Here is a 115343-nt window from a genome sequence, read left to right on the forward strand (position 1 = left end):
AAGCTGCAACTGACAAGTCAATTGCAGATAATGACAAGCGTGCTCAGGATGCAGAGAAAGCAATAGATGACAAATTCAAAGCAGAGAAATCGAGAGTAGATGCAAAAGAATTGGCAACAGACAAGTCAATTGCAGATAATGACAAGCGTGCACAAGATGCAGAGAAGTCAATGCGTGATGATTTCAACACAGAGAAATCAAGAGTGAGCGACAAAGAAGCTGCAACTGACAAGTCAATTGCAGATAATGACAAGCGTGCTCAGGATGCAGAGAAAGCAATAGATGACAAATTCAAAGCAGAGAAATCGAGAGTAGATGCAAAAGAATTGGCAACAGACAAGTCGATTGCAGATAACGACAAGCGTGCCCAAGATGCAGAGAAGTCAATGCGTGATGATTTCAACACAGAGAAATCAAGAGTGAGCGACAAAGAAGCTGCAACAGACAAGTCGATTGCAGATAACGACAAACGTGCCCAAGATGCAGAGAAGTCAATGCGTGATGATTTCAACACAGAGAAATCGAGAGTGAGCGACAAAGAAGTAGTTATGGAATCAAAAATTGACTTAGAAATCGCTAGGGCTAAGGGTGAGGAAGGTTTATTGAGAAATGATTTTGAAAAGGAAAAAACTGATAGAAGAAATTCAGAAAAAGATATTGATGCTAAGTTTTCAAAATCTTTAAGTGATGAACATGATTTAATAGTAAATATCGTAACTGATAAAATAGGAACATTAGGATCTAATGTCGGTAATGATATTTCTTTAAAAGCTAATATTAATTCCCCTACATTTACCGGCTTTGTATCTGGTTTATCAAAGGATATGGTTGGTTTATCAAATGTTTCTAATACTTCTGATGATGAAAAGCCAATAAGTAAAATTCAAAAAAATGCCCTTGATGCTAAAATTGATTTAAATAAAAAATCAAATGCTGTTGATTTAAATGGAGTTAATGCTAATGATGATAATGTACCTACTCAATTAGCGGTTAAAAAATATGTTGATGGAAATGTACAATCATTGACAAATAATTTAAACTCAATGAATACTACATTGACTAGTTTAGTAACAAATTCTACCACTGCCTTAACAACTGATATTACATCTCAATTGGCATTAAAAGCAGATTTAGAATCTCCTACTTTTACAGGTGTTCCTCAAGTTCCTACGGCTACTTCAGGTAATTCTACAAATCAAATTGCCTCAACAGAATTTGTTTCAAATTCTATAAACAATTTAAGTACAGCAACTCAAACTGCATTGGATTTGAAGGAGAATGTATCGAATAAATCGACTGACGTGTCAACAGACGGAACCTCAGATTCGAAATACACATCAGCTAAAGCGGTTAAGACGTATGTAGATAATAAAGCGAGTGATTTAACGGCAACGATCAATACTTTAAGTTCAACAGTGACTAGTTTGTCTGGTACAACAACGAGCAACTTGGCTACGAAAGAGAATACGATAGTAGCAGGGACAACAGGTCAATACTATAGAGGAGATAAGAGCTGGCAGACCTTAGACAAGACAGCGGTAGGCTTAGCGAACGTTGATAATACTTCAGATGCGAATAAGCCAGTGAGTACAGCAACTCAAACTGCCTTGGATTTGAAGGAGAATGCATCGAATAAATCGACTGACGTGTCAACAGACGGAACCTCAGATACGAAATACACATCAGCTAAAGCGGTTAAGACGTATGTAGATAATAAAGCGAGTGATTTAACGACAACGATCAATACTTTAAGTTCAACAGTGACTAGTTTGTCTGGTACAACAACGAGCAACTTGGCTACGAAAGAGAATACGATAGTAGCAGGGACAACAGGTCAATACTATAGAGGAGATAAGAGCTGGCAGACCTTAGACAAGACAGCGGTAGGCTTAGCGAATGTTGATAATACTTCAGATGCGAATAAGCCAGTGAGTACAGCAACTCAAACTGCCTTGGATTTGAAGGAGAATGCATCGAATAAATCGACTGACGTGTCAACAGACGGAACCTCAGATTCGAAATACACATCAGCTAAAGCGGTTAAGACGTATGTAGATAATAAAGCGAGTGATTTAACGACAACGATCAATACTTTAAGTTCAACAGTGACTAGTTTGTCGGGTACAACAACGAGCAACTTGGCTACGAAAGAGAATACGATAGTAGCAGGGACAACAGGTCAATACTATAGAGGAGATAAGAGCTGGCAGACCTTAGACAAGACAGCGGTAGGCTTAGCGAATGTTGATAACACATCAGATGCTAATAAACCAATAAGTACTGCTACTCAAAGTGCATTGGATGCCAAAGTTTCTATTGGTGGAGATTTATCGGGTACCGCATCTTCTCCTGCTATTGGTGATGGCAAGGTTACAACCGCTAAAATTAATGATGGCGCTGTAACCTCAGCAAAAATTGCCGATGGTTCAATTGTTAATGTTGATGTCAAATCAGATGCAGCAATTTCGGTTTCGAAATTAGAAATTGGAGGAGCAGATGAGATTTTGATTTCAAATGGTACAACAAACCAATGGGTTACAGAGGTTTATGAGACATTTACAACCTCTGGTTTGAATTCCTCTACTAAAGATTATACCTATACATTTACTAATACACGTTTTGGTGGTCCAATTAAATTGTTTTTTGTAAGTAGTAGTACAATGAGACAAGTTATACCAACTTCAACTTATTATACAGCTAATACAACTTCTATTTTAATTAAAAATGTTAGTTCAAATATTAGTTCTGGTTCTAATAATGGTAATGGTGTTGTATTTTATGTTTCTTACTACAAATAATATGAAAAAAGTCTGCTTATCCATTTGTTTTGTTTTGGGTATGGGAGGTACCCTGAAAGCACAGAAAATAATGAGCTATACGTTTAGCTCATTAGGGAACTCAACCCTTGTGAAAAATAATTATTTTTCTCATGTGGTGACGCAGAACAGCGTGCAAGGCACTTTTAAAATGCCGGATGGGACGATAGTCCGACAAGGTTTTAAACAAGGTATTGGTAGTGCGTTTTACAACAAAACAATGCCAATTGCTTCTAATCAAAGCCTTGCAGACCCAATCCTAGTATCTGTTTTTCCAAATCCATTTGCAGATAATATTACGCTGCGATTTGAAAACCAGAGCCTAACAACAACAAGTTTAGAGTTATTTGACTTATCAGGAAACGTATTATTGGCAAGGGAATACCCAGCCAATACTCAGGAACTTACGTTGAATAATTTAGGCGGACTTCGAATTCAAAAGTACTTTATTCGAGTGAAGCAAAATGAACAAGTAAGTACCATTTCCTTATTAAAAAATTAAAGATCTGATATATTTTTAGAACTAGGAGTTCCTAAACCCAGGGGTTTTTAACCTCTGGGTTTGTTTTTTTTAATTATTTTATCATTTTGATTCAATAATTGTATTATTTTATCAAAAACCTTTCATAATTTTAAGTAAAATCCTATTTATGAAGAAAATTATACATTTACTCTTTCTTATTTTCCCGCTTATGTCATTTGCCCAAAATCAACCATCTTTGGAGTATTTCTGTGAACTTACCGTAAAATTGGATCCTGCCTTGGTCGTTGGTGAAACTCCGCACGGCATGCGTCGCATCATTCCAATAATTGGCGGTACAGTAACTGGTCCTAGTATTAAAGGTGAGATTTTAAAAGGAGGTGCCGACTGGCAAATTGTTCGTAAGGATGGTGTAGCCGAATTAGAGGCCCATTATCAATTTAAAACCGATGATGGTGTCATCATATACATCAAAAACATCGGAATGCGTGTGGCAACTCCCGAAGTTGCAGCTCGTATTGCAAAAGGTGAGAAAGTAGATCCGTCTCAATACTATTTCCGTGCTGTGCCTAATTTTGAAGCACCCGCAGGTAAATATGAAAAAATTAACAATGCAATTTATGTCTGCTCTGGAGAACGCTTACCAGATGCTGTTTTAATAAAAGTTTACAAAGTTTTATAATTATCCCTAAAACCTACAATGAAAAAATTACCTTTCAGAGCCGACCACGTGGGAAGCTTATTGCGTACAGAAGAAGTTAAAATAAATCGTTTGCGTTGGAAAAATGGCGAAATTACCGCCGCAGAACTTCGCGAAATTGAAAATATAGGAATTGCTGAAACTGTTAAAAAATTAGAATCAATCGGAATGAAATCCATCACCGACGGTGAATTCCGTCGTGATTATTTTCACCTTGATTTTCTAAAAGAATTAGCTGGCGTAACCGTAACAGGTGGCATCGAAGCCAACCCGAATGCAAAAGCTGCAGAAGATGGTTTTACTCCGCCCAAATTATCGGTTACTGGAAAATTGGCACATGTTAAAGACATTCAAGTAGATGATTTTAACTTCTTGAAATCTGTTACTACACAAACTCCTAAAGTGAGTATTCCTTCCCCAACCATGGTTCACTTCCGTGGGGGGCGTGCTTCAATTGATATTAATTCCTATCCGGATTTGGACGAGTTTTTCCACGATTTGTCCAAGGCATATCGTCAAGAAATCGATCATCTTTACCAAAATGGTTTGCGATATTTGCAATTAGATGATACCAATTTGGCTTATTTGTGTGACCCTAAAATGCGTGCTGCAGCCAAAGAAAGAGGAGAAGATCCTGATGAATTGCCACGTACGTATGCTGCATTGATTAATTCGGTAATCGACGATCGTCCAGAGGATTTAATGGTTGGAATTCACTTATGTCGCGGTAATTATCGTTCTACTTGGTTTGCAGAAGGTGGTTATGAGCCAGTGGCAGAAATTTTATTCAATCAAATCAATGTGGATGGTTATTTCTTAGAATACGACGATGAGCGTTCAGGGGATTTTGCTCCACTTCGATTTGTGCCAAAAGAGAAAAAAGTGGTTTTAGGTATCGTTTCATCCAAGGTAAAAGAATTAGAAAAAATGGACGATTTGTGCAAGCGAATTGATGAGGCTGCGCAATACATGCCATTGGAAAATATGTGTTTGAGTCCGCAATGTGGATTCTCTTCCACGCACCATGGAAATGATATGACGCATGACGACCAGTGGAGAAAATTAGAATTAGTCGTAAATACTGCCATTAAAGTTTGGGGCGAATCATAACATGATAACATCCAATAGCCATACGATACTCGTTGAACAGCAGGATAATTTGCTCATCATTACCTTAAATCGTCCAGAAAAACGAAATGCCTGTAATGATGAGCTGATTTTAGCTCTTGAAAATATAGTTGACCAAGTAAATTCCGATATAAAATGTGTGATCATTCAAGGAAATGGAAAACATTTTTCGGCAGGACTAGACTTATCTGAATTAAAAGAGCGCGACATTGTACAAGGATTGCAACATTCTCAAATGTGGCATCGTGTGATGAATAAAATTCAATTTGCAGCTTGTCCAGTTGTAGCTGTTCTTCATGGAGCTGTTGTTGGTGGTGGATTAGAAATTGCCTCTGCATGCCACATTCGAGTGGCAGATGCATCAACTTTTTATGCCTTACCAGAGGGACAACGGGGAATTTTTGTGGGTGGGGGAGCTTCGGTTCGATTACCCAAATTGATTGGTATTGCTCGCATGACAGATATGATGTTGACCGGTCGAGTGTTCAATGCCGAGGAGGGTGAGCGAATCGGAATGGCTCAATATTTAGTGGAAGAGGGGCAAGGATTGGAGAAAGGAATCGAATTAGCCAATAAAATTGCCTCAAACGCTGGATTAACCAATTATGCCTTGACGCATGTTTTACCTAAAATAGTTGATTCAAATCAGCAGGAGGGACTCATGTTGGAAAGTCTTATGGCAGCCATGGCGCAAGATGCCCCAGAAGCCAAACAACGTTTAAAAGATTTTTTAGAGGGTCGTGCCAAAAAAGTGGGAGAAAATTAATGAGTGTATATAAAAAAGTACATTTTGGTCCAAACAAAACACGCACATTTTTAGATGAAAATGGATTGCTTCATTACCAATTATTGGAAGAAGTCAAGGAATATCCACATCGTTTTACAGATCGTTTGATGCATTTTGCTTCTGTGAAACCGCAGCAAGCCTTCTTATCGAAAAAAAATCAAGAAATTTGGCAGTCACTGACATTTTCAGAAGCTTTTTCCTTAGTTGAAAAATTATCACAAGTGTTCATCGATTTTGATTTTAAAAGAGATGAAGGTTTGGTTATCCTTTCAGAAAACTCCATTGAGCATGCTTTGGTAGCATTAGCCGCCTTGCACATTGGGATTCCTTATTCTCCTATTTCTCCACCTTACTCCTTAGTGTCAAATGATTTCGGAAAATTACGTCATTGTTTGTCAGTGATGAAGCCGAAAGTAATCTTTGCACAAAACGGAAAAACCTATAGCAGGGCCATTCAAGTGGCGAAGGAAATGTTCCCCAATGCCATCGTAGTTTGTGCGGAGGAAAGTCCAGAAGCAAGTTTTGCAGATTTACTGGAAACAGATGTTACGGAAGAAGTTGCCGAATATCATGAGCGTGTAAATCGAGAAACTCCAGCCAAAATTTTATTTACTTCGGGTTCAACTGGTTTGCCCAAAGGTGTAACGAATACCCATGGGATGTGGTGTGCCAGTTTGCAGCAAATTACCCAAGCTTTGCCATTTATGGCCGATACACCACCTGTTTTTGTAGATTGGTTGCCCTGGAATCATACGTTTGGGGGTAATCAAAATTTTGGTTTGACGGTTTACAATGGAGGAACTTTGTACTTGGATGAAGGTCGGCCAACGGCTCGAGATATGGAAAAAACCATTCAAAACCTTCGTGCGATTTCTCCAACGGCCTATTTCAATGTGCCTAAAGGATTTGAAATGTTGGTAGCTGCTTTGGAAAAAGAGCCTGACTTGCGAGAATCTTTTTTCAAAAATCTGCAAATTTTATTTTATGCGGGTGCATCTATGGCCCAACCCATTTGGGATGCCTTGGAGCGATTGGCCATTGAAACCATTGGGTCCAAAATTCCTATAATTACCGGTTTGGGCTGCACAGAAGCGGGTCCCTCTGCCATGTTTGCCAATTGGGGTGGGGCATTTTCGGGTTTACTCGGAGTTCCGGTCGCCGGGTTAGATATCAAATTAGTGCCCGATGGCGATAAAGTAGAAGCTCGTTATAAGGGACCCAATATCACTGTGGGTTATTGGAAAAATGGTGAAGCCACGAAGGCTTCATTTGATGAAGAAGGATATTATTGTTCAGGTGATGCGGTGAAGTTTTTAGATCCAGAAAATACCGACAAAGGAATGGTGTTTGATGGTCGCATCGCAGAAGATTTTAAATTAAATACCGGAACTTGGGTCAATGTGGGAATTTTGAAAGCAAAAGTGATCTCCAAAGGTTCACCTATTATTCAAGATGTTGTTTTGGCCGGATTAGATCAGGCCTTTGTTGGGGCTATTTTGTTTTTAAATGAAGAGGCTTGTAGAGGACTTATCAACGAAGAAGTTTCCAGGAAAGAGTTATTTGAACATCTTGTGATTTTGCAAGCTGTTCAAGAAAAAATAGATGAAATCAATACCTCTTCTACTGGAAGTTCTACCTATATCAAACGATTCGAAATAGCTATTGATGCTCCTAGTATTGATGTGGGTGAAATTACTGATAAAGGTAGTTTGAACCAGCGTGTGATTTTAAAACATCGCGCCCATTTGGTAGCAAAAATGTACGAAAATGGAAATTAAAGAGAAAACCTTTGTGATTTCTGGGGGTGCATCTGGACTCGGATATGCCACGGCGGAACTTTTGATTCAGTCGGATGCCAAGGTGGTTTTGTTGGATATAAATGAGCCGCTTGGTCAGCAAGCTGAACAAAATTTAGGTCACAATTCCTTGTTTATTCATTGCGATATCACTTCTGAAGAACAAGTACAAAATGCCGTAAATCTTGCAAAATCACAATTTGGTGCTTTGCACGGAATTATCAATTGTGCTGGTTTAGGTCCTGCCAAACGTGTTGTCGGAAAAGAAGGTCCTCATCCTTTAGAAGCTTTTCAGAAGGTAGTTGAAGTGAACTTATTTGGTACCTTTAATACCCTACGTTTGGTAGCCAATGAGATGCAACACAATGAGTGGAACGTTGATGGCGAACGTGGAATAGTAATTAATACGGCCTCGGTTGCTGCATTTGATGGCCAGATTGGTCAAGCGGCCTATTCCGCCTCAAAAGGTGGCATTGTAGCCATGACTTTACCCATCGCTCGCGAATTTGCCCGCATGGGAATCCGTGTGAATTGCATTGCTCCGGGAATTTTTGAAACACCCTTGTTAAAAAACCTTTCACAAGAGGTGCAAGATTCCTTAGCTCAACAAATTCCATTTCCTAAAAGATTAGGTAAACCTTCAGAATTTGCCCAATTGGTGAAGCAAATAATTGAAAATACAATGTTGAATGGGGAAGTGGTGAGATTGGATGGAGGGATTCGGATGGTATGAGGTATGAGGTATGAGGTATTAAGCCCGGAGGGCTTTACTTGCTTAGCCCGGTGCGTTAGCTCCGGGAAATTATGAATTATGAATTATGAATTATGAATTATAAATTATGAAAGTTTTTAAAAATTTCTTGCTCACTGGCTCACTGGCTCACTTGTTAGTGCTCACTCTGCTCACTTTTACCTCTTTCTCCCAAATCGAGCGTAAAGACTTCGGACCTTTAAAAGGTGGAACTTACCAAGTATTGGTTCCGAAAAATTGGAACAAAAAATTGGTCATGTACGCGCATGGATATCAATTTCAAGGCCAAAAACCGCAAGATTCCAATGTGGGATTAGAAAAACGATTGGAAGTTATCTTGAACAAAGGCTTTGCCATTGCTGCTTCGGATTATCCAGAGGTGGGTTTTGTGTTGCCTGAGGGAATTGAAGCAACAGAAGAACTGCGTCAGGCTTTTGTAAAGAACATGGGTAAGCCTGATTCAACGTTTATGATGGGCCATTCCATGGGTGGTGGAATCACCGTAGGAACTTTAGAATATTTTGGAGATAATTACAACGGAGGCCTTCCCTTGTGTCCTTTGGCATCTCGACCGTACTTGCAGTGTAGAAAAGAATACGATATGTATTCAACCTTCAATGGATTGTTTCCAGGTATTGTACCAAGTTTGAAAGACATTTTTAATGTTAATTCATCGGTTGGCTATGTAAATTTGAGAGAGGCAGGTCCGAAAATAGGGCAAATCATGAAGTCTATCATGGATAAAGATTCCACTTTGGCATTTGCATTTGCCAAGCGATTCGATTTAAAATTGAAAGATTTGGGTGGAGCCTTATTCTTTAATCAAAATGTGTTGCGTGATTTAGCAATCCGTTATAATGGTAATCCTTTTGATAACATGCAAACGGTGTATATTGGTTTTCCAGACGATTTAAAGGTTAACAAATTGGCTGAGCGCTTGCCTGCAACGCAAGATCCGAATAAGGTTTTAGGCCGATTAGACCGAAATGGAAAAATCAATAAACCCATGTTGTTGGTACATACCATTTATGATCAATTGATTCCTGCGTCTTATGCTGTGACGAACATTGAAAACATGATTCATACGCAACAAAGAGATCAGTATTTTACTGTAAAATATACGAATGGACAAGCTCATTGTGCTTTTACTCCACAACAAACGGCTGCTGCTTTTGATATGATGCGAAATTGGGTAAAAACAGGTGTAAAACCAGCTGGAGGATTTTTAGAATAATGAATAAAATAGTACAAAAAAAAGATTTACCAATGTCAGGATTCCAAATTCTGATGGTGGCTTTGTGCTTTTTCATGAATTTTAATGATGGAATCGATGTCTTGATTGTATCCTTTTCAAGTTCAGAAATCATTAAGGAATTTGGACTTTCCAAAACTGAGATGGGCTATATATTCAGTGCTGGTTTGGCCGGCATGACGCTCGGTTGTTTTTTTCTTGCTCCCCAAGCAGATAAATATGGAAGGAGAAATATCTTTTTGATATCCTTGTTGATGGTTAGTTTGGGTATGTTTGGCGTTTCTTTTTCTACTTCTTATTTGCCTCTTTTAGCCTGGCGATTTTTAACAGGTTTGGGTATTGGAGGAATTTTACCCACTATTACCACAACTGCTGCTGAATATTCCAATGAAAAATACCGCGATTTCAATGTGGGACTCATTCAAGCGGGTTGGCCAATTGGAGCCATATTAACGGGTTTGATTTGTGCCGATTTAATTCCGGCCGAAGGTTGGCATTTTGCTTTTTTATTAGCAGGCTGTTTCTCTGCTTTTATGACGGTTCTGGTATTTCTGTTTATGAAAGATTCTGAAGAGTTTAAACATAAACAAATCGAAGAGCAGGGAGCTAAGGTTTTATTAACCCCCGAATTTAAACCGATCACCATCCGTTTGTGGGTGGCGGCATTTTTTGGTTTTATGACCTTGTACACGGTGATGTCGTGGGTGCCCAACATTGCCAAAGATTCGGGTATGCCCTTTGAATTGGCAACTTATGTAGGTATTGCATTAAATATTGGAGCGGCTTTAGGATCTTCATCTATCGGGGCTATTGGCTCAAGATTTGGATTGAAAAGAACCCATTTTGCCTATATGTTGTTGGCCTTTGCAGTTATGCAATTGTATGCCTTTTTACCCTTAACAACAGCCTTGATATTTATTTTGGTACTATTTATCGGAATGTTTGCCCAAGGCGGATTCAATGGCATTTGGCCGATACTTTCGCGGATTTATCCAACGCAATTTAGAGCAACAGGTGTTGGATATACGGTTGGAATTGGTCGCTTAGGTGCTATTTTGGGACCGGCAGTATTTGGTATTTTATCCGATATGCAATTAGGAAATTCTCTATTATTTGTGTTATTTTCTATTCCATTATTGGTTATGGGATTTATTATTCGTTCGATTTCTTCTGATAAAATATGATTGCTGCGGTATTACAAGGTCCAAAAAATATAGAGGTAAAACAATGCGAAAAACCGGTGCCCAAAGCTAATGAGGTATTGATTCGTTTGCACTCCATTGGAATTTGTGGTTCAGATGTGCATTTGTATTTGGGAGATCGTTTGTTGCCCGAGCCTAATATAATTGGTCATGAGGGCATAGGAATCATAGAACAAATTGGATCGCAAGTTACTAACTTGCAAGTAGGACAACGTGTGGCCATTGAGCCCAATGTGCCTTGTGGTGATTGTCGATTTTGTAACAATGGAAAAGCAAAAATTTGTCCAAATAAAATTGTAGTAGGAGTAAATGCTGCTGGTTGTTTTTCTGAATATTTCGCTTATGATGCAGAATATTGCTGGCCTATTCCATCTTCCATTTCGGACGATGATGCCGTTTGCATTGAACCTTTGGCAGTGGTTGTTCATGCCTTAAAATGTACTTCTGCAAAACCTGGGGCAAGTATTGCTATTTTTGGCTTGGGTGCTATTGGTTTGTTGTTGACCCAATTGGCCATTGCCAAAGGATATTCAGTGTTTGCCAAAGATTTGGTAAAAGATAAGGAAGATTTTGCCGTTCGTTTAGGTGCGAAGCTATTGCCAAGCGAAGGCTTGGCTGATTTTTTGTACCAAAACGAAATTGAAGCAGTTTATGATTGCGTAGGTGCCACAAAGGCCACCAATTTGATTTTAGAAACGGCACCAAGAGGTTCAGAAGTTATTCTGGTGGGACTTGCCACCGAACCCACAACTTTTGTGCCAATTCGGATAGCCCGAGAGGGAATTTCTATTTTGCCTTCCATTATTTACGATCATCCTGAGGATTTCAGAGAAACGATTCGATTAATTGAAAGTAAAACAATACTGCCTTCCAATATTATTTCGGGCAGATATCCCTTAGAGGATTTTCAAGAGGCAATTGATTTGGCAGCCTCAGGAAAAGCCACAAAAATAATTATCGACGTAAATCAATAGAAAATGATTGATATAAATAAAATTGTTGCTCTTGACATTCATACCCATGCAGAGGTGTCGTGTTGTCAACCTCACGACGATTTTCGTCCAGAACTTGACGAAGCCTTTGCCAAGTATTTTAAGTCCGACAAACGTCCGACCATGCAAGAAACGGCCGATTTTTATCGGGAGCAAAACATGGCTTTGGTCATGTTTACCATCGATTCGGAATTTGAGGTGGGTAAAAAACGCATTCCAAACATTGAAGTGGCAGAATGCGCGCTGAAAAATGATGATGTGATGCTTGCCTTTGCAAGTATTGATCCACATAAGGGGCGAATGGGGGCAAGAGAGGCGAGAGATTTAATTGAAAACTATGGCGTGAAAGGATTTAAGTTTCATCCTACCGTACAAGGATTTTATCCAAATGACTCCATGGCCTATCATTTATATGAAGTGATTGCAGAATATAATTTGCCAATGTTGTTTCATTCGGGACATTCTGGATTCGGTTCTGGCGTAAAAGGAGGGGGCGGATTACGTTTGGAATATTCCAATCCAATGCATTTAGATGATGTGGCTATTGATTTTCCAGATTGTCCGATTATCATTGCCCACCCAAGTTGGCCTTGGCAAGACGAAGCCCTTTCGGTAGCCATGCATAAACCCAATGTTTATATTGACCTTAGTGGCTGGTCGCCCAAATACTTTCCTGCCCAATTAGTTCAGTATGCGAATACCCTTTTAAAAGATAGAATGCTTTTTGGAACCGACTTTCCATTAATCACTCCAGAACGCTGGATGAAAGATTTTGAAACCGCTGGATTTAAAGAAGAGGTGAAAGAGGGGATTTTGAAGGGGAATGCGGGGAGGATGCTGAAATTATGAATATAGGAATATAAGAATATAGGAATATAGGAATATAAGAATATAAGAATATAAGAATTTAAGAAGTGATTTAACTAAAATATGATTTTTTGTTTCTTAGTTTCTTCGATTCTTATATTCTTCGATTCTATTAAATAAAAACTATGAAAAACCAACTCGATCAAAAACCCATGTTATCGCTGCAATATATGGTGATATTGGTATGTTTTTTAATGAACATGCTCGATGGCATGGACGTGATGATTATTTCTTACACCGCACCAGCAATCGCCAAGGCATGGGCTATATCTCCTGCCAAATTGGGGGTAGTGTTTAGTTCAGGATTAGTCGGTATGACCTTCGGAGCCATTATTTTAGCACCATTTGCCGATAAAATTGGTCGGAAGGCCATGATGCTCTTAGCTGCTGCCATCATGGGCTCTTGTATCTATTTGACAACCTATTCTACTGAAGTGTGGCATTTGTTAAGTTTTCGATTCATTTCTGGATTAGGATTAGGTGCCATGTTGGCAAGTACAGCTGCGCTAACTGCCGAATATACTCCCAATAATACTAAAGATTTTTGGGTAAGTTTTGTGATTTCTGGTTATCCAGTGGGGGCAGTAGCCTCTGGATTAGCCTCTGCAGGTATTATCAAGGCCTCAGGCTGGCAACGTATGTTTGAGGTGGCAGGTATGTTTACCTTTTTGGCATTACCTATTTTGTATTTCTTTTTGACAGAATCGCTGGATTTTTATTTGAAATCACAGCCTGCAGGTGCATTGGAAAAGGCAAATGCAATTTTAAAGAAATTGAATTTAGAGGAATTGAAGGAATTGCCAGAAAAAGCTCATGCTGGGAAAGCAGTTCGCGTAAGTACTTTGTTGGAAGCAGAATATAAAATATCGACGCTGCAATTATGGTTGTCCTTATTTTTAGCTTTCTCAACCTTGTATTTTTTAACTAATTGGATTCCGAAATTAGCCTCAGATGCAGGTGTTTCTATGGAAAATGCCATTTGGGCAGGTACTATTTTCAACTCAGGGGCCATTTTAGGAATTTCTACACAAGGATATCTTTCCTTGAAATTTGGCTTGAAAAAAACGATTGGTTTTATCTTGATTTTAACAGCTTTCTTAATGGCCATTTTTGGATTTTTCGTAGGTTCAGATGCCGTGTTATTCATTTTCTTCCTATTAGGATTTGGTGTACAAGGTGGCTTTGTGGGATTGTATGCTGTAGCTGCCAGAATGTATCCAACACAGATTCGTTCTACTGGAGTAGGTTGGGCTATTGGTATGGGTAGAGTTGGAGGTATTATTGGTCCAATCGTTGGAGGCCTCTTAATAGCCATTGGACTAAATATGACCGAAAGCTTTTTAGTATTTGCTGCACCAACCTTGTTGGCAGGAATTATGACAATGAAGATATCGAGTAAGGAGATATCTTAATTCTTCTGAAACTCCCTAGGTGACACTCCCGTTGCCTTACGAAAGACCCGAGTGAAATAAGCCGGGTCTTTGTAGTTTAATAAGTAAGCGATTTCTGAAATGCTGTAGGAACTATTCAATAAATAGTTTTTTGCCTCAATAATCAATTGATTTTGTATAATTTGGTGGGCAGTTTCTCCATGCGTTTCCTGACAAATTCGATTCAAATGTACTCGACTAATTCCCAATTGTTGGGCATATTGAAGAATCGACCAATGTTCCAGATAATTTTGTCGAACCAATTTCTTGAATTTTTGAAAATATTGTAAACTTTTTTTGTCATCACTTAGATGGTTGCCTTGTTGAAGTACCTGCAAACGATACAATTGTGTAAAAAATAAAAGAAAATAGGCTTTAATTGCCACACTTTTTTGCTCATTTTCCTCTTTCCATTCCGATACGATCGATTGTATTAAGCCTTTGAAATAAATTAGTCTATCTGCGAAATCAAAAAACTTAATAACCAAAATCTCTTCAAATAACATCTGCGTAATTTGCGGTTCAGATTCGAGTAATTTCAGAACGTAATCGAAGGAAATACTTAAAACTTCCCCCTCAATTCCTGGTTGAAAGGAAAAGCCGTGTAAATGATTACTTGGAATACTTAATAAACTAGGTCCTTCAAATACCAATCGATCTTTTCCAGATTTAATGGTTCCTTTGCCAGATTCAATCCAAAAGAATTGAATGATGTCCTCATGGATGTGTTCCTCAATTTCCCAATTGTACAATTTACTTCTCACCTCTAAAGGTTCCCAAGTCAATAAACCTGGGAAGGCATTTGGATTTAGATCTCCGTATAATCCCTTAAATTGTAAGATAGTACTTTTCATTTGTTTAAATTGTACCAATAAAAATCAATCAAATTTTTAATTTTAGTTATTTTGTATTAAAAATATGTTTCAAAAGTACAAATAATATTTTCATTTATCCAAGAAAAAGCTAAAATATTCCGACAACTTGCAGGGTAAATTTGAATATTATGTCAACTATTTTATTTTCAATGGATGAGTCGGTGCATCCTCCAAAATTATACCCGGATTATAAATCGACTGTTTTACGAGCTCCATCACGCCCTATGATTGTTTTGCCTCAAGGACTATCAGAGATGTCGGGACCAGTATTTGGCGATTATCAATTGGGTGAATTTGATCATGATTTGACCAAAAATTCCATCGTAAATGGCAATCCTTTGGGAGAGCGAATAGTGGTACATGGAAAGGTTTTGAATGAATTAGGACAACCTATTCCCAATACGTTGGTAGAAATTTGGCAAGCGAATGCTGCTGGTCGTTATGTGCATAAAGTCGATAAGCATGAGGCACCACTTGACCCTAATTTTTTAGGAACAGGTCGCACACGTACAGACAAGGACGGGTACTATTGCTTTTATACAATCAAGCCGGGAGCTTATCCTTGGGGAAACCACTTCAATGCTTGGAGGCCCAATCATATTCATTTTTCTTTATTTGGTCCAAACATTACTACGCGTTTAGTAACCCAAATGTATTTTCCAGGTGACCCATTGTTGCAATACGATCCGATTTTTCAAGGTGTTCCTGAGAAGGGAAGGCCTTTGGTGATTGCATCATTTGATTTGGATAGAACAGAGCCAGATTTTGCTTTGGCCTACCGTTTTGACATAATTTTAAGAGGAGATAAAACAACCCCATTTGAAAAGCTTTAAGATGGAAAAGAAATTTTTACAAACACCTTCCCAAACCGTGGGTCCCTATTTTGCTTATGGATTAACCCCTGAGCAATACGGATATGATTTTAAATCTTTGGTTGCAAATGAATTGATTTCACCCCTTCATCCAGAAGCGATTATAGTGAAAGGTCGAGTGTTAGATGGAAATGGTGAAGTAATTCCAGATGCCATGGTGGAACTTTGGCATAAGGATAATGAGCAAGAAGGTTTTGGTCGATTTGGCACTGGGACTTTACCAGGAAATGAGTATCTATTTTATGCTTTAAAGCCTCAATCGGTGGATTGTAATGCGCCTTATTTCTCGTTAATCGTATTCATGCGTGGACAATTGATTCATTCCTATACTCGAATTTATTTTGCAGATGAAGAGTCTTTGAATGAAAAGGATAGCGTTTTAAATCAAATTCCTGAGGATAGGCGAAATACATTAATTGCTTCCAAAACTGGAAATGTTTACCAATTTGATGTGCACATGCAGGGTGATAATGAAACTGTATTTTTTGAAGTCTAATGAGTTTATATTCTCAACTGTTTTATTCCAGTAATTTTTCTGACATTTCTTCTGATGAGAAGGACTTGTCGAGAATGTTATTCTTTGAATCGAGCTTAGCAAAAATACAGGCAGAAAATGGAATTATTCCTGAAAAGGCAGCCGAATGGATTAAAGCCTGTGCAGAAGTAAAATTTTTGGATATTGAAAAACTCAAATCAGATATTCGATTGGGTGGAAATGCTGCCATTCCTTTGGTGCAGCAATTAACTCGCATTGTAAAAAACAACGATGTTGAGGCCTCTCGATATGTGCATTTAGGTGCTACGAGTCAAGATGTTATTGACACCGCCCAAGTACTTGAAATTGCCGAATGGATTACATTTTTGGAACATAATTTTCAAAAATTAGGGGCAATATTAGTTTCACTTATTCAAAAACATCGTTCAACGCTTATGATGGGACGCACTCTTTTGCAACAAGCGAAACCCATAACTTTTGGACTAAAATTAGCGGAATATTTAGAGGCACTGCAAAGACATCAACAACGATTGAATCAGGTAAAAGAGCGAGTACTTACAATTCAATTGTCAGGTGCAGTTGGATCTGGGAATGAGTGGATCAATGAAGAAGTTCGGAAAGGTTTGGCGCAAAAATTAGGCTTAAATTTATCAGCCTCTTGGCAATCAAATCGAGATTCCATCGCGGAGTGGGCATCGGTATTAGCCAATTTGACTGGATTTTGTGGAAAAATTGCCACAGATATTTCCCTATTAATGCAAACTGAAATTGCAGAGGTCTTTGAAGGTGCAGCCGATGGAAAGGGCGGATCAAGTACCATGCCACATAAAAGGAATCCTGTTACATGCGTAGCAATATTAGCCAATGCAGCCAGAACACCCCATTTGGCAGCAACTATTCTTGCGGTGATGACCCAGGAGCACGAACGTTCAGCAGGTAAGTGGCATGCGGAATGGGAAACGCTTCAAACGTTGCATGGACTTTCAGCAGGGGCTATGGAAAAAACATTGGAATTATTGACTAATTTGGAAGTTGATGCAGAACAAATGTTTCAAAATATTGAAATCACAAAGGGTTTGATTTATGCTGAAAATGTTTCATTGGCACTTTCAAAGTCTTTAGGAAAATTGGCTGCGCACGAATTAGTAGAAAAAGCCTGTAAATTATCCATAAAATCAGCTAAACATTTAAAAGAGGTCTGCAAGGAATTATCCTTAGAAATCGATAATTTAGATGAATTGTTTTTGCCTGAAAATTCTATAGGTAATTCATTGGAAATGATTGACTTAACCTTGAAAAACTATGAGAACACATTATCAACTGGAAGGAACTCCAAATAGTCCTGTCCTGATTTTTTCCAATTCATTGGGAGCAAATTACCACATGTGGGACGATTTGGTGCCTCATTTGTTGCCCTATTTTCAAGTGTTACGTTATGATACGCGAGGACACGGTCATTCCACAGCCACCGATGGAGAATATTCCATTGAACTTTTAGCAAAAGATGTGATTCAATTGGCTGACGATTTGGGCATTCAGAAATTTGCTTTCTGCGGCTTATCAATGGGAGGGCTAATCGGTCAATATTTAGGAATTCATTATGGAAGTCGATTGACGCATTTGATACTTTCTAATACGGGCGCTAAAATTGGAGATGAAGCTAGATGGACAGAAAGGGCTGAGAAAATTGCTGAAGCTGGTACAGGTGCTCTTGCCGATGAATTTATGCAACGATGGTTTTCTGATGATTTTATTTCTACTCAAAAAAGTAAAATTGCTGAAATGAAAGCCATGGTGAATAGGTCTTCTGATGCAGGATATATTTCTTGTTGTGCAGCCATAAGGGATGCTGATTTCAGGAAAGATTTACCTAAAATATTTGTGCCAACGTTGGTTATTACTGGAGATGAGGATCCTGTTACTACTGTGGAGCAGGCCGAATATTTAGCAGACAATATCCCTAACTCTCACATGTATGTAATGATTCAAACTAAACATTTGTGTGCAACTGAAAAACCAGAAGAATATGCAGATAAATTAGTAGATTTTATTGTAGGCACTAGTAAGGAGGAAAGAGGAATGCACATTCGACGTACTGTACTTGGAAATGCCCATGTGGATAAAGCAAATTCCAAGAAGAATGCTTTTAACACCGATTTTCAAGAGTTTATTACAGAATATGCTTGGGGAGATATTTGGTCACGACCAGGAATGAATAAAACGGATCGCAGTAAAATTACAATAGCTATGTTGATTGCCTTGAACCGAAAAGATGAGCTTAAAATGCACATTCGGGCAGCATTTAACAATGGTTTAACGAAGGATTATATTAAAGAAATTATTATGCAAGCATCCATTTATTGTGGATTGCCTGCTGCAAATGAGGCTATCCATTTGGCAGAAGAAGTATTTTTAAGTTTATAAAATGAAAATTATTCAAACTCAAGTTGGTATTATTGGAGCAGGTCCTGCAGGATTAACCTTAGCTTTATGGCTTAAAAAACATGGAATAAAATCTGTTATCATTGAAGGTAAAAGTAGAGAATATGTTGAAGCACGTGTTCGCGCTGGATTGTTGGAACAAAATACCGTAGATATTTTTGAGCAATTGGGAGTGGTAGATCGTTTGAAAAAAGAAGGTCAAGAACATCATGGTGTCTATTTGAGTTTTAATGGTGAGCGAGTTAGGGTACCTTTTGGGGATTTGACGGGGGGTAGAAATATTACCATTTATGGTCAACAGGAAGTTGTAAAAGATTTAACCAACGCATGGTTAGAAGGAGGGGAGACCTTGTTATTTGAAGCGCCTGCTTCAAAAATTGTAGATTTTGATACACAAAATCCTAAAATATATTTCGAACAAAATGGAGAGGAAGGTATTTTGGAATGTGATTTTGTTGCTGCCTGTGATGGCTTTCATGGGATTGGTCGCAAAACATTGCCAAAGGATGTTTACAAAGAATTTACGGTAACTTATCCATTCTCTTGGTTGGGAATTTTGGCCTATGTTGGACCTTCAACTGATGAGTTAATTTACGCTTATCATGAGCGCGGATTTGCACTTCACAGCATGAGGTCGGATAAGGTTAGTCGTTTATATATTCAAGTTTCAAATGATGATTCGGTTGAAAACTGGTCAGATGAAGAAATTTGGAATGAATTAGCAATTCGTTTAGGTACTTCTGGATGGGAATTAAAACGAGGACCCATCTTCGAAAAATCTATTACTCCCATGCGTTCTTATTTTATTGATAACATGCAGTCGGGTAGATTATTTTTAGCTGGAGATGCGGCTCATATTGTACCACCCACAGGAGGAAAAGGTTTAAATTTGGCTATTGCTGATGTGAAACATTTGGTAGATGGCCTCGTAGATCATTACCATAATAAGAATGAGGAAGGATTGAAAAATTACTCGAAAATAGCTTTGAAACGCATTTGGAGGGCCCAAGATTTCTCCAATTTTATGACAACTTTGTTCCATAAATCTGATGAACATGGTTCATTTACTTACCAATTGCAAAAAGCAAAATTTGATTACATAAAGACCTCTAAGGCTTATGCAACTACGATTGCGGAGAATTATGTGGGCTTGCCTTTTTGAGTGAGCAAGTGAGCAAGTGAGCAAGTGAGCAAGTAGGGCATTTCAAAAAATAGAACAATTAAAACTAAACCAAATAGGTGGCTTAGGCACTCGAAGCCACCGGAAACTATATGAAAACAATACCCATTATAACATCAACCGAAGCCGCCAAAAAAGTAAAGGAAGGCGATATCTTATTCCAAGGAGGATTTGGCATGACGGGTAATCCCGTCCATTTAATGAATGCCTTAGCAGAAATAGGTACAGGTGGATTAACTTTTGTTGGGAATAATGTAGGAGAACCAGGCTTGGGAGGTGGAAAATTGCTTCGAAATGGACAAATCAAAAAAATGATTGGTTCCTTTTTTACCTCCAATCCTGATGCCGTAAAAGCAGCACAAGAGGGTTTAGTAGAATATGAATTACTTCCTCAAGGTTCTTTAGCCGAGGCCATTCGAGCGGGTGGAGCAGGTATCGGTGGATTTTATACGCCAACTTCAGCAGGGACCTTAATTGCAAAGGATAAAGAAACGAAGATTATCAACGGAATTGAGCAAGTTTTTATTCCAGGAATTCGTGCCAATGTGGCCTTTATCCGTGCTTGGAGAGCCGATACAGCTGGGAACTTGCAGTATCGTATGACCGAACAGAACTTCAATCGGGCCATGGCAACTGCCGCGGATTTAGTGATTGCAGAAGTACAAGAAATTGTACCAGTTGGACAAATAAAGCCCGAAGACATTCATACTCCTGGTTGTTATATTGATTTTTTGGTAGAAGAAAAATTAACTGCAGAGGATTTAGGAAGTTCAGCATCTGTTTCTTCTTCAAAAAAGGTAGATGAGGTTCGTATGAATATGGCCAAACGTGCTTTGGTCGAATTGAAAAAAGGTGACGTGGTAAATTTAGGCATCGGAATTCCAACTTTGGTGGCAGATTTGATCACTGATGAGCACGGAATTATTTTACATACCGAAAATGGCATGTTGGGAGTGGGTCCCGTTCCAACCGACGGGGGAGGTGCAATGGATTACCCTGTGAATGCAGGCAAAATTCCAGTGACGGCTTTAAAAGGAAGTAGTTATTTTGATAGTGCAGATTCTTTTGCCATGATACGTGGTGGTCATATTGATGTGGCCATTATGGGTGGATTGGAAGTAGATGAAAAGCAGAATTTAGCCAATTGGGCGGTTCCTGGAAAACCCCTATTGGGAGTAGGAGGAGCAATGGATTTGGCCGCAGGTGCAAAGAAATTGATTATTACCATGACCCATACCAATCCGGATGGATCTTCAAAAATTGTCCCTGCTTGCACTTTACCCTTAACCGCAAAAGGTGTTGTGGATCTCATTATTACTGACCTTGCAGTTTTTGATTATTCCACAGGAAGCTTAACTTTGATAGATTTATTGCCTGGTGCCGACCTTGAAACGGTTCGTGCTAAAACCGCTGCGCAATTTGTTGAGAAATTATGATGAAGGAAACTTATATAATAGATGCAGTTCGAACAGCCATTGGAAGTTTTGGTGGTGGATTATCGCAAGTACGAGCTGATGATTTGGCAGCAGTTCCAATCAAAGAATTGTTGAAAAGAAATCCCAATTTAAATCCTGAATTAGTAGATGATGTAATTTTGGGTTGTCATAATCAGGCCGGAGAAGATAACAGAAACGTGGCACGAATGGCACTTTTATTGGCAGGTTTGCCTTATTCTGTCCCTGGTGAAACAGTGAATCGTTTATGTTCGTCTGGGATGTCGGCCATTATTCATGCAAACCGAGCCATAAAAGCGGGTGATGGTGATATTTTTATCGCAGGCGGCATGGAACACATGACCCGTGGTCCTTGGGTAATCTCTAAAACCTCAAAACCTTTTGGCAATGATGCCCAAATGTTTGATTCTTCTTTCGGATGGCGTTTTGTGAATCCCAAAATGAAGGAAATGTACGGCATTGATGCCATGGGACAAACAGCAGAAAATTTGGTGGATTTATATAAAATTTCTAGAGAGGATCAAGATTTGTTTGCTTATCGCTCCCAAATGAAAGCATTTGAGGCACAAAAATTAGGTTATTTTTCCGAAGAAATTGTGCCGGTCGAATGGGCCGATAAAAAGGGAAATGTGCAGCAATTTGACCAAGACGAATTTATTAAAGGAAATTCTTCTTTAGAAAAATTAGCCAGTTTAAAGCCTGCTTTTAGAAAAGAAGGTGGTACAGTTACCGCAGGAAATGCTTCTGGATTAAACGATGGGGCTGCAGTAATGCTGTTAGCATCTGAATTAGCAGTAAAAAATTCTGATTTTACCCCAAAAGGCAGAATAATTTCCTCCGCAGTGGTAGGGGTAGAGCCTAGAATTATGGGGATAGGTCCCGTGGAAGCTTCTAAAAAAGCCTTACAAAAGGCAGGACTTACCCTAGACCAAATGGATATTATTGAATTTAACGAGGCTTTTGCTGCTCAATGTTTAGCTGTTTCTCGAAATTTAGGTTTGGCAGATGACGATGAGCGAATTAATCCGCACGGGGGTGCAATTGCTTTGGGACATCCGCTAGGCATGTCGGGCACTCGGATTATTCAAACTGCCATGCACGGATTAGAAAAAAATAATAAAAAATATGCATTAGCTGCTATGTGTGTAGGGGTAGGAATGGGCTATGCAATTGTGATTGAACGAGTATAATAAATGAAATTATTTAATTTTTCGCCGGGACCGGCAACTTTACCCAAAGAGGTTTTTCAAGAGGCTTCGGAAGCTTTGTTGAATTATAAAAATACAGGACTTTCGGTTGCAGAAATCAGTCACCGAGCACCTTTATTTGTTGAGATTATTGAAGAAGCAACCGCTTTAGTTAAAGAATTGTATGCATTAACTGAAAATTGGGAAGTTCTTTGGTTGCCAGGTGGGGCAAGTCAGCAATTGGCAGTTACTCCAATGAATTTTGTAAAGCCGAATCAGAAAATTGGATTTGTTAATACAGGATTTTGGGCGCAACGTGCCATGGATGCCGCAGCTGAAATTGCACAAATTGAAATTTTAGACTCTGCTCAAGACTCAAATTTTGATCGAATTCCGAAAGTAAATGGCGATTTAGGGGATTTGGCCTATCTTCATGTCGTTTCAAATGAAACAATTGATGGACTTCAATATGCTGAATATCCGAATGTTTCTGTGCCTTTGGTTGCAGATTTAACTTCGGACTTTTTGACTCGACCTTTACCTCTTGAAAAATTTGCTGTGATATTTGCCTCTGCCCAAAAAAGCTTTGGTATTGCAGGTATAACCTGTGTTTTGGTGAATAAAAATCATTTACCAGATCATTCAAACCACAATGTTCCAACTATTTTTGATTTTCATACCCACATCAAGGAGCAATCATTATATCATACCGTTCCAACTTATCCAGTTTTCGTTTCGCTTTTGATGTTACGTTGGATTAAAAAGAATGGTGGTCTAATCGGAATGCAGGCAAATGCACAGCAAAGAGCGAAATTGATATATGATGAAATTGATCAAAACCCTTTATTGTTTGGAATTACTCAAAAAGAGGATCGATCTTTGATGAATGCCTGTTTCAAAATGCACAATGCAAGTTTGGAGCCGATTTTATTGAAATATTTAGAAGAAAATGGAATCGTGGGTATCAAAGGATTTCCAACAGTTGGCGGATTCCGAGCTTCTATGTACAATGGGATGCCTGTTGAAGGTATTGAATATTTAGTGGAATTATTACAAAATTTTAAAGCATAAGATGAAGTTTATCATTGCAGGTGGTGGGATTGGTGGATTGGTTACAGCTATTGCCCTAAAAAAAATAGGTCACGAGGTCCGAGTTTTTGAATCGGTAGAGGAAATCAAACCTTTAGGTGTCGGAATTAATTTGTTGCCGCATTGTGTTCGTGTATTAACAAACCTTGGTTTGCAGAATAAAATAGCAGAAATAGCCGTTGAAACCAAAGAATTGGTTTATGCTAATCGATATGGACAGTTGTTTTGGTCGGAACCTCGTGGCAGATTCGCTGGTTACAAATGGCCACAGTTTTCGATTCACCGAGGTAAATTTCAAATGCTACTTTGGGAAGAGGCTTTAAAAGCTATTGGTAAAGAAAATTTATATACCAATGCACATTTAACTTCCTTTGAACAAGATGATCAAGAGGTTCGTGTGCAATTTGTTAATAAACAAACTGGTGAAAATTGGCCAATTGAACATGGTGATGTACTAATAGGTGCAGATGGGATTCATTCTGAGCTTCGTAAAATCCTTTATCCAAACGAAGGAGGAGTTGTTTATTCGGGTAATGTGTTATACAGAGGAACAACAAAAATGAAGGGCTATTTGACGGGTGCTAGTATGGCGATGATCGGTTCTTTGCGTCAAAAAATGGTGATTTACCCCATTGTAGATTCTTTAGATCCCGATGGTAATCAATTAATCAATTGGGTAGGTAATTTGAAAATGGGTGAGGAAGGGCAATTGACAGTTCGTGATTGGAATCGACAAGCGGATAAGGATCGATTAATGGAAATTTACAAAAACTGGCAATTTGATTGGATAAATGTGCATGAGATGATTGCTAATGCAGAAAGTATTTATGAATTCCCAATGTCAGACCGTGATCCATTAGACAAATGGTCTTTTGGCCGAGTAACGCTTTTAGGTGATGCCGCACACCCGATGTATCCAATTGGCTCAAATGGTGCATCGCAGGCCATTTTAGATACTGATGCTTTGATTAGAGCATTTGAATCTACATCAGATCCGATTGGAGCTTTAAGGATTTATGATGCGGAAAGAGTTCCTGCAGCTGCCTTGGTGGTCAATCAAAATCGCCAAAAAGGTCCAGATTTTATCATGGATTTAATGGAAGATCGTTTCCCGGATGGCTTCCAAGAAAACGAAATTCCTCATGAAGAACTAGCGGAAATTATGTTGAAATATAAACAAATTGCTGGATTTGATATACAAACTTTAAACGCAAAACATTAATCTCACGCGCAGCTCTGCTGCGTGTGTTATATAATAAAAACATCATGTTTTTAAAATAGTCCACACTCAGCAGAGCTGAGCGTTCAAAAAAAATGAGAATATAAGAATATAAGAATATAAGAATATGAAGATTTTTACAGTATAACCAAAACTCAGTTTCACCAATTCGCAGATTCTCCGATTCTTTATTTCCTAAAATATAACTAACATGAAAAATCTATATTTAGTACTTTTATTTATTACTCAAATTTCTTTTTGCCAACAAACCGTAAAATTATATCCCGGAAAAGCACCAGGTTCTGAAACTTGGGACTGGAAAGAAAAAGAATTGAATGCCATGCCTGGCAATCGCATGTTCTACAATGTTTCAGAGCCTGAAATACTCATATACAAAGCACCGAAGGAAAAGGCCAATGGGGCAGCTTTCATTGTGGCCCCAGGTGGAGCCTTTCATATTTTATCTATCGATTCTGAGGGAATTAATGTAGCCAAATGGTTGAATGAACGTGGAATTACTGCCATCGTGATTAAATATCGTGTAGTGAAATCAAATTCGGATAATCCATTTGCTGAATTAATGCCATTGATGCGTGATTTTAAAAAATTGGATGAAATCAATGCTCCTGTAGTTGAAATGGCAACTAAAGATGGTATTGAAGCTATAAAGTATGCGAAAGCACATGCAATAGATTTAAATATCAATCCAAATAGAATTGGATTTATGGGTTTTTCTGCAGGAGGAACTTTAACTATGTCGGTTTTACTTTCTGCACCTCAGAATCTTAAACCAAATTTTATCGCCCCGATGTATCTTTATGGCCCTGCTGTGATAGGCAAAGAAATGCCTATTCAAACAACTCCCGCATTTATTGGCGTTGCAACTGATGATGAATTAGGTTTTGTGCCACATAGTATTGCCTTGTATCAGAAGTGGTTTGATGCTAAATTGCCTGCTGAATTACACATTTATGATAAAGGGGGACATGGATTCGGTACTCTAAAGAAAAATACTTCTTCGGATAATTGGTTGAATGACTTCGAAAATTGGTTGAAAATAATCTTAAAATAAGACGATGAAAATTGCTAAACTTACCTTAATAATTGTATTTCTTGGTACCATTAGTTCGGTATCTGGACAAGGAAAATTGCAAAACTTGTTAACCGAATATCAATCTAATCCACTTGGAATGGATGTAGAAAAGCCTCGCTTTTCATGGCAGATGGCCAATGTTGCCAAGCAATTTGGACAAAAACAAAAGGCTTATCAAATTCTTGTCACCGACGAAAAAAATCAAACAGTTTGGGATTCCCAAAAAACTGATTCTGACGTTTCTTTAGGAATTGAATACGCTGGACAAACTTTGAAACCAACAACCAAATACTCTTGGACATTAAAAGTTTGGAATGAGAAAAACCAAGAATTGTCTGCAAAGTCGAGCTTTGAAACGGGATTGATGAATGTAGATGCAAATCTATCTGCATGGAATGGTGGCAAATGGATTGGCACCAATAAAATTCCTTTTTATGCACATTATCAGTCGGTTTATGTTTTGAAATATGATGTACAGATAAAAAAAGGGAATAAAGCTGCCTTTGTATTTGGAGCAAATGACCCACGTTTAATGAATAAAAATTTAAATATTCAAGGAGTTGAAAGTGTAAAAGATCAAAGTTATATCGCATTGGAATTGGATTTAAGTGCAATGTCAAAATCAGATACGGCTAAGGCAAAATTAAATGTCATTCGTGCTGGCTATGATCTAAAAGACGATGCAAGTAAAGTGTTTAAATCATTTGATATTGCAACAACATTGATTAATAAGTCGAATCAACTACAAAAACATACCGTTTATGCGGTTTGTAACTTTGGATTATTTGATTTTTATCTAAATATAATTGATGCAAATCATAAGATTAATCCAAGTCCAGCTGGCGGTTCTCCTTTTGCTTCGCGTGGATTAAATTTGAATCCTGTAGGGGCAGGAAATAATTATATAAGTTTCCCTATGGTATCAGAAATAGGCTTTATGGTTGAACCTGGCAATGAAGCAGTATTTTCTAAGGTGCAGGTAATGAACTATCGCAAACCTTCAAACGACTTATTTAATTCGGATACAAATCCCCAATTATTTGCTGATAAAAATTGTACTATTCAAGGAAATGGCTTTTTGATTTCTGCTTCTAATGTAAAAACTTTAATCATTAAAGATCCTTCTCAATTTGCCGCTCCTATGTTGCGAACTTCTTTTGCTTTACAGCCAAAGGTTATCAAAAAAGCGCGTATTTATGCTACTGCACGCGGTATTTATGAATTGTATGTAAATGGTAAAAAAGTAGGGAAAGATTATTTTAATCCAGGTTTAACACAATACAATTTAAACCACCAATACCAAACATTTGATGTAACTAATTTGGTTCGTTCTGGTAAAAATGCATGGGGTGCATGGTTAGGTGAAGGTTGGTGGAGTGGTAATATCACCTATTCTGGTGAAAGTTGGAATTATTTTGGCGACCGACAATCGCTTTTGGCTAAATTAGTTGTTACCTATGCTGACGGTTCTGAGCAAGTAATTGCTACTGATCCAACAAATTGGAAAACCTTTTCAGATGGACCAATCCGAACAGGTAGTTTTTTCCAAGGAGAAGTTTATGATGCACAAAAGGAAAAAGCTGTAACATCTTGGTCAACGGCAGCTTTTAAAGATGCAGCATGGGATCAGGCAGTTTCAATTGATTTAAAAGGTAGTGCATTTGTGGGAGAATCAACCGATTTTGGAGGTCGTAAATCTTCATTAGATTTTTCCAATATGAAATTGTCGGGCCAATTAGATGACAAGGCTGGTATTGTAAAATCAATTAAGGCAAAGTCAATTACCGAACCAAGAAAAGGGGTTTATGTGTATGACATGGGCCAAAATACAGTTGGTATTCCATCTATTCAAATCAAAGGAGGAAAAGCTGGACAAGTAATCACTCTTCGATTCGCAGAAGTTTTGTATCCTAATTTGCCAGAGCATAAAGGCTTAGAGGGTATGGTTATGTTAGAAAATATTCGTGCTGCCTTAGCGCAAGATGTGTATGTTTTAAAAGGTGGTGATGAGGTTATTCAGCCCCGATTTACTTTTCATGGCTATCGTTTCTTAGAAATTACTGGTATTGATGCGGCTTTGCCCATTGCAAGTGTTCAAACTAAAGTTTTATCGTCAGTTGCTGAAATTACTTCTGAATATAAGACTTCAGATACCTTGGTGAATAAATTATGGGAAAACATTACCTGGTCTTTTCGCTCTAATTTCTTGTCAATTCCGACAGATACCCCTGCCCGAAACGAGCGTATGGGCTGGAGTGGGGATATCAATGTTTTCTCGAAAACTGCAACTTATTTAGCGCCTGTAAATAATTTTATGCGTCGACATTTATTGGCCATGCGTGATATTCAATCCAAAGAAGGCCGTTTTACAGATGTTGCTCCAGTTGGTGGAGGATTTGGTGGTACACTTTGGGGTTCCGCAGGTATTGTTGTAGCATGGGAAACCTTCCAACAATTTGGAGATATGGCCATGTTAAGGGAACACTATCCTGCCATGAAGAAATATATCGCATTTTTGGAATCAAAAGTGACTCCAGAAGGAATATTAAATGAAGGACCTTTGGGCGATTGGTTGAGTCCAGAAGGAAATAAAAACGATAACACCTTGTTTTGGGTTGCTTATCAGGCCTATAATTTAGAAATAATGGCCAAAACTGCTCGAGTTTTAGGAATCAATTCAGATGCTTTAGAATTTGAAATGACTTACGAAAAGAAGAAGAAATTATTCAACGAAGTATATTTGTCGGCAACAGGTAAAACTATCAAATCTGGTGTAAAATCGGCTCGAATGGGCCCGCCTTCTGCAAGACCCACCAATGAGCCAGAGAAGTCTGAAAAGGGACTAATGATGGATACTCAGGGTTCGTATGCTATTCCACTTAATTTGGGTGTTGTTTCAGAAGATAAAAAAGGTAAAGTAATTGCCAATTTTGTAGAAACAATCACACGTACCAATGTGGATGACTCAGGTGAAAAAAGACCTCCTTATTCGTTGATGACCGGATTTATTGGAACTGCTTCTGTGAGTGAAGCTTTGTCAAAAAATGGACATGATGAACTAGCTTATGCTATTTTAACCAATAAATCATATCCATCTTGGTTGTATTCAGTAGTCAATGGCGCGACTTCTATTTGGGAGCGATTAAATTCTTACACGATTGAGAATGGCTTTGGCGGAAATAATAGTATGAATTCCTTCAATCACTATTCTTTTGGCGCCGTAGCTGCTTGGATGTACAATTATTCGTTGGGAATTCAAAGAGACACAAAATCCCCTGGATTTAAGCATTTTGTTTTGAACCCACGTGTTGACCCCACTGGTAAAATAAAATTTGCCAAAGGTCATGTAAATACGATGTACGGAGATATCAAAAGTTCTTGGAAAATTGTAGGTAGTTCAACGCAATATCAATTCACTATACCAGCCAATACCTCTGCAACTGTGATTTTACCAGGTAAAAATGTTCAGCAAATTAAATTGGCTGGTCGCCCTTTTAAAGTTGGTAATGGAATATTATCGATAAGTGAAAAGAATGGATCGGTTGAAATAGAAGTGGAAAGTGGTGGATTTATATTTGAATGCAAATAATTAACAGGCAGATATAATAAGTAAAAGTTAAAAGGTATTAAGTATTAGTTAAATGGTATTTTATCAATTTACTTTTATTTAAAACTTGTAAATTGCAGGGGGTAAGGGGAATGTATTTCCCCAACAAAAAAATATTAGAATTTCCTATCAGCTAACTGATAAAATTTCTAAAACCTCTTACCTCTTACCTCTTACCTCTTACCTCTTACCTCTTACCTCTTACCTCTTACCTCTTATCCCTTACCTAAACTAAAACTCCTTATGATGCGCCATTCTATGCAAATCTTCCTGACTTAAAGATTTGAAGTATTCATACGTAATTTTTAAACCTTCTGCTCGACTTACTTTTGGCTCCCATCCTAAAATTTCCTTGGCTTTACTGATATCAGGTTTTCTTTGTTTCGGATCATCAGTGGGTAAGGGTAGAGAAATTAATTTTTGAGAAGTACCTGTCAATTTAATGATTTCATCACCAAACTCTTTGATAGTGATTTCATCTGGATTACCTATGTTTAAAGGTTGTGCATAATCCGAAAGCAACAAGCGATAAATTCCTTCAACCAAGTCATCTACATAGCAAAAGGCTCTTGTTTGTGAACCATCCCCAAACATAGTTAAATCTTCTCCACGAAGCGCCTGACCAATAAATGCTGGTAATACCCGACCATCATTTAGACGCATTCTTGGTCCATACGTATTGAAAATACGAACAATTCTCGTTTCTAATCCGTGGTAGGTATGGTATGCCATTGTCATGGCTTCTTGGAATCGTTTGGCTTCATCGTAAACTCCTCTTGGACCAACGGGATTCACGTTACCCCAATAATCTTCCGTTTGTGGATGTACTAAAGGGTCACCGTAAATTTCAGATGTTGAAGCAATTAAAACTCTCGCATTTTTTACTCGAGCTAATCCCAAACAATTGTGAATACCCAATGATCCAACTTTTAAAGTTTGTATCGGAATCTTTAAATAATCTATAGGAGAGGCCGGTGAAGCAAAATGTAAAATGTAGTCTAATTCTCCAGGAACATGGATAAATTTGGAAACATCGTGATGATAAAATTCGAAATTTGGTAATTTGAATAGGTGTTCTATATTTTTTAAATCACCCGTAATCAAATTATCCATGGCTATTACATGGTATCCTTCTTTAATAAATCGATCGCACAAATGTGATCCTAAAAACCCCGCCCCACCTGTAATTAATATTCTTTTCATATAAAATAAGAACTGAAGAACTTTAGAATTTAAGAACTTTAGTATTTAAATTAACAATTAACAATTAACAATTAACAATTAACAATTAACAATTAAACCCTCTCTCTTCCAATCGAATAATACGTATATCCCATTTCTTTCATTTGATCTAATTCATATAAATTTCGACCATCAAAAATGATTTTGTTTTTCAGTAGACTTTCCATTTTATCAAAATCTGGAGTTCGGAATTGCGGCCATTCGGTCATGATTAACAAGGCATCTGCATCTTGTAAACATTCGTAAGGATTTTTGCAATATGTCACCTTATTTCCAACTACCGATTGAACATTCTTCATAGCCTCTGGGTCATATACATGAACCTCGCATCCTGCTTCAATTAGGGAATCAATGTTATATAAGGCTGGTGCCTCTCTAATATCATCTGTGTACGGTTTGAACGCCAAACCCCACATGGCTATTTTTTTGCCCTTTAGGTTATTGCCAAAAAACTCTTGAACCGCAGGGATTAATTTCGTCTTTTGCTGTTCATTTACGTTCATTACAGCATCTAAAATTTGAAATTTATAATCGTTTTCCAACGAAGTTTTAGCCAATGCCTGTACATCTTTTGGAAAACATGAGCCTCCATATCCAATCCCGGCAAACAAAAATCTTTTGCCAATTCTAGAGTCGGTACCTATTCCTTTTCTAATGTCGTCTACGTTTGCACCAACCAATTCACACAAATTGGCAATCTCATTCATGAAAGTAATTTTGGTGGCCAAAAATGCATTTGCTGCATATTTAGTCATTTCAGCTGACCGTTCATCCATGAAAATAATGGGATTTCCTTGTCGCACAAGAGGAGCATATAATTTATTCATTACCTCTTTTGCTCGCTCAGATTTAGTTCCAATAACTACTCTGTCTGGCTTCATGAAATCCTCTACAGCAACGCCTTCACGTAGAAATTCTGGATTAGAAACCACATCAAAGGGTACTTTTGCTCCTTTTGAAATGGCTGCATGAACTTTTTCAGATGTTCCAACTGGAACAGTACTTTTATCAATAATTACAGTGTAATCTTTTAAGAGTGGACCTAAATCATTCGCTACTTTTAAAATATATTTTAAATCAGCCGAGCCATCTTCTCCCGGAGGAGTTGGCAGTGCCAAAAAGATTACTTTTGCACCTTCAATACCTTCTGCTAAATTGGTTGTGAACTGCAAGCGTCCTTCGTTGGAATTTCTTAAAAATAAATCTTCTAAACCTGGCTCATAAATAGGTATTTCACCTGCCCTCATTTTTTCAATTTTATTCTCATCAATATCCACACATGTAACCTGATTACCTGTTTCCGCAAAACAAGTTCCTGTTACTAATCCCACATATCCTGTTCCTACAACTGCAATTTTCATTTGGTTATGTTAGTTTTATTATACATAAATGGCAAAATTAATCAAATTGTCTAAAAATAATTCAATTTGTCAGTATTACTTTGCCAGTTGTCCCAGTCGGTTCCATGATTTTTAACAAATTGGAAAGTGTTGGCGCAATGTCGTTGATTTCAGTTCTAGAATTGATTCTTTTTGCAGGTACTTTCCAACCATAAAACAACAAGGGTACATGTGTGTCGTATGCATATAATGTACTATGTGTAGTTCCTGTTTTTGAACCAACAAACCATTGGGGTTTCAATAAAATCATGAAATCTCCAGATCTTAATGGATGGTATCCGTTGGTTATTTTGTCCTTAAATCCATTTATTAGTGTAGTATTTTCAAGATTTTTTAAATCAATTAATCGAGAAAATCCTTCTGTTTTGTTCAATGCCTTTTCAATGGTCTGAAAAACAAGCTCTCTCGAAATTTGTAATCTTTTCATTACTCTCGGGTCCAAATATAATTGAGAATTCTCTTCTCCTATAATTAAATCCCCTGTACCAACGGCTAATTTTAAGGCGTTTTTAATTTCTGTTAAAGCCTTTGCTCTATCATAAACCCCTCCAGGTAATTTTTTCGATTGTAAATATCCAGGTACATCCGCTACTGCATGGTCTGCACTTAAGAAAACAAGGTAATTGCCTTTTCCAATTTTAGTATCTAAATGGTTCAGGATTTCTTCTATATCACGATCTAATCGGATGTAATTATCTTCCAATTCAATGGATTGAGGACCAAAGGTATGTCCAATATAATCTGGAGATGAAAAACTAACAGCTAAAAAGTCGGTTGAATTTCCTTGACCTAATTTTTCTTCATCTATTGAACGAATTGCAAAATTCTTTGTTAAGGTGTTTCCCATTGGAGAAGTACGAATTACTTCTAATGCATTCGTTCCTTCAAATGAATGTGGAAAAGTAGAAGTCTTTGCACCTGGATATTTTCCTTCATAGGCCTGATCATCTTCTGCACTTAGAGTATAGGTGTTTATCGGAAAAAATGTATTCCATGGATTTTTAGTTAAATTTTCAGCTTGTTTTTCTGAATTGAATTTTTGAACCCAAGCAGGTAATTCTTTCATGTAAAATGTGGAAGTAATCCAATTGCCTTCTTTTGAATCGTACCAATAGGCCCCGTTGGCTGTATGTCCACCAGGTAAAATTGCCCCTCTGTCTTTTAAGGCAATTGCTATCGTTTTATTTTTGAAATTTTGAGCTAAACGTAATTGATCAGTGATTGTCGAAGTCCATAAATTTTTTGGCGACATCCAACCTGTTTTACCCGTTGTTCCAACGGTTTGAACCGTGCTGTCGTCTGTGCAATAAACTTTTTTACCTGATAGAACGTCTGTCCAATCATTTCCCACAATACCATGAACTGCAGGAGTAGTTCCAGTATAAACACTTGCATGACCTGCTGCAGTAACGGTTGGTGCATATGAATAATGATTATCTGTACAATTTATTCCTTGGTTCATCATACGTTTGAAACCTCCTTCGCTAAATCTACTATAGTATTTGTTCAAATAATCGTATCGCATTTGATCAACTATGATTCCAACAACTAATTTTGGTTTGCTTTGAACTACCGTAGAACTTGTTTTTTGTGCGAAAATAGAATTTGCCAAAAGCAAAATTGCTAAAATAAATAAGCTTGAATTTTTCATTGAAATTTTGGAAAAAAATCTAAAATTGTAACTTGATTTTCTTGGTTTAAAGTAAAAATTTTATGCTCTAATCCATTTGTAATAGCCCAAAATGGAGATTTTAAAACGGATTGGTATTGTGAAACTTGTTGTAAAACACTTGCATCTAAATTAACCTGAGGAGCTTTACATTCAATTAATAAAAAAAGTTCTCCATTTCTATCATAAATACAAATATCCGACCTTCTTTTCAATTGGTTAGCAAAAATAGGAGCCTCTAATTGAATTAAATTGGATGGATAATTTAAATGATGAATCAAATAATTTAAACAATGTTGACGAACCCATTCCTCTGGAGTCAATACCCTATTTTTCTTAGACACTTCATCAAAAATCAAAAGCTTTTCAGCTGATTTTTGTAACTTGTAGGCAAAGCTAGGGAAATCTAAAATAAGAATTGGATTCTTTTCCATTTTGTTTTACATCTCTAAAATACTTAAAATTTGACTTTATTCAAACTAAATATACATGAAAACAAAAGAAGAAATTGTTAACAATTGGTTACCTCGTTATACAGGAACCCCATTAGATAAATTCGGAAAATACATCCTCCTAACCAATTTTAAAAATTATGTAGAAATGTTTGCAACCAAATTTGGGGTAGAAATATTGGGCCAAGAGCGTCCGATGCAAACCGCTACTTATGAAAATATTACTATCATTAATTTTGGAATGGGTTCACCTATGGCCGCCACTGTAATGGATATTCTTTCTGCCATAGAGCCTAAAGCAGTTTTATTTCTGGGTAAATGTGGAGGTTTGAAAAAACATTTAGCCTTGGGCGATTTGATTTTGCCAATCGCTGCCGTAAGAGGAGAAGGGACATCTGATGAATACATTCCCAAAGAAATTCCTGCATTACCTTCATTCCGTTTGCAACGCTCCGTTTCTTCTATGATTAAAAAACACGAGTTAGATTATTGGACGGGCTTGATTTACACTACAAATCGTAGAGTTTGGGAACACGATGAAACATTCAAGCAATATTTAACTGATATCCGTGCCATGGGTATAGATATGGAAACTGCAACAATTTTTACCGTTGGCTTTGTTAATAAAATTCCACGTGGTGCGCTATTGTTGGTTTCAGATAATCCTATGACTCCCGATGGAGTAAAAACCGAAGAGTCCGACAAAAAAGTAACCACCAATTATGTGGACTTACACCTTCAAATAGGAATTGATGCTTTGTTAGAATTAGCAAATTCTGGAGAATCCGTTAAGCATCTCAGGTTTGAGTAAGCCAGTGAGCCAGTGAGCCAGTAAGCAGAGTTATAAATACTCGTTCACTGGCTCACTAGCTTACTGGCTCACTAGCTTACTGGCTCACTAGCTTACTGGCTCACTAGCTTACTGGCTCACTAGCTTACTGGCTCACTTTAACCACGAAGTGGTTAATTACAAACCTCCTTAATTACATTATACGCCCCTGCATACCCCAATTCACCAGATTTACTTAAATCAGCACAACCCGAGTTGTCTGAAAGGGCAATTTTTAAAATACCTCTTAAAAAATATGCCTCCGCGTATTTTCCATTCAAAAAGATCGCATTGTTGCAATCTTGAATGGCAGCCCTTTGATCTCCTAAATTTGATTTAGAAACTGCACGCAAAAAAAATGCTTCTGCAAAAATTGGCGATAAAGAAATGGCCTTGTCAAAATCCTCAATAGCATTTTTTGCATCTCCTGATTTTGCACGAGCAATTCCTCTACTAAAATACACCTCAGATTTATCTTCACTAAATGGGAAAATCTTTGTTTTGTCTAAAATACCATTTCTTAATTCATCTAATTGAATTTTAGAAATTTTACCAGTGTAAACTATTTTAGTCCCCTCTGAATTTCCTGCACCTGAAGCACGTGAAAAATCTTCAATAGCACCTCGATGGTCACCTAATTTCGATTTTACAAATCCTCTGCCATAAAAAGCCGCTAATTTATTTGGATTAATTTCCAAAGATTTGTTAAAGTCTTCTAATGCACCTTTTTCACCATTTTCACCCCTGAAATTCTCCAATTGTGTTTTGCAAAATCCTGAAAAATACCAATCGTCTGCATCATCTGGATTCAATTTAATTGATTCCTCGTAATCTTTAATTGCTCCCGTATAATCCGTTAAATTCATCTTGGCAAATGCCCTTCCTGAAAGATATCCACCTCTTTTGGGACTAATTTCAATTGCTTTATTGAAATCTTCTAATGCTCCTTTGAAATCACCTAATTTCGTTTTGCAATCACCTCTTGAAGCATAACTTGGGGCGTATTCTGGATTCAATTCCAAGGATTTGTTGAAGTCTGAAAGTCCACCTCTGTAATTTTCCAATTTAGTTTTCGATATTCCTCTGCTAAAATAAGCTGTTGCTTCTAAGGGATTTAAACGAATAGCCTCGTTATAATCTTGAATAGCAATTTTATGGTTGTCTTTTTTGCTGTAGCTTTGTCCACGTGCAATAAACGCCTCAAAATAAGTTGGTTTTAATTCAATTGCTTTGTCGAAATCAGAAATAGCTCCTGAAAAATCTTTTAAATTGTATTTCGAAAATCCTCTATTATAAAATGCTTCTGGTTCCGGATTGGCAGCATTTTTTTCTATGGCTAGGCTGAAATTTCTCAAAGCATCTGCATAATTACCAGATTTGTTTTGAGTCATTCCCAATTCCATATAATTTACATCCTGTGCAAATGAAATTGTTGAAATTCCTATTAAAGAAGCTATCAAAAGATATTTTTTCATGGGTATTTATTTTGTCAATTGTAATGAAATTCCGAGTAAAATGATAAACCAAAGCGTGCTAAGGGCAGTCTTTTTTAAATAGGGATCAATTTCTTCAGAACTTAAGTTAGATTTTAATTTAGTGTAGATGAAAAGTAAAGGAAAAATTCCTATCAAAAATATTCCTGCTGAATAAGGATTTAATTTTGTAGTGTCTCCCAGAAATATCGTCGAGAAAATAATAGCTAATAGGTACAATGATTTTTGATATAAAAACCCTTTTTCTTTACCAATTCTTACGGGTATAGAAAATTTCCCATTGATTTTATCATTATCGATATCCCTTAAATTGTTTAAATTTAATACCGCTACAGATAAAAATCCTACTGAACTTGCAGGTAAAAAAATCGAATAATCAATTATTCGACTTTGTAAATAATACGATCCACAGGTGCCCACCCAACCAAAAAATAAGAATACGGATAAATCACCTAAACCAGCATATCCATATGGTTTTTTTCCAATGGTGTAGGTGATTGCCGCTAAAATGGCTAAAAGTCCTAAAAGTAAGAAAATGATAATTTCTTGAAAACTTGTGTTTTGTAAGCTTTTGTAAATAAGTAATATACCACTGATGAATGACAAAATTCCTAATATAATTACAGCTTTTTTCATTTCAGGTATGGTCACTTTACCTGTTTGTACTGTTCGTTGAGCAACCTTTCGTTCTTGGTTATCAATGCCATTCAGAGTGTCTCCCAAATCATTAGCAAAGTTGGACAGGATTTGTAAGAAAAGAGTGGTGGATATCGCTAAAATAGCTATCTGAGGGGAGAAATGTCCCTCAGATAGCGCAATTAAATTTCCTAATAATATACTTGCTAGAGCTAGTGGTAACGTTCTTGGCCTTGCAGCCTCTACCCATCTATTCATTTTTATTGAATTGCTTTTACAAATTCAGGACTTGTAGGTTTTACACCAGATGCAAAAAAGTGTGTTAATTCACCTTTTTCATTGATCAAATACTTGCAAAAATTCCATGTCGGCTCTTTTTCATTCCAACCATTTTGATTTTTGTCTGATAACCATTTATATAGATTACTTTTTCCTTCTCCTTTAACCACAACTTTCTCCATCATTTGGAAGGAAACGCCATAGTTTTTTAAACAAAAATCTGAAATTTCAGCATTGCTGCCAGGTTCTTGGCCTCCAAATTCATTGGCAGGAAATCCTAAAATTACAATCTCAGGGTGCGACTTGTGAAATGCCTCCCAATCTGCATATTGTGGTGTAAATCCACATTTTGATGCAGTATTTAAGATCACAACTTTCTTTCCTTTAAATTGAGAAAAATCAATTTCTTTTCCATCTATACCTTTCATTTTAAATCCATAGATGTTTTGAGAAACAGCTGTAGCTGTTTCTGCTGGGCGTTCAACAATAGTTTTTTGAGTGAATGGAATTGCCAATGCAGTCAAAATAGATCCAATTTTCATAACATTTAATAACATAATAGTAAGAATTAAGAGTGTTAATAAAATTAATAGTTTCTTCATTTTACATTCTTATTGGGGCCTTAATTCCCAATAGTGAAATGGAGTGTTGAATAGTTTTACGCGTTTGATCTGCCAATATTAATCTAAAATTTTTCTTTTTCCCATCTTCTTCATTCAAAATGCTCAATTCATTGTAAAATTTATTGAATTGTTTAGCCAATTCAAAAGCATAATTTGCAATGACAGAAGGGGCGAAATTCTTGGCCGACTCGTCAATTTTATTTGAGTAATCATTTAAAAGGAAAATAAGTTCCAATTCGCAGTTTTCCAATTGATCAAAATTTCCAATGGGTTCTTGAGTAATATTTTGCTCCTGAGCTTTTCGCTGAATCGAGCAAATTCTTGCGTGCGTATATTGAATGAAGGGCCCTGTGTTTCCTTGGAAATCTATGGATTCTTCCGGATTAAACAACATTCTCTTTTTGGGATCTACTTTTAATAAAAAGTATTTCAATGCGCCAAGTCCTAAATCGTTAAATAATTCGTTCGATTCTTTCTCAGAAAAGCCTTCAATTTTTCCTAATTCTAATGTTCTGTCTTTAGCAGTCTGAACCATTTCTGCCATTAAATCATCTGCATCTACCACCGTTCCTTCTCTCGATTTCATTTTGCCACTTGGTAAATCCACCATGCCATACGACAAATGGTAATTTCCATTTGAAAAAGGTTTATTTAATTTTTTCAGGATATGAAATAAAACCTCAAAATGATAATCTTGTTCGTTGCCTACTACATAAACCGATTGGCTTGCCTTGAAATCTTCGTATTTCAATTGAGCTGTCCCCATGTCTTGCGTGATGTAAACAGAAGTACCATCTTTTCTTAAAACTAATTTTTGATCTAAACCTTCGTCCGTTAAATCAATCCAAACGGAACCGTCTTCTTTTTGAAAAAATACTCCCGAGTTTAATCCTTCCTGAACTAATTCCTTTCCTAACAAATAGGTGTTAGATTCCCTATAGGTTTTATCAAAATCAACTCCCATTACTTTATAGGATGCTGCAAAACCTTCAAAAACCCAATTGTTCATGGTTTCCCAAAGAGCAACAACTTCCTTGTCACCTTGTTCCCATTTCAACAACATTTCTTGAGCTTGCTTCAAAATAGGAGCTTCCTTTTTTGCGCTTTCTTCATCTAATCCAGTTAGTAGAAGCGTATCAATTTCTTTTTTATAAGCTTTGTCGAAGGCTACATAATATTTTCCAACCAAATGGTCGCCTTTTAATCCAGATGTTTCTGGGGTCTCATTGTTGCCAAACAATTGGTAGGCCAACATGGATTTACAGATATGAATTCCTCTGTCGTTTACCAAATTGGTTTTTACTACATCATATCCTGCCGATTTTAAGATTTGTGCAACCGAATAACCTAAGAAATTATTACGTAAATGTCCTAAATGTAGTGGTTTGTTGGTGTTGGGAGAGCTATATTCAATTAAGACTTTCTCACTTTTTGTTGCTAAATCAAATGATTTTTGAAAACTTAATTCTTGTAAAATTTTTGTCCAAACCTCGTTTTTTAAACTGATATTCAAAAAACCCTGTACCACTTGGATAGATTTAACCAAATCACAATTGGACTTCAAATATTCGCCTAATTGGTTGGCCAACATTGGAGGTGCCATTTTTGCTTCCTTGGAAAAGGGGAAAACTACTAGAGTATATTGTCCTTCAAATTCCTTTTTGGTCTCTTGTAAAATAATTTCTTCAACTGATAATGAAAATAATTCTTTCAGTCCTTTTTGAATTAATTGGGATAGTTCCTTTTGAATAGCTGACATCTAAATTCTTGCGCAAAATAATTGCAAAGGTACGATTAATCCTTCGAATGTTAAGATAATATTTTACCTTTGTGCTCATGAATCCAGCAATTTATCAAGAGGCAATTCAATCCCTAAAATCAGGTGGAGTAATTATTTATCCAAGCGATACATTATGGGCATTGGGTTGTGATGCTCGTTTTGATGCCTCCATTGAAAAGATTTTTCAAATTAAAAACAGACCCATTGATAAGGGTTTGATTTTGTTGATATCAAAAATCGAACAATTGAACGAATATGTGGAACAAGTGCCAGATATTGCATGGGATTTGGTGGAATTTGCAGAAAAACCTTTGACAGTCATCTACCCAAAGGGCAAAAATGTGAGTAAGCATGTCTTAGGCCCCGATGGTAGTATAGCCATTCGTTTGGTAAAAGATGAATTTTGCAAAGGATTCTTATTTAGATACCAACGAGCTGTTGTTTCCACCTCTGTAAATGTTTCAGGACAGGCATCTGCCATTCAATTTGACGATATTTCTCCAGAAATAGTCAATCAAGTTGATTATATTTTGAAAAATGAAGGAAGTAATAAGTTGACACTTAAAGCCTCTAAAATAGTGCAATTAGGAATAGGAGGTGATTATAAAGTAATACGCGAATAATGAAAAGTGGACTAGAAATTATAAGTCATCCTATTTTTAAAACCATCGGACAGGCAGCAGACAATCTAAATGTTGAATGTTATGTGATCGGAGGTTTTGTTCGTGATCAATTACTCAATCGAGATTGTAAAGATATTGATGTGGTTTGTGTGGGATCTGGAATTGATTTAGCCATAGAAACTGCCAGATTGTGCAATTTGCCTGAGCAAGCAGTAAATGTTTTTAAAAATTTCGGAACAGCTATGTTTCGTTTTGATGAGGATTGGGAACTTGAATTTGTGGGTGCCAGAAAAGAATCCTATGATTTCAATTCGCGAAAGCCAACAGTTGAGGAGGGTAGTTTAGAAGACGATCAAAATAGAAGGGATTTTACCATTAATGCCTTGGCAGTTGGTTTAAATTCAGACAATTGGGGTAAATTGATTGACCCATTTGAAGGATTAAAGGACCTTGAATCTAAAACTATAAAAACTCCACTAGAGCCAAGTATTACGTTTTCAGATGATCCTCTGCGCATGATGCGTGCTGTTCGTTTTGCCACTCAGCTAGGATTTGATATTGAATCGGAAACTTTTGAAGCACTCCAAAATGAAAAAGAGCGACTTTCAATAATTTCGTTCGAAAGAATTTCTGATGAATTAAACAAAATTATTACTTCCAATAAGCCTTCTTACGGCTTTTTGTTGTTAGATGCCTGCGGGATTTTGCCCATTATCTTTCCCGAATTTGTCAAATTAAAAGGAGTTGATACCGAAGAAGGGAAGGGTCACAAGGATAATTTTTACCATACTTTGCAGGTCTTAGACAATATCACTAAATCTACCAACGATCTTTGGTGGCGTTGGGCAGCAATTTTGCATGATATTGCTAAGCCTGATACCAAACGTTTTGATAAGAAAAAAGGCTGGACGTTTCATGGACATGAGGACCTCGGTGCCCGACAAGTCCCTGGGATTTTCAAGCGTTTGAAATTGCCTTTAAATGAAAAAATGAAATTGGTTCAAAAATTGGTTCGTCTTCATTTACGACCGATTGCTTTGGCCAAAGAGGAAATTTCAGATGCCGCCTTGCGACGATTACTGTTTGAAGCAGGTGATGATTTAGAGGCCTTGATGGCCCTTTGTAGGGCAGATATTACCTCTAAAAATGGCGAAAAAGTAAAACGCTATCTAAAAAACTTTGATATAGTTGAACAGAAACTTAAGGAAGTAGAAGAAAAAGATCAGATTCGTAATTTTCAACCAGTAATTACTGGTGAAATTATTATGGAAACCTTTGATATTGGCCCGAGTAAGGAAATTGGAATTATTAAAATAGCTATCCGAGAAGCGATTTTAGAAGGAATTATCCCGAATGATTTAGAAAAATCCTGGGATTTTATGTTAGCAGAAGGAGCAAAGTTAGGGCTGTACCCAAAGGGTAATTGTTAATTGTTAATTGTTAATTATAAATTAATAAAATCAACAATCAACAATCAACAATTAACAATTAAAAATTAAAAATTAAAAATTAAAAATTAACAATTAACAATTAACAATTAACAATTAACAATTAACAATTAACAATTAACAATTTACAATTTTATAAAAAGTTCCTCCTTCGGATAACGAACTTTTGTTGCGCCGCTCATGAAGTCTGCTTCCGCATGTCTTTCGCCAACTGCTAAAATTAAAACTGAATGTAATCCTTTTTCTTTAAGTCCAAGTAACTCATCCAATTTTGCTGGAATGAATCCTTCCATTGGAGTAGAATCAATTCTTAGTTCCGCTGCTGCAGCTAAAGCTGTTCCCATAGCAAGATAAACTTGCTTGGCAGCCCAATTGGCTTGTAAATCCTGTGGACGACTCAATAAACCTCCTGCTATAGCATTTTTGTAATCAGCTAACATTTCAATTGGTACATTTCTTTGTTGAGAAACTGTATTGATGAAATGATTGATTTTTTCTTCAGTCACTTCATTCCATGCTGCGAAAACTAATAAATGTGAGGCTTCTACAATTTGAGGTTGTCCGTAGGCAATGGGTTGAATTTGAGCTTTTAAATCTTGATTTTCAATCACTAATACTTGGTAAGGTTGAAGACCGAAACCCGAAGCACTCAAACGAATTGCCTCTAATAAATGCTCAATTTTGTCGTCTGAAACTTTTGCTCCTGACATTCTTTTGGCAGCATAGCGCCATTCTAAAGATTCTAATAAAGTCATATTATTCAGAAATTAATGTAACATTTAAGTTAAATTCATCCATGATAGCTTTGTCGCCAATGCTTGCAAAGAATTTTTTTGAACCGTATTGAATACCAAAATCAGTTCTGTCGATTGTGATATTTGCTTTTGCTGAAACTTTTCCACCTGCAACTGTAATGTTTGCTGGGAAAGAGATTGCTTTTGTGATTCCTTTTACTGTCAAATTACCTGAAATTTGGTTTCCTGCAACTTTAGTGATTACAAAAGAAGCTGTAGGGAATTTCTCTACTTCAAAGAAGTCGCCAGTAGAGATGTGACCAATAAATTTCTTGTTGTATTCTGCATCAGTGATGTCTAAACAAACAATTTTTTTTAAATCAATGGTGAAGTTTCCTCCAACTAATTTGTTGCCATCTACAGCTAAACTAGCTTTGGAAATAGCCACAGTACCTGTGTGCTCTCCAGTTACTTTTTTTGCTAACCAAACGATTGAGCTTTTTGGTGAAACTGCAACATTTTTTGGTGCAGCAAATGAGACAAATCCAATTGTCAAGGCGGATAATAAAATACTTACTTTTTTCATTTTTTTGTTATTACTTGTTATTTGGTTCCCCGAATTTCATTCGGGGTTATTTAAAATTGAACCCCTGTGGGGTTCGTTGTACTTAATTTTTTTTTAAATCCCAGGGTTTCACCCTGGACTATTACAAGTGAACCCCTGCAGGGTTCGTTGCACTCTTCACTATTCACTCTTCACTCTTCACTATTCACTTCTGCGGAATTCATCCAACAACTCATTCAAAAGTTGAAGCTTTTCTTTTCCCATTTTCTCGAACTTGCTTTCCCAATTCAAAATGATTTTATCAATTTGCTCAAGCAATTCAAGTCCTTTGGGAAGAATTATGATGTCTACTGCTCTTCGGTCATTGGGACACTCTCTGCGCTGAACATATTTTTTTTCTAATAATTTGTCCACCAAACGAGAAGCATTCGACATTCGATCCAACATCCGTTCCATGATCCCAAGTACCGTAATTGGAGTTCCGTTTTGTCCTCTCAAAATTCTCAAAACATTGAATTGTTGAGGAGTTATTCCAAATGGTTTTAATATATCTGTGTGTTGCTTGCCAATCCAATGACTTGTAAATACAACGTTCAAAGAAGCCTTTGAGCCCTCCGAATTGAATTTACTTTGCTTAATTTCTTCTCCAATTCCCATATCTTGAAATTTGATGTAGCAAAATTAAATGTAGTTACATTAAATTCCAAAACATTTAAAATAAAATTTTTGTAAAATTGTGTTATATTGGACAAAAAGGGCTTAATTTGAATATGGAAGCATTATTAAATTTGTCGCAACCTTTGTTTTTAGGTTCAAATTCGCCAAGAAGAAAGGAGATTTTACATTCTGCTGGTTTTCATTTTACTGTTTTACCGGCGAATATTGAAGAGAATTTTGATGAAAATATGGCATTGGAAGAGGTTCCTGTTTTTTTGTCACAGAAAAAAGCCAAGGCCTTAATCGAAACCGGAATCCCATCAGGAATTGTTTTAACCGCCGACACCGTAGTAATTGTAGAAAATCAAATCTTAAATAAACCGAAGGATAGGGCAGAGGCTTTACAAATGTTAAATCTTTTATCAGGAAAAACCCACAAAGTAGTAACAGGTTTTGCCATAGAGGGTCCCAATATATCTATTGCCGATTCAGATGAGGCCTTTGTGACATTTCGAAAATTAGAACAATGGGAGATGGAATTTTATGTAAAATCAGGTACTGCAATGGATAAAGCTGGAGGTTATGGAATTCAGGATTTTATCGGAATGGTTGGTATCGAAAAATTAGAAGGTTCTTTTTACACGGTTATGGGCTTGCCCATTTATAAAGTTTATCAGGCTTTGAAGCCCTTTATATTAGAAGGAAGGGAGTTGATTATGAATTATGAATTATGAGTTATGAGTTATGAGTTATGAGTTATGAATTATGAGTTATGAGTTATGAGTTATGGGTTATGGTATTTGAATTTCATAACTCATAACTCATAACCCATAACTCATAACTATATAGAAAAGCTTTCCCCACAGCCGCAAGTCCTTGCCGCATTAGGATTCTTGAATTGAAACCCTTTTCCATTTAGACCATCAGAAAAATCTAATTCTGTGCCTGCAAGATATAAGATAGATTTTTTATCAACCATGATTTGAATACCCTTGTCTTCAAATACCATGTCGTTATCTTTCTTTTCAGAAGAAAAATCTAAATTGTACATTAAGCCAGAGCAACCACCTCCTTCAACTGCCACACGTATATGGTATTGCTCGGTCAAGCCTTCTTTATCTCTTAGTTCTCTAATTTTCTCTGCTGCTAAATCTGTTACAGTTACCATATCCTTTAAATTTTATGCAAAATTAATATATTTTTGAAAAATTTCTACTTATTTAAATTCAATCTAAATAAAGTATAGAAAATGAACGATTCCTGTTGTAATTTTGTTCCCTAAAATAAAAAATTCAGAAATTTTATGCTTTCAATTAACAATTTACATGCGAGAATAGGAGAGAAAGAAATCTTAAAGGGCATTAATTTGGAAATTAAACCAGGAGAAGTTCATGCCATTATGGGACCCAATGGTTCTGGTAAGTCCACATTAGCATCTGTTTTGGCAGGTAGAGAGGATTATGAAGTAACAGAGGGATCTGTGATTTTCCAAGGAAAGGATATTTTAGAACTAGCTCCTGAAGAGCGTGCTGCTGAAGGTATTTTCTTAGCTTTTCAGTATCCTGTGGAGATTCCAGGAGTTTCAACAACCAACTTTTTGAAATCGGCAGTAAATGAAATTAGAAAATACAGAGGCGAGGAGCCGATGGATGCCGTGCAGTTTTTGAAGATGTTCAAAGAAAAAATGGCTTATGTCAACATCGACCAATCTTTGTTGTCAAGAGCCCTAAACGAAGGGTTTTCTGGCGGAGAAAAGAAAAGAAATGAAATATTCCAAATGGCCGTATTAGAACCTAAATTGGCCATTTTAGATGAAACTGATTCTGGATTGGACATCGATGCGTTGCGTATAGTTGCAGAAGGTGTAAATAAATTGAAGGGTCCTGACAATGCAACAATTGTGGTAACTCACTACCAGCGTTTGTTAGACTATATTGTGCCAGATTTTGTTCATGTGTTGTACAAAGGACGTATTGTGAAGTCTGGAACCAAGGAATTGGCATTAGAATTAGAGGAAAAAGGTTACGATTGGATTAAAGCTGAGGTAGATTAATATGTCGGATATGTCAAAAGAATTAGCCATAAAATCTTTTCAAGCTGTTGGTTTCCCAACTTCCAAAATGGAAGAATGGAAATATACTTCATTGAAAAACTTAAATGAGATAGATTGGAGTTGGGAGGAATTAAATTTGTCAGTAGCTTCAATTGATGGACTGCAAATTTGTACCCTACAAGATTTGTTGAATCATTCAACAGAATTTAAGGCTAAATGGGAGGGTAAAGATCCTATTTTAGAACAAAATCCATTGTTTGCTTTAAATGCAGCTATCTGCGAAAATCCTTTAGTTCTTTGGATAAAAGAAGGTATTCAAATCGAAGATGCCGTTCATTTGTCCGTATTTCTTAAACAAGATAAGAATACAGCCTTTCAATCGAAGATGATTGTTTTTTTAGAAAAAGACAGCTCGTTTTCCATCATTGAATCAGCTAATTCTCAAGGTGAAACTCCAGTTTTTTCAACGTTTGTTCAAGAAGTTTTTCTTGCAGAAGGTGCCCAGTTTAAATATGTAAAGGAGCAAAATTTGAGCGATTCTTGTACGTATGTGGATCAGACCTTTGTGTACCAAGATTCCAATTCTCAAGCAGACACCTTTACATTTTCATTGAATGGAGGTATTATTAGAAACAATTTGCATTTCTATATCAATGGAGAGCAAGTGGTTTCTAATTTGAATGGTTTGTACGTTCCTGGAGCTAATCAATTGATGGATACCCATTCGGTGGTGGACCACCGTTTGCCCAATTCCGAATCCAATGAATTATACAAAGGAGTATTGATGGGGCAATCAACGGGTGTTTTCAATGGTAAGATTTTCGTTCGAAAAGATGCGCAGAAAACCAATGCATTCCAAAGTTGTAGAAATGTGTTGGCATCGCAAAAAGCAACCATGAATACAAAACCTCAATTGGAAATTTGGGCTGATGATGTGAAATGTTCTCATGGTACAACCACCGGACAATTGAACGAGGAATCCTTATTTTACATGCGTTCAAGAGGTATTTCTTTGGCTGCTGCTAAGACTCTATTGCTTTTAGCGTTTGCTCAAGAGGTAATTGATACAATCCCTTTTGAAGAAACAAGAAAAAGTATTTCAGAAAAAATTATTGCAAAAATTGAAGCTTCAAACGATCTAGTGATTTAATGCGAATGAATTCCTATAGAAGTGATTTTCCGATTCTAGATCAAATGGTCAATGGAAAACCATTGATTTATTTTGATAATGCAGCTACGACCCAAAAACCTAAACAGGTAATTGAGGTATTGAAGCATTATTATGAAATGGATAATGCAAATATTCATCGTGGGGCACATGCTTTGGCTGATCGGGCTACTGCCAAATATGAAAATACCCGAAAGAAGATTGCTGATTTTATAAATTCACCGAGTACAGAGCAAATAATTTTTACATCTGGTACAACAGGTGGTATAAATTTAGTTGCCCAAACTTTTGGTAGAGCTTTTGTTGGAAATGGCGACCAAATCATAGTTTCGAATTTAGAACACCATTCTAATATTGTACCATGGCAAATGATTGCCCAAGAAAAAGGCGCTGAAATTAAGGTTATACCTGTTTCAGAAGTGGGGGTTTTGGACATGGAAGCCTTTAAATCCTTATTGAATTCAAGGGTTAAATTGGTTGCAGTTAATCATGTTTCTAATGCCATTGGAACAATAAATCCGATTGAAACAATTATTTCTGAAGCCCATAACGTAGGGGCAAAAGTCTTAATTGATGGCGCGCAATCGGTAGCTCATATTTCCATAGATGTTCAAAAGTTAGATGTCGATTTTTTAGCTTTTTCTGCTCATAAATTATTTGGACCCACTGGAGTTGGCGTTTTATACGGCAAAAAAGAATTATTGAATGCAATGCCACCCTATCAAGGTGGTGGTGAAATGATTAAAGAAGTTTCTTTTGCAGGAACAACCTATAATGAGTTGCCCTATAAATTTGAAGCTGGAACGCCCAATATTGCTGATGTGATTGCATTTGGTGCAAGTTTAGATTATTTGAATAGTTTATCGCATCAAACAATTTGGGAGCTTGAAAAGGAACTATTAAGCTATGCATCCAAAAGGTTATTGGAAATTGATGGTTTGAAAATTATAGGAACAGCTCCTCAAAAAATTGCTGTGGTTAGTTTCTTAATTGAGGGAACGCATCCGCAGGATATAGGACTTTTATTAGACAAATACGGTATTGCTATCCGTACAGGACATCATTGCGCGCAGCCTTTGATGCAGCGATTTGATATTGTGGGAACTTGTCGAGCTTCTTTTGCGTTTTACAATACTAAGGAAGAAATAGATGCTTTTGTAGAAGCATTGAAAAAAGTAGTTTTAATGTTGAAATAATGGCGAAAAATATCAATCAAATTCAGGATTCGCTTATTGAAGAATTTGGACTTTTTGAAGATTGGACAGAAAAATATGAGTACCTAATAGATTTAGGTAAAAAATTAAGTCCAATGGCTGAGGCATTAAAAACTGAAGATAACGTAATAAAGGGTTGTCAAAGTAAAGTTTGGCTTTCTGCTAAATTTGAAGAGGGGAAAGTGATTTTTGAAGCAGATTCAGAGGCTGTAATTGTTAAAGGATTAATAAGTATGTTGATTCGCGTTTTGTCGAATCAAACTCCACAAGATATATTACAGGCTGATTTATATTTCATTGATGAAATCGGGATGAGTCAGCACCTTGCTCAAACCCGTTCAAATGGTTTGTTGGCTATGGTAAAACAAATGAAGAATTATGCCTTAGCATTTTCTTTAAAAGATTAATCGGATGGAAGAAGTAAAAGTAAATATGATTACTGAAGCAGATTTAAAGGAAAAAGTTGTAAAAGCCATTAAAACGGTTTATGACCCAGAAATTCCAGTAGATGTGTATGAATTGGGATTAATTTATGAAATTAAAATTTTCCCAGTGAATAACGTTTATGTGTTAATGACCTTAACTTCACCTTCATGTCCTTCTGCGGAAGCAATTCCAGTAGATATTGAAAAAGCCATCAGAGAAATTGAAGAAGTATCAGATGTTTCAGTTGAGCTTACTTTTGACCCACCTTATTCACAAGATATGATGTCGGAAGTTGCAAAACTTGAACTCGGCTTTTTATAATTCACAATTTATAATTAACAATTAATAATTAAAAGAATGTATCCAGAACACTTAGTACATCCCATGCGGATGGATATCGTAGAAGGAGGTTTTTCAGAATTGAAATCTTCAGCAGATGTGGAAGAAGTTATGGCAAAGCCAGGAACTACTTTATTGTTTATCAATTCTGTTTGCGGTTGTTCGGCAAGAACAGCTCGTCCAGGAGTGAAAGAAGCGGTAGCCATTTCTGCAAAAAAACCGAATCAATTGGTAACTGTTTTTGCCGGAGTAGATTCAGAGGCAACACAAAAAGCTAGAGAATATACATTACCTTATCCTCCATCTTCTCCATCCATTGCTTTATTTAAAGATGGTGAATTAGTCCATTTCGTAGAGCGTCATCACATTGAAGGTCGTTCCGCTGAAATGATTGCGGCCCATTTAGAAGGGGCATTTGAGGAATTCTGTTAGAAATTATGAGTTATGAATTATGAATTATGGATTTTTTCAAAATAACTCATAACTCATAATTCATAATTCATAACTCATAATTCACAATTTATTTCGGTGCTCCCCCTACAGCTCCCGCATCACTTGGCTTTGGGTCTTTTGCCTTTTCAGCCGCTTTTTTTGCCGCACCTTCGTAATCTCCAGCTTTAATAAACGACATCTTAGTTAGGTCAATATTTCGTCTTACAGCCTGTAATATTTGCTCTGGAGTTAAATTGTTGATTTTATCTTCTAATTCTTTAGACCACTTCATGGTTCTGCCTAAATATAGATTTGAATTTAACAACCCACTTAATGAATTATCTTGAGATCTTGATACTTGGCGTGCTTGCATTAAAGATTTCTTTGCTTCATCAATTTCTTTTTGGGTGAAGCCTTCTTTTAAAACCTTTTCAATTTCTTCTTTAAAAGCTGCTTCTAGTTTTGCCAAGTTTTCTGGTGCATAAATTGCATACCCAACAAATGCCCCATATTCATCTATTGGATGAGCGCTAAATTGCGATCCTACACCATAAGATAATCCATCTTTTTGGCGAATTCTGTTCATTAAACGTGAGCTTAAACCTGAACCACCACCCAACATATAATTGCTCAATTCCATAGCCGGGTAATCTGGGTTCGAATCTTTCATTTTAATTGGCTGATAGGCTAAGAAAAAAGCATTTGCCTTATCAGGAGTCTCTATCGATTTATTTTGACCTTTTAAGTCCTTGTAAATAGCAGGGATTCTGGTAAAAGATTTTGGTGATTTCCAATTTGAAAAATCATTTTTAATTTCTTCTTTAATTGCAGTTTCATCAAAATCTCCTACAACTGAAAAAGTTGCATTAGAAGCTCCATAGAAATTTTTATAAAACGCAACAGCGTCCTCTAATTTTACATTTTTATATAATTCTGCAGATTCCTCCAAGGTGGCTTTATAACGAACATCATTTTTCGGAAAATGTCCAGTAGTTAATTGGTTCATCGCATCCATTGCCTTAGCTTGTGGTTCACTTTTTTGACTTTCAATACTTGTCAAATTTTCTTGTTTTAACTTTTCAAACTCTTGGGCATCAAATGCTGGATTTTTCAATGCATCTGCAACTAATTTTAATGTAGGGACTAAATTTTCCTTGGTTGTTTCGATGCTTATGTTAGCCTGAGTCGATTCTCCAGAAATGCTAACTCGTGCTTTTAATTTATCTAATTCGTCTTGAAATTGTTGACGCGTTTTAGTTTTTGTTCCTTTGCTCAACATATCAGCCGCTAGATCAGCCGCTGTACTTGTACCTAATAAAGATTTTTCATCTCCAAAACGTAATGTCATTCTTGCAAAAACTGCGCCACCTCTTGTTTTCTTGGTTAATAAGGCCAATTTGATTCCCTCAATCGTTTCAGTTTTAGTCCTAGAATCAATATTTGCTGGACTTGGATCAAATGCTTCTCCTTCTGAAACAGCTGCTTTGGGTTTATAGTCTTTTAAAACCTCCGCGGCTTCCTTTGCTTCTGGGATTTCTGCTCGAACAGGTTTTTCAGTAGGATAAAATACACCAGTTGTTCTATTTGAACTTATAAAATATTGTTGAGCCACTCGTTGAATGTCTGCAGGAGTCAATTTTTCCAATTGATTTCTTGTTTGAAATAACATTCTCCAATCGCCTAAAGCAATAAATTCAGATAAACCTAAACCTACCCGTTGCGCATTGTTTAATAACAATTCAATATTTTTTTGGTTTTTGGTTTTGATGCGATCCAATTCCTCTTGAGTCGGAGGCGTTTTTGCATACTGTTCAATGGTTTCCTGCATGATTTTTTTCACTGTGTCAACTGATTTATCTTTTAATAATTCAGCAGCAAAATAAACCAAACCTGGATCTTTTAATTGAAAAGTAAAACCACCAACTGAAGATGCTTTTTTTGTTTCAACTAATGCTTTGTATAATTTACCTGATGGTTGATCAGTTAATAAATCTGTTAATACATCGCAAGCAACATAATCTGGATGCAAGCCTGATGGTATATGGTACGACATTCCCACAACCTGCACATCGCCCACACGACGTAAACTTACTTCTCTTTCTCCATCCTGTGTAGGTTCCGCCGTAAAGGTCTTTGGTAAAATTCTTTCAGGTTTTGGTAAAACACCAAATTTCTGATTGATTAATGCCAATGTTTTCTTTGGGTCAAATTTTCCTGCAATTAATAAAACAGCATTATCAGGCTGGTAATATTTTTGATAATAGGCTTTTAAATTTTCAATTGGTACTTTTTCAATATCTGACCGAGCTCCAATGGTTGAATTGCCATAATTATGCCACAAAAACGCTGTAGAAACGATACGTTCCATTAAAATACTCCCAGGGTCGTTTTCATTCATTTCAAACTCATTCCGAACCACTGTCATTTCTGTTTCTAGGTCTTTTTTATCTACTCTAGAATTCACCATTCGATCCGCTTCCATGTCCAAAGCCCAATCCAGGTTTTCATCGGTTGCTGAAAAAGTTTCGTAATAATTGGTGCGATCTAACCAAGTAGTGCCATTGAACTGAGCTCCGTGGTCTGAAATTTCTTTGGCAATTTCTTTGTGTTTTCCATTGGTTCCCTTAAATAAAAGGTGTTCCAAAAGGTGCGACATACCAGTCTCCCCATATCCTTCATTTCTTGAACCAACCAAATATGTGACATTAACCGTGATGGTTTGTTTGGAAGGGTCAGGAAATAATAAAACCTTCATTCCATTGCCCAATTTGTATTCTGTAATACCTTCGGCAGTTGTAATTTTTTCTGGAATAGCTAGGCTTGGTGCTTTTTGTTGGGAATATCCCAAAATACTAGTGGTCAGCAATAAGGCTGAAAAAAATAGTTTTTTCATAAGTTTTGATTTGTTTTTAATATATGGTTAAAATTTAAATTATCAATTAATTACTTTTTTTTATACTCTTGAATTAATTTATAAATCGCTTTTTGGGTTTCAATATCTGGGAAATAATCGAAAATTAGTTCATGTTTATCATAATCTAACAATAATCCAGTTTCAAGAAAGTGAAAAGCCTCCTTAAACTGTCCCCCTTTAATTAGAAAAATGGCACATCTGTAGTAGAGCTCGGCCTCTTCAGGTAATTCATCAATTGCGGAAAGCATTATATCTGCAGCTTTTTCATAATCACATAAATCAAAGTGCAATTGAGCCCATTTGGTCCAAGTAATTGCCAAAAAAGAATCCAATTCAATAGATTTTTGGAAAGCTTCATCTGCAGAAACCGTATTGCCTAAATAAGATTCAATATCTCCTAATCCAGTCCAGTATAAAGCAACGTTTTCATTTAATTTGATGGCCTTTTTGATAAAATGAAGGGCTTCAAACCAATTTTCCATTTCTGTTAGGCAATAGGCTAAGCCATAATATGCCTCATCCCAAAAATTAGAAACTTTTATGGCTTCCTTATAATACTTGATTGCCTCAGTTAGATTTTTCTGTCGTTCAAAACAAGAGCCAAGGCAACAATATAATTCAGCATTAGGTTCATCATATTTTAAACAAGTTAGGTAAGCTTCTTCAGCTAAATTATATGATTTTTGGTTCATATAAATATTCCCTAAATTGAAATAGGCAGAAGCAAAAGTAGGTTCAATAGCAATGGAATATTGGTATGCATCAATTGCTTTATCGTACATTTTTAGCTTCGCGTATGCAATGCCCATATTGTACCAGCCTGTGAAAGAAAACGGATCATTGTCGATAAAACGCTGATAATATTCGATGCTTTCTTCAATTTTGCCTATGTTGTCTAAGGCATTTGCCAATTCAACCAATGCACCCTCATTATCGGGATTAGCCTCTATAGCCTTTTTAAGCATATCCACAGCTTCACGGTGTTTCGACCAGTTTACGTAAACGGTACCAAGTCGAAAATAGATTTCATCTTTCTCGTTATAAGTATCTAAAAGCCCTAACAATAATTCAATAGCCTTGCTGTGTTCACCTAGGGTGCTCAAAAGGGTTCCTTTAGTAAGTTGTAATTCCAAATCATTTGGAAACAACAAAGCGGCTGATTCTACCAATTCCATTCCTTCATCAGCCAAGCCATTTTCAGCTAAAGCAAGGGCTTTAATATGAATTAATTCTAAGGTATTGGGAAAATGTTTTAATCCGAAATCACATGCTTGAATAGCCTCGTCAATTTTTCCTAAGCCTACATAATATTCGGCAATTTGTTCCAGGGTGTCAACGTCAAAAAAGGAATTTTCTTCCTCTGAAATCATTCGTTCAAAACGCTCGACTGATGAAAAAATATCTTCATTTTCTTCATCGAATTCAGAATGTAACATATTTAGGTGTTTTGAATGAAAAATTTATTAAATAAACTAAAAATACTTGAAAGGTGTATCTATATTTATCATTAATTTTCCTTAAATAATTCAAATGGGTTATCAATCTGCGATAATTGACTTGGGGACCAATACTTTTCAGTTGTTAATAGCTGGTTTCGATGCTGAAAAAATGCAAATTTCGATTAAAGAAAATCAAACCTATGCTGTATCCCTAGGACTTGGGGCAATGGAGACAGGTTTTTTACAAGAAGATGCATTGAATAGGGCATGGGTGGCGCTCGATTACTTTTCTGAAATTATAAAAAAGTATGAATTAAAGGGGAGAGTGACCGCTATTGGCACTTCTATAATCCGTAATGCTTTAAATGGAGAAGAATTTTTGAGTCAAATCAAAAGTAGATACGGATTTGAAGCTGTAAAGATTTCAGGCAAAAGAGAAGCTGATTTAATTTTTTCTGGAGTAGTGGAATCGATGCCAAAACCCTGGATAGAAACCAGTTTGATTATGGATATTGGCGGGGGAAGTACTGAGTTTATTTTGTTCAAAGAAGAGGAAGTGCTTTTCAAAGGCAGTTATGAAATAGGGGGTTTAAAGATGCTGTCCTTATTTCATTCAAATAACAATTTTTCAATTGAAAATAAAGCAGATATGGAGCAATATGTTTTAGCTCAAATAAAGGATTTAATTGAAGCAACTAAACAGTTTAAACCATTACATTTGATTGGTGCAGCAGGTGCATTTGAGACCCTTTATGATCTGGAGTGTATTGAAAATTGTAAAGATAAGTTGGAAGGAAATTATGCAGAGGAACTCTCTGTTGAAATATTTTACCAGCATAAGCGTTTACTTGAACAAATGACTTTAGAGGAGCGTGAAAAATTTCCAGGCATGAAACCTTTTCGTGCAGGAATCTTGCCTTCTGCAATGATTGAAATTGATTTGATTTTGCAAGCAATGGGGAAATCAAGCTTATGGTTTTCCAACTTCAGTTTAAAAGAAGGATATTTTTTTGAAACCTTCCGGAATTCTATTCCAACCTGATAAAATTGTAAAAAAAAAATTGTAAACTTGTAGTTAATTGAAATTTAAAAAACTTTTTAATTTATGGCATTTTCGCTAACAACCATTTTATTACAAGCAGGTTCCCAAATTGTCGATAGCACGGCACAAGTTGTAGATACAGTTGCAAATTCTGCAGTGGTTCAACAAACTACTAAAGTTGCAGAAGATTTTAGTGTTATAGACCTGTTATCTAAAGGTGGGTATGTGATGTATCCAATTGGTATTTTATTTGCTGGTGCAGTCTTTTTATTCATTGAAAGATACTTGTATATCCGCAAAACAGCCAAGTTGGACGAAAATTTCTTGCATACAATTAATGATATGTTGGTGGCTGGAAATGTTCAGTCAGCAGTTACTTACTGCAAAAATTCTCAATATCCAATTGCAAAATTGTTGGAAAAAGGTCTTGGGCGTTTAGGCTCACCTATTCGTGACATTGAAACTGCCATCGAAAATAAGGCAAAAGTTGAAATTTATAATATGGAGAAAAACCTGGGTATTCTATCTGCAATTGCGAGAATTGCTCCAATGTTTGGATTCCTTGGTACTGTAACGGGAATGATTCGTACATTCCATAATATTTCGATTTCAAATAAAATTGATATTTCAACAATTGCTGGAGGTATTTACGAGAAAATGGTGACTTCAGCTTCTGGACTTATCGTAGGTATCATTGCTTATGTACTTTATACTTTATTGTTGACTATGATTGATAGAGCAATCAACAAAATGGAAATTACAGCAATCGATTTCTTAGATATTTTACATAAACCAGCGAGCAAATAATCTGAATACAAATGAATTTTAGAAAAAGAGAACGCGAACAATCAGAAGTAGAAACAGGAGCCTTAGCTGACATTCTATTCTTTCTTTTGATGTTTTTCTTGATGATTTCAACTTTGGCTTCTCCAGATGCAATTAAATTATTGCTACCTGAAAGCACAAAGCCAACGCAGACGCCAGCAAATGAAGTGATTAAGTTGACAGTGGATGAAAATAAGAATTACTTTATTGATGATCGTCAAATTGACCCATTAAATTTAGAACAAGAATTAACTACTGAGGTCCAAATTAAAAAAGCTGCAACTTTAATAGTGCGTATGGATAAAAATCAAACTGTTCAAGATTTAACAAATGTTTATGATCTTGCTGCCAAATTGAACCTTTCTATGGTGATGGCCGCAGAAAAGAAAAAATAAATGGAAGGCTACTTCAATATAGCCCTTAGATCAATAGCCGTTTACATATTCATTGTAGCGGCTATTCGTCTTTTTGGGAAAAAAGAATTTGCTCAATTAACCATAACTGATTTGGTATTTATTCTCCTAATTTCCAATTCAGTTCAAAATGCAATGGTAGGAGAGGATTCATCCTTGTTGGGTGGATTAGCTTCAGCACTTGGACTTTTTCTTTTAAATTTTTTAATCAAAAAATTAACATTTTTGTTTCCAAAGGTAGATAAACTATTAGATGGAGAGCCAGTGACCTTGGTTTATCAAGGCAAAATTATTGATTCCGGTTTACGTAAGGCGGAGGTATCAAAAGAAGAATTGATGGTTGCAATTCGAGAACATGGAGTTGAAAAATTAGAAGAAGTAGATTTAGCAGTGTTTGAGGTGGATGGAAATATTTCTGTTTTGTCGGAAAATTTCAGAAAATCGACAAAAAGAAGAAGGAAAGGACATAAGATTTTAGGAAAAAATCAGTCATAAGTGGTATATTTGTTTCTTAAAGCCTGTTTGTAGAGGCTTTGTAAACAAATTTTATGGAAAAAATACTAAAATTCGGAGGAACTAGCTGCGGAAGTATTCAAAGTATCGAGCAAGTTGTTTCCATCATTGAGAAAAATGTAAAATCTCAATCCCAATTTTCAGTAGTATTTTCGGCTATGAGTGGTGTAACCAACCAACTGTTGGAAGCTGGTAGCCTAGCCTCAAAAGGTAAAAAAAATGCACTGGAATTAGTCGAGCAAATTGAAAATCGACATTTTGAAGTAATCAAACATTTTATTCCTATCAAAGGACAATCGCAAGTCATTGCCAATATTCGCAATTTGGTAAATGAATTAAAAGATGTTTTGAAAGGGATTACTCTTTTAAAAGAAATTTCTCCAAAGTCCTCAGATCTTTTAGTCAGTTTTGGAGAGCGTCTTTCAACCACTTTAATTTTCTATATTTTACGTGAGAAAAATTTAGATGTTGAGTTTGTGGATGCTCGAGAAATCATAAAAACCAATGATGAATTTGGCAAATCTGAAGTAGATTTCACGCTTTCCAATCCTTTAATTCAATCTTATTTTACTAATTTGGGAAATAAAATTGGCTTAGTAACAGGGTTTATTGGTTCAAATACAAAAGGAGAAACTACAACCCTAGGTAGAGGTGGTTCAGATTATACAGCTTCTATAATTGGTGCTGCTTTAGGTGTCAAAGAAGTTGAAATTTGGACGGATGTAGATGGAATAATGACGGCTGATCCTAGAAAAGTTTCAACGGCTTTTACTATTCCAAGTATTTCCTATGCGGAAGCTATGGAGTTGACGCATTTCGGCGCCAAAGTAATATATCCACCTTCTTTGCAGCCGGCTTTTCAAAAAGAAATTCCAATTCGAGTTTTAAATACGTTTAATGCAGATTTTAAAGGCACAATTGTTACCAAAAAACCAGCTTCGAGTAAATATATCATTACTGGAATAAGTTCTATCGACCAGTTAGCTTTGGTGAACTTGCAAGGCTCAGGTATGGTAGGTGTTGCGGGGGTGTCAGCTAAATTATTTTCAGTTTTATCGAAAGAAAAAGTATCCGTAATTTTAATTTCCCAGGCATCTTCTGAGCATTCAATTTGTTTTGCAATTGAGCCTCAAATGGCAGATAAGGTTAAATCAATTTTGACATCTGCATTTGAAAAAGAAATCCAGGATGGAGATATTGAAGGTATAGAGGTTCAAAGAGATCTTTCTGTGATAGCTATTGTGGGAGAAGGGATGAAAAAACATACCGGAGTTAGCGGTAAATTGTTTTCTGTATTAGGCAAAAATGGTATCAATATAGTAGCAACTGCCCAAGGTTCCTCTGAATTAAATATATCAGTTGTGATTGCTCAAAAAGACCTTTCAAAGGCTTTGAATGTAATTCATGAAACCTTCTTTTTTTCTCAATTACGTAGCTTGCATTTGTATTTAGTTGGAGCAGGATTGATTGGCAAAACCTTATTGAAGCAGTTGGCAGGACAAGAGAAGTTTTTGGCCAATTATCGAGGATTAAAGGTGAAATTGGTAGGAATAGCCAATTCTAGAAAGCAATTGATTGATGAAGCTGGTATTCCAATCAATGAGGCAATTGAATTATTAAATGAAAAGGGTAATCCAAATCAAATAGATACTTTCATTGAGAAAATCAAAGAGTTAAATTTACCCAATGCGGTATTTGCTGATTGTACGGCAGATAAAGAAATTTACCACCATTATTTAGGATTATTTAAGTCAAATATTTCTGTTGTAACTCCGAATAAGGTCGCAAATTCCGGTCCCTATAAACAATATGCGGAATTACATCAAACTGCATTGCAGAAAGGTGTAAAATTTTTGTACGAAACCAATGTTGGTGCTGGGTTGCCTGTAATAAATACCTTACAAGGCTTAATTGCTTCAGGCGATCGTTTTGAGAAAATTGAGGGAGTACTTTCAGGTACATTGTCTTTTATTTTTAACCAATTTGTGCCTGGTAAATCCTTTATGGAAGTTGTGAAGCAGGCCAAAGAAAAAGGATATACAGAACCTGATCCAAGAGAAGATTTATCTGGCATGGATGTCGCCCGTAAAATTTTAATTTTAAGTAGAGAAATCGGTTTAAAATTGGAATTCTCTGATATAACCATTGAGAAAATAATTCCTGCTAATTGTGAAAATGCAAATTCAGTAGATTCATTTTTTGAAGAATTGGATAAATCAAATGCCTATTTTGAGAATTTAGTTAATGAAGCTCATCAAAATGGTAAAAAATTAAGATACATTGCTGCATTAGAAAATAATAAAATTACAATTGGATTGCGTCAGGTTGATTCATCTCATCCTTTTTATCAAATGGATGGTGCAGATAATGTAATTGCCTTTACAACTAAACGGTACCACGATAGACCTTTGGTTATCAAAGGTCCCGGTGCAGGGGCAGAGGTAACAGCTTCTGGCGTATTTGCCGATATTGTTTCACTAGGAAATTTAGCATAAGATGGAACAAGTAAGAGTTTATGCACCAGCAACAGTTGCCAACGTAGCCTGTGGATTTGATATTTTTGGTTTTGCAGTGGATCGTCCGGGTGATGAAGTTGTTTTGACTAAAAAAGACACTCCTGGAATCATTATTTCAGAAATAACTGGTGATGAAGGTCGATTACCATTAGAAGTACATAAAAATACTGCTGGAATTGCTATTCAAAAATATTTAGAGCATATCGGAAGAACAGATCAAGGTTTTACGATGGCATTGCATAAGGATATGCCTTTAGGCTCTGGTTTAGGTTCTTCTGCGGCTTCTGCAGTAGCTGGAGTATTTGCTGCAAATGAATTGATGGGCAAGCCCTTGTCGCAAAAGGAACTTTTGCCTTTTGCAATGGAAGGGGAACGTGTGGCATGTGGTTCAGCCCATGCAGATAATGTAGGTCCAAGTTTGTTGGGTGGTTTTGTCATTATTCGATCGTATAATCCTTTAGATATCATTGAAATAAAGGTTCCTGAAGATTTATTTGCTACAATTGTTCATCCACAAGTTGAGGTGAATACTAAAGATGCAAGAAGTATTTTGGAACGTGAAATTCCTTTGAGTAAAACGATTGAACAAATGGGGAATGTTGCAGGTTTGACAGCGGGTTTATTGTTGTCTGACTATGAGTTAATCTCTAGGTCTTTAGAAGATGTAATTATTGAACCTATCCGTTCCATTTTAATTCCTCAATTTAAAGAAGTAAAGTCGGCAGCTATGGCTGCAGGTGCCTTGGGATGTTCCATTTCTGGGTCTGGACCTTCCTTATTTGCTTTATCACGTGGTTTAGAAACTGCTGAAAAGGTTGCTGTTGCTATGACTGGAGCTTTCAAGGATGCTGAAATTGAATCTGAGGCCTATGTATCGGGTATTAACCAAAGAGGACCAGTAGTAAGTTGAAAGTTGAAAGTGGAAAGTGGAAAGTGGAAAGTGGAAAGTGGAAAGTGGAAAGTGAAAAGTGAACTATTTAATCAATTTGTTGATAGGAAGTTTATTTATTTTTTTGTTGGGGAAATCACTCCCCTTACCCCCTGCAATTTAAGTATTTTATTTAAAAGAAATCTGATAATTTTAAAACAGCCTGTATACCACTTTTCACTTTCCACCTTTCGGATGTGCCTGCTTGTAAATCTCTTTCATTTTTTCTAATGAATTGTGCGTGTAGACCTGAGTAGCTGCTAAATTAGCATGGCCTAAGAGTTCTTTGATTGCATTTAAATCGGCTCCTTTGTTGAGCAAATGAGTGGCATAGCTGTGTCGCAATACATGGGGCGACTGTTTTTCGATGGTACTTGTTTGAGAAATAATCTTTTTTATGATTCTTTGTACAAACATAGGGTAAAGTGCTTTCCCTTTGGTATTTGTCAGGAGGATTTCTGAATCCACTGGCCTAATTTTAAGATATTTTTCTAGCAATTCAAAAATGCTTTTAGGCGCAGGAATTATTCTTTCCTTGTTTCTTTTTCCCAAAACTTTAATTTGATGGTTGAGAAAATCAATCTGGTTTACTTGCAGATTGATTAATTCTGAAAGTCGCATTCCAGTTCCATAAAATAGTTGAAAAATCAATTCTTGTTGAAGCTCTTCAAAAGATGATATTTCAGAATGAAATGCAATTTTCTCCATTTCAGATTCTCGCAAAAACTGGGGTAGTTTTTTACTTGTTTTTACCATCTTAATGGAAATCATTGGGTTCTCAATTGCTTTGCCTGTTCTTTGTAGGTATTTATAGAAAGTTCTTAGCGTGGCAAGTTTTCGATTGATACTTCGATTGTCGAGTGATTGGTTCGCAAGATACACAAGCCAAAGTCTGATTTCTTTAGAATTTAAATCAACAATAGATTTTTCAGGAGTAAATTCCTCTGATATAAAGGAAGAGAATTGCAGTAGGTCAGTTTGATAGGAGCGTAGGGTATATGGACTGAGTCGCCTTTCGATTTGCAAATGCTCCAAAAAAAAATTGACTAAATCCTGATTCATTCACGAATTTAGTCAATTTTTTAAGTATTTTATCGAAAACTAGTTATTTGAGTTTCCGTACATTTTTTGCTTATATGCAGCGCGTATTAATTCAGTACGACGAGAAACAGATGGTTTTTCAAACGCAGATCTTCTACGTAATTCTTTAACTACTCCAGTTTTCTCAAATTTCTTCTTGAAACGCTTTAAAGCTTTATCAATTGATTCGTTCTCTTTTATTGAAATTAATAACATTCTATTTTATCGGTTTTTTGAAAATGTTTGCAAATATAGTTTTTTATTTTGAAAATACCAATAGTCTATTGCTAATAAATGATATTTTTTCAAGCATTTACAGGTAAAAATTGCCTATTTTTGTGTTTTAATAATTTTGAATGCCAAATTTTAATCGAACAACCGTTACCGCTGCCCTAATTTATGCCAATGGGCCTATACATATTGGACACCTTGCCGGCTGTTATTTGCCAGCTGATATTTATGTTAGGTATCTTCGAATGCAGAAAAAGGATGTAGTTTTTGTATCAGGGACAGACGAACATGGCGTACCTATTACAATTAAGGCGCAAAAGGAGGGTAAAACTCCACAAGAGGTTGTTGATCATTATTACAAGGTAATTAAGGATTCTTTTAGTGAGTTTGGTATTTCATTTGATATATACGGTCGAACTTCAGATCCTGTTCATCACAAACTTTCTCAAGAATTTTTCAAAAAATTGTATGACGAAGGAAAGTTTATAGAGGAAACTACAAACCAATTTTTTGATGAATCAGCCAATCAATTTCTAGCAGATAGATATATAGTTGGAGAGTGCCCATCTTGTCACCAACCAGGGGCCTATGGTGACCAATGTGAAAAGTGTGGAACTACACTTTCACCTACAGAATTGATAAATCCAAAATCAACTTTGTCAGGAAATTCACCTATTTTAAAGCCTACCAAAAACTGGTTTTTGCCTTTAGATCAATGGCAAAAGTCTTTAGAGGAATATGTATCGGGACATCCAGAATGGAAATCTAATGTATCCGGACAAGTTAAATCGTGGCTACAAGAAGGCTTAAAGCCCCGAGCAATGACTCGCGATTTAAATTGGGGAGTGCCTATTCCATTGCCTGATACAGAAGGAAAGGTATTGTATGTATGGTTTGATGCACCTATTGGTTATATTTCCATGACTTCTCAATTAACAGACGATTGGGAGAAATATTGGAAGGCCGAGGATTCTCGCATAGTGCATTTTATTGGAAAGGATAATATCGTTTTCCATTGTTTGATCTTCCCGGCAATGTGCATGGCTCATGGTGAATATCAATTGGCAGATCAAGTGCCCGCCAATGAATTTATGAATTTGGAAGGAGATAAAATCTCAACTTCTCGAAATTGGGCTGTTTGGTTGCATGAATATTTAGAGGATTTTCCAGGTAAGCAGGATGTATTGCGGTATACTTTGACTGCCCTTAGTCCAGAAACAAAAGATTCCGACTTTACTTGGTCTGATTTTCAGACCAAAAACAACTCTGAGTTGGTTGCTATTTTGGGGAATTTTGTCAATCGTGCATTTGTTTTAATTGACAAAAATTTCGATTCAAAAGTGCCGGAAAAAACTGCTGGGGCAGGTTTAGAGGAAGATATGATGAAACAGGTTCAAGCTATTTTAGAGCCTCTGTCAAATGCCTTGGAACAATATAAGTTTAGGGATGCTTTGGTGGCAGCCATGGAAATTGCTCGAATAGGAAATAAATATTTAGCAGAGGCTGAACCTTGGAAGTTAATTAAAACTGAGCCTGAAAAAGCGGGTACAGTATTGAATTATGCGATTCAATTGGTAGCCCATGCAAGTATTGCCTTGGAGCCATTTTTGCCGTTTACTTCTGAAAAATTAAGAAAAGCATTGGGACTAAATCAAGCTGAATGGAGTAAAATTGGCGATTTTAATTTAATAGAGGCTGGTACATCTTTGAAGAATCCAGGACTGTTATTTGAAAAATTGGAAGATGATGTGATTCAAAAGCAGATTGATAAATTACAGGAAACAAAAAAACAAATGGAATTGGCAAATAAAAAGGTGCCTGAAATAAAAGAAACAGCAAGTTTTGATGATTTCTTGAAAATGGATTTACGAGTGGGACAAATAGTTGAGGCGGTTGCAGTAGAAAAAAGTAAGAAATTATTGCAATTGAAAGTTGATGATGGGATAAAAGTAAGAACAATTCTTAGTGGTATTGCAGAGCATTTTAAACCGGAAGAGGTAAAAGGTAAACAAGTTACTTTTTTGGCCAATTTGGCTCCACGTAAAATAATGGGGGTAGAAAGTGAAGGGATGATATTGATGGCAGAAGGTCAGGAAGGTGAATTGGTTTTCTTGAATCCAAGTAGCCCTATCTGGAATGGAGCGAAAATATCTTAATAAGAGAAAAGTTAAAAGTTAAAAATGAAAAGTTAAAATGCAATAAACCCCGCAGGGGTTTACTTGTAATAGCCCGGGGTGAAACCCCGGGTTTCTAATAAAAAGTTTTAATAGCCCGGGGTTTTACCTCGGGTTTTTTGTTTCGTTGAATTAAAACAACAAAAAAAGTCCAGAAGAAACTTCTGGACTTTTTGTTAACCTCTAAACCTATTTAACTATGAAAATTTTTACAAAGATATAAATAGTTTTTTAAATTCATATAAGTTTAGTACAAAATTTATAAAAAAAAGGTGTTGTTAAAAACAGCACCTTTTCAAATTACCTCTAAACCTATTTAACTATGAAAACTACTAACAATCTTAACTTTTTATTGCTTAAATACGACAATTAGGCTGTTTGAAGCGAATGTCATATCGTTTGCTTCTACATCAATCACAGGCGATTTTTCATTTATTGCCCAGATGATGTTAATGTTTTTGGCGGATTTGTTTATTTCTTTAATCCAATTTAACGATTTTTCGTCTTGAATATTTTGTGCTTGTGCAGAAAGATTTTTAATGGTTTCATTGAAAATTGTTTTTTCTTCCTTGTTTAGCTTTAAATATTCAACTTGATTGTTTTGATAAGCATCTAAGATGTTCATCGTTACCGTTAATTGTGTAAAATTTCCTTTTCCAGTCTCCTTGTATAATGATTGGAACTTGCCAGATAATGTTTCTTCTAAATTTACTTTTTCTGCTTTCGCAATTCCAACATTTGCTGGGATACCGCTTGCTTTCACCTCGTTCACGATTAGGCTTAATCCAATTAAACTGCTAATCAACATAATTTTGCGTTTCATTTGTTTTGTTATATTTAATTGTCTAAATCAACACTGCAAAATTATTGTATTTTTTTGATATGGCAAAACTTGGTTTTAGACAATTTTGCCATTTTTTGAAAGTTGAATTCTTTAAATAGCACTTAAAACCAAATTATATATAGGTTTTATGATTAATAACAGAATAATATTTTTGTACTTTTTTGAAAATAGTAGGAATATTTTTATTTTTAAAAATCTTATAAAAATGCAAAATTCTTTAAAAAGTACAATTATTGGTTGAATTTATTCATCGTTTGTTGTATGCCTTCCAAGCAAAATGTTTCGATGAAGAGGATTGTTTTGTCTAAAATGAATGGTAAAAGTTCAATTTCTTTGTCAGAAAAGTTACCTAATACATAATCAATTTGTTTTCCCTTGGCAAATTGATCCCCGATTCCCATACGCAAACGCGGATAATCTTGGGTACCAAGAACTGCTTCTATGTTTTTTAGTCCATTGTGTCCCCCAGAAGATCCTTTCGGTTTCAATCGTAATGTTTCAAATGGTAGGGCTAAGTCATCAACTAATATTAAAACTTGTTCTTTTGGAATTTTTAATTGTTGCATCCAATAATTTAAGGCTTTGCCACTCAAGTTCATAAAAGTTGAGGGTTTCAATAAATGTATAGTATGTCCTTTTAATTTAAAGGATGAAACTGAACCCAGTCGATCTACCTTAAATTGAATTTCTTTAAATTTGGCGAGATAATCTAAAGCCATAAAGCCAATATTATGTCTTGTGAATAAATATTCTGGGCCAATATTCCCCAAACCAACGATTAAGTAATTCATAGAATAAATTTTTACAAATTTATTGCATAATTTGTGTTTCTTTTCTTCAAAACCTGATTATTTAAAAAATGAATAAAATTGCTTGTGTTACTGGTGCTAGTTCCGGAATTGGTAGAGCTACTGCATTAGCTTTGGCGTCTGTTGGCTATTCTTTGATTTTATGTGGAAGGAGAATGGAGCGGCTGGAAGAATTACAATTAGAAATAACCACTCCTAGTGTTTGTTTACAATTTGACGTAAAAAATCAACCTACTGTTCAAGATGCATTTGATTCATTAACAGAAGAATGGAAGTCTATTGATGTTTTAATAAATAATGCGGGTAATGCGCATGGCTTGGAGCCAATTGATCAAGGAGAAATTGACGATTGGGATGAAATGATTGATGTAAATGTAAAGGGACTCTTATATGTATCTAAAGCGGTAATTCCCGGAATGAAGGCAAGAAATAAGGGACATGTGGTTAATCTTTCTTCCATAGCAGGTAAAATGACTTATGCCAATGGAGCTGTTTATTGTGCCTCTAAAGCAGCTGTCGAAGCTTTATCAAACGGAATGCGTTTAGATTTGAATCCATATAATATCAAGGTTTCTAACATTGCCCCTGGTGCAGTGAATACTGAATTTTCATTAGTTCGATTTAAAGGAGATCAGGAAAGAGCTGATTCGGTCTATAAGGGTTTCGAACCTTTATATGCGGAAAATGTGGCAGATGCAATTAAATATGTAGTTACAGCCCCTGTAAATGTGCACATTTCTGATTTAACTATTTTGGCTGGTGCGCAGGCTGCTGCTACGGTTATACATAAGGGATAAGGTATGAGGTATGAAGTATGAGGTATGAGGTATGAAGTATGAGGTATGAGGTATGAGTAGGTATGAAGTATGAGGTATGAGAGATAAGGTGTTAGTTTTAAGGTTTGAGTTTTAAGATGTTTTTATCAATTTGTTGATAGGAATTTCAATAATTTTTGTGTTGGGGAAATGCATTCCCCTTACCCCCTGCAATTTACTAATTTAAAGTAAAAGTTTTTTGATAAAATTTTAGCGCCATGCATAGTCCCCCAATTTCGGAACAAAACCCTTATTCTTAACACTTTGCACCTTATCCCTTTCCCTTATCCCTATTAAATATTCTGTTGCCTCACAGCTTCAAAAAGAACCACACCTGTAGCCACAGAAACGTTCAAAGATCCAACCTTTCCAGCTTGGGGAATAGATACCATCTCATCGGCTCTGCGTAAGATATTATCAGTAATACCATCTTCCTCCGATCCCATAACAATTGCTAATGGGCCCGTTAAGTCAGTTTTGTATAAATTATTTTGTGCTTTTTCGGTACAGCAAACCACTCGTAGTCCAGAGTTTTGAAGATATTCAACAGTACTATAAAGAGATTCTTCTCTACAAACAGGTAAGAAATTCAAAGCGCCAGAAGAGGTTTTCATAGCGTCCGCATTGATTTGTGCCGCACCTTTAGAAGGAATAACGATTGCTTTTACTCCTGCTATTTCAGCCGTACGCGCAATCGCTCCAAAGTTTCTGACGTCAGTTATTCGATCTAAAACTAAGATGAATGGATTTTCTCCTTTGTCGTAACAGTCTGAAATTACATTTTCTAATTTAGCATAATGAACAGCCGAAACAAATGCAATAACTCCTTGGTGATTTTTACGAGTAATTCTATTTAATTTCTCCAAAGGTACTTTTTGCACCTGTAAACCACTTTCTTTTGCCAATTCTAAGACTTCATTATTGCCTAATTCTCTTTGAATTAAAATTTTATCAATTTCTTTTCCAGAACGAATTGTTTCTAAAACAGATTGAATACCAAATACAAATTCTGAGTTAGAAGGTTTTGGAGCAAAATTTGGACGAAAGGGTTTGCGGAAGGGTTTGTTTTCTGAATTCACGATGCTAATTTTGGCAAAGGTCGGTAAAAAATTAGAATTATCCACCATTTCCTCAATTTTGAGTATCTTTGTAGCTTTAACACTTTATATGTACAAGACTACCGAAATTGCCTCTTCTGAAATAACATCTGATAATCCCGTTCATCAACGTTTACTCTTTCCTTATGAATATGTGAGCCAATTGGTATCTGGAAATTTATTGGAAATAGGATGTGGAACTGGCAGGGGAGTGGCTGTATTGTCTAATCAAATCAGTAAATATACGGGTGTAGATAAGAATGAAGAGTTATTGAATAAGCTTTCTAAAGAATATCCCAATTTTACTTTTGTGGATATGTTTTTACCTCCTTTAAAAGATATTCCTTCCGATTCGTTTGATTACGTGGTTACTTTCCAAGTAATTGAACATATTGAAAATGACGATTATTTCTTGAAAGAAGCTGCTCGTGTGCTAAAACCCGGAGGTAAATTGTATCTAACAACTGTAAATAAAAAATTTTCATTGACACGCAACCCTTGGCACGTAAGAGAATATTTAGCTCATGAATTAGAAGCTTTGATGCAAAAGCATTTTGCTCAGGTAGAAACTTTAGGGGTTCATGGAAACGAAAAAGTGATGGCCTATTACGAGGAAAATAAAAAGTCTGTACAAAAAATTACACGCTTCGATATTTTTAATTTGCAGTATAAATTGCCTCGTACCTGGTTGCAGGTTCCTTATGACATCGCCAATAGAATGTCTAGAGTTCTAGCAGCTAAATCGAACGCAAAATTGGTTTCGGATATTCAAGTAAATGATTATTTCATTTCTGATAAACCGGCAGATTCTTTAGATTTCTTTTACATAGGTACCAAATAGAATGGAGATTGTTAACGAAGGAATTGAGGAATATGCACGTCTTCACTCGGGTCCTGAATCAGATTTATTGAAGGAACTAAATCGAGAAACCCACGCCATGGTCATGCAACCACGGATGCTTTCAGGGCATCTTCAGGGGCGATTTCTTTCGTTTATTGCTAAATTAATCAATCCTAATTTAATAGTAGAAATTGGAACTTATACGGGTTATTCTGCACTTTGTTTGGCAGAGGGTTTAGCTGAAAAAGGTAAATTAATTACGATGGATGTAAATGAGGAGTTAGAATCGTTTACAAGGTCTTTTTTTGACCGTTCCGAATTTGCCTTGAAAATAGATTATCGTATCGCAGATGCCCAATTTGAAATTGAAAAAATTGATGGCCCAATTGATTTAGTTTTTATAGATGCAGACAAAAAATCGAATGGTTTGTATTTTGATTTATTAATTGATAAAATTCGACCAGGTGGAATTTTAATAATTGATAATGTCCTTTGGTCTGGAAAGGTGATTGAAGAAAACGCAAATGATAAATCGACCAAGGCTCTTCGCGATTTCAACCAAAAATGTTTGGAAGATTCGCGCGTCGAGAAGGTAATGTTGCCTATTCGCGATGGTTTATTGATGCTTCGTAAAAAATAAATCTATTTGATTTTTATTATTTGGCCAGATTTTAGGCCATTTTTCAATAATTCTTTATTCAATTTCAAAATATCATTTACTGAAATACCATATTTTTTTGAGATTCCGTAAAGCGTTTCTCCATCTAAAACTGTATGTTCCTTGGGTAAAGTGATTTCCCTTTTGGGTTCAATGGTTTCTTTTTTAAATTCTGAACTTGATAGTACAATTTTCGACTCCTTTTCAGGTAATTTACTCTCTTTCCAAGGTTCTTTTTCTGCCCTTTCAGGAATAACCGATATGATTCTTGATTCAGCTGGTTCAATCAAGAAACTTTCTTTTTCCTCTTTTGTTGTTATTTTTCTCGGACCTTCTATTTGCTCTTCTTCATATTTTTCTTCTTTAGTTTCTTCCTGCTTTAATTCATTGTTTTTTGTATACAATGACTTTTCATCCATTTTTTTTGAAATTAATTCCACCATTGGAATTTTTCGAACATATTTTATGGGTTGTCCTATGGATAATATACTATTGGGCTCTATATGATTTAAGGAATAAATTTCCGATAAGGTCATCCCATACTTTTGAGCAATTGAAGTTAAATTATCTCCAGGAACAATAGTATGAATTTTCGTTTCAACCTCCTTACTTAATATTTCTTTGTGCTTTTTCTTAGGTAATAGGTTTTTGTTTACCGGAAATAATTGAGTGGTGTCAACAGAGGCAGTTAGGACAAATGTTTTAGGGTCTTCAACCGGAATGGGCCTCTTTTCAGGAATTTTTTGTTCTTCTGGTACTACCTCTGAATCCAAATAATAATTTAAATTCGAAGGATGATAAATAATATAGTTTTTATCGCTAGGAACATAATCTTTTAAAATCCACGGATTAAATTTTTTCAAATCATCGTAACTAATTTTCAGTTCATCTGAAATTTCTAATAAATTTTTACCTTGAATTTGAGAATAGGTTAACAACGACGGGGAATTCGCATAAGTCGGATTTTGAGCAAATTGATCTTCCCAAAAGTTTTTATAGGCTAAAAATCGCAATACATACCAGTCCGTAGAGGAGTCTACTTGAATCTCACTTTTTCCATTCCATTCGGGAAAAATCGACATTTTTTTTACAGATCCTAAACCCAAACGATAGGAAAGTAAAGTACTAACCCAATTATTTAAGACATTATTGTTTCTGTTAAAATAATTTACAGCACCTTTTGTAGCCTCAATGATATGTCTTCTTTCGTCAACATCAGAATTGACTTTAAGTCCGACATCCTTTGCCGTATCATATTTGAATTGCCAAAATCCAACTGCATTAGAAGTAGAAATGGCATTGCCATTGAGCGCACTTTCCTGTACACACAAATATTTAAATTCATTCGGAATGCAACCTTCATTCAACACAGGCTCAATCACAGGAAAATACAATTTCATTTTTTCCAACATACTCGCCACGTAGCGTTTGTTGGATCCTAACATTTTAAATTCTTTTTCTAAAATTGGTTTAGCCGATTCATGGATTGCCACTTTAATCGCTCCGATTTGAATAGTGTCTGGAACGCTAATAGCTGAATAACCGCTGATGTTTAAGGCAAGAAATAGAAAAAGGAAATTGAAATTTTTTTGCATTTTTTCGATTAAGCAAAATCTAATTACAAAATTACTATTAATATTTTAAAACGTTGCATTTCGTATAAAATTACATTTTGAATACCTTTGTTAAAATTTAAAATTATGTATTTAATAGATGATACTGTCATCACGAGTGACATTTCTCAGGAATTCTTTGTGTGCGATTTGTCGAAATGCAAAGGGGCTTGTTGCATAGAAGGCGATTTGGGTGCTCCCTTAGAAGAAGAGGAATTGGAAATTATTGATCGAATTCAAGCCGACATTGAGCCTTATTTGTCGGAAATCGGTAAAGAAGAAATAAAAAAACAAGGTACTTGGGTCAGAGATGAGGATGGCGATTATTCTACTCCAATTATCAAAGGTCGCGAATGTGTATATGCAATTTATGATGATAAGGGCTATTTGAAATGTGCTATCGAACAGGCTTATTTGGACGGCAAGGTGGATTTTCAAAAACCTATTTCTTGTCATTTATATCCCATTCGAGTTTCCAAATTAGCCGAATTTAAGGCCGTGAACTATGAGCGTTGGAGTATTTGTTCAGATGCCTGCTCACATGGAAAAAGTCTAGGTGTACCTTTATATAAGTTTTTAAAAACTCCTTTGATTCGCAAATTTGGTGAAAAATGGTATGAGGAACTTGAGAGGGAGATTGTAAATGAATTATGAATTATGAATTATGTTTCCTTTAATTAACAATTAACAATTTACAATTAACAATTATTAAAAGTGGATTTTAATGACATCTACGAGGTAGTCCGATTAATTCCATCAGGTCGTGTGACTTCTTATGGAGCTATCGCGGCTTATTTAGGTAGTAAAGGTGGTGCAAGAATGGTTGGTTGGGCTATGAATGCAAGTCATAGTCAAAGCGATATTCCTGCACATAGAGTTGTTAATCGAAATGGACTTTTGTCAGGAAAAAACTTCTTCGGACCTGGAAAAATGCAAGAATTATTAGAAAAAGAAGGTATTAAAATTGTGGATGATCAGATTGTTGAATTTAAAAATGTTTTTTGGGAACCAAGTATAGAATTGTGAATGATGAATTATGAATTATGAATTATATTTCATTAATTAACAATTAACAATTAACAATTATAAATTGTTTTCCTCCAAAAACTTCTTTCCACCCAGCATGCGCATTTGTCGCTGAATTTGTGAAGTTCTCCTTAAAACATATCCAGAAGGATTTTCGATTGAAAAACGAATAGGATTCGGTAATACTGCAGCTATTCTGGCGGCCTCAGATTTGCTTACCTCTGTGGAAGTATGATCATAATATTTTCTACAAGCTGCCTCTACACCAAAGGTCATTTTGCCAGTTTCAGCAACATTTAAATATACTTCTAAAATTCTTTTTTTACCCCAAATTAATTCAATCATAAAGGTAAAATAGGCTTCCAAGCCCTTTCTAATATAACTTCTGCCTTGCCACAGGAAAACATTTTTGGCAACTTGCTGACTTATCGTACTTGCACCTTTAATGCGCTTGCCTTTCATGTTATTTTTTGCCGCACCAATCATGGCATCAAAATCAAAACCATTGTGATCTGGAAATAATTGATCTTCTGAAGCGATTACTGCTAAGGCACAATTTCTATCAATTTCCTCATAAGAGGCCCAATTGCTATATATTTTACCTGATTTTCCTTCTGACCATGCGTCTAATTTCCTAGACATCATCGTAGGAGTGAAATAAATTGGCAGGAATTTTCCCAATAACAAAGCACCCATTGAGGTTCCCCAAAGGATTAAAATTAGCTTGAATAAAAATCGGATAATTTTGTTTTTGGACTTCTTTGATTTGTTTACAGCAGAATTGGATCGACTAAATTTAGAGCCTTGCAGCTCTCGTTTGGAAGAAGATGTGTCAATTCGTTTGGCCATAAATAGATAATTGTTTGCAAAAATAATAGGCTTTTTTGAATTGCGGAATTAAATGAAAAAAATATCTGAACTTAATTTATCTGCTATTAATTTTCCATTTTTTGTTAAAATCAAGTGCTCTCCTTCAATTTTTGCCTTGCCCTCTGAAATCCAAGTTTTTATGATTAATTCTGGATTTTCTAATTTGTTTTCCTGAATCAAAGAATTAAATTCTTGCATCGGCAAACCCCATTTGGTCCGCAAACGGGTCATAACCATTTCATTTAAAATATCCTTCACTTTTAATTCTTCCTTTTCAAAATAAGGCTCATTATTCATAATGCCTTTTACATATTTTCCATTACTTGACACATTCCATTGCCGAGAAACTCCATTGTAACTATGTGCTGAAGGACCAATCCCTAAATATGATTCTTGAAACCAATAACTTGAGTTATGAATCGAAATTTGCCCATTTTTAGCAAAATTTGAAACCTCGTATTGCTCAAATCCATGTGCCTCTAATGTGTCTATTATTTGGATAAATTGCTGTTCCATCAACGATTCATCAGTTTCTTTGAATTGTCCCTTTTTCTTTAAATTACCGAAATAGGTTTTGGGTTCAATTGTTAAACTATAACATGAAATATGATCCACATCACAGGCTATTAATTGTTCTAAATCATACCTTAAATCTTCCATTGAATTTCCAGGTATTCCAAAAATTAAATCTAAGCTAATTTTATCGAATCCTTGTTTTTTAGCATTTTTTATGGCCTCTAAAGATTGTTGTATGCTGTGATTTCGATTTAAATAGGGTAGATTTTTTTCATGAAAACTTTGAATTCCAATACTCAATCGATTTATGCCAATTTCATTTAATTCTTTTAAATAAATTGGATTTAAATCTTCGGGATTCGCCTCTAAACTAATTTCAGCATCTGGTAAAATGGTGAAATTTTGTTGAATTGTTGTAAAAATTTTGCTTAGATCTGATTTTGTCAATAGGGAAGGAGTTCCGCCACCCACATAGATTGTTGAGAGTTTATTCGTGCCTAAATAATCTTTTCTAATTCTTATTTCTTCACAAATAGCTTCAATTATTTCTTCCTTGAGCTTTAAATTCGTGCTAAAATGAAAGTCGCAATAGTGACAAGCCTGTCTGCAAAATGGAATATGAAGGTAAAGATGCACAGGGCTTAGGGTTCAAAGATTAATCTGCTTATTTGATCTTCTTGAAACATTTGATTGGATAATTCTTGGACTTTTTGAGGTGAAATGGCATCAATTTGTTGAAAAATCTCCTCCAAACTTTCTATTTTTTCCCTATCTAATAAACTTTTAGCCATCATCAACATGAAATTCAAATTTCCCTCCTCAGCCATCGCCAATTGTCCTTTTAATTGGGATTTTATCTTTTGCAATTGAGCTGGACTCAAAGTTTTCTCCTTCAATTTGTTCATTTCTTTGCCAATCAATTTGAGCGCTTTGTTAACCTGATTAGGCTCAGTCCCAAAATAAATGGCCCAAAAGCCGGAATCCATATAAGAGGTGAAACTTGCATCAATGTTATAAACTAATCCATGCTTTTCCCTTACCGATACGTTTAACATGGAATTCATGCCGGGCCCACCCAACAAATTAATGATCATGAAAAATGCTAAGCGGTCGGGATGAAGAATTTCAAAAGATTGTCTACCAATTGCAACCTGCGATTGACTCATGCCTCTTTTTATTTTCTTTTCTAAAGGTGCATTAGGTTTTGGAATAACTCGCTGCTTTAAATTGGATTTTTTTGCAATGCCTCCTAAATGCTTTTCTGCCCATTGAAATACTTTATGATGACTCAGCTTGCCAATCGAAGACACAACAATTCGGTGTGTATCTAAATGTTCATCAATAAATTTCCTCAAATCAGATGGCTGAAAATTAGAAACTGTTTGCTGAACGCCTAAAATATTATACCCCAAAGAATGATTTGGAAATAAAACTTCATCAAAATCATCCTGAATGGCATCTTCCGGATTATCGTAATACATGGCCATTTCTTCCAAAATGACAAATCGTTCCTTTTCTAATTCTTTTTCTGGAAATGTTGAATTGAAGGTGATATCCGATAATAATTCAAGTGCCCTCTCGTAATGCGGACTCAAAACCGATGCGTGAAAACAGATTTTTTCTTTGGTTGTATAGGCATTTAATTCACCGCCAATAACCTCTAATCTGTTAATAATTTGTAAATTATTCTTTTTCTGAGTTCCCTTGAAAGCCATGTGCTCCCAAAAATGTGCCAATCCTTGGTTCGTTTCATTTTCGTCCCTACTTCCAATATCCAACATAATTCCTAAATGCGAAATTTCCGTATGTATCACTTGCCTGTGAACAACAGTAATTCCATTGGAAAGAATATGGGTTTTAATTGACTCCATTGGGGTATATTTTTATTGACGTTGAGCCAATAAATACAGAACTGCCATACGAACAGCGACTCCGTTTTCTACTTGATCTAATATAATTGAATGTGGAGAATCTGCCGCATCAGAACTTAATTCTACTCCGCGATTGATTGGCCCAGGGTGCATCAAAACGATTTCTTTGGGCAATTCTTCCAACATTTTACGGTTGATACCAAAAGTTAAGGCGTATTCTCTTAAGCTAGGGAAATATTTAATTTGTTGCCTTTCCAGTTGAATTCTCAAGACATTTGCCGCATCACACCATTGTAAAGTTGATTGGACATCGTGCGAAACCTCGACTCCTAAACTTTGAATATGTTTGGGAATTAAGGTACTAGGACCACAAAGTCGGACGTTAGCCCCTTGTTTTTTTAGAGCATAAATATTCGATAAAGCTACACGAGAATGTAGAATATCACCAATGATTGCAATGTTTTTTCCTGCTAAATCACCTAATTTTTCTTGTAGGCTAAAGGTGTCGAGTAAGGCCTGAGTTGGATGCTCATGCGTCCCATCTCCAGCGTTTACGATATTGGCCTTGATGTGCTTGGAAAGATAATGTGGTGCACCTGGACTTGCATGACGCATCACAAGCATGTCCACTTTCATGGCTAATATATTGTTAACTGTGTCTAATAACGTTTCGCCTTTTTTAACAGAACTGCCAGATGCTGAGAAATTGATGGTATCTGCAGAAAGTCTTTTTTCTGCTAATTCAAAGGATAGTCTGGTTCTGGTGGAATTTTCAAAAAAAACATTGGCAATCGTTACATCTCGCAGGGAAGGAACCTTTTTGATAGGGCGGTTTAAAACCTCTTTAAATTCCTTTGCCGTTTTAACAATCAATTGGATGGATTCTTCATCCAAGTCTTTGATTCCTAATAAATGTGGCGATTTCAACATAGTTTATTGATTTGTAATTAACCAAATTTTATCCGCTTTATGACCTTGTTCTTTCCACTCAACATGGACTTTTTCGGTGTTCAAGGTGTTAACTGATTTTCCGACATAGTTGGGGTGTATCGGCAAATCACGATTATAAATTCTGTCTATCAGTACACAAAGTTCCACTTTAGCTGGTCTACCAAAAGAGGTCATGGCATCTAAAGCAGAGCGTACCATTCTACCTGTTGCTAAAACATCATCGCAAAGAATTACTCGTTTATTTTCTATGATGAATGGAATATCGGTAGAATTGGGTTCTAAATGTTCTCTTCTACGGTAGTCGTCTCGGTAAAAAGTTGCATCCAATTTACCTAATAATGGCGCATTAGGCATATTTTTGGCAAGTTCTTGAGCGATTCGCTCAGCGAAATAAATGCCTCTCGGTTGCAAACCTAAAATAACTGTTTCAATACCAGGTAATTGATTTTCAATGAGTTCTTGACATAACCTAGAGATGGTTATTTCTAAAAGAGGGCTGGAAAGAATCAATTTCCGCGTCATTAGTGCAAAGTTACCAATTATTTATGGATTAAAAAATTTCCTCGTTTGAATCAAATAAAGGTAAAATTACATCCTTTTCTGAAACATTAGGAGCTTTAGTTTCCCAATCGATGTTTAAGGTAGGGTCATTGTATCGAATTCCCGATTCAGATTCTTTATTCCAGAATTCAGTGCATTTGTACACAAAAATAGTATCTTCCAATGCTTCAAAACCATGCGCAAAACCAACAGGAACAAAAAGCATATTTCCCTTTTCTGCATCTAACTGGAATTTACGATATTGTCCGAATGTGGCCGAATTTTTACGTAAATCTACCACTACATCGTTTACTTTACCTTGCATGCAACGTACTAATTTGCCTTGTCCAAAAGGTTTTTTTTGAAAATGTAGGCCTCTAATAACACCTTTGGTAGAATAAGAATAATTATCTTGAACAAAATTTCCAGGAATTCCATTTTTTTCAAAAAGCCTTTGGTTGTACGATTCGTAGAAATAACCTCTGTCGTCGTGAAATTTTGTAGGAATACATTCTACAATTCCTGGTAAATCGTGTGCGATAAATTGCATAAAATGGCTAAAAATTATTTAATTTGTATCAAATTTATTCAAAATTAGCCATTTTTCAAAAAAAGCGGCCTTACATTTATCCAATGAAATTAAACGAATTAGTTCAACAGATTCTTCAAAAAAAATCCTATTTGTGTGTGGGTTTGGATTCCGATCCAAAATTAATTCCCTCCAAATTTAAAACTGAAAAGGATCCTATTTTTTCGTTTAATCAAGCAGTAATTGAAGCCACGGCTGATTATGCCGTAGCCTACAAACCCAATATTGCTTTTTATGAGGCATTGGGACCAAAAGGATGGGAGACTTTGCAGAAGACAATGGAGATTATCCCAAAAGAAATTTTTACTATTGCAGATGCCAAACGAGGAGATATTGGTAACACTGCCACCAAATATGCTCAAACTTTTTTTGACCCAAGTTTTTGTGGATTAGATTTTGATTCAATAACAGTTGCACCCTACATGGGGGAAGATTCTGTAACTCCTTTTTTAGCTTTTGAAAACAAATGGGCCATTTTGTTGGCCTTAACTTCTAATCCAGGTTCTTTAGATTTTCAATTGATAAAAGATGAGAGCGGTAAAACCTTCTACCAAAATGTCTTAGAAAAATCGCAAGAGTGGGGATCTGTAGAGAATATGATGTACGTAGTAGGAGCCACAAGAACCGATTATTTACAGGAAGTACGCAAATTTGCCCCTAATCATTTTTTATTAGTTCCCGGAGTAGGAGCACAAGGTGGAAGCTTGGAAGATGTTTCCAAATACGGAATGAATAAGAATGTGGGCTTATTAGTAAACTCTTCAAGAGGTATAATTTATGCCGGAGAAGATACGTTTATATCTGCCAAAAGAGAGGCTAAGAAAGTGCAGGAGGAGATGGAAATCTATTTGGAAAAATATTATGAGTTATGAGTTATGAGTTATGGGTTATGAGTTATGAGTTAATTTTTTTTCATAACCCAAAACCCAAAGCCCATAACCCATAACCCCAAACCCATAACCCACAACTCTATGGATGAACTAGCCATCAGCACCCCCGCATTATTGTTTTCAATCATTAGTTTGTTAATGATTGCTTTTACGAATCGATTTATGTCGATGGCGTCTTTGATACGCGATTTGCACGAACGTTTTTTGAAACAACCCGATAAAACTATTTTGATTCAAATAAAAAATTTGAGAAAACGGATATCCATGATTCGGAATATGCAAATTATTGCTATTACAAGTCTATTGGTCAGTATTTTATGTATGTTTTTTATTTTTTGGGGGATGGATATCATCGCCAAATGGCTTTTTGTAATGGGATTAATCGGCCTAAGTATCTCTCTTATTATTAGCGCCTATGAAATCATGATTTCAACCGAGGCACTTGATGCAGAAATTTCTGATATGGAAGAAGAGATAAAAAAATCTTAGAATATTTTCATTTTTGAATTTTAGTAGTATTTTTGTGGATAATAGTAAGAATTTTTTATACTTAAAAAATATAATACTACTTAGGCGGATTGAATAAAGGCTCGGGATTTTTCTGAGTCTTTATTGTTTTTAAAAGTATATAAGAATATGAGAATATTAGAATATGTGAATATATGTTCTATATCTCTTAGGTTCTAAAAATCCTCAATTTATAAATTCCACAATTATCATATTCCTCAATTCTCATATTCTTATATTCCTCAATTCCCATAATCAAGGCTTAAGAATTATCGCACTCAACGGCGGTAAATTAATTGCAATTGAAAATGCTTTTCCCTGCCAATTGATTTCTTCTGTCATTGCAGCTTTGGCCATTTGGTAGCCAGAACCTCCAAATTCTTTGTCATCTGAATTGAAAGCAACTTTCCAAACCCCTGGCAATGGAACACCAATGCGATAATCCTCTCTTGGTGCAGGTGTTAAATTTAGAATAACTATGGCTTGTTGTTTGGCAGTTTCTCCTTTTCTTAAATAAGTTATAACAGAATTTTGTGAATCGTTCGATTCAATCCATTCAAATCCTTCATGTGAGAATTGTTTGCTGTAGAAGGTTGGGTCTTGAGTATAAATTTTATTTAAGGCTTGAATGGTTTTTTGAATGCCTTTATGAGAATCAAATTCAGTTAAATGCCAATCTAGGCTTTGGTCATGATTCCATTCTTCTCTTTGACCAAATTCACCACCTTGGAATAATAATTTAGATCCCGGATGAGTAAATTGTTCTGCAAATAATAATCGCAAGTTTGCAAATTTTTGCCAATCATCACCTGGCATTTTGTTCAATAACGATTGTTTGCCATAAACTACCTCATCGTGCGAAAGCGGTAAGCAGAAATTTTCTGTAAAGGCATAAATCAAAGAAAACGTTAGATCGTTTAAATGATATTGGCGATATACGGGGTCTTTAGAGAAGAAACGAAGAGTGTCGTTCATCCAACCCATCATCCATTTTTGACCAAATCCTAATCCACCCTGAAATACTGGTTTTGTAACCCCAGGGAAACTTGTGGATTCCTCTGCGATGATTTGAATTTCAGGAAATTCGCCATAAATATGAACATTTAGATCTTGCAAGAAGCTAATAGCCTCTAAATAATGGTTTCCGCCATACATATTTGGCTCCCATTCGCCATCGTTTCGAGAGTAGTCCAAATATAACATTGAAGCAACCGCATCCACGCGAAGACCATCTATATGGTATCTATCGCACCAAAATGCGGCATTGGAAAGTAAAAAAGATTTTACTTCATTTTTTCCATAATCAAAAATATAGGATTGCCAGTCGGGATGAAATCCTTTTTTTACATCATAATGTTCATATAAAGCCCCGCCATCAAAGTTTTTTAATCCATGAGCATCGCCCGGAAAATGGGAGGGTACCCAATCGAGAATTACACCAATCCTCGCTTGGTGCAGTTTTTCAATCAAAAGCATCATTCCCTGTGGATCTCCAAAGCGAGAGCTAGGTGCAAAATATCCAGTAATTTGATAACCCCAAGATGGCGCAAAGGGGTGTTCCATGATTGGCATGAATTCTACGTGCGTAAAACCCATTTCTTTCACATAAGGAACTAATTTTTCAGCAAAATCTTGGTAGGAGAGGTAGTCGTTTTCCAATGTTTTCATCCATGAACCTAGGTGAACCTCATAGATAGACATAGGTGCGGCCATTGAATTTTTGACTTTTCGATCGTTCATCCAAGTTTGGTCGTTCCATTCTTTATAGGTGTTCCAAACAATAGAAGCGGTTTTAGGAGGAGTTTCGCAAAACAAACCCATTGGGTCTAGTTTTTCAAGGTATTCTCCAGATTTGGTCACGATACCGTATTTATAGGCTTCACCTGTTTTGATGCCTGGGATAAAACCTTCCCAGATGCCAGATTCGTCCCATCGGCGATAGAGTGGGTGGGAGAATTTATCCCAAAAGTTAAAATTCCCGATTACCTGAACATTTTCGGCATTTGGGGCCCAAACGGCAAAGAAAACTCCCATTTCTCCATCAACTTCTAGTTCAAAGGCACCTAATTTTTCATAAAGTCTTGTGTGTTTGCCATTTAGGAATAGGGCAACATCAAAATCGCTTAATTTAGAGTATGGTTTAACCTTTGACATATTGGATTATTTGAATGGTAAAGCTAAAATAGAAAAAAAATAACGAAAAAAACTATAATTTTTTTTGAATTTGGTATTTGCAATTAATTAAGATTTTACTACCTTTGCACCACAATAACCCATTATGGTCCGTTCGTCTAGGGGTTAGGACACGTCCCTTTCACGGATGAAACACGGGTTCGATTCCCGTACGGACTACAAAAGCCACTCTATGAGTGGCTTTTTTGTTTTTTTAAAATTTGTAAATTACTATCTTACATGCTCGAATCTAAATATATTTAATGCAACACGAGCAAAACCAAACTTGTAAGAATTGTCAGGCTATTTTGGAAAGTAAATTTTGTTCAAACTGTGGACAAAATGCGAACACGCACCGAATCACATTTCATGATATTTGGCACGATATACAACATGGACTGATGCATTTTGACAATGGTGTTTTCTTTACCATTAAACATCTCCTTTTAAGTCCGGGTAAATCCATTAAGGAGTTTTTAGAAGGAAAAAGAGTCAATCATTTCAAACCCCTTTCATTTGTCTTAATTCTTGCCACTATTTATGCATTTATTGGAAAGCATTTAATCATCGACTCCTTTCAATTGGCTAGTAAAAATCAAATCATTTTAACTTATTTAGAAACAATTGAATTTACCTTAGAGCATTTAACCTATGCCATCATCATATTAATTATTACAACCTCCATTTCCTCATTTCTCATTTTTAAAAAACAAGGATTCAATTTTGCAGAGCATTTGGTGATAAATTCGTATTACCGTGGACTATTTTTGTTATTTCTTATTTTGGTCATTCCATTTACCTATTTTTCCAAGACCATCGGAATTAATACCATTCTGCTCAACACCGCATTACTTCAAATGTTCGATTTTAGCATCATGCTTTGGAGTTATTTTAGGTTATTTGACAAGTACCCTGTTTGGAAATATTTGCTTTTAACAGTTGTAAGCTATGTATTGATGTCCATGTTTAATATCATGATTTTCAATTTGTCTTTTTTTGTGTTTAAAAATCTTTAATTTTTCATCTAATTCATAGATTTTAAAATAGAATTAATTTGCTATAAAATATTATTATTTTATGCTACCTTTAAGCTTTACTAAAATTCTATTTATATCATGAAAAAAATTATTCTTGCAGCTTTCGTTGCATCAAGCTTATTTGCTTGTCAATCCAAAATCAGAAACAACAAGTACAAACAATTTTCCAGCAGAAGCTGATGGATACACTTTAGCAGCGTCAGACAATATTGAATTGGCTAGAAAATCTGCTAAATATATTGAGTCGGGCGATACCGCTGCTTATCGTGCTACGTATTCTGCTGATGCAGTTATTCATGAAAATGCTGCCGATGAAACCGTAAGTCAAAACATGGCAGCCATACAAGCCGTTAGAGATGCTGGAGTAAAAATCACAATCGATTCTGGCGCTATTTACCATGAAGTCGTTTATTCTACGCCTAAAGGTGGACATACTAATTATGTTTTCGCCTATATGGTAATGACGATGGCAAAAGGAGGTAAGCAATTGAAAATAAATATGCACGCTGTTGATGCCATCAAAGAAGGCAAACAAGTTGAGGAATGGTTATTTTATGATACCAAAGGGGTAGCCGAATTATTGAAATGATTTCATTTTATGGAAGTACATCATCCGCATCACTCAGGCCATAAAAAAAAATGGTCTGAGTTATTGCTAGAATTTTTTATGCTTTTTTTAGCAGTAACTCTTGGTTTTTTTGCGGAAAATATCCGTGAAACTATCGCAGAAAAAAATAAGAAAAAAGAAACCTTAGAGGCAGTTGCTAATGATTTTAAGAAAGATTTTGAGCAATTAAATTTTCATCGAAAATTTGTTTCCAATAAAATTAAAATATGTGACAGCATCGATTTTTTAATTGATGAAAATCCAAAATTAGTTGATCAGCAGGTGTTTTATCGTTTGATGAATAATTCCATTACCTTTTGGAAATTTAATTCTAACAGCAGAAGTAGAATTGAATCAGAAGCAAGAGGGTATTTTTCCGAAAAAGGGAATGAAGACTTGGCAAACTGTATTTCAAAGTATAATTTTCATTTAACGGATTTTATCGACAATACAGAAATGGAGGCAGACCATTATGTTAAATTTTATGAATATAATAATTTGAAAAATTATTTAGACATGAAATTGGAAAGAATAGCTGGCCGCTTCCCCAATGTAAATTTGCCTCATAAATTAGGAATTAAACCTATCTCTGATGAAAATAAAGAACGACTTCGTGGTTATTTAATTGGGGTTCGAGAATTTAACGACATAAGCTTATATAACATCGATTCACTTCAATTTTATGCTAATAAAGCGATACAATTAATTAAAAAACAAAAAGAATAAAAATGGAAGTACATCACCACAGCCATCATCCGAAGAAATTAAAAGAATATCTGCAGGAATTTCTGATGCTATTTTTTGCAGTTTTTTTAGGTTTTATGTCGGAATATTATCTGGAATATCGGGCAGAGCGACATAAGGAGCATGATTATCTAGTAAGTATGACCAAAGACCTAAAAGCAGATTTAGATGATATGCATACCAAAGATCAAACTATGGATGAACTGTTGTTATCTGGTATGAAAATCACCTCTATTATCTATAAGCCTAATTGGGAAGATTCAGATGTAGATAGTCTGTATTTAAATAGCATCAACATGGTTACTCGTTTTATTACATTGAACTTTTCATCGGGAACAATTGATCAACTACGAAATGCAGGTGGATTTCGACTCATTTTAAATGAGGGAATTGTAGCAAAAATCACAGAATATGAAAAAGGGAAGCAACTCATACAAGTTCAGCAAGAGGCCATGATGGAACGATGGTCTAAGGTGCATCATATGCAAAATAAATTATTACATCTCAATGTTTTTGGACAGCCAGATAGAACTGGAAAAATCACCTTGAATAGAGATGAATTAAATAAAATTATTTCACAAACCGGGAAAGCTTTTCTAACAAGTGATAAAAACACATTTTACGAATATTCCAATTATGTGAATGTATCAAAAGGATATGTTGCGTTTTATCAAATTATGTGCAAAATGCAGCAACAAAAAGCCCAGGAATTGATAAAACTTATTGAGCAAGAGTTAGTGCATTAATTGTTTAAATTATTTTCCCTTTTTATTCTTTAAAATATCTTCTGTGAATTCTTTCATTACAGAAATGCTGTATAAGATGAAAAGGAGTGATAAAATGCAGGTTAATAGTAGTATATCTAAATTAGTCATCTTATTTCCTTTTAGAATTTATAAAATTTAATAAACCTAAAATGGTAGGGGGCCAAAGTCCGATAAATGTTGCCTTGGAAGCATTATTTTCTACTAAATAAATGTATTCACTGTAAAAAATACATGCGATACAAATTATGAGAATCAGTAATTCACTAAGCCCAAGTTTTTTCATTACTAAAGAATTGCTAATTTTTAAAATTTAAATATAAATAATTTATTATTAAATATGATTATTAATATAAGTGAATTGTTTACCTTCTGATTCTTCTTTTGTATTTTCCAAAATAATTTATGAATTTCATTTCAATTAAACTGTAAGTTAAATTTGAATAAATTATACAAATAAGTAGGGTACTTATTAATACAGACCATTGATTTAAAAGATTATCCTCTAATCTCAATTTGTCTAAAATTGGTTTCATGACAAAATTTAATATCAACATATGATTTAAATAAATCGAATAGGATATTTTACCTATAAATGAAAATAAATTTGATTCTAATATTTTTGAAAGAATTCCATTGGTATTTGCCAAAATAAATAGACCTAAACCAAAATAAGCCAAAATGAAAATTGAAAGGAATAAGTTGTTTAAAGGATAGGTTAAATAATTTTCAAAAGTGAAAATGTATAAAAGGCCAATAATAAATAAGTATTCAAAAATATGTGGTAATTTTTTTGAACAAATTCTATGAAGAAATTGAGAAAAATAACCAATAAAAAAACCTAATAGACCTCTGAGCCAACCTAATGTATGTGTAGAAAAAAATAAAATTTCATTAAGTGATTTAAAATAAATTAATATAATAAATAGGACTAAAAGGATAATTAAATGGCGGTTACTATTTTTTTTTACGGAGTAAAATAAAATTCCAAACAATAAATAGTTGATAATTTCTGATGAGATGGACCAGGTTACTCCATTAACTGATGCATCATCTGGAATCAAGCCAAAAGAACTCGTAAAAAAAATGTCTGAAAAAAATGAGGTTAAATAATTATTTTTAAAGCCTTCAAATAAAAAAAGTAAAAATAAATAAACAATTGAAGTATAAAATAATAAGGGATATAATCGTAAAAATCTTTTTAATAAATACTCTTTTAAATTATTAAATGTATTTAATTTAAATTGATAATTTAAAGAAATTACAAAACCTGATAATACAAAAAAATAGTCGACAAAAATAAATGATAAATATCTGAAATTTGAATCTGAAATGTATGGAGGAAGATTAAAAATGTGATAATGCTGAATAAGAACTAATAAGCAAAAAAAGCCTCTTAATCCATCAAATTTAGTTAAATAATTAGTTGCCTTTAGGTTTTTCAATTTTAAAATTTTCATTTTGAATTAATATCATTAATTTTAAAAAAAACGAAAGTAGTTTAATCAAATGTAAATAATTTAAAGTTATTCAATTAATGTTCAAAAATTATTTAATTCTTTTTTTATTCTTTTTTATTTCCTTTCAATCAAACTGCCAGCGAATTTATTCGATGGTTTTCAATAAACTTCCTCAAGATTATCAGTTTTATCAAAGAGAAGAAGATAATTATGCGCATATAAAAATTAAGGGGGTAATTGAACTTTCTGATTGGTCTTATGTAAGTGTTGTGATTTCAAAAGATGGAAAACCTTATGCCTAAACAAAGGATAAATTCTCCTATTCAAAGGATAATTTATCAATAGGTACTTTTCAAATTTCAATGGATTTAAAATCCGAATTAGCAGAATATGATTGCAAATTTTACGCAATAAGGAATGCAAGTGATTCCGTTTTAATGGCGACTAGGACTAATATTGTAGTTGGTGATTCCTATATTGTGAATGGTCAATCAAACTCTTATGCAGGGTTTGAATTTCCCGACTCTTATAAGGGGAAATTTAGTAGAAGTTTTGGAAGATTTTATTCTGATTATTTTAATTATGATAAATATCTTGAAAGTGATACTTTATGGTCTTTAGCTAATGTGAAATCACCCGTTGGTCAATTTGCAGGTGAATTGATGCGATTGATTATTGAAAATGAAAAGGTTCCAGTATGTATAATAAACGGAGGTAGTGGGGGTTCAAATATGGATTATAATTTAATTAGAAATCCAAGCAACCCAATTGATTTTAATTTGTCAAGTGGTAGGTTATTATATAGAGTTTAAAAAGCAGGTTTAGACAAAAAAATTAAAGCTTATATTTATAGGCAAGGTGAAAATGATGCAAATGCATTTCCAATTCTATGGAAAGATAAATTTTTAAGCTTGGTGGAATATGTTAAAATTGAATATCCAAGCTTAAAAAAAATATATTTACCACAAATAAATGCAACCTCTGGAAATGAAGTTAATCAGGAAATTTTAAGAAATGATCAACGAAATGTGACTTCAGTTGATGGTTTTATTAAAGGATTTGCAACTATTGGTACATCTGGATTTGATGGAGTACATTACAATACTCAAGGTTATAACCAGTCTGGATTGGAGCTATATAGAATATTGGCAGAAGATTTTTATGGCAGGCCTCATAATCAACTAAATTATAGTCCTAATATTACTCAAATTCAATATTTGAATAATCAAAAAACTAAATTTTTTATTGAGTTTGACAAAGGACAAAAAATAATTACTCCCAAAGATACTTTATTGAAAGATAAAAATGGATTAGATGTGTTAAAAAAGCCTTTTGATTCATTCTATTTTAAAGACTCTGGATTTCCAACAGAATCTTCTAAGGAAGAAAATATTAAAAAAATTTATGGTAAAAATAATTACTTATACTTTGAATTGAATAGTGCTCCAACAAAGGATATATTAACTTATTTGCCTGCATATTCAAGTGAAATTAATCTGATTCCCATTTGTTCTGGCCCATTTATTAAAAATGAATTGGGCATGAGAGCTTTTTCTTTTGTAAATGAAAAAATTAAAAATTATTTACCAATTAAGGAAAATGATTTAGACGGTGATTTAATCCCTGATGATGTAGATGATTGTCCTTCAATTGTTAATCCAACTATTTCTGATATTATAGTTGAAAATGATTTTACCTTAACAATTAATTCAACTTTAAAATCTATTTGGTATTTGAATGGGATTCCAATTGAAGGTGAAAATAAAAATAAATTAATAACCTATAAACCGGGTGAATATTCTGTACAATTAATTAGTGATAATGGATGTTCAAGTTTAAAATCAAAAACTTATAATAAAATAATTTTAGGTAAAAAGGAAGAAGTAGAGTTTGATGTTTTTCCTAACCCAATTTCTAATCAATTTTTGATAAGAAATAGGACAAGCTCTGATTTACTTGAAAAGGTTATTATTTATGATATTCTCGGTAAAGAAGTATTGAATATTCATTCAATATCTGGTGATTTACTTATTAATGCTGAAAATTGGCCTACAGGAAAATATTTTTTAAATGGTTATACTTCAACTGAAAAAAAATATCATTTTCAAATAATAAAGGAGTAAAGGCCATTTTTAATTCTGAATTATTTGTAATTCTCTTTATTGGTCCTACTTTTATCTAACTCCATTGCTTCCTTTTTGATTTTCGACAAGTAGGTGGTATCAATTCCTAAAAAAGTAGCTAATTGTCTTTGTGAAAGCCTGTTCAATAATTGCGGGTTGAATTCGCCTAAATATAGATAGCGCTCCAAGGCATCCTTTGTGCGTAAAAAAGTACAAATATTTTGAAGTATACAGAGATAATTTAAGATTTCTTTAACAGCAATTTGTCCAATTTTACTATTTAAATCCAATATTTTAAGGAAAGTAGATTTTTTCATCGTATAAATTGTACAGTCTTCCAAGGCTTGTACCGCTTCATGATTTTTATGACCATTGACAAAACTATTGGGAATTAAAATAAAATCACCTTCCATTGAAAACCAATTGACAAATTCTTTTTCTCCTTCCAATGTAAATTTTCGCAATAGTCCTTTTTCTACATAAGCTAAATCTTCTTCAATTTTTCCAAAATTAAATAAGAAATCGCCCTTTTTGAGTTTTTTTACAAAGGCATATCGCAAAATTAAATCTATGAGAATGGTGATCGCTTCCCCTTTTAGGTTAAGTGTTTGGGTTAATTTTTCTGAGAGTTTCTTTTCCATAATTTTATTGAAATACAAATTACCTAAACCCCAATTAATAATAATGTAAAAAAAAATGCAATGACAAAAACTTTACAAAATAACCTTTTGAATTCATCAGCAATTGTTGTCTTATTATTTACTTTCATTGCATGAAAAATGAAATATCCTTTTTAGATAAAATATCTAACACTAATTATTACAATGTAAAAAATCCCAAAATCAATATTTCACCGATTCAATTTTTTGTGAGTAAAATATTATTACAAAAAAAGAAAAAGGGAGAATTACTGTTAAGGCAGGGAGATGTTTGTGACAAAATGTATTATTTTGAAAAGGGATTGGTTAAAGTTTTTGCAACCCAAAATGACAATGAAGTGGCAACTTGGTTTTCTAAAGAAGGGGATTTTTTAACCTTGGTAAATAGTTTTAACTATGGGGTGCCCTCTCATGAATCTATTGAAGTTCTAGAGGATATTTCTTACTACGCAATTCCAAAAAATTATTATTTTCAATTATTAGATTTTAGCTCTCAAATTTCTTTATTCACCATGTTTGAAATGTTGAAAAACGTTTGCGAGTACCAGACTCAAACCATTATGCTGAGAACTATGAAAAGTCAAGACCGATATAACTATTTTGTAGAACATTATGCTGATTTGATTGATCGAATAAATCAGAAGGATCTGGCTTCCTTTATCGGTTTGGATGAAACTTATTTGTCTAAAATTATCAATGATTCTAAAAAATAATACAATTCAACATTGAATTAAAACTAAAAAGGCTGAATTTAAAAAATTCAGCCTTTTTTTCTGTGTTCTAAATTATATCATCAATCTTTTTCCCGTATAACCCGTATGGTTAGGTGGTTAGGATTAGCACAAAATTATAACGCTTAAACATAATAAAAATTGTGATTTTGCAACTTTTTTAAATAATTTGAAAAAAAATTAAAATTGGTCGTGATAATCATCACAGAATAAAAAAATATTTAACCTACTTTTACATAAATTTTATATTGTGTCGGGTAGTTTTTGTAAAATAGTATTTGGTTTTTTGCTAATTTTTTCTCCAGACTTATTGTTTGGACAATTTGCCTATAAATCTCGTTCAGAGGATTTTGCATTATCTAAATCTTTTTCTGATTCCCTTTCAAATTCTAAGCGAGAGGTTAAAATTGGAGGTGAAATTAGAGAGTATTTGCAATCTTATCAAAATCTAAATTTTGGACAAATACCTGCCTCATTCTCAGATCCGAATCCTACCCAATTGTGGCATCGGGTTTTATTCAATACTTCCTTTAAACTCGGTAATCATTTTCGAATTTTTGGCCAATTAAACTCCACTTTTAGGTTGTTTAACCCAAATCCAATCGTTTCCCAGGTCGATCAAAATAGTTTATCCATTCAACAATTATTTGGTGAATTTAAACTCAGCAAACATAGTATTTTGCGACTTGGTAAGATGGAAACTTATTTTGGTAATGATCGTTTAATGGCAAATAGGGAAGGTCCAAATAACAGAAACTCTTATGTAGGGGTCAATATTCGAAGGTATTTTCCAAAAGTCCAGTTAGATGCCTTTTATTTGCATCCAATGATTCAAAAACCAGAATTTTTAAATGACCAAATAGCAGATGAAAATATTTCTGGTGTTTATTTTAGTAATTGGAAATTAACAAAAAACGCTGCTTTTGATGTTTATGGAATGTATCTTGAAAGCAACGCTAGAGAATATTTATATAAATCCGGACACGAACAAAGACTTACATTAGGTTCACGCATATTTAAAACCACAGGTAAATGGCAATACGTTTTTGAAAATGCTTTTCAAGGAGGAAAGTTTAATGATTTAACTATTGGAGCATTTATGTCTATATGGGATGTTTCTTATGCTGTATCTAAAAAAGTAAGCTTAGCCTTCTCAGGAACTTATGTGCCAGGAGATACAGATTCCAATGATGATAAATTAGGAACCTTTAATACTTTATTCGCTAAACCACCTTTCGGACAAACTGTTGCCTTGAATATTACGAATATGGTCAATTGGAGTCCTTATATTAAATATCAATTGCATCCGAAAAGTTTTGTGATTCTAAGGACATCTTTAGTGTCTCGTGCAAGTACAAATGATGGGATTTATACACCCAATATGCAGCAATATCGTCCAACAGCCAATAAGTTAACCTCATCAAATTTGACAAAAGTAACAGATATGTATGTTGTGGAATGGAATCTCTTCCCCAATAAATCCATTCAAACCTTATTAGAATTTGGCTATTCAAAGGCTGGCGATTATTTAAAAGAAACAGGTGCAGGAAAGGATGTAACTTATATTGCTTGGCGTGGTGCTTATCGCTTTTAATGGGTAAAAATTTGGATTTTCGTCTATTAAAATCACTGAATTTTATAATTCATAATTCATAACTTATAATTCATAATTTATTTTACTTAGTTTTGCTTTCTAAACAAATCAAAATATGAAAAAAATAGTTATCGCTTCTGCTTTATTCTTGGCAAGTTCATTAGTTGGTTTTGCTCAAACGTTTAAGGTTGACAAAGCACACTCAAAATTAGGATTCTCTGTAGTTCACTTAAGTATCTCTGATGTTGAAGGCTCATTTAAGATTACTGATGCAACTTTAACTTCATCAAAAGATGATTTTTCTGATGCTTCTTTTGCTTTAACAGCTGATGTAAACACAGTAAATACTGATAATGAAAGAAGAGATGGACATTTAAAATCAGCTGATTTCTTTGATGCTGCTAAATTCCCTACAATTTCTTTTAAGTCTAAATCATTTACGAAAGTTGCAGACAGAAAATATAAATTGGTTGGCGATTTAACAATGCATGGTGTTACTAAAGCTATTACTTTAGACGCTACCTTAAACGGTACAACTAAGAATCGTGATGGTAAGAAGGTAGCTGGATTTAAGGTTACAGGTTCTTTAAATCGTACTGCCTTTGGTGTGGGTTCTATGCCAGCTGCAATGGTTGGAGAAGAAATTGAATTAAAAGCTTCTGGAGAGTTTATCCAAGAGTAATTAATAAAAGAAAATTAAAAGGGGAATTTGATTCCCCTTTTTTTATGGCTTTTTTCGAATAATCCAAAGTAAACTAAAACAAATTCCGCCATTGATTAACAGTTTGGAAAATCCAAATCCACCAAACCAATTTTGGGCCTGTGCTTCCAAAATATAAGTTAAAATCGGAGAAGATATACATACGATAGGTACCCACTTATCTTTTAGAGGAATTTTGGTAAAAAGCCCAAAAGCAAATAGTCCTAATAATGGTCCGTAAGTGTAACCAGCCAAATTAAATACTGCAGCGATCAACTCCTGGTTATTGAATAGGTGAAAAAGGCCTATGACAACAACAAAAAGTGCAGAAAAGCCAATATGTACATATTTTTTTAGTGATTGCCTTTTATCCTCTTTAAATTTTTCAATGGATAAAAAATCTATACAAAAAGAAGTTGTTAGAGCAGTAAGTGCAGAATCTGAGCTAGCGTATGTTGCTGCGATGATGCCTAATAAAAAGGTTACAGCAGCCAAGGTTCCAAATTGTCCACCTAATGCTAATCCTGGGTATAAATTATCCGTTAAATTAGGGATTGGAATTCCTTTTGATTCAGAATATAGGTATAATAATGCCCCTAAACTTAGGAATAATAAATTGATAAATACCAGTACCCAATAAAACCAGAACATGTTTTTTTGGGCTTCTCCAATCGATTTACAAGTTAAGTTTTTTTGCATCAGGTCTTGGTCAAGTCCAGTCATAACAATAGCTATAAAAACTCCGGCAAGAAAATCCTTTCCAAAGAAATGAGGGGAAGCGAAGTCCCATTCAAACATTTTACCATATTTTGATTGGCCAATGGTTTGAATCATTTCGCCAAAATTCATATCCATTTGTTGCATGACCAAAATGATGGTAATAAAGAGTGCCACTAATAAAAATACCGTTTGTAAGGTATCTGTGTAAATAATCGTTTTTACGCCGCCTTTGTGTGTATAAATCCAAATTAATAGGATAGAAACAAAAACTGTTGCTATAAATGGCACTCCAATGGGTTGAAATATGGCAATATGAAGAACATTTACTGCTAAAAATAATCTAGCAGCTGAACCGATGGTTCTGGAAAGCAGGAAAAAGGCTGAACCTGTTTTGTAAGACCAAAAACCGAATCTTTTTTCAAGGTAACCATAAATTGAAATGAGATTCAATTTATAATACAAAGGCATTAAGACTGTGGCAATAGTTAAATAGCCTAAGGAATGGCCTAATATGATTTGAAAATAGGTAAATGAGGTCTTACCCACGGCTCCTGGTACAGAAATAAAGGTTAGACCAGAAATTGAAGTTCCAATCATTCCAAAAGCAACAAGCCACCAAGGGGATTGTCTGTTTGCGGTAAAAAATGAATTGGTGTCTGCTCCTTTTGAGGTTAGGTAAGAGATAAGGATTAGTATTCCGAAGTAAATTATCAAAATACCAATAGCTAATTCAACTGACATAGCGTATTAAATAGGATTTATTTTTTAAATTTGTCTAGTACAAAATTACTTCTCAAAAATATGCAATTATTGGCTAAAAATATTTCTAAAACATGTAATTCTTTTTCTACCCAACCCAATTGGCAAGAGGAAACGGAAGTATTGGTAGAGGAAAAATTGGAAGAAAGTCATCAATTAATTGTTTTTAACGACGAGGTAAATACATTTGATTTTGTCATTCAAACCTTGATTGAGGTTTGTCAGCATAGTGTTGAACAAGCAGAGCAGTGTACCTTGCAAATCCATTTTAAAGGGAAGTGTGGGGTTAAAGCAGGTGAATTTGATGAATTAACTGCTATGCGAAATGAAATTTGTAGAAGAGGAATTTCTGCTGAAATTGAATAAGGATGAACAATTCTCAATATCCGTCACAACTCATTGAACAAGCAGTAGAAGAGATTTCTAAATTGCCAGGAATTGGTAAGAAATCTGCCTTGCGATTGGCTTTGCACCTTTTGAAACGTCCGGAAGGGCAATCAGTTCAATTGGCCTCCTCTTTAATAAAATTAAGAACTGAGACTAAATTCTGTACTACTTGCCACATGATTTCTGACGAAGATATTTGTGGGATTTGTAAAAGCAACAAGCGGGATGAAAGCTTATTGTGTGTTGTAGAAGATGCAAAAGATGTTTTGGCCATTGAGAATACAGGTCAATACCAAGGACTTTACCATGTTTTGGGGGGGATTATTTCACCCATGTCTGGAGTTTCACCATCTGATTTACAAATAGAGTCTTTGGTTAAACGAGTAGGCGAAAAAGGTTTTGTTGAGATTATAATCGGTTTAAGTCCAACAATGGAAGGTGATACAACCGCCTTTTACATTACGAAAAAATTAAAAGAATATCCTGTAAAAATTTCAACCATAGCGAGAGGAATTCCTATTGGTGGTGATTTGGAATATACAGATGAGATTACATTAGGTAGAAGTATTGTTTCACGAATTAGTTTAGACGATTAACATGATGAAAAGATCAAAATTTTTGCAAAATACTTTAGCAATTTTAGGTGCTGGTATTGCTTTACCAAGTTTTGCTAAATTGAATAAAAAAGGTACTAGTTTGGAAGAAACTTCTTGGGAAAACGCACCTTTTTCGTTGCCAACTTTGTCGTATTCTTATAGTGCATTAGAACCCAATATTGATGCCCTAACGATGGAAATACATCATTCTCGTCATCATAAAGCCTATGTGGATAATCTGAATAAGGCAATTACTGGAACAGATTTGGCATCTTCTTCTTTGGAAGAATTATTGAAAAATATTTCAAAGGCACCAGTTGCGGTAAGAAACAATGGGGGTGGACATTGGAATCATAGTTTTTTCTGGAAAGTTATTGGTCCAGCAAATGGAAATAAGCCTTCTCAAGCATTAGCTGATCAGATCGTAAAAGATTTTGGTAGTTTAGACAACTTGAAAACCGAATTTAATAAAGTTGCCATGGGGCGTTTTGGTTCGGGTTGGGCTTGGTTAGTTTTGAAGGATGGAAAGTTGTCCATTGGTTCTACGGCTAATCAGGATAATCCACTTATGGATGTTTCTGACTTAAAAGGAAAACCAATTTTGGCATTAGATGTTTGGGAGCATGCCTATTATTTAAAATATCAAAACAAGCGAGTGGACTATGTAAACGCATTTTGGAATGTGATTAACTGGGACTTCGTTTCATCACAATATACAAACTAACAAATGAAATTATTAGACGAAATTCCTTCATTAGATTTAAGTGATTTTACCTCTGGTGATCCTCAGAAAAAACAAAAATTTGTTGAAGATTTAGGAGCTGCATTTAACAATATTGGCTTTGTGGCAATCAAAGGTCATGGTTTAACCGATGGTTTTACAAAAGAATTGTACCAAACAGTTGAAGACTTTTTTCAATCCGATGATGCGGTAAAACAACCTTATGAAATCCCCGGTATAGCTGGTCAAAGAGGATATGTGGGAAAAGGAAAAGAAACCGCTAAGGGCTTTAAGGTGCCCGATTTGAAGGAGTTTTACCATGTGGGACAAGTACATAGAAATGATGGGGATTCAGTTTGGTCGGAATATCCGCAAAATGTTTTTCCAATAGAATTTCCTGAATTTGAAAAATTAACTGTTGGAGCTTATCAAACATTAGAAAATGCAGGAAAGCTGTTATTGCGTGCAATAGCTTTGTATTTACAATTGCCTGAAGACTATTTTGAGGAAAAAGTAAAATATGGTAATTCTATTTTGCGTGCCATTCATTATTTCCCAATTACAAATCCAGATGCCTTACCTGAGGGTGCAGTTCGCGCGGCTGCGCATGGAGATATTAACCTGATTACTTTATTGATGGGAGCCTCCGCAGAGGGTTTGGAAGTATTGAGAACCGATGGAAAATGGATTCCAATTACTGCCTTGCCCGACCAAGTGGTGGTAAATGTGGGTGATATGTTGGATCGTCTGACAAACCATAAATTGAAATCGACCATCCACCGGGTTGTTAATCCACCGCGTGAAAAGATGGGAACCTCTCGATATTCGATTCCTTTTTTTATGCACCCAAGATCCGAAATGGATTTAACTTCTTTGGAATCTTGTGTTGATGCGGGAAATCCAAAATTATATACTGATATGTCGGCAGGCGAATTTTTGGAGGAACGATTGATTGAATTAGGATTAAAGAAAAAGTAAAATAGTATGAGCAAGCCAAAACAATTTGATTTTCTAATGGATGTCTTTGTTTTGGCTTGTACTTCATTTGGAGGCCCCCAAGTGCATCATGCACTATTCATCAAAAAGTTGGTCAACGAAAAACAGTATATTTCTGAAGAGGATTATCTCGAATTATTGGCACTTTGTTCCATTTTGCCCGGTCCAACTTCTACTCAAACCATCATTGCCATAGGATTTAAAAAAGGAGGACCATTATTGGCTTATTTGACCTTATTGACATGGATCACACCTGCAGTATTTATCATGACTTTGGCGGCCTATGGAATGACCTATTTGCAAAATAAATCAATTTTGGATTATGTTTTGCCTGTTGGAATTGGCTTAATCATTCAGGCAGGTTGGCAAATGGCCCAAAAGGTCATACAGGGCTGGTTGTATTATTTATTGATGTTTTTAACCCTTGTTATTGGGGTTTATTTTCAAAATCCATATATTTTTCCTTTAATGATTTTTATGGGGGGATTGGTCTCTTCGCTCAATTTTGACAGATTTCCTAAGCAAAATAAACACAAAATGATTATTCCATGGGCAAATTTTAATTTGTATTGGGGTTTTGGCATTGGTTTAGCCATTTTAGGTCATTTTACAGATTATTTTCCTATTCGTTTATTTGAGAATTTTTATCGAAATGGCAGTTTGGTTTTTGGAGGAGGGCAGGTTTTAGCCCCTGTTTTGTTTACCGAGTTTGTAGAGTTTAAACATTTAATTTCTTCCGAGGATTTCTTGACAGGAATGTCATTAAGCCAATCTTTACCAGGTCCAGTATTTGCCCTAACGTCTTATTTAGGGGTTTTGTTGATGAAAGATTATGGTTTGTTTGGTGAATTGATGGGAAGTATAATTGGGGCCTTGGGCATTTTTTTGCCTGGCACCTTTTTGATATTTTTTGTGATTCGAATTTGGGGGCAATTGAAGCAATATCGTTTTATAAGAGCATCTTTGGCAGGAATTCAAGCGGCAAGTGTTGGGTTGACCTTCGTTGCTGTTTATTTGTTCTTAGATCCAATTATTAAAAAAAGCGACTACATTTCCATCGGAATTGTAATCGCTTCGTTTTTAATTGCTCAATTTACCAAGTTGCCAACTATTTTAATGTTTGCCTTGGGTCTATTGATTGGAGTTGTTTTAAACGCCTAATTCAAAAGATTTAATAAGTATTTACCGTATCCGCTTTTTGTTAGAGGGACAGCAATTTTTCTCAATTGCTCGGCATCAATAAAACCCATACGGTAGGCCACTTCTTCAATACAGCCAATTTTCAAACCTTGACGTTCTTCAATTACCTGTACAAATTGTCCTGCCTGCATCAAAGAAGCAAAGGTGCCTGTATCTAACCAAGCTGTACCACGATTTAATATCCCTACAGAAAGTTTACCTTGTTCTAAATATACCTTGTTTACGTCAGTAATTTCATATTCTCCCCGAGCTGAAGGCGCTATGTTTTTGGCAATTTCAACTACGTTATTGTCGTAAAAATATAGGCCAGGTACTGCAAAATTTGATTTTGGATTCTGTGGCTTTTCTTCAATGGATAAAACTTTATTATTTGCATCAAATTCTACAACTCCATATCTTTCTGGGTCCTGAACTGAATAAGCAAAAACAACTCCACCTTCAGGGTCATTGTTTGCCTGTAATAATTTACTTAAACCAGCTCCGTAAAAAATGTTATCTCCTAGTATAAGTGCTACTTTATCTTTTCCAATGAAATTTTCTCCAATTACAAATGCTTGAGCAAGACCATTTGGTTGTTCTTGAACAGCATATTCAAATTTACATCCTAAACTTTCTCCTGTGCCCAATAATTTTTCAAAATGGGGTAAATCGTGTGGAGTAGAAATGATTAATATTTCACGGATTCCAGCCAGCATTAGGATGGAAAGTGGATAATAAATCATTGGTTTGTCGTAAACTGGCATTAATTGCTTGCTTACGGCTAAGGTTAATGGGTGTAAACGGGTTCCTGAACCTCCTGCTAAAATTATTCCTTTCATTTCAATTAGCGATTTTGATACATGTTTTGATAATAATTTTGGTAATTGCCAGAAGTAACTTCCTGCAACCACTTTTCGTTGGCCAAATACCAATCAACGGTCTTGTTTAAACCTTCTTCAAATTGAAGAGAAGGTTCCCAACCTAACTCGTTCATAATTTTGTGTGCATCAATAGCATAGCGCAAATCATGTCCTGCACGATCAGTAACATACGTAATTAATTTTCTCGAGTCACCTGCAGGGCGATTCAATTTTTGATCCATGATATCACATAATAAATGAACTAAATCAATGTTTTTCCATTCATTGAATCCACCTATGTTGTAGGTCTCACCATTTTTACCATTGTGATAAACTGTATCAATCGCACGTGCATGGTCAATCACAAATAACCAATCTCTTACGTTTTCTCCCTTTCCATAAACAGGAAGTGGTTTTTTCTGTATGATATTATTGATCATTAAAGGGATTAATTTTTCTGGGAAATGGTTGGGACCATAGTTATTCGAACAGTTAGTGATAACAACTGGTAAACCATATGTTTCATGGAAAGCTCGTACAAAATGGTCTGAACTTGCTTTAGATGCAGAATAAGGCGACCGCGGATCATATGGAGTAGTTTCTGTAAAGAAATCTTCCGGATTATGTAGTTCTCCGTATACTTCATCCGTTGAAATATGATAAAATCTTTTCCCTTCAAAATTACCAGCCCAGTGTTTTTTTGCAGCTTGTAATAAGTTTACTGTGCCAATTACATTCGTTTTAACAAAGGCTAATGGATCAGTGATTGAGCGATCAACATGCGATTCTGCAGCTAAATGTAGAACCCCATCAAATTGATGTTCCGCAAATAATTGATCTATATGTTCAGCATCGGTAATATCTGCTTTTAAAAAAGTATAATTTGAGGCATTGGCTACATCTTCATTGTTGGCAAGATTACCTGCGTAGGTTAAGGCATCTAAATTGAAAATGTGGTAAGCTGGGTATTTGTTTACAAATAATCTTACAACATGTGAGCCAATAAAGCCTGCACCACCCGTGATTAGAATTTTTTTCATATTTATTTAGTAATATTTTTTTGCCAAGTCCAAGCATCCTTCAAGGCTTCCTCCAAACTTTTATTTGCTTTCCAATTCAGGTTTTTCTCTGATTTACTTGTATCGGCATATACCGCTGTAATATCTCCCTCCCGGCGAGGTTTTATTTCATATTTAACTTTTATATTGTTTGCTTTTTCAAAAGCTAAAATTACTTCCAATACGGATGAACCCTTTCCAGTGCCTATATTAAAAACATCATAAAAAGAGTTTTCTGTTTGTTTGGCTGCATATTCTAAGGCCTTGGTATGAGCAGCTGCCAAATCAACTACATGTATATAATCGCGTATAGCTGAGCCATCTGGGGTAGGATAATCTGTACCAAATACTTGTAAGGGACCTCTTAATCCTGCCACTGATTGAGTTAAAAATGGAATTAAATTAGCAGGAACTCCTAAGGGCAATTCCCCAATTAATCCACTTGAATGAGCTCCAATGGGATTAAAGTAACGCAAGGCTATTGCTTTAAGACCCTTGTTTGATTTTACTGTATCAGCAATTATCTCTTCACAGATTTGTTTAGTGTTTCCATAAGGGGAGACAGCTTGTTGAATTGGAGAATTTTCAGTAACTGGAAGTTCCTTTGGTTCACCATAAACAGTACAAGAGGAAGAAAAAACGAAGTTTTTAATTCCAAATTCTTCCATTTTCTTCAATAAAAGAATTGTACTGTAAAGATTGTTTTCGTAGTATTTTAAAGGATTTGCTACAGATTCGCCAACGGCTTTATCTGCTGCAAAATGAATTACACCTTCTATTTTATTTTCAGAAAAAAGTTGATTCAACAGGTTGGCGTCTTTTACATCTCCTGTATAAAATTTAACCTCCTGACCAGTAATGGTTTGCAAGTGGTTGATTACATCTTTGTTTGAATTGGAAAAATTATCCAAAATGATGGGTTTGTATCCATTTTCAATCAAATTTACATAGGTATGAGAACCAATAAATCCAGCACCACCGGTAATTAAAACTTCCATTGATATTTTTAATCTACAAATTTACTTCAAATTTAACTTTTAAAAAATTTAATCCATATTAATACGTATAATAAACATAATTTAGGATTATTTTTGTGAAAAAATTGCGCATGAATCCTAATTTAAAGGCAATGATTCAATTATTGGATGATTCCGATGAGGAAGTTGTTCAGCATATAGAGGATCAAATTCGTTTGCAGGGAGTTGAATTGATTCCACACTTGGAAAAAGAGTGGGAGTCGTCTGGATTAAATCCTGTTTTGCAACAAAAAATTGAAGGTTTGATTCATGAATTGCAATTTGAATTGATGAAGAATCGATTGCAAAACTGGAAAGAGACAGGAGGGATGGATCTTGTGGAGGGAATGTGGATTGTAGCCACCTATCGGTATCCCGACTTAAGTTTAGCAGAAATAAAAGAAACCTTAGATCAATTATATTACGAAGTTTGGCCGCATATTCGGGAAAATTTACATCCCATTGACCAAATTAAAGTATTGAATTCTGTATTTTTTGATCAATTAAAATTTGGTGCCAATACAAAAAACTTTCATGCTATTAACAATTCGTTTATCAATGTTGTATTGGAAAATAGAAAAGGAAATCCCATTTCTTTGTGCGTAATTTATTTATATATCGCCCAAAAATTAGGTTTTCAGGTATTTGGAGTCAATTTGCCCAATTTATTTGTGTTGACTTATAAACATGAAGCCATTCAATTTTACATTAATGTGTTTAATAGAGGTTTGATTTTCAATACGGTGGATATTGATAATTATTTGGCTCAATTGAATTTACCCCAGAATGAATCTTATTACCAGCCTTGTAGTCCAATAGAAATCGTTCGACGAGTATTTAGAAATCTCACCATGGCATACGAAAAAGCGGGTGAATTGGAAAGGAAGGAAGAAGTTGAGCAGTTGATACGAGTGCTTGATTAAGTGAAAAGTAAATAAATTCAATTCAATTGTGGAATAGCCACAGACACAGCAAACAGGTCATTTTGAAAGGTAAAAATTTCGTAAACCGTTTGGGTATCTGTTTCTTTTACTACCACCTGAAACCTATCATCTGAATCTTTAATTTCAATCCCTTCTTTAAAAGAAAGTCCCTTCTTTTCATGTGCTTTGTAAACGGCTTCTTTTATACTCCAAGCTAGTATTTGTGATTTTTGGTCAGGAAAAATTTCTAATTCTTTTTCGCTTAAAAATTTACGAATTATTTTTTGAGTAGGTCGATGATTTAATTCAATATCAATTCCTACAGTACTTTTTTGCGAAATTACCAATGCAGCATGTGTTTGGGCATGGCTGATGGAAAAAAAAGGACCCGCTGACAATTCAGGTTTTCCGATGGCTGAATTTTTAAGAGGGGATGGACTAATTTTTTTCTTTTTCAGATAATTAATTAATAATAAACGACCGGCAAGTGATTCAATTTGTTTATTATTATTGGATTTACTCTCCAAAATGGGTTTTACCCAGTCGGTTGGCAGCTGTTTTATAAAAAAATCTAAATTTTCTTCATATTCCCAAATTGAAACATCTATTTCTGATGGTATATCTTTGAAATTTAGGGGATATTCAGGCATTTTTATTTTTTAAGAAATAAAATTAAGGAATTTGTAAGTAATTTTGGAGTATGCAAGTGGAAAAAATTGATACCTTTTCAGGTCATAGAGGGGCGGTTTATACCTTAGAAAAAGGAGAGGAGAAAGAAATCTTTTTTTCTGGCGGGGCAGATGGTATGTTGGTGCAATGGAATTTAGGCAAACCAGATGTAGGGAAGGGAATCGCCCAAATGGGAGGAGCTATTTTTGATCTCAAATATGTTTCCCAAACAAAGGAAATGTGGATTTCTGTGCACCAAAAGGGTATTTACGTCATAAATTTAAATTCATTTTCTACTGTTTTCTTTTTTCCACAAACCGATCATTCCACCTATGCAATGGAACTTGTTGGCGAGTGTATTTGGGTTAGTAATTCGATTGGAGAAGTATTGGTTTTTGATATTTTTGATAAAAAAATTAAATCAAAAATTCAGGTCGGACATAAAAGTATTCGCAAAATTATTCAGTGGAATAATAAGTTTATTTTTTTCGGGTCTTCTGATGGACATATTCGAATCCTTAATAACCAATTTCAATTGATTTTTGATGAAAAATGTCATGAAAAAACCTGTTTTTCTTTAGCTATTGATAAAAATGGTGAATTTTTAGTTTCTATTGGGAAAGATGCTCAAGTGAAAAAGTGGAAGGTTGAATCGGGACAATTAACCCTACTTGAAGAATTAGTAGGTCATATTTATGGGATTCATGATGTGACATTGAATGCAAATTCCTCCTTGTTTGCTACAGCTAGTATGGATAAAACTGTAAAAATTTGGGATTTAAATGAATTTAAATTAGTAAAAGTAATTGATTCTATGCGTCATGGTGGGCATAAAAATGCAGTCAATAAATTGTATTGGTCTGATTATCAGGATTTTTTGGTTTCAGCATCCGATGATAAAAATATTTCAGTGTGGAACTTAAATTCCTAAAATTCCTTAAATTGCAGTATGAATTATACGTTTGAATTGCCAGAGGCAAATTTTTCCAAATCATTTAGGGGTTTTTCCGTTAAGGAGGTTGAAGAGTTTTTTCAAAATTCCTTAGAAGTGATGAATCAGGCAAACGAATTTATTGCCGAGCTTTCTGGGAAAATTACTTCTTTGGAAAAGGAAATTAATAGACTTCAGGAAGCTGAAATGGCTTTATTTAAGGCCTTAAATTCTGCAGAGGAGGCCAAAGAAGAGATGAAGTTAAAGTTGAAAGTTGAAAGTGAAAAGTTAATTGAACAAGCAAAAGAAGAGGCTCAGAAAATTGTTCTTTCAGCAAAGGAAGAAGCGGAGAAGTTAAAAATGGTTGCTAGCCAGGAAAATCAAGAGCAAAAAGATAAACTAAAGCAGGATTTAGTAGAGCAAGAGAGAGAATTAAATCAATTAAGAGAAGCCCAAAAATTAATAGTAAAACAGCTTTCTGAGATATCTAAAGCAACTTTGGAGCGAGTGAGTACTTGGGAAGGAAGTGGAGAGTTGACTGGGGAAAGTGAAAAGTTGAAAGTTGAAAGTGGAAAGTTGAAAGTTGAAAGTGGAAAGTTGAAAGTGGAAAGGGTGGGTAGTAAAGTAAGCAAAGTGGGCAAAGTGAGCAAAGTAGTAGGTAAAGGGAATGATGGGGGTAAAGTAAGCAAGAAAGTTGTTAAAAGTGAAAAGTTAAAAGTTGAAAGTGATGGGGATGCTGGCCTGCCCACCTTAGGTAAGGTTTTGGAGGCGTACGCAAAGTCGAATGCTCCCAAGGGTAATATTGCAGACATTAGCTAAAGATGACCTCTGAATTACACATTTCTTTGAAAGGTTTGAAATTTTGGGCATTTCATGGCTTATATGAGGAGGAAAAGATACTGGGAAATTGGTTTTTTGTTGATTTAGAAGTTGAAATCAAATCAGAAACTATATCAAATATTTCTCAAACAGTTGATTATGGACAATTATTTGAAATAATTAAAAATGAAATGTCAATTCCATGTGAATTGTTAGAAACTTTGTCTGAAAAAATATTACAAAAAATAATTCAATTTGATTCCATAAAACGTGTTGAAATTTCCATTCAAAAACAAAGACCTAATGTTGGGATCATACAAGGAAATAGTGCAATAAAAGGTATAAGGTATAAGGTATAAGGTATAAAGTGGCATCCCTTGTGGATGCCAATTTTGAAAATATGCGTCATCAGGTAACAATAAAGGATTTAGCAAAGCAATTGAATATATCAGTTGCGACGGTTTCTCGTGCCTTGCGTGACCTACCTGATATTCACCCAGATACGAAAAAAGCTGTTTTAGAATTAGCTGCTGAATTGGATTATCAGCCCAATGTTTTAGCAACAAGTTTGGTGAAATCTAAAACTAAAACCTTGGGATTAGTCGTACCTGATTTGGGCTACCATTTTTTTTCTACAATTACAAAACACATTGAAGAAGCGGCCATAAAAGCAGGTTATTCTTTATTGATTACCCAAACCCAAGAATCATACGAGCGAGAAATAGTCAATATTCAAAATCTGCTTAGATCGCAAGTAGAAGGAATTATCATTTCTTTGTCAAGGGAAACAAAAAACTTTGATCATTTGATTCGCTTGCAAAAAAGAGGTATGCCTTTGGTTTTTTTTGACCGAAATTCAGAAGATATTTTGGCAAGTAAGGTTATGGTTGATAATGAAGTGTCTGCCTATGAAGCTGCTAAACATTTAATTGACAACGGTTGTAAGCGTATCGCGTTTGTTGCAGGACCTAGCAACGTTTCGGTAAGCAATCAGCGAATTGAAGGCTATAAAAGAGCTTTACGTGCCCACCAAATGAAGGTCGATGATAAATTGATTATTCATTCGGATTATTATGCTGATACAGCTACTCGACTAACCTTAGAACTAATGGGTGTTAAAAATCCACCCGATGGTATTGTAGTAGTTTCAGATCGTTTAGCCTTAGGTGTTTTGGTAGCCTTAAAACAATTAAAATTAAAAATTCCTGAACAAGTGAAGATTGTTAGTTTTAACAATGAACCAATTTGTTCTGTAGTTTCTCCAAGTATTTCATCGGTTGCTCAGCCCTTAGAAACGATTGGGAAATTGGCAACAGAATTGTTAATCGAACAAATTGAAAGTAAAACAGAATTTGAGCCTCAAATTCGAGTTCTTAAGACCGAATTGGTCATTCGTGAGTCCTCCAAAAGAGACTAAAATTAATTCAAATTTTCTTGGAAAAATTGACAAAAATCTTGATATTTGTTAGATAGTCCAAAAACTAATTTATGTCTTTGAATACCAGTATTATCCCCATTAACATAGAAGATGAAATGAGGGGAGCTTACATCGATTATTCGATGTCAGTTATAGTTTCTCGTGCCTTACCAGATGTTCGTGATGGCCTTAAGCCAGTACACCGTAGAGTGTTGTACGGAATGGAAGAGTTAGGGGTAAGTTATAATAAATCTTATAAGAAATCTGCCCGTATCGTCGGAGAGGTGCTTGGTAAGTATCACCCACATGGAGATTCCTCTGTTTATGATACAATGGTGCGTATGGCCCAAGATTGGTCTTTGCGTTATCCATTAGTTGATGGGCAAGGAAACTTTGGATCTGTCGATGGTGACTCGCCAGCAGCGATGCGTTATACAGAGGCTCGTTTAAAGCGTTTGGCAGATGAATTGTTGTCTGATTTGAATAAAGAAACAGTTGATTTTCAGCCAAATTTTGACGATTCTTTAGAAGAACCAACTGTATTGCCTTCCAAATTGCCTAATTTATTGTTGAACGGAACTTCCGGTATTGCAGTAGGTATGGCAACCAACATGGCACCTCATAATTTAACTGAGGTAGTTGATGGAATTACAGCCTATATCGATAATCGTGATATTACCATTCCGGAATTGATGCAATACATCAAAGCTCCTGATTTCCCTACAGGTGGTACAATTTACGGTATTCAAGGAATCAAAAATGCATTTGAGTCGGGTAGAGGCCGTGTGGTAATTCGTGGTAATGCGACTTTTGATACCAATAAAAATGGAAAAGAGCAGATCATCGTATCAGAAATTCCATATATGGTCAACAAAGCCTCATTGATTAAGCAATGTGCGGATTTGGTAAATGACAAAAAAATTGAAGGTATTTCAGAGATTCGCGACGAGTCGGATCGTCAGGGTATGCGTATCGTTTTTGATTTAAAGCGTGATGCAGTACCAAATGTAGTATTAAATAACTTATACAAACATTCTGCTTTACAATCATCTTTCTCTGTAAATAATGTAGCCTTAGTGAAGGGTCGTCCGATGACTTTGAACCTAAAGGATATGATTCATTATTTTGTGGAGCATAGGAATGAAGTTGTAGTAAGGAGAACTCAATTTGATTTACGCGAGGCACGTAAGCGTGCGCATATTTTAGAAGGATTTATTATTGCATTAGATAATTTGGATGCAGTAATTAAGTTAATTCGTGAATCAAGAGATCCAAATGCTGCGCAGGAAGGATTGATGAGCAAATTCAATTTGTCGGAAATTCAAGCAAAAGCTATTCTGGAAATGCGTTTACAGCGTTTAACAGGACTTGAAAGAGATAAAATTGTTAACGAATATGCTGAAATCATGAAGTTAATTGATGATTTGGAAGACATTTTGGCAAAACCAGAGCGTCAATTACAAATCATTAAAGATGAATTAACCGAAATGAAACAGCGTTATGGTGATGAGAGAAGAACTCAAATCAACTTAACTGATGAAGAATTCTCGGTGGAAGATATGATTGCTGACGAGGAAATGTTAATTACTATTTCCGCTCAAGGATATATCAAACGTACTGCAATTACAGAATATCGTGCACAAAGTAGAGGAGGGGTTGGTTCTCGTGCTGTAGCTACAAAGGATGATGATTATACAGAACATTTATTTACAGCTACCATGCACAATTGGTTGTTGTTCTTCACTGAAAAAGGAAAATGTTTCTGGTTACGTGTTTATGCAGTTCCTGAAGGATCAAAAACTTCAAAAGGAAGACCAATTCAGAATTTGATGAATATTGAGTCGGGCGACAGTATTCGTGCAGTAATCAACGTAAAATCAATTACAGATCCGGATTACATCGACAATAACTTTATTGTAATGTGTACAGAAGACGGTACGATTAAGAAAACTTCTTTGGAAGCTTATTCTCGTCCACGTCAAAACGGAATTATTGCTATTACCATTAGAGAAGGAGATAGGTTGTTAGATGTTGCATTGACCAATGGAAATAATCAAATAGTTATCGCAACAAATACAGGTCGTTCGGTACGTTTCGAAGAGCACAGAGTTCGTCCAATGGGTCGTTCTGCTGCTGGTGTGAAAGGTATTTGGATCGATGAAGATATTGCTACTGAGAAGGTAATTGGAATGGTTTGTGTAGAGAATCCTGAGGTTCAACAATTATTGGTAGTTTCTGAAAAAGGATTTGGTAAGCGATCTGAAGTAGAAGATTACCGTTTGACCAATCGTGGAGGAAAAGGAGTTAAAGCCTTGAATATCACGGAAAAAACGGGTTCTTTAGTAGCTATTAAAGAAGTTACAGACAACAACGACTTAATGATAATCACCAAAGCAGGTATTTTGATCCGTACAAGTGTTGCAGAATTGCGCGTTATGGGTAGAAATACGCAAGGAGTGAAGTTGATTCGTTTGAAGAATGAATCTGATGAAATATCTTCAGTAACAAAGATTGACAAAGAACCAGAGGTAGAAGGTGATGAAATAGAAGGAGTGGTTTCTGATGAAAACAATGTAAATAACAATCCAGAAAATACCTCACCTGAAAGTTCAGTAGAAGAAACAACAGGAGAGGAGTAATTAGTAGTTTTGCCCTAAAGGCACATCATTAAATTTCTAAACAAAAATGAAAAAATTAGTATTAACAATCGTTTCAGTTGCCTGTTTTGCAAATTTGGCAACGGCACAAGTTGACAAAGCTGCGTTGGAAGCTCGCAAAAAGGAATTATCGGAAGGCTTAAAAAAGGCAGAAGCAGAGGTAAAAGGTGCACCAACAAAACCTAAAAGTCATTTAAATTACGCAATTGCTCTTTTAGATGTAGCTTCTTACCCTGATTCAACCTTAGCAGGATTAGATATCGAAGCGCCATTCAAGGCATTAGACGCAATTTCAGAACTTAATAAATTAGATGCAAAAGGCTCATTAAAAAAGGATGTTGCAAAATTGTATGATGAAAAGAAAGTTTATCAAGCATTTATGAACATTGGGGTATTAAAATACCAAGGAAAAGACTATAAAACTTCCTTCCGTTTTATGTCAAAAGCTTCAGAAGTTTCTCCAAAAGATACTATTGCAGCGATGTACACAGGAGTTGTAGCTCAATTATCGAACAACGACAAAGCAGCTGGAGATGCTTATGAGAAATATGTTGATTTAGGAGGTAAAGATATGGCTATCTTATATGGTTTATCACAAATCTATAAAAATGCTAAAAACGAGGAAAAAGCTTTAGCAGTTATTGATAAAGGAATTTCATTATATCCTGATAACAAGGATTTAAGAAATGAAAAGTTTAATTTATTAATTTCATTCAATCGTATTGATCAAGCAATTGAAACTTTAGAAAAGCAACCAAATAAGGATGCTGCAACCTATTCAAATTTAGGATTGTTGTTTGAAAACAAAATGTCTGGCTTCAAAGATCAGGCAAATAAGATTGCTGAAAAAAGCTCTAAAATAGGGGAGTTTCAAAAAAGAATTGATTCTCAAAAAGGTCAAATTGATGCTTTTACAGACGAGGTTAAGCGTTTAAAGAACAAATTAAAGACTACACCTCCAAAGCAAAAAGCTTCTATTCAGCAGCAAATTACCTTGAATGAGGCAGATATTAAGGAGAAAACCAAAATTTTAGAAGGTTATGTGGCTGATAAAGCTAATGCTGAAAAAACTGTAGGAGATCCTGCCGCTAATGCTGCTCAATTAGCAGAATTACAAGTTAAGATTAAAGAAATTCGTGAAAAAGTACCCGCTTATTATGAGAATGCCTTAAAATTAGATCCAACTTATTACGATGCATTGTATCAATTAGGTGCTTTAAATTACAATGATGCGGCTGAAATTAAGCGTGTAGTAAACTCCATGGATATGGAAACCTTTAAAAAAGAAGGAAAATCTTACGAGGATAAAATTGCTGCTAAATACAAAGAAGCTTTACCTTACTTCGAAAAAGCTTTTGAAGTTAAGAAGGACGAAGATTTGAAAGAAATTATGAAACAAATCTATCGTGAGATTAAGGATGAAGCTAAATTGCAAAAATTAAATTAATCCTATTTAAAGTGAGTTCGAAGGGGCTCACTTTAAAATAGACATTTCTATTTAACATAATATAAATTATATAACAAACAATCATTAACCATTAACCATTAACCATTAATCATTAACCATTAACAATTAAATATAACCGTAAAATTTGTCCAAGCATTGGGTTCTGATTGAACCTGAATGATTCCGTTGTGGATTTGAATGATTCGTTCAACGAGTGACAATCCGATGCCATAGCCTTTGGATGCAGCGGTATTTTCAGATCTGAAAAATGGTTGAAAAATATATGGTATATCTGAAGCAGGAATTCCTTTTCCTTCGTTTTTAATCTCAATTTTTAACTGTTGGTTTTCAATGGTTAAACACACATAAGCGACTTTATTGGGACTAAATTTGCAGGCATTTTCCATTAAATTTTTAAATGCTGTAAACAAAAGTTTGTCATCAGAACGAATTTCCAGTAATTCTTCATTCTCAGGCAATTCTTTTAAGTCCATGTGGACTTTATACCCTTCGTGCAGTTTTTGTGTCATACTGCGTGCATCCCACAGTATTTCGTCAATTCTATGCACTTGGAAACCTAATTGGTAATCACTAATAGAAATTTTATTCAGTTCTAGTAAAGATTCTGTGATGGCCGAAAGTTCCTGTGTATCTTCTAATACAGATGAAATTGTCGATTTATAATCTTCGTTTCCGCGTTCTTTTAATAAACTAACCTCTAACTGGGATGATATTTTGGTTAAAGGATTTTTGAGCTCATGTGAAACGTTAGAAATGAATGTTTTCTGCAATTTAAAGGCATTTTCAATGCGTTCTAACAGGCGATTGATTGTGGTGACCATTTTACTAATTTCATCCTGAGAATCAATGGGTTCAAGTCGTTGTTCCAATCTTTTGGGTGATAATTGGTCTACTTGTTTGATTACCTCAGAAATTGGATTCACTGCCCTACCCGCAAAAAACCATCCGGAAATGATTACAATGAATATAAATAAGAGAAATAAGGCAATTAAAATGTTTTTTAAATCGCGCGCGTTTTCTGCTGAATATTGATCGACCGCCCCTGCAAAAACCACTATCCTGCCCTCTGGAGTGGCAAAAACCGTACCTAAAACTTCTAAATCCCCCGTGTGATAGGTGATTTCTTTCTTTTTTCGGACCTCCTTTACCCTTTCTACATCTATATGAAAGGAAATACTGTCGTTGGATCGATAAATTCGCTCGTTACAGGTATCGTATGCTATGATGTTTTCACGATAAAGAATATCTCTATTAGCGCGGTCTATAATGCGTAAAAGCTTGGAATCGACCTGTTTAACATTAATTAATAATTCAGCAGCAGTATTTGCCTTTTGGCGGAGTCGATCGTAAAATTTATCTTGGTAATTTTGTTGAGAAAACAGATAGATAATAAGGTACGAAACGAAAAGAATCGCAGATACTAAATAGGTAAACTGATAGGTTAAACGTGATCTAATTTGCATTATTCTCGTAAAATATAACCAATTCCAAATTGTGTGTGAATCAATTTTTTATCAAAGTTTTTATCAATTTTTTTGCGAAGGTAATTCACATATACCTCTATCAAATTGAAACTTTGTTCATCCTCAATTTCCCAAATTTTTTCAGCAATTTCTGCCTTTGAAATTACCTTACCTTGGTTTTTTAGGAAATATTCTAATAATTGAAATTCTTTTGCGGTTAAATTGATCAATTGTCCACCTCTATGTACTAGATGTGATTTTACATTCATTTCAATATCAGCAAATTTCAATAAATGTAAATTAGTTGCTTCAAAATTACTTGTTTGAATGCCTGAACGTTTTAAAAGTGCCTTAACTCGCGCAAGAAATTCTTTGAAATCGAAGGGTTTTGAAAGGTAATCATCTGCTCCTGCGTCAAATCCTGTGATTTTATCCTCGGTTGAATTTAGAGCAGTTAGCATTAATATGGGCGTTTCATTGCCCATTTTTCGTAATTGTCGACAAAGTTCCAAGCCATTCATTCCTGGCATGATGAGGTCAGTAACAATTAATTGATAGGAATTTTGACTTGCTAATTGAAGTCCCATTTCACCATCGTAGGCAATATCTACGGTGAAATTTGACTCTTCAAGACCTTTTTTTAGGCTTTGAATTGTTTTGGGTTCGTCTTCAATAAGTAAAATTTGCACCATTATTTATGTAAAATTTCATTCAATTGTGCGGGAGAATAGGCAATCGATTTGAGAACCTTATTGTCCTCTATTCGATAAACCTTATAAACTCCATTTTCTTCAATTATTTCAGCTAAAGTTCCGTCTTTTTGCAGGTAAAATTCCACTGTTTGTTCTGCTTCTTCAAGGGTTTGACAGGCTTTCGACATATTGGAACGTTGCACTTCGTTGAATAGTTCTACGAATTTTTTCCCCATTCCAAACTCTAAAACTGCTCCTGATAATACATATTGAAGGTCGCATAAAGCATCTGCAATTTCTACAATGTCTTTATCTTCAATTGCTTGTTTTAACTCATCAAGTTCTTCTTGAAGAAGCTTTACACGCAATTTACAACGTTCTAAATCGGGTATTGTTGGGTTATCTAAGATAGGCGCTCCAAATGTCTGATGAAATGCCGCAACTTGATTTAATGCATCTAATTTTTCCATGCTTAATGTTTACTTATCTTATAAATTTAAGAAAAAATATGGGATTAATTTTGTCCACAAATTAGAAGTTTTCCACATTTTTTTGTGGATAACTTGTGTACAAATGCCATTTTACGCACAATTGTGGAAAACCTGTTAAAAATAGTGGAGAAATATGGGATTTGGAAATACAAATGTGCACAAGTGTGGAAAACCTGTGGATAACTTAGGTATTTGGTTTACTTTCTGAAAATGTACCGTCAGTATAGAAAATGACCACTCGCTCAATATGCTTCCCAACATGTGAGCCATAAACATGATTCACAATAGAAGGTTTTGAAATAGCAGGTGGTTCACTGATGGCAACGGGTTTTTCCTCCAATTTTTCGATAGGCCTGAGAATCTCCTGTACAGGGGAAGACTCCACAAATAATTTTTCATTCGATTCTGAAGGCTTTACAATATGTTCTTCAAAAAGTCCTTCTAAGGGGAGTGGACTACTAGGTTTATTAGTTTGTGCAGGTATGCTTGTTGTTTTTTTGAATTCCTGATCTTTTAAATAAATAAGACTGCGGTCTTCATACAATAATTCCTCTGCAGAGATATCTGGAAATGTTTTTAAAATCTTCTGTACAACATCTAGACTAGGCTTGTTACGTCCTGAAACAATATGTGAAATACTACTTCTTGGTATATTAATTAGATCAGCAAATTGTGATCCTGACATTTGTGTACGCTTAATTAACAATTCTATCTTCTCTGTTAAAGTCATATTACTTTTGTAATTATATAATTTTTACAAATGTATTTAAAATGTAGCACCCAAGCAAACACAATTGTAACAAATAAATAATTACAATTGTGTTATTTGGTAGTCTGAAATATGAACCTTTTTACTTTTGTATAAAGCGCCAATTGCCTTTTTAAAATCCTTTTTTGACATCTTTAATTGATTGTAAATGTCTTCTGGATTACTTTTGTCACCTAAGCTTATTACTCCATTATTCTCATTCAATAAGGCTTCCACTTGATTTGTTAACATTTGGAAACGATCATCTAGTTGGTACTTCATTGATAAATCAATTTTGTTGTCAGCGCGAATGTTACTTATGTAAACATCGGTATAATCCCCCAATTTTACATTTGTTATCAATTGATTTTTGAATAGTAGACCTATTTTACAATTGTCAACTAAACAATTGATTCCTAAATCTGTGTATTCAAAAGGAAGAGCCTCAACTTTTTCACCAATGCTAAATTCACGAGTTTCACGAGGAAGGAATTTTTCAATTCTGGCTGATGCGACAATTCTATCGGTTTGTGGATCCAAGTAAACATACACCAAATAAGATTTCCCAACAACCATTTTTCCTTTTTGTTCCCCAAATGGAACCAAAAGGTCTTTTGGTAGTCCCCACTCTAAGAATACTCCCTTAGGAGAAACATCCTTAACCTCTAAAAAGGCAAATTGATTGATGCTTATTTTGGGAATTAATGTTGTCGCAATGATTCGATCCTCAGAATCACGGTAAATAAATACCTTAATGACATCATCAATTTGGGTACCTTCTTTTACATATTGCTTTGGTAAAAGAATTTCATCTTCATATCCATCTAAATATAAACCAAAATCTACTTCTTTTACTACTCGCAGGTGATTGTATTCACCAATTTTTAATTCATTTTCCATAAAAAAACCCGGCTGTTAAAACCGGGTATAAAGGTAGTCATTTTAAATGGTCAATTAAACCACAACATTGTTTTCTCTTAAAGCTTGATTTAAAGAAGTTTTTAAATCGGTACTTTCTTTTCTCTTACCAATAATTAAGGCACATGGTACACCATATGTACCAGCTGCAAAAGTTTTTTGAATAGAGCCGGGAATAACAACGGAATTAGCAGGGACAAATCCAATATATTCTATAGGTTCTGGACCACTTACATCAATAATTTTAGATGAACCTGTAATGGTTACTCCTGCACCTAAAACAGCTCCTTTCCCAATATGTGCCCCTTCAACAACAATACATCTTGAACCAATAAATGCCCCATCTTCAACGATTACGGGTGCAGCTTGAGGTGGTTCTAATACTCCACCGATACCAACTCCACCACTTAAGTGAACGTTTTTACCAATTTGTGCACAAGATCCAACGGTTGCCCAGGTATCTACCATAGTTCCCTCATCCACATACGCACCAATATTTACATAGGAAGGCATTAAGATTGTGCCTTTCGATAAATAGGCACCATATCGAGCAACTGCTGGTGGCACTACGCGAACTCCTAATTCTTTGTAGTTTGTTTTTAGGGCCATTTTATCGTGAAATTCAAAGATTCCTACTTCACTCACTTCCATTTGTCGGATAGGGAAGTACATCACAATTGCTTTTTTCACCCATTCGTTGACCTGCCAGCTACCGTCGGCTTTCGGCTCTGCTGTACGTAGTTGTCCTTTGTCAACTTGCTCAACAACTGCTTCAATAGCTTCAATTACTTCTTTATTTTTTCTTGAATCTGGATTTTCCCAGGCATTTTCAATGGTTTGCTGTAAGCTCAACATAATTTTTATTCAAATTTTCGTTATTCCTACAAAGTTCGTTCAAATATCCTTAATGCGCAATTGCATTATCGTAAATAATTACATTTAATCGAAAATTTGGAAATAATTAGCAGATTTTGAAATTAATTTTAACTTCAACTTTAATAAGTTAACTTATTGATTATCAGTTTACTTATAATCTACTTCAGAATAATATTCTGCATTAGTATGCCATATAATTTAGCATGGAAAACAAGTGACAGTTTGTCATAATCGGAAACCGCTCAAGAACCTCTACCCTTTTGCTTATATAAATATACAAAATTTTTGAATAAAAAACGTATTCAATGTAAGAAATATTTTTAATTAGTTTTTTTGCTAAATGAATTACAATTGGAATTAGTGAGCCAGGGAGCCAGTGAGCAAGTAAGCAAGTGAGCAAGTAAGTAAGCAAGCAAGTAACATACTCGCCTACTCTGCTCACTAACTAACTCACTCTGCTCCCTGGCTCACTCTGCTCCCTGGCTCACTCTGCTCCCTGGCTCACTCTGCTCCCTGGCTCACTCTGCTCCCTGGCTCACTCTGCTCCCTGGCTCACTCTGCTCCCTGGCTCACTTTTTTTTTAGAAAAAAAATGCCTATATTTGAGCTAAATAAAAGAAATCAAATTTATATTACCCGATGAAAAAAATTAAAGTAGCAATTAATGGTTTTGGTCGTATTGGACGTTTGTCTTTCCGTCGTTTGTTGGAAAAAGAAAACGTAGAAGTTGTTGCCATCAACGACTTAACGGACAATGCCACATTAGCGCATTTATTGAAGTATGATTCCGTTCACGGAAAATTTAATGGGACAGTTTCTTCTGATGCAGAAAGTTTAACTGTTAATGGTAAAGTTATCAAAGCATTTGCTGAGCGTGATCCCAAGCAATTACCATGGGGAGCTTTAGGAATTGATGTTGTATTAGAATCTACTGGTCGTTTCGTAGACGAAGAAGGTGCTGGTCAACATTTAACTGCTGGTGCAAAGAAAGTAATTATCTCTGCTCCTGCTAAAGGTGGTGTTCCAACTGTAGTTCTAGGTGTTAACGAAGATACATTAACTGCAGATATGACAATGATTTCAAATGCATCTTGTACGACTAACTGTTTAGCTCCTATGGCTAAAGTTTTAGATGATGCATTCGGTATCGAAAAAGGATATATGTCAACTATCCACTCTTATACAGCTGATCAGAATTTACAAGACGCTCCACACTCTGACTTACGTCGTGCTCGTGCTGCTGCTTATTCAATCGTTCCAACCTCAACTGGAGCTGCAAAGGCTGTTGGATTAGTATTACCTCATTTAAAAGGTTTATTAGACGGTAGCTCATTACGTGTTCCTACTCCAGATGGATCAGTAACTGAATTTACTGCAATTTTAAAGAAAGAAGTTTCTGCTGAGGAAATCAACGCTGCAATGAAAAAAGCTGCTGAAGGTCCAATGAAAGGAATTTTACAATACGAAACAGATGAAATCGTTTCTATCGATATCATCGGAAATACTCACTCTTGTATTTTTGACTCAAAGTTAACAGCTACTATGGGAACTTTAGTTAAAGTTACTGGATGGTATGACAACGAATACGGTTATTCATCTCGTGCAGCAGATTTAATCTCTCGCGTAGGATAATATATTCCAAATTCATTAAAAAAGGCTCCCCATAATTTTGAGGAGCCTTTTTTATTTTATATTAACCGCTCGTAAATACTTGATGCTAAATCCTTTGTTGTAAAACATTTCTTCAAATCGGGTCTTGATTCCAAAATGATCTTTGTTTAAATCTGATTGATATAAATCAAATGTTTGCTCGATCAATTGAAATCCATTAGAAGGCAAACTTTCTAAACTGTATTCAAATAAAGAATCCGAATCTGTTTTTAGGTGAACCAATCCCTTAGGTTTTAATATAACCTTATATCTTTCTAAAAAGTACGGAAATGTTAATCTCTTTTTTTCATCTCTATCCCGTGGCCTAGGATCTGGAAACGTAATCCAAATTTCATCGACCTCATTTTCATCAAAAAAATCCAAAATAAATTGAATTTGCATTCTTAGGAATACAACATTCTTTAAATCCAATTTATTTGCCAGAACTC

The 115343-nt window shown here is 35.2% G+C and carries 112 protein-coding genes and 1 tRNA gene (1 of these 113 running past the window's edge); 71 read left to right on the forward strand and 42 right to left on the reverse strand.

Annotated elements, in window-relative coordinates:
• The 12 genes from EOJ36_RS11895 to EOJ36_RS00055 all read left to right on the forward strand — a co-directional run.
• The coding region (locus EOJ36_RS11895) for an autotransporter outer membrane beta-barrel domain-containing protein (protein ID WP_164847790.1) at positions 1 to 2798 on the forward strand (2798 nt) is incomplete at its 5' end.
• A 1-nt stretch (position 2799) separates the two neighbouring features.
• Positions 2800 to 3318, forward strand: a complete 519-nt coding sequence (locus tag EOJ36_RS00005; protein ID WP_164847791.1) for a T9SS type A sorting domain-containing protein — start codon at positions 2800 to 2802, stop codon at positions 3316 to 3318.
• A gap of 148 nt (positions 3319 to 3466) precedes the next feature.
• Positions 3467 to 3979 carry a DUF3237 domain-containing protein gene (locus tag EOJ36_RS00010; protein ID WP_127801969.1) on the forward strand — a complete coding sequence of 171 codons (513 nt, stop codon included), beginning with the start codon at positions 3467 to 3469 and terminating at the stop codon, positions 3977 to 3979.
• A gap of 18 nt (positions 3980 to 3997) precedes the next feature.
• Complete coding sequence (locus tag EOJ36_RS00015) at positions 3998 to 5107, forward strand: 5-methyltetrahydropteroyltriglutamate--homocysteine S-methyltransferase (RefSeq protein ID WP_127801970.1); 1110 nt, start codon at positions 3998 to 4000, stop codon at positions 5105 to 5107.
• Position 5108: 1 nt separating this feature from the next.
• Positions 5109 to 5891, forward strand: a complete 783-nt coding sequence (locus EOJ36_RS00020; protein WP_127801971.1) for a crotonase/enoyl-CoA hydratase family protein — start codon at positions 5109 to 5111, stop codon at positions 5889 to 5891.
• Positions 5891 to 7690, forward strand: coding sequence for a feruloyl-CoA synthase (locus EOJ36_RS00025; RefSeq protein ID WP_127801972.1), 1800 nt, complete (start codon positions 5891 to 5893; stop codon positions 7688 to 7690). Before EOJ36_RS00020 ends, EOJ36_RS00025 begins: the two co-directional genes overlap by 1 nt.
• Positions 7680 to 8441, forward strand: a complete 762-nt coding sequence (locus EOJ36_RS00030) for a 3-hydroxyacyl-CoA dehydrogenase (RefSeq protein ID WP_127801973.1) — start codon at positions 7680 to 7682, stop codon at positions 8439 to 8441. The genes EOJ36_RS00025 and EOJ36_RS00030 overlap by 11 nt, the downstream gene beginning before the upstream one ends.
• A 106-nt stretch (positions 8442 to 8547) precedes the next feature.
• The gene (locus tag EOJ36_RS00035; RefSeq protein WP_127801974.1) at positions 8548 to 9693 is read left to right on the forward strand and encodes an alpha/beta hydrolase family protein; all 1146 of its coding nucleotides are present in this window, start codon (positions 8548 to 8550) and stop codon (positions 9691 to 9693) included.
• Complete coding sequence (locus EOJ36_RS00040; protein WP_127801975.1) at positions 9693 to 10895, forward strand: MFS transporter; 1203 nt, start codon at positions 9693 to 9695, stop codon at positions 10893 to 10895. The genes EOJ36_RS00035 and EOJ36_RS00040 overlap by 1 nt, the downstream gene beginning before the upstream one ends.
• Positions 10892 to 11887, forward strand: coding sequence for a zinc-dependent alcohol dehydrogenase (locus EOJ36_RS00045; protein WP_127801976.1), 996 nt, complete (start codon positions 10892 to 10894; stop codon positions 11885 to 11887). Before EOJ36_RS00040 ends, EOJ36_RS00045 begins: the two co-directional genes overlap by 4 nt.
• A 3-nt stretch (positions 11888 to 11890) precedes the next feature.
• On the forward strand, positions 11891 to 12754 hold the full coding sequence (locus EOJ36_RS00050; protein WP_317125888.1) for an amidohydrolase family protein: 864 nt from the start codon (positions 11891 to 11893) through the stop codon (positions 12752 to 12754).
• Positions 12755 to 12897: 143 nt separating this feature from the next.
• Positions 12898 to 14184, forward strand: coding sequence for an MFS transporter (locus EOJ36_RS00055; protein WP_127801977.1), 1287 nt, complete (start codon positions 12898 to 12900; stop codon positions 14182 to 14184).
• On the opposite strand, the gene EOJ36_RS00060 is transcribed toward EOJ36_RS00055, so the two are convergent.
• On the reverse strand, positions 14181 to 15056 hold the full coding sequence (locus tag EOJ36_RS00060; protein WP_127801978.1) for a helix-turn-helix domain-containing protein: 876 nt from the start codon (positions 15054 to 15056) through the stop codon (positions 14181 to 14183). The two genes, EOJ36_RS00055 and EOJ36_RS00060, sit on opposite strands and share 4 nt — an antisense overlap.
• Before the next feature lie 149 nt (positions 15057 to 15205).
• Here EOJ36_RS00060 and pcaH point away from each other — a divergent pair, with 149 nt between their 5' ends.
• From pcaH to EOJ36_RS00115, 11 genes are all read left to right on the forward strand, one after another.
• On the forward strand, positions 15206 to 15910 hold the full coding sequence (gene pcaH, locus EOJ36_RS00065; RefSeq protein ID WP_127801979.1) for a protocatechuate 3,4-dioxygenase subunit beta: 705 nt from the start codon (positions 15206 to 15208) through the stop codon (positions 15908 to 15910).
• A gap of 1 nt (position 15911) precedes the next feature.
• Entirely contained in the window at positions 15912 to 16445 is a 534-nt protein-coding gene (gene pcaG, locus EOJ36_RS00070; RefSeq protein WP_127801980.1) for a protocatechuate 3,4-dioxygenase subunit alpha, read from the forward strand.
• Positions 16445 to 17785: a 3-carboxy-cis,cis-muconate cycloisomerase gene (gene pcaB / locus EOJ36_RS00075; protein WP_127801981.1), complete on the forward strand. Its 1341-nt coding sequence runs from the start codon at positions 16445 to 16447 to the stop codon at positions 17783 to 17785. Before pcaG ends, pcaB begins: the two co-directional genes overlap by 1 nt.
• A complete protein-coding gene (pcaDC, locus tag EOJ36_RS00080) occupies positions 17748 to 18869 on the forward strand; it encodes a bifunctional 3-oxoadipate enol-lactonase/4-carboxymuconolactone decarboxylase PcaDC (protein WP_127801982.1) in 1122 nt (373 codons plus the stop codon). Before pcaB ends, pcaDC begins: the two co-directional genes overlap by 38 nt.
• 1 nt (position 18870) lies before the next feature.
• Positions 18871 to 20049 carry a 4-hydroxybenzoate 3-monooxygenase gene (locus EOJ36_RS00085; RefSeq protein WP_127801983.1) on the forward strand — a complete coding sequence of 393 codons (1179 nt, stop codon included), beginning with the start codon at positions 18871 to 18873 and terminating at the stop codon, positions 20047 to 20049.
• Between the two features lie 110 nt (positions 20050 to 20159).
• Entirely contained in the window at positions 20160 to 21503 is a 1344-nt protein-coding gene (locus EOJ36_RS00090) for a 3-oxoacid CoA-transferase (protein WP_127801984.1), read from the forward strand.
• A complete protein-coding gene (gene pcaF, locus EOJ36_RS00095) occupies positions 21503 to 22711 on the forward strand; it encodes a 3-oxoadipyl-CoA thiolase (protein ID WP_238944385.1) in 1209 nt (402 codons plus the stop codon). The genes EOJ36_RS00090 and pcaF overlap by 1 nt, the downstream gene beginning before the upstream one ends.
• A 3-nt stretch (positions 22712 to 22714) precedes the next feature.
• A complete protein-coding gene (gene serC / locus EOJ36_RS00100) occupies positions 22715 to 23779 on the forward strand; it encodes a 3-phosphoserine/phosphohydroxythreonine transaminase (RefSeq protein ID WP_127801986.1) in 1065 nt (354 codons plus the stop codon).
• Between the two features lies 1 nt (position 23780).
• On the forward strand, positions 23781 to 25019 hold the full coding sequence (locus tag EOJ36_RS00105) for a flavin-dependent oxidoreductase (RefSeq protein ID WP_127801987.1): 1239 nt from the start codon (positions 23781 to 23783) through the stop codon (positions 25017 to 25019).
• 208 nt (positions 25020 to 25227) lie between these two features.
• Complete coding sequence (locus tag EOJ36_RS00110; RefSeq protein ID WP_127801988.1) at positions 25228 to 26088, forward strand: alpha/beta hydrolase; 861 nt, start codon at positions 25228 to 25230, stop codon at positions 26086 to 26088.
• Between the two features lie 4 nt (positions 26089 to 26092).
• Entirely contained in the window at positions 26093 to 29698 is a 3606-nt protein-coding gene (locus EOJ36_RS00115; RefSeq protein ID WP_127801989.1) for an alpha-L-rhamnosidase, read from the forward strand.
• A 249-nt stretch (positions 29699 to 29947) separates the two neighbouring features.
• On the opposite strand, the gene EOJ36_RS00120 is transcribed toward EOJ36_RS00115, so the two are convergent.
• From EOJ36_RS00120 to EOJ36_RS00135, 4 genes are all read right to left on the reverse strand, one after another.
• Entirely contained in the window at positions 29948 to 30919 is a 972-nt protein-coding gene (locus EOJ36_RS00120; RefSeq protein ID WP_127801990.1) for a UDP-glucuronic acid decarboxylase family protein, read from the reverse strand.
• A 92-nt stretch (positions 30920 to 31011) separates the two neighbouring features.
• Entirely contained in the window at positions 31012 to 32319 is a 1308-nt protein-coding gene (locus EOJ36_RS00125; protein WP_127801991.1) for a UDP-glucose dehydrogenase family protein, read from the reverse strand.
• Between the two features lie 61 nt (positions 32320 to 32380).
• Entirely contained in the window at positions 32381 to 34009 is a 1629-nt protein-coding gene (pafA, locus tag EOJ36_RS00130) for an alkaline phosphatase PafA (protein ID WP_127801992.1), read from the reverse strand.
• Positions 34006 to 34461, reverse strand: coding sequence for a type I restriction enzyme HsdR N-terminal domain-containing protein (locus EOJ36_RS00135; RefSeq protein WP_127801993.1), 456 nt, complete (start codon positions 34459 to 34461; stop codon positions 34006 to 34008). The genes pafA and EOJ36_RS00135 overlap by 4 nt, the downstream gene beginning before the upstream one ends.
• A 55-nt stretch (positions 34462 to 34516) precedes the next feature.
• Here EOJ36_RS00135 and EOJ36_RS00140 point away from each other — a divergent pair, with 55 nt between their 5' ends.
• Positions 34517 to 35290: an AMP nucleosidase gene (locus EOJ36_RS00140; protein WP_127801994.1), complete on the forward strand. Its 774-nt coding sequence runs from the start codon at positions 34517 to 34519 to the stop codon at positions 35288 to 35290.
• A 152-nt stretch (positions 35291 to 35442) separates the two neighbouring features.
• On the opposite strand, the gene EOJ36_RS00145 is transcribed toward EOJ36_RS00140, so the two are convergent.
• From EOJ36_RS00145 to argS, 4 genes are all read right to left on the reverse strand, one after another.
• Positions 35443 to 36783 (reverse strand): tetratricopeptide repeat protein, encoded by a 1341-nt coding sequence (locus tag EOJ36_RS00145; RefSeq protein WP_127801995.1) that lies wholly within the window; start codon positions 36781 to 36783, stop codon positions 35443 to 35445.
• Positions 36784 to 36789: 6 nt separating this feature from the next.
• Complete coding sequence (gene menA, locus EOJ36_RS00150) at positions 36790 to 37695, reverse strand: 1,4-dihydroxy-2-naphthoate octaprenyltransferase (RefSeq protein WP_127801996.1); 906 nt, start codon at positions 37693 to 37695, stop codon at positions 36790 to 36792.
• A gap of 2 nt (positions 37696 to 37697) precedes the next feature.
• A complete protein-coding gene (locus EOJ36_RS00155) occupies positions 37698 to 38258 on the reverse strand; it encodes a glutathione peroxidase (protein WP_238944365.1) in 561 nt (186 codons plus the stop codon).
• A 61-nt stretch (positions 38259 to 38319) separates the two neighbouring features.
• The gene (gene argS, locus EOJ36_RS00160) at positions 38320 to 40098 is read right to left on the reverse strand and encodes an arginine--tRNA ligase (protein ID WP_127801998.1); all 1779 of its coding nucleotides are present in this window, start codon (positions 40096 to 40098) and stop codon (positions 38320 to 38322) included.
• 77 nt (positions 40099 to 40175) lie between these two features.
• On the opposite strand from argS, the gene EOJ36_RS00165 reads away from it, so the two are divergent.
• Positions 40176 to 40742 carry an L-threonylcarbamoyladenylate synthase gene (locus EOJ36_RS00165; RefSeq protein WP_127801999.1) on the forward strand — a complete coding sequence of 189 codons (567 nt, stop codon included), beginning with the start codon at positions 40176 to 40178 and terminating at the stop codon, positions 40740 to 40742.
• A complete protein-coding gene (locus EOJ36_RS00170) occupies positions 40742 to 42172 on the forward strand; it encodes a CCA tRNA nucleotidyltransferase (RefSeq protein WP_127802000.1) in 1431 nt (476 codons plus the stop codon). Before EOJ36_RS00165 ends, EOJ36_RS00170 begins: the two co-directional genes overlap by 1 nt.
• A 143-nt stretch (positions 42173 to 42315) precedes the next feature.
• Here EOJ36_RS00170 and EOJ36_RS00175 read toward each other — a convergent pair whose 3' ends face one another.
• The 3 genes from EOJ36_RS00175 to EOJ36_RS00185 form a co-directional block, all read right to left on the reverse strand.
• Positions 42316 to 42945 (reverse strand): NAD(P)H-dependent oxidoreductase, encoded by a 630-nt coding sequence (locus EOJ36_RS00175; protein ID WP_127802001.1) that lies wholly within the window; start codon positions 42943 to 42945, stop codon positions 42316 to 42318.
• A 1-nt stretch (position 42946) separates the two neighbouring features.
• Positions 42947 to 43510, reverse strand: coding sequence for a YceI family protein (locus EOJ36_RS00180; RefSeq protein WP_127802002.1), 564 nt, complete (start codon positions 43508 to 43510; stop codon positions 42947 to 42949).
• A 180-nt stretch (positions 43511 to 43690) separates the two neighbouring features.
• Complete coding sequence (locus tag EOJ36_RS00185) at positions 43691 to 44146, reverse strand: MarR family winged helix-turn-helix transcriptional regulator (protein ID WP_127802003.1); 456 nt, start codon at positions 44144 to 44146, stop codon at positions 43691 to 43693.
• A gap of 113 nt (positions 44147 to 44259) precedes the next feature.
• On the opposite strand from EOJ36_RS00185, the gene EOJ36_RS00190 reads away from it, so the two are divergent.
• Entirely contained in the window at positions 44260 to 44880 is a 621-nt protein-coding gene (locus EOJ36_RS00190; RefSeq protein ID WP_127802004.1) for a Maf family protein, read from the forward strand.
• Between the two features lie 107 nt (positions 44881 to 44987).
• Here the strand turns inward: EOJ36_RS00190 and EOJ36_RS00195 are convergent, their stop codons facing one another.
• Positions 44988 to 45314, reverse strand: coding sequence for a HesB/IscA family protein (locus tag EOJ36_RS00195; protein WP_127802005.1), 327 nt, complete (start codon positions 45312 to 45314; stop codon positions 44988 to 44990).
• Positions 45315 to 45449: 135 nt separating this feature from the next.
• Between EOJ36_RS00195 and sufC the strand changes: the two genes are divergently transcribed.
• Genes sufC through EOJ36_RS00225 form a run of 6 tightly spaced genes read left to right on the forward strand, consistent with a single transcriptional unit; the run spans position 45450 to position 49778 of the window.
• Positions 45450 to 46199 carry a Fe-S cluster assembly ATPase SufC gene (gene sufC / locus EOJ36_RS00200; protein ID WP_127802006.1) on the forward strand — a complete coding sequence of 250 codons (750 nt, stop codon included), beginning with the start codon at positions 45450 to 45452 and terminating at the stop codon, positions 46197 to 46199.
• 10 nt (positions 46200 to 46209) lie between these two features.
• Positions 46210 to 47349, forward strand: a complete 1140-nt coding sequence (gene sufD / locus EOJ36_RS00205; protein ID WP_164847792.1) for a Fe-S cluster assembly protein SufD — start codon at positions 46210 to 46212, stop codon at positions 47347 to 47349.
• A 5-nt stretch (positions 47350 to 47354) separates the two neighbouring features.
• A complete protein-coding gene (locus tag EOJ36_RS00210) occupies positions 47355 to 48563 on the forward strand; it encodes a cysteine desulfurase (protein WP_394342701.1) in 1209 nt (402 codons plus the stop codon).
• A complete protein-coding gene (locus tag EOJ36_RS00215; RefSeq protein WP_127802009.1) occupies positions 48563 to 48988 on the forward strand; it encodes a SufE family protein in 426 nt (141 codons plus the stop codon). Before EOJ36_RS00210 ends, EOJ36_RS00215 begins: the two co-directional genes overlap by 1 nt.
• A gap of 28 nt (positions 48989 to 49016) precedes the next feature.
• Positions 49017 to 49328: an iron-sulfur cluster assembly protein gene (locus EOJ36_RS00220; protein WP_127802631.1), complete on the forward strand. Its 312-nt coding sequence runs from the start codon at positions 49017 to 49019 to the stop codon at positions 49326 to 49328.
• 36 nt (positions 49329 to 49364) lie between these two features.
• Positions 49365 to 49778 (forward strand): BrxA/BrxB family bacilliredoxin, encoded by a 414-nt coding sequence (locus EOJ36_RS00225; protein WP_127802010.1) that lies wholly within the window; start codon positions 49365 to 49367, stop codon positions 49776 to 49778.
• A gap of 88 nt (positions 49779 to 49866) precedes the next feature.
• Here EOJ36_RS00225 and EOJ36_RS00230 read toward each other — a convergent pair whose 3' ends face one another.
• Together EOJ36_RS00230 and EOJ36_RS00235 are read right to left on the reverse strand one after the other, a co-directional pair.
• Positions 49867 to 52671: a M16 family metallopeptidase gene (locus tag EOJ36_RS00230; RefSeq protein ID WP_127802011.1), complete on the reverse strand. Its 2805-nt coding sequence runs from the start codon at positions 52669 to 52671 to the stop codon at positions 49867 to 49869.
• A gap of 50 nt (positions 52672 to 52721) precedes the next feature.
• The gene (locus EOJ36_RS00235; protein ID WP_127802012.1) at positions 52722 to 54128 is read right to left on the reverse strand and encodes a tetratricopeptide repeat protein; all 1407 of its coding nucleotides are present in this window, start codon (positions 54126 to 54128) and stop codon (positions 52722 to 52724) included.
• Between the two features lie 94 nt (positions 54129 to 54222).
• Here EOJ36_RS00235 and EOJ36_RS00240 point away from each other — a divergent pair, with 94 nt between their 5' ends.
• The 6 genes from EOJ36_RS00240 to EOJ36_RS00265 all read left to right on the forward strand — a co-directional run bounded on the left by EOJ36_RS00240 (position 54223) and on the right by EOJ36_RS00265 (position 60350).
• Positions 54223 to 55173 carry a Ppx/GppA phosphatase family protein gene (locus tag EOJ36_RS00240; protein ID WP_127802013.1) on the forward strand — a complete coding sequence of 317 codons (951 nt, stop codon included), beginning with the start codon at positions 54223 to 54225 and terminating at the stop codon, positions 55171 to 55173.
• A gap of 63 nt (positions 55174 to 55236) precedes the next feature.
• Complete coding sequence (locus EOJ36_RS00245) at positions 55237 to 55980, forward strand: MotA/TolQ/ExbB proton channel family protein (RefSeq protein WP_127802014.1); 744 nt, start codon at positions 55237 to 55239, stop codon at positions 55978 to 55980.
• An 11-nt stretch (positions 55981 to 55991) separates the two neighbouring features.
• The gene (locus EOJ36_RS00250) at positions 55992 to 56393 is read left to right on the forward strand and encodes an ExbD/TolR family protein (RefSeq protein WP_127802015.1); all 402 of its coding nucleotides are present in this window, start codon (positions 55992 to 55994) and stop codon (positions 56391 to 56393) included.
• Positions 56394 to 56906 (forward strand): DUF421 domain-containing protein, encoded by a 513-nt coding sequence (locus EOJ36_RS00255; protein ID WP_127802016.1) that lies wholly within the window; start codon positions 56394 to 56396, stop codon positions 56904 to 56906. It abuts the gene before it with no gap.
• Between the two features lie 53 nt (positions 56907 to 56959).
• Positions 56960 to 59419 (forward strand): bifunctional aspartate kinase/homoserine dehydrogenase I, encoded by a 2460-nt coding sequence (gene thrA, locus EOJ36_RS00260; RefSeq protein WP_127802017.1) that lies wholly within the window; start codon positions 56960 to 56962, stop codon positions 59417 to 59419.
• A gap of 1 nt (position 59420) precedes the next feature.
• Positions 59421 to 60350, forward strand: a complete 930-nt coding sequence (locus EOJ36_RS00265; RefSeq protein WP_127802018.1) for a homoserine kinase — start codon at positions 59421 to 59423, stop codon at positions 60348 to 60350.
• Between the two features lie 195 nt (positions 60351 to 60545).
• Here the strand turns inward: EOJ36_RS00265 and EOJ36_RS00270 are convergent, their stop codons facing one another.
• Both EOJ36_RS00270 and rpsU read right to left on the reverse strand, forming a co-directional pair.
• Positions 60546 to 61430 (reverse strand): tyrosine-type recombinase/integrase, encoded by an 885-nt coding sequence (locus EOJ36_RS00270; protein WP_127802019.1) that lies wholly within the window; start codon positions 61428 to 61430, stop codon positions 60546 to 60548.
• Between the two features lie 39 nt (positions 61431 to 61469).
• Positions 61470 to 61664 carry a 30S ribosomal protein S21 gene (gene rpsU / locus EOJ36_RS00275; protein ID WP_127802020.1) on the reverse strand — a complete coding sequence of 65 codons (195 nt, stop codon included), beginning with the start codon at positions 61662 to 61664 and terminating at the stop codon, positions 61470 to 61472.
• A 140-nt stretch (positions 61665 to 61804) separates the two neighbouring features.
• Between rpsU and metG the strand changes: the two genes are divergently transcribed.
• Positions 61805 to 63835, forward strand: coding sequence for a methionine--tRNA ligase (gene metG / locus EOJ36_RS00280; RefSeq protein WP_127802021.1), 2031 nt, complete (start codon positions 61805 to 61807; stop codon positions 63833 to 63835).
• Positions 63836 to 64202: 367 nt separating this feature from the next.
• Here metG and EOJ36_RS00285 read toward each other — a convergent pair whose 3' ends face one another.
• Positions 64203 to 64676 (reverse strand): hypothetical protein, encoded by a 474-nt coding sequence (locus tag EOJ36_RS00285; protein ID WP_127802022.1) that lies wholly within the window; start codon positions 64674 to 64676, stop codon positions 64203 to 64205.
• 251 nt (positions 64677 to 64927) lie between these two features.
• Positions 64928 to 65488 (reverse strand): aminoacyl-tRNA hydrolase, encoded by a 561-nt coding sequence (gene pth, locus EOJ36_RS00290; protein WP_127802023.1) that lies wholly within the window; start codon positions 65486 to 65488, stop codon positions 64928 to 64930.
• 68 nt (positions 65489 to 65556) lie between these two features.
• On the opposite strand from pth, the gene EOJ36_RS00295 reads away from it, so the two are divergent.
• Positions 65557 to 66303: an SDR family NAD(P)-dependent oxidoreductase gene (locus EOJ36_RS00295; protein ID WP_127802024.1), complete on the forward strand. Its 747-nt coding sequence runs from the start codon at positions 65557 to 65559 to the stop codon at positions 66301 to 66303.
• A 311-nt stretch (positions 66304 to 66614) separates the two neighbouring features.
• On the opposite strand, the gene rlmB is transcribed toward EOJ36_RS00295, so the two are convergent.
• A complete protein-coding gene (gene rlmB, locus EOJ36_RS00300; protein ID WP_394342705.1) occupies positions 66615 to 67403 on the reverse strand; it encodes a 23S rRNA (guanosine(2251)-2'-O)-methyltransferase RlmB in 789 nt (262 codons plus the stop codon).
• Between the two features lie 85 nt (positions 67404 to 67488).
• Between rlmB and EOJ36_RS00305 the strand changes: the two genes are divergently transcribed.
• Together EOJ36_RS00305 and EOJ36_RS00310 are read left to right on the forward strand one after the other, a co-directional pair.
• Positions 67489 to 68259, forward strand: coding sequence for a class I SAM-dependent methyltransferase (locus EOJ36_RS00305; RefSeq protein ID WP_127802026.1), 771 nt, complete (start codon positions 67489 to 67491; stop codon positions 68257 to 68259).
• A gap of 1 nt (position 68260) precedes the next feature.
• Entirely contained in the window at positions 68261 to 68899 is a 639-nt protein-coding gene (locus tag EOJ36_RS00310; RefSeq protein WP_127802027.1) for an O-methyltransferase, read from the forward strand.
• A gap of 2 nt (positions 68900 to 68901) precedes the next feature.
• On the opposite strand, the gene EOJ36_RS00315 is transcribed toward EOJ36_RS00310, so the two are convergent.
• Positions 68902 to 70512, reverse strand: a complete 1611-nt coding sequence (locus EOJ36_RS00315) for a LysM peptidoglycan-binding domain-containing protein (RefSeq protein ID WP_127802028.1) — start codon at positions 70510 to 70512, stop codon at positions 68902 to 68904.
• A gap of 105 nt (positions 70513 to 70617) precedes the next feature.
• On the opposite strand from EOJ36_RS00315, the gene EOJ36_RS00320 reads away from it, so the two are divergent.
• Entirely contained in the window at positions 70618 to 71184 is a 567-nt protein-coding gene (locus EOJ36_RS00320; RefSeq protein ID WP_127802029.1) for a DUF3109 family protein, read from the forward strand.
• A 60-nt stretch (positions 71185 to 71244) separates the two neighbouring features.
• Entirely contained in the window at positions 71245 to 71556 is a 312-nt protein-coding gene (locus EOJ36_RS00325; RefSeq protein ID WP_127802030.1) for an MGMT family protein, read from the forward strand.
• Between the two features lie 57 nt (positions 71557 to 71613).
• Here EOJ36_RS00325 and mtgA read toward each other — a convergent pair whose 3' ends face one another.
• Genes mtgA through rfbC form a run of 6 tightly spaced genes read right to left on the reverse strand, consistent with a single transcriptional unit; the run spans position 71614 to position 76854 of the window.
• A complete protein-coding gene (gene mtgA, locus EOJ36_RS00330) occupies positions 71614 to 72405 on the reverse strand; it encodes a monofunctional biosynthetic peptidoglycan transglycosylase (RefSeq protein ID WP_127802031.1) in 792 nt (263 codons plus the stop codon).
• Positions 72406 to 72453: 48 nt separating this feature from the next.
• Entirely contained in the window at positions 72454 to 73578 is a 1125-nt protein-coding gene (gene hemW, locus EOJ36_RS00335; RefSeq protein ID WP_127802032.1) for a radical SAM family heme chaperone HemW, read from the reverse strand.
• Between the two features lie 5 nt (positions 73579 to 73583).
• On the reverse strand, positions 73584 to 74813 hold the full coding sequence (locus EOJ36_RS00340; protein ID WP_127802033.1) for a M16 family metallopeptidase: 1230 nt from the start codon (positions 74811 to 74813) through the stop codon (positions 73584 to 73586).
• A 12-nt stretch (positions 74814 to 74825) separates the two neighbouring features.
• Positions 74826 to 75743, reverse strand: a complete 918-nt coding sequence (locus tag EOJ36_RS00345; RefSeq protein ID WP_127802034.1) for an aspartate carbamoyltransferase catalytic subunit — start codon at positions 75741 to 75743, stop codon at positions 74826 to 74828.
• A gap of 3 nt (positions 75744 to 75746) precedes the next feature.
• The gene (pyrR, locus tag EOJ36_RS00350; RefSeq protein WP_127802035.1) at positions 75747 to 76286 is read right to left on the reverse strand and encodes a bifunctional pyr operon transcriptional regulator/uracil phosphoribosyltransferase PyrR; all 540 of its coding nucleotides are present in this window, start codon (positions 76284 to 76286) and stop codon (positions 75747 to 75749) included.
• A gap of 28 nt (positions 76287 to 76314) precedes the next feature.
• Positions 76315 to 76854, reverse strand: a complete 540-nt coding sequence (gene rfbC / locus EOJ36_RS00355) for a dTDP-4-dehydrorhamnose 3,5-epimerase (RefSeq protein ID WP_127802036.1) — start codon at positions 76852 to 76854, stop codon at positions 76315 to 76317.
• An 83-nt stretch (positions 76855 to 76937) separates the two neighbouring features.
• On the opposite strand from rfbC, the gene pyrF reads away from it, so the two are divergent.
• Positions 76938 to 77765: an orotidine-5'-phosphate decarboxylase gene (pyrF, locus tag EOJ36_RS00360; RefSeq protein WP_127802037.1), complete on the forward strand. Its 828-nt coding sequence runs from the start codon at positions 76938 to 76940 to the stop codon at positions 77763 to 77765.
• A 99-nt stretch (positions 77766 to 77864) separates the two neighbouring features.
• Complete coding sequence (locus tag EOJ36_RS00365; protein WP_127802038.1) at positions 77865 to 78272, forward strand: DUF2721 domain-containing protein; 408 nt, start codon at positions 77865 to 77867, stop codon at positions 78270 to 78272.
• 273 nt (positions 78273 to 78545) lie between these two features.
• Here EOJ36_RS00365 and glgB read toward each other — a convergent pair whose 3' ends face one another.
• Complete coding sequence (gene glgB / locus EOJ36_RS00370) at positions 78546 to 80444, reverse strand: 1,4-alpha-glucan branching protein GlgB (RefSeq protein WP_127802039.1); 1899 nt, start codon at positions 80442 to 80444, stop codon at positions 78546 to 78548.
• 126 nt (positions 80445 to 80570) lie between these two features.
• On the opposite strand from glgB, the gene EOJ36_RS00375 reads away from it, so the two are divergent.
• The 5 genes from EOJ36_RS00375 to EOJ36_RS00395 all read left to right on the forward strand — a co-directional run bounded on the left by EOJ36_RS00375 (position 80571) and on the right by EOJ36_RS00395 (position 83596).
• A tRNA-Glu gene (locus tag EOJ36_RS00375) sits at positions 80571 to 80642 on the forward strand.
• Positions 80643 to 80725: 83 nt separating this feature from the next.
• Positions 80726 to 81478 carry a DUF3667 domain-containing protein gene (locus EOJ36_RS00380; RefSeq protein WP_127802040.1) on the forward strand — a complete coding sequence of 251 codons (753 nt, stop codon included), beginning with the start codon at positions 80726 to 80728 and terminating at the stop codon, positions 81476 to 81478.
• 115 nt (positions 81479 to 81593) lie between these two features.
• On the forward strand, positions 81594 to 82088 hold the full coding sequence (locus EOJ36_RS00385) for a hypothetical protein (protein WP_127802041.1): 495 nt from the start codon (positions 81594 to 81596) through the stop codon (positions 82086 to 82088).
• 9 nt (positions 82089 to 82097) lie between these two features.
• A complete protein-coding gene (locus EOJ36_RS00390; protein ID WP_127802042.1) occupies positions 82098 to 82832 on the forward strand; it encodes a hypothetical protein in 735 nt (244 codons plus the stop codon).
• A gap of 2 nt (positions 82833 to 82834) precedes the next feature.
• Positions 82835 to 83596 (forward strand): hypothetical protein, encoded by a 762-nt coding sequence (locus EOJ36_RS00395; protein WP_127802043.1) that lies wholly within the window; start codon positions 82835 to 82837, stop codon positions 83594 to 83596.
• A gap of 383 nt (positions 83597 to 83979) precedes the next feature.
• Here the strand turns inward: EOJ36_RS00395 and EOJ36_RS12105 are convergent, their stop codons facing one another.
• Positions 83980 to 85074 (reverse strand): acyltransferase family protein, encoded by a 1095-nt coding sequence (locus EOJ36_RS12105; protein WP_127802044.1) that lies wholly within the window; start codon positions 85072 to 85074, stop codon positions 83980 to 83982.
• Between the two features lie 152 nt (positions 85075 to 85226).
• Here EOJ36_RS12105 and EOJ36_RS11900 point away from each other — a divergent pair, with 152 nt between their 5' ends.
• The 3 genes from EOJ36_RS11900 to EOJ36_RS00410 all read left to right on the forward strand — a co-directional run bounded on the left by EOJ36_RS11900 (position 85227) and on the right by EOJ36_RS00410 (position 87197).
• A complete protein-coding gene (locus tag EOJ36_RS11900; RefSeq protein WP_164847793.1) occupies positions 85227 to 85376 on the forward strand; it encodes a hypothetical protein in 150 nt (49 codons plus the stop codon).
• 60 nt (positions 85377 to 85436) lie between these two features.
• Positions 85437 to 85886 carry a hypothetical protein gene (locus tag EOJ36_RS00405; protein WP_127802045.1) on the forward strand — a complete coding sequence of 150 codons (450 nt, stop codon included), beginning with the start codon at positions 85437 to 85439 and terminating at the stop codon, positions 85884 to 85886.
• Between the two features lie 102 nt (positions 85887 to 85988).
• Positions 85989 to 87197 carry a T9SS type A sorting domain-containing protein gene (locus tag EOJ36_RS00410; RefSeq protein ID WP_127802046.1) on the forward strand — a complete coding sequence of 403 codons (1209 nt, stop codon included), beginning with the start codon at positions 85989 to 85991 and terminating at the stop codon, positions 87195 to 87197.
• A gap of 20 nt (positions 87198 to 87217) precedes the next feature.
• Here the strand turns inward: EOJ36_RS00410 and EOJ36_RS00415 are convergent, their stop codons facing one another.
• On the reverse strand, positions 87218 to 87838 hold the full coding sequence (locus tag EOJ36_RS00415) for a Crp/Fnr family transcriptional regulator (protein ID WP_127802047.1): 621 nt from the start codon (positions 87836 to 87838) through the stop codon (positions 87218 to 87220).
• Positions 87839 to 87969: 131 nt separating this feature from the next.
• Here EOJ36_RS00415 and EOJ36_RS00420 point away from each other — a divergent pair, with 131 nt between their 5' ends.
• From EOJ36_RS00420 to EOJ36_RS00430, 3 genes are all read left to right on the forward strand, one after another.
• Positions 87970 to 88569, forward strand: coding sequence for a Crp/Fnr family transcriptional regulator (locus EOJ36_RS00420; protein ID WP_127802048.1), 600 nt, complete (start codon positions 87970 to 87972; stop codon positions 88567 to 88569).
• A 304-nt stretch (positions 88570 to 88873) separates the two neighbouring features.
• Entirely contained in the window at positions 88874 to 90181 is a 1308-nt protein-coding gene (locus EOJ36_RS00425) for an alginate export family protein (RefSeq protein ID WP_164847794.1), read from the forward strand.
• 115 nt (positions 90182 to 90296) lie between these two features.
• Entirely contained in the window at positions 90297 to 90863 is a 567-nt protein-coding gene (locus EOJ36_RS00430; protein ID WP_127802050.1) for a YceI family protein, read from the forward strand.
• Positions 90864 to 90905: 42 nt separating this feature from the next.
• On the opposite strand, the gene EOJ36_RS00435 is transcribed toward EOJ36_RS00430, so the two are convergent.
• Positions 90906 to 92342 (reverse strand): sodium:solute symporter, encoded by a 1437-nt coding sequence (locus EOJ36_RS00435; protein WP_127802051.1) that lies wholly within the window; start codon positions 92340 to 92342, stop codon positions 90906 to 90908.
• Positions 92343 to 92402: 60 nt separating this feature from the next.
• Here EOJ36_RS00435 and EOJ36_RS00440 point away from each other — a divergent pair, with 60 nt between their 5' ends.
• The 5 genes from EOJ36_RS00440 to chrA are packed head-to-tail and all read left to right on the forward strand — an operon-like array spanning position 92403 to position 96221.
• Complete coding sequence (locus tag EOJ36_RS00440; protein WP_127802632.1) at positions 92403 to 92726, forward strand: ATP-dependent Clp protease adaptor ClpS; 324 nt, start codon at positions 92403 to 92405, stop codon at positions 92724 to 92726.
• 2 nt (positions 92727 to 92728) lie between these two features.
• On the forward strand, positions 92729 to 93343 hold the full coding sequence (gene recR / locus EOJ36_RS00445) for a recombination mediator RecR (RefSeq protein ID WP_127802052.1): 615 nt from the start codon (positions 92729 to 92731) through the stop codon (positions 93341 to 93343).
• 4 nt (positions 93344 to 93347) lie between these two features.
• Positions 93348 to 94067 (forward strand): superoxide dismutase, encoded by a 720-nt coding sequence (locus EOJ36_RS00450; protein WP_127802053.1) that lies wholly within the window; start codon positions 93348 to 93350, stop codon positions 94065 to 94067.
• 3 nt (positions 94068 to 94070) lie between these two features.
• On the forward strand, positions 94071 to 95042 hold the full coding sequence (locus EOJ36_RS00455) for an isopenicillin N synthase family dioxygenase (protein ID WP_127802054.1): 972 nt from the start codon (positions 94071 to 94073) through the stop codon (positions 95040 to 95042).
• A 6-nt stretch (positions 95043 to 95048) separates the two neighbouring features.
• Complete coding sequence (chrA, locus tag EOJ36_RS00460) at positions 95049 to 96221, forward strand: chromate efflux transporter (protein WP_127802055.1); 1173 nt, start codon at positions 95049 to 95051, stop codon at positions 96219 to 96221.
• Here chrA and rfbA read toward each other — a convergent pair.
• The 3 genes from rfbA to galE are packed head-to-tail and all read right to left on the reverse strand — an operon-like array spanning position 96218 to position 99155.
• Complete coding sequence (gene rfbA / locus EOJ36_RS00465; RefSeq protein ID WP_127802056.1) at positions 96218 to 97078, reverse strand: glucose-1-phosphate thymidylyltransferase RfbA; 861 nt, start codon at positions 97076 to 97078, stop codon at positions 96218 to 96220. The genes chrA and rfbA overlap by 4 nt on opposite strands.
• A 5-nt stretch (positions 97079 to 97083) precedes the next feature.
• Entirely contained in the window at positions 97084 to 98139 is a 1056-nt protein-coding gene (gene rfbB, locus EOJ36_RS00470; RefSeq protein ID WP_127802057.1) for a dTDP-glucose 4,6-dehydratase, read from the reverse strand.
• A 2-nt stretch (positions 98140 to 98141) separates the two neighbouring features.
• Positions 98142 to 99155, reverse strand: coding sequence for a UDP-glucose 4-epimerase GalE (gene galE, locus EOJ36_RS00475; RefSeq protein WP_127802058.1), 1014 nt, complete (start codon positions 99153 to 99155; stop codon positions 98142 to 98144).
• Positions 99156 to 99265: 110 nt separating this feature from the next.
• On the opposite strand from galE, the gene EOJ36_RS00480 reads away from it, so the two are divergent.
• Positions 99266 to 100096 (forward strand): transglutaminase-like domain-containing protein, encoded by an 831-nt coding sequence (locus tag EOJ36_RS00480; protein WP_127802059.1) that lies wholly within the window; start codon positions 99266 to 99268, stop codon positions 100094 to 100096.
• Between the two features lie 17 nt (positions 100097 to 100113).
• Here EOJ36_RS00480 and EOJ36_RS00485 read toward each other — a convergent pair whose 3' ends face one another.
• Entirely contained in the window at positions 100114 to 100746 is a 633-nt protein-coding gene (locus tag EOJ36_RS00485; protein WP_127802060.1) for a 4'-phosphopantetheinyl transferase family protein, read from the reverse strand.
• Positions 100747 to 100796: 50 nt separating this feature from the next.
• Here EOJ36_RS00485 and EOJ36_RS00490 point away from each other — a divergent pair, with 50 nt between their 5' ends.
• The 6 genes from EOJ36_RS00490 to EOJ36_RS00515 all read left to right on the forward strand — a co-directional run bounded on the left by EOJ36_RS00490 (position 100797) and on the right by EOJ36_RS00515 (position 108036).
• The gene (locus EOJ36_RS00490; RefSeq protein WP_127802061.1) at positions 100797 to 101696 is read left to right on the forward strand and encodes a WD40 repeat domain-containing protein; all 900 of its coding nucleotides are present in this window, start codon (positions 100797 to 100799) and stop codon (positions 101694 to 101696) included.
• 18 nt (positions 101697 to 101714) lie between these two features.
• Positions 101715 to 102515, forward strand: coding sequence for a DivIVA domain-containing protein (locus tag EOJ36_RS00495; RefSeq protein WP_127802062.1), 801 nt, complete (start codon positions 101715 to 101717; stop codon positions 102513 to 102515).
• A gap of 2 nt (positions 102516 to 102517) precedes the next feature.
• Positions 102518 to 102874, forward strand: coding sequence for a dihydroneopterin aldolase (gene folB / locus EOJ36_RS00500; protein WP_127802063.1), 357 nt, complete (start codon positions 102518 to 102520; stop codon positions 102872 to 102874).
• Positions 102875 to 102915: 41 nt separating this feature from the next.
• A complete protein-coding gene (locus tag EOJ36_RS00505; protein ID WP_127802064.1) occupies positions 102916 to 103932 on the forward strand; it encodes a LacI family DNA-binding transcriptional regulator in 1017 nt (338 codons plus the stop codon).
• A 71-nt stretch (positions 103933 to 104003) separates the two neighbouring features.
• A complete protein-coding gene (gene gyrA, locus EOJ36_RS00510; RefSeq protein WP_127802065.1) occupies positions 104004 to 106571 on the forward strand; it encodes a DNA gyrase subunit A in 2568 nt (855 codons plus the stop codon).
• A gap of 46 nt (positions 106572 to 106617) precedes the next feature.
• Positions 106618 to 108036, forward strand: a complete 1419-nt coding sequence (locus EOJ36_RS00515; protein WP_127802066.1) for a tetratricopeptide repeat protein — start codon at positions 106618 to 106620, stop codon at positions 108034 to 108036.
• A 119-nt stretch (positions 108037 to 108155) separates the two neighbouring features.
• On the opposite strand, the gene EOJ36_RS00520 is transcribed toward EOJ36_RS00515, so the two are convergent.
• The 6 genes from EOJ36_RS00520 to EOJ36_RS00545 form a co-directional block, all read right to left on the reverse strand.
• The gene (locus EOJ36_RS00520; protein ID WP_127802067.1) at positions 108156 to 109520 is read right to left on the reverse strand and encodes a HAMP domain-containing sensor histidine kinase; all 1365 of its coding nucleotides are present in this window, start codon (positions 109518 to 109520) and stop codon (positions 108156 to 108158) included.
• On the reverse strand, positions 109520 to 110209 hold the full coding sequence (locus tag EOJ36_RS00525) for a response regulator transcription factor (RefSeq protein WP_127802633.1): 690 nt from the start codon (positions 110207 to 110209) through the stop codon (positions 109520 to 109522). The genes EOJ36_RS00520 and EOJ36_RS00525 overlap by 1 nt, the downstream gene beginning before the upstream one ends.
• A 2-nt stretch (positions 110210 to 110211) precedes the next feature.
• The gene (locus tag EOJ36_RS00530; protein WP_127802068.1) at positions 110212 to 110682 is read right to left on the reverse strand and encodes a pyrophosphohydrolase domain-containing protein; all 471 of its coding nucleotides are present in this window, start codon (positions 110680 to 110682) and stop codon (positions 110212 to 110214) included.
• Positions 110683 to 110887: 205 nt separating this feature from the next.
• On the reverse strand, positions 110888 to 111433 hold the full coding sequence (locus tag EOJ36_RS00535) for a helix-turn-helix transcriptional regulator (RefSeq protein WP_127802069.1): 546 nt from the start codon (positions 111431 to 111433) through the stop codon (positions 110888 to 110890).
• Positions 111434 to 111514: 81 nt separating this feature from the next.
• Complete coding sequence (locus tag EOJ36_RS00540; RefSeq protein ID WP_127802070.1) at positions 111515 to 112351, reverse strand: CvfB family protein; 837 nt, start codon at positions 112349 to 112351, stop codon at positions 111515 to 111517.
• Between the two features lie 54 nt (positions 112352 to 112405).
• Positions 112406 to 113224 carry a 2,3,4,5-tetrahydropyridine-2,6-dicarboxylate N-succinyltransferase gene (locus EOJ36_RS00545; RefSeq protein WP_394342702.1) on the reverse strand — a complete coding sequence of 273 codons (819 nt, stop codon included), beginning with the start codon at positions 113222 to 113224 and terminating at the stop codon, positions 112406 to 112408.
• A gap of 659 nt (positions 113225 to 113883) precedes the next feature.
• Between EOJ36_RS00545 and gap the strand changes: the two genes are divergently transcribed.
• Positions 113884 to 114876, forward strand: a complete 993-nt coding sequence (gene gap / locus EOJ36_RS00550) for a type I glyceraldehyde-3-phosphate dehydrogenase (protein WP_127802071.1) — start codon at positions 113884 to 113886, stop codon at positions 114874 to 114876.
• A 51-nt stretch (positions 114877 to 114927) separates the two neighbouring features.
• On the opposite strand, the gene trmB is transcribed toward gap, so the two are convergent.
• Positions 114928 to 115343, reverse strand: the 3' portion of a protein-coding gene (gene trmB / locus EOJ36_RS00555) for a tRNA (guanosine(46)-N7)-methyltransferase TrmB (RefSeq protein WP_127802072.1). The gene runs 244 nt beyond the window's last position; only the last 416 of its 660 coding nucleotides appear in the window; its start codon lies off the right edge, out of view; its stop codon occupies positions 114928 to 114930.

This window comes from Sandaracinomonas limnophila (assembly GCF_004005965.1).
GTDB lineage: Bacteria > Bacteroidota > Bacteroidia > Cytophagales > Spirosomataceae > Sandaracinomonas > Sandaracinomonas limnophila.

What these genes read in the sequence shown, in the direction of transcription:
- EOJ36_RS00380 (WP_127802040.1), top strand. Translation starts at nt 80,726, where the DNA reads ATGCAACACGAGCAAAACCAAACTTGTAAGAATTGTCAGGCTATTTTG.
- EOJ36_RS00125 (WP_127801991.1), bottom strand. Translation starts at nt 32,319, where the DNA reads ATGAAAATTGCAGTTGTAGGAACAGGATATGTGGGATTAGTAACAGGA.
- EOJ36_RS00155 (WP_238944365.1), bottom strand. Translation starts at nt 38,258, where the DNA reads ATGAAAATTGGATCTATTTTGACTGCATTGGCAATTCCATTCACTCAA.
- EOJ36_RS00545 (WP_394342702.1), bottom strand. Translation starts at nt 113,224, where the DNA reads ATGTTGAGCTTACAGCAAACCATTGAAAATGCCTGGGAAAATCCAGAT.
- mtgA (WP_127802031.1), bottom strand. Translation starts at nt 72,405, where the DNA reads ATGGCCAAACGAATTGACACATCTTCTTCCAAACGAGAGCTGCAAGGC.
- EOJ36_RS00170 (WP_127802000.1), top strand. Translation starts at nt 40,742, where the DNA reads ATGAAAAGTGGACTAGAAATTATAAGTCATCCTATTTTTAAAACCATC.
- EOJ36_RS00340 (WP_127802033.1), bottom strand. Translation starts at nt 74,813, where the DNA reads ATGGAGTCAATTAAAACCCATATTCTTTCCAATGGAATTACTGTTGTT.
- EOJ36_RS00420 (WP_127802048.1), top strand. Translation starts at nt 87,970, where the DNA reads ATGAAAAATGAAATATCCTTTTTAGATAAAATATCTAACACTAATTAT.
- EOJ36_RS00210 (WP_394342701.1), top strand. Translation starts at nt 47,355, where the DNA reads ATGAATTCCTATAGAAGTGATTTTCCGATTCTAGATCAAATGGTCAAT.
- EOJ36_RS12105 (WP_127802044.1), bottom strand. Translation starts at nt 85,074, where the DNA reads ATGAAAATTTTAAAATTGAAAAACCTAAAGGCAACTAATTATTTAACT.
- EOJ36_RS00310 (WP_127802027.1), top strand. Translation starts at nt 68,261, where the DNA reads ATGGAGATTGTTAACGAAGGAATTGAGGAATATGCACGTCTTCACTCG.
- EOJ36_RS00265 (WP_127802018.1), top strand. Translation starts at nt 59,421, where the DNA reads ATGGAACAAGTAAGAGTTTATGCACCAGCAACAGTTGCCAACGTAGCC.
- EOJ36_RS00245 (WP_127802014.1), top strand. Translation starts at nt 55,237, where the DNA reads ATGGCATTTTCGCTAACAACCATTTTATTACAAGCAGGTTCCCAAATT.
- EOJ36_RS00010 (WP_127801969.1), top strand. Translation starts at nt 3,467, where the DNA reads ATGAAGAAAATTATACATTTACTCTTTCTTATTTTCCCGCTTATGTCA.
- metG (WP_127802021.1), top strand. Translation starts at nt 61,805, where the DNA reads ATGCCAAATTTTAATCGAACAACCGTTACCGCTGCCCTAATTTATGCC.
- EOJ36_RS00140 (WP_127801994.1), top strand. Translation starts at nt 34,517, where the DNA reads ATGAAAACAAAAGAAGAAATTGTTAACAATTGGTTACCTCGTTATACA.
- thrA (WP_127802017.1), top strand. Translation starts at nt 56,960, where the DNA reads ATGGAAAAAATACTAAAATTCGGAGGAACTAGCTGCGGAAGTATTCAA.
- EOJ36_RS00365 (WP_127802038.1), top strand. Translation starts at nt 77,865, where the DNA reads ATGGATGAACTAGCCATCAGCACCCCCGCATTATTGTTTTCAATCATT.
- sufC (WP_127802006.1), top strand. Translation starts at nt 45,450, where the DNA reads ATGCTTTCAATTAACAATTTACATGCGAGAATAGGAGAGAAAGAAATC.
- EOJ36_RS00050 (WP_317125888.1), top strand. Translation starts at nt 11,891, where the DNA reads ATGATTGATATAAATAAAATTGTTGCTCTTGACATTCATACCCATGCA.
- EOJ36_RS00455 (WP_127802054.1), top strand. Translation starts at nt 94,071, where the DNA reads ATGAAATTATTAGACGAAATTCCTTCATTAGATTTAAGTGATTTTACC.
- EOJ36_RS00405 (WP_127802045.1), top strand. Translation starts at nt 85,437, where the DNA reads ATGGATTTAAAATCCGAATTAGCAGAATATGATTGCAAATTTTACGCA.
- EOJ36_RS00450 (WP_127802053.1), top strand. Translation starts at nt 93,348, where the DNA reads ATGAAAAGATCAAAATTTTTGCAAAATACTTTAGCAATTTTAGGTGCT.
- EOJ36_RS00015 (WP_127801970.1), top strand. Translation starts at nt 3,998, where the DNA reads ATGAAAAAATTACCTTTCAGAGCCGACCACGTGGGAAGCTTATTGCGT.
- EOJ36_RS00040 (WP_127801975.1), top strand. Translation starts at nt 9,693, where the DNA reads ATGAATAAAATAGTACAAAAAAAAGATTTACCAATGTCAGGATTCCAA.
- EOJ36_RS00235 (WP_127802012.1), bottom strand. Translation starts at nt 54,128, where the DNA reads ATGTTACATTCTGAATTCGATGAAGAAAATGAAGATATTTTTTCATCA.
- rfbB (WP_127802057.1), bottom strand. Translation starts at nt 98,139, where the DNA reads ATGAAAAAAATTCTAATCACGGGTGGTGCAGGCTTTATTGGCTCACAT.
- recR (WP_127802052.1), top strand. Translation starts at nt 92,729, where the DNA reads ATGAACAATTCTCAATATCCGTCACAACTCATTGAACAAGCAGTAGAA.
- EOJ36_RS00005 (WP_164847791.1), top strand. Translation starts at nt 2,800, where the DNA reads ATGAAAAAAGTCTGCTTATCCATTTGTTTTGTTTTGGGTATGGGAGGT.
- EOJ36_RS00485 (WP_127802060.1), bottom strand. Translation starts at nt 100,746, where the DNA reads ATGCCTGAATATCCCCTAAATTTCAAAGATATACCATCAGAAATAGAT.
- EOJ36_RS00530 (WP_127802068.1), bottom strand. Translation starts at nt 110,682, where the DNA reads ATGGAAAAATTAGATGCATTAAATCAAGTTGCGGCATTTCATCAGACA.
- EOJ36_RS00515 (WP_127802066.1), top strand. Translation starts at nt 106,618, where the DNA reads ATGAAAAAATTAGTATTAACAATCGTTTCAGTTGCCTGTTTTGCAAAT.
- EOJ36_RS00055 (WP_127801977.1), top strand. Translation starts at nt 12,898, where the DNA reads ATGAAAAACCAACTCGATCAAAAACCCATGTTATCGCTGCAATATATG.
- EOJ36_RS00480 (WP_127802059.1), top strand. Translation starts at nt 99,266, where the DNA reads ATGAATCCTAATTTAAAGGCAATGATTCAATTATTGGATGATTCCGAT.
- gap (WP_127802071.1), top strand. Translation starts at nt 113,884, where the DNA reads ATGAAAAAAATTAAAGTAGCAATTAATGGTTTTGGTCGTATTGGACGT.
- EOJ36_RS00435 (WP_127802051.1), bottom strand. Translation starts at nt 92,342, where the DNA reads ATGTCAGTTGAATTAGCTATTGGTATTTTGATAATTTACTTCGGAATA.
- EOJ36_RS00190 (WP_127802004.1), top strand. Translation starts at nt 44,260, where the DNA reads ATGGAAGCATTATTAAATTTGTCGCAACCTTTGTTTTTAGGTTCAAAT.
- EOJ36_RS00120 (WP_127801990.1), bottom strand. Translation starts at nt 30,919, where the DNA reads ATGAAAAGAATATTAATTACAGGTGGGGCGGGGTTTTTAGGATCACAT.
- EOJ36_RS00185 (WP_127802003.1), bottom strand. Translation starts at nt 44,146, where the DNA reads ATGGGAATTGGAGAAGAAATTAAGCAAAGTAAATTCAATTCGGAGGGC.
- EOJ36_RS00180 (WP_127802002.1), bottom strand. Translation starts at nt 43,510, where the DNA reads ATGAAAAAAGTAAGTATTTTATTATCCGCCTTGACAATTGGATTTGTC.
- EOJ36_RS00175 (WP_127802001.1), bottom strand. Translation starts at nt 42,945, where the DNA reads ATGACTTTATTAGAATCTTTAGAATGGCGCTATGCTGCCAAAAGAATG.
- EOJ36_RS00115 (WP_127801989.1), top strand. Translation starts at nt 26,093, where the DNA reads ATGAAAATTGCTAAACTTACCTTAATAATTGTATTTCTTGGTACCATT.
- chrA (WP_127802055.1), top strand. Translation starts at nt 95,049, where the DNA reads ATGAGCAAGCCAAAACAATTTGATTTTCTAATGGATGTCTTTGTTTTG.
- galE (WP_127802058.1), bottom strand. Translation starts at nt 99,155, where the DNA reads ATGGAAGTTTTAATTACCGGTGGTGCTGGATTTATTGGTTCTCATACC.
- rfbA (WP_127802056.1), bottom strand. Translation starts at nt 97,078, where the DNA reads ATGAAAGGAATAATTTTAGCAGGAGGTTCAGGAACCCGTTTACACCCA.
- EOJ36_RS00505 (WP_127802064.1), top strand. Translation starts at nt 102,916, where the DNA reads ATGCGTCATCAGGTAACAATAAAGGATTTAGCAAAGCAATTGAATATA.
- EOJ36_RS00540 (WP_127802070.1), bottom strand. Translation starts at nt 112,351, where the DNA reads ATGGAAAATGAATTAAAAATTGGTGAATACAATCACCTGCGAGTAGTA.
- EOJ36_RS00305 (WP_127802026.1), top strand. Translation starts at nt 67,489, where the DNA reads ATGTACAAGACTACCGAAATTGCCTCTTCTGAAATAACATCTGATAAT.
- pcaH (WP_127801979.1), top strand. Translation starts at nt 15,206, where the DNA reads ATGTCAACTATTTTATTTTCAATGGATGAGTCGGTGCATCCTCCAAAA.
- EOJ36_RS00085 (WP_127801983.1), top strand. Translation starts at nt 18,871, where the DNA reads ATGAAAATTATTCAAACTCAAGTTGGTATTATTGGAGCAGGTCCTGCA.
- glgB (WP_127802039.1), bottom strand. Translation starts at nt 80,444, where the DNA reads ATGTCAAAGGTTAAACCATACTCTAAATTAAGCGATTTTGATGTTGCC.
- pafA (WP_127801992.1), bottom strand. Translation starts at nt 34,009, where the DNA reads ATGAAAAATTCAAGCTTATTTATTTTAGCAATTTTGCTTTTGGCAAAT.
- rfbC (WP_127802036.1), bottom strand. Translation starts at nt 76,854, where the DNA reads ATGCAATTTATCGCACACGATTTACCAGGAATTGTAGAATGTATTCCT.
- EOJ36_RS00110 (WP_127801988.1), top strand. Translation starts at nt 25,228, where the DNA reads ATGAAAAATCTATATTTAGTACTTTTATTTATTACTCAAATTTCTTTT.
- sufD (WP_164847792.1), top strand. Translation starts at nt 46,210, where the DNA reads ATGTCAAAAGAATTAGCCATAAAATCTTTTCAAGCTGTTGGTTTCCCA.
- pcaG (WP_127801980.1), top strand. Translation starts at nt 15,912, where the DNA reads ATGGAAAAGAAATTTTTACAAACACCTTCCCAAACCGTGGGTCCCTAT.
- EOJ36_RS00035 (WP_127801974.1), top strand. Translation starts at nt 8,548, where the DNA reads ATGAAAGTTTTTAAAAATTTCTTGCTCACTGGCTCACTGGCTCACTTG.
- EOJ36_RS00490 (WP_127802061.1), top strand. Translation starts at nt 100,797, where the DNA reads ATGCAAGTGGAAAAAATTGATACCTTTTCAGGTCATAGAGGGGCGGTT.
- EOJ36_RS00225 (WP_127802010.1), top strand. Translation starts at nt 49,365, where the DNA reads ATGTATCCAGAACACTTAGTACATCCCATGCGGATGGATATCGTAGAA.
- EOJ36_RS00320 (WP_127802029.1), top strand. Translation starts at nt 70,618, where the DNA reads ATGTATTTAATAGATGATACTGTCATCACGAGTGACATTTCTCAGGAA.
- pyrR (WP_127802035.1), bottom strand. Translation starts at nt 76,286, where the DNA reads ATGACGCGGAAATTGATTCTTTCCAGCCCTCTTTTAGAAATAACCATC.
- pcaDC (WP_127801982.1), top strand. Translation starts at nt 17,748, where the DNA reads ATGAGAACACATTATCAACTGGAAGGAACTCCAAATAGTCCTGTCCTG.
- EOJ36_RS00090 (WP_127801984.1), top strand. Translation starts at nt 20,160, where the DNA reads ATGAAAACAATACCCATTATAACATCAACCGAAGCCGCCAAAAAAGTA.
- argS (WP_127801998.1), bottom strand. Translation starts at nt 40,098, where the DNA reads ATGTCAGCTATTCAAAAGGAACTATCCCAATTAATTCAAAAAGGACTG.
- pcaF (WP_238944385.1), top strand. Translation starts at nt 21,503, where the DNA reads ATGAAGGAAACTTATATAATAGATGCAGTTCGAACAGCCATTGGAAGT.
- EOJ36_RS00495 (WP_127802062.1), top strand. Translation starts at nt 101,715, where the DNA reads ATGAATTATACGTTTGAATTGCCAGAGGCAAATTTTTCCAAATCATTT.
- EOJ36_RS00430 (WP_127802050.1), top strand. Translation starts at nt 90,297, where the DNA reads ATGAAAAAAATAGTTATCGCTTCTGCTTTATTCTTGGCAAGTTCATTA.
- pth (WP_127802023.1), bottom strand. Translation starts at nt 65,488, where the DNA reads ATGAATTACTTAATCGTTGGTTTGGGGAATATTGGCCCAGAATATTTA.
- EOJ36_RS00230 (WP_127802011.1), bottom strand. Translation starts at nt 52,671, where the DNA reads ATGAAAAAACTATTTTTTTCAGCCTTATTGCTGACCACTAGTATTTTG.
- gyrA (WP_127802065.1), top strand. Translation starts at nt 104,004, where the DNA reads ATGTCTTTGAATACCAGTATTATCCCCATTAACATAGAAGATGAAATG.
- EOJ36_RS00215 (WP_127802009.1), top strand. Translation starts at nt 48,563, where the DNA reads ATGGCGAAAAATATCAATCAAATTCAGGATTCGCTTATTGAAGAATTT.
- EOJ36_RS00270 (WP_127802019.1), bottom strand. Translation starts at nt 61,430, where the DNA reads ATGAATCAGGATTTAGTCAATTTTTTTTTGGAGCATTTGCAAATCGAA.
- EOJ36_RS00390 (WP_127802042.1), top strand. Translation starts at nt 82,098, where the DNA reads ATGGAAGTACATCATCCGCATCACTCAGGCCATAAAAAAAAATGGTCT.
- EOJ36_RS00395 (WP_127802043.1), top strand. Translation starts at nt 82,835, where the DNA reads ATGGAAGTACATCACCACAGCCATCATCCGAAGAAATTAAAAGAATAT.
- EOJ36_RS00285 (WP_127802022.1), bottom strand. Translation starts at nt 64,676, where the DNA reads ATGAAACGCAAAATTATGTTGATTAGCAGTTTAATTGGATTAAGCCTA.
- EOJ36_RS00045 (WP_127801976.1), top strand. Translation starts at nt 10,892, where the DNA reads ATGATTGCTGCGGTATTACAAGGTCCAAAAAATATAGAGGTAAAACAA.
- EOJ36_RS00060 (WP_127801978.1), bottom strand. Translation starts at nt 15,056, where the DNA reads ATGAAAAGTACTATCTTACAATTTAAGGGATTATACGGAGATCTAAAT.
- EOJ36_RS00345 (WP_127802034.1), bottom strand. Translation starts at nt 75,743, where the DNA reads ATGTTGAAATCGCCACATTTATTAGGAATCAAAGACTTGGATGAAGAA.
- folB (WP_127802063.1), top strand. Translation starts at nt 102,518, where the DNA reads ATGACCTCTGAATTACACATTTCTTTGAAAGGTTTGAAATTTTGGGCA.
- EOJ36_RS00520 (WP_127802067.1), bottom strand. Translation starts at nt 109,520, where the DNA reads ATGCAAATTAGATCACGTTTAACCTATCAGTTTACCTATTTAGTATCT.
- EOJ36_RS00535 (WP_127802069.1), bottom strand. Translation starts at nt 111,433, where the DNA reads ATGACTTTAACAGAGAAGATAGAATTGTTAATTAAGCGTACACAAATG.
- EOJ36_RS00315 (WP_127802028.1), bottom strand. Translation starts at nt 70,512, where the DNA reads ATGCAAAAAAATTTCAATTTCCTTTTTCTATTTCTTGCCTTAAACATC.
- EOJ36_RS00025 (WP_127801972.1), top strand. Translation starts at nt 5,891, where the DNA reads ATGAGTGTATATAAAAAAGTACATTTTGGTCCAAACAAAACACGCACA.
- pcaB (WP_127801981.1), top strand. Translation starts at nt 16,445, where the DNA reads ATGAGTTTATATTCTCAACTGTTTTATTCCAGTAATTTTTCTGACATT.
- EOJ36_RS00165 (WP_127801999.1), top strand. Translation starts at nt 40,176, where the DNA reads ATGAATCCAGCAATTTATCAAGAGGCAATTCAATCCCTAAAATCAGGT.
- EOJ36_RS00135 (WP_127801993.1), bottom strand. Translation starts at nt 34,461, where the DNA reads ATGGAAAAGAATCCAATTCTTATTTTAGATTTCCCTAGCTTTGCCTAC.
- EOJ36_RS00240 (WP_127802013.1), top strand. Translation starts at nt 54,223, where the DNA reads ATGGGTTATCAATCTGCGATAATTGACTTGGGGACCAATACTTTTCAG.
- EOJ36_RS00195 (WP_127802005.1), bottom strand. Translation starts at nt 45,314, where the DNA reads ATGGTAACTGTAACAGATTTAGCAGCAGAGAAAATTAGAGAACTAAGA.
- EOJ36_RS00255 (WP_127802016.1), top strand. Translation starts at nt 56,394, where the DNA reads ATGGAAGGCTACTTCAATATAGCCCTTAGATCAATAGCCGTTTACATA.
- menA (WP_127801996.1), bottom strand. Translation starts at nt 37,695, where the DNA reads ATGAATAGATGGGTAGAGGCTGCAAGGCCAAGAACGTTACCACTAGCT.
- EOJ36_RS11900 (WP_164847793.1), top strand. Translation starts at nt 85,227, where the DNA reads ATGGTTTTCAATAAACTTCCTCAAGATTATCAGTTTTATCAAAGAGAA.
- pyrF (WP_127802037.1), top strand. Translation starts at nt 76,938, where the DNA reads ATGAAATTAAACGAATTAGTTCAACAGATTCTTCAAAAAAAATCCTAT.
- rpsU (WP_127802020.1), bottom strand. Translation starts at nt 61,664, where the DNA reads ATGTTATTAATTTCAATAAAAGAGAACGAATCAATTGATAAAGCTTTA.
- EOJ36_RS00295 (WP_127802024.1), top strand. Translation starts at nt 65,557, where the DNA reads ATGAATAAAATTGCTTGTGTTACTGGTGCTAGTTCCGGAATTGGTAGA.
- EOJ36_RS00020 (WP_127801971.1), top strand. Translation starts at nt 5,109, where the DNA reads ATGATAACATCCAATAGCCATACGATACTCGTTGAACAGCAGGATAAT.
- EOJ36_RS00250 (WP_127802015.1), top strand. Translation starts at nt 55,992, where the DNA reads ATGAATTTTAGAAAAAGAGAACGCGAACAATCAGAAGTAGAAACAGGA.
- serC (WP_127801986.1), top strand. Translation starts at nt 22,715, where the DNA reads ATGAAATTATTTAATTTTTCGCCGGGACCGGCAACTTTACCCAAAGAG.
- EOJ36_RS00440 (WP_127802632.1), top strand. Translation starts at nt 92,403, where the DNA reads ATGCAATTATTGGCTAAAAATATTTCTAAAACATGTAATTCTTTTTCT.
- EOJ36_RS00105 (WP_127801987.1), top strand. Translation starts at nt 23,781, where the DNA reads ATGAAGTTTATCATTGCAGGTGGTGGGATTGGTGGATTGGTTACAGCT.
- EOJ36_RS00030 (WP_127801973.1), top strand. Translation starts at nt 7,680, where the DNA reads ATGGAAATTAAAGAGAAAACCTTTGTGATTTCTGGGGGTGCATCTGGA.
- EOJ36_RS00145 (WP_127801995.1), bottom strand. Translation starts at nt 36,783, where the DNA reads ATGAAAAAATATCTTTTGATAGCTTCTTTAATAGGAATTTCAACAATT.
- EOJ36_RS00415 (WP_127802047.1), bottom strand. Translation starts at nt 87,838, where the DNA reads ATGGAAAAGAAACTCTCAGAAAAATTAACCCAAACACTTAACCTAAAA.